98 protein-coding genes, 1 pseudogene and 1 riboswitch (1 of these 100 running past the window's edge) are annotated in these 115,343 nt (G+C 71.6%); of the genes and pseudogenes, 29 read left to right on the top strand and 70 right to left on the bottom strand.

Annotated elements, in window-relative coordinates:
- The 10 genes from ACIGO6_RS35940 to ACIGO6_RS35895 form a co-directional block, all read right to left on the bottom strand.
- Positions 1–1,021, bottom strand: partial view of a hypothetical protein gene (locus tag ACIGO6_RS35940; protein ID WP_399883947.1) — the 5' portion only. The gene continues 329 nt to the left of window position 1, outside the view; only the first 1,021 of its 1,350 coding nucleotides appear in the window; its start codon is at positions 1,019–1,021; its stop codon lies beyond the left edge, outside the window.
- 70 nt (positions 1,022–1,091) lie between these two features.
- On the bottom strand, positions 1,092–2,696 hold the full coding sequence (gene cimA / locus ACIGO6_RS35935) for a citramalate synthase (protein WP_399883945.1): 1,605 nt from the start codon (positions 2,694–2,696) through the stop codon (positions 1,092–1,094).
- A 303-nt stretch (positions 2,697–2,999) separates the two neighbouring features.
- Complete coding sequence (locus tag ACIGO6_RS35930; RefSeq protein WP_399883943.1) at positions 3,000–4,265, bottom strand: TolB family protein; 1,266 nt, start codon at positions 4,263–4,265, stop codon at positions 3,000–3,002.
- 134 nt (positions 4,266–4,399) lie between these two features.
- The gene (locus ACIGO6_RS35925) at positions 4,400–5,008 is read right to left on the bottom strand and encodes a TetR/AcrR family transcriptional regulator (RefSeq protein WP_399883941.1); all 609 of its coding nucleotides are present in this window, start codon (positions 5,006–5,008) and stop codon (positions 4,400–4,402) included.
- Positions 5,009–5,018: 10 nt separating this feature from the next.
- Positions 5,019–6,059, bottom strand: a complete 1,041-nt coding sequence (locus tag ACIGO6_RS35920) for an agmatine/peptidylarginine deiminase (RefSeq protein WP_399883939.1) — start codon at positions 6,057–6,059, stop codon at positions 5,019–5,021.
- Between the two features lie 8 nt (positions 6,060–6,067).
- Positions 6,068–7,780 carry an urease subunit alpha gene (locus ACIGO6_RS35915; protein WP_399883937.1) on the bottom strand — a complete coding sequence of 571 codons (1,713 nt, stop codon included), beginning with the start codon at positions 7,778–7,780 and terminating at the stop codon, positions 6,068–6,070.
- Positions 7,777–8,472 (bottom strand): urease subunit gamma, encoded by a 696-nt coding sequence (gene ureA, locus ACIGO6_RS35910; protein WP_399883935.1) that lies wholly within the window; start codon positions 8,470–8,472, stop codon positions 7,777–7,779. The genes ACIGO6_RS35915 and ureA overlap by 4 nt, the downstream gene beginning before the upstream one ends.
- A gap of 199 nt (positions 8,473–8,671) precedes the next feature.
- Positions 8,672–9,778 (bottom strand): branched-chain amino acid aminotransferase, encoded by a 1,107-nt coding sequence (locus ACIGO6_RS35905; protein WP_399883933.1) that lies wholly within the window; start codon positions 9,776–9,778, stop codon positions 8,672–8,674.
- Between the two features lie 259 nt (positions 9,779–10,037).
- Positions 10,038–11,081 (bottom strand): 3-isopropylmalate dehydrogenase, encoded by a 1,044-nt coding sequence (locus ACIGO6_RS35900; RefSeq protein ID WP_399883931.1) that lies wholly within the window; start codon positions 11,079–11,081, stop codon positions 10,038–10,040.
- Positions 11,082–11,156: 75 nt separating this feature from the next.
- Positions 11,157–11,288: a hypothetical protein gene (locus ACIGO6_RS35895; protein WP_007444772.1), complete on the bottom strand. Its 132-nt coding sequence runs from the start codon at positions 11,286–11,288 to the stop codon at positions 11,157–11,159.
- Between the two features lie 329 nt (positions 11,289–11,617).
- On the opposite strand from ACIGO6_RS35895, the gene ACIGO6_RS35890 reads away from it, so the two are divergent.
- Positions 11,618–11,824, top strand: a complete 207-nt coding sequence (locus ACIGO6_RS35890; protein ID WP_399883929.1) for a DUF5988 family protein — start codon at positions 11,618–11,620, stop codon at positions 11,822–11,824.
- Between the two features lie 68 nt (positions 11,825–11,892).
- On the opposite strand, the gene pruA is transcribed toward ACIGO6_RS35890, so the two are convergent.
- Both pruA and ACIGO6_RS35880 read right to left on the bottom strand, forming a co-directional pair.
- Positions 11,893–13,533, bottom strand: coding sequence for an L-glutamate gamma-semialdehyde dehydrogenase (gene pruA, locus ACIGO6_RS35885; protein WP_399883927.1), 1,641 nt, complete (start codon positions 13,531–13,533; stop codon positions 11,893–11,895).
- Positions 13,534–13,582: 49 nt separating this feature from the next.
- Positions 13,583–14,509, bottom strand: a complete 927-nt coding sequence (locus tag ACIGO6_RS35880) for a proline dehydrogenase family protein (protein WP_399883925.1) — start codon at positions 14,507–14,509, stop codon at positions 13,583–13,585.
- 164 nt (positions 14,510–14,673) lie between these two features.
- On the opposite strand from ACIGO6_RS35880, the gene ACIGO6_RS35875 reads away from it, so the two are divergent.
- On the top strand, positions 14,674–15,888 hold the full coding sequence (locus ACIGO6_RS35875) for a PucR family transcriptional regulator (RefSeq protein WP_399883923.1): 1,215 nt from the start codon (positions 14,674–14,676) through the stop codon (positions 15,886–15,888).
- A 92-nt stretch (positions 15,889–15,980) separates the two neighbouring features.
- On the opposite strand, the gene serA is transcribed toward ACIGO6_RS35875, so the two are convergent.
- The 6 genes from serA to ACIGO6_RS35845 form a co-directional block, all read right to left on the bottom strand.
- A complete protein-coding gene (serA, locus tag ACIGO6_RS35870; RefSeq protein ID WP_399883921.1) occupies positions 15,981–17,570 on the bottom strand; it encodes a phosphoglycerate dehydrogenase in 1,590 nt (529 codons plus the stop codon).
- A 266-nt stretch (positions 17,571–17,836) separates the two neighbouring features.
- A complete protein-coding gene (gene ilvC / locus ACIGO6_RS35865; RefSeq protein WP_073936415.1) occupies positions 17,837–18,835 on the bottom strand; it encodes a ketol-acid reductoisomerase in 999 nt (332 codons plus the stop codon).
- Positions 18,836–18,953: 118 nt separating this feature from the next.
- On the bottom strand, positions 18,954–19,478 hold the full coding sequence (gene ilvN / locus ACIGO6_RS35860; RefSeq protein ID WP_399883918.1) for an acetolactate synthase small subunit: 525 nt from the start codon (positions 19,476–19,478) through the stop codon (positions 18,954–18,956).
- Positions 19,479–19,499: 21 nt separating this feature from the next.
- The gene (locus ACIGO6_RS35855) at positions 19,500–21,344 is read right to left on the bottom strand and encodes an acetolactate synthase large subunit (protein WP_399883915.1); all 1,845 of its coding nucleotides are present in this window, start codon (positions 21,342–21,344) and stop codon (positions 19,500–19,502) included.
- A gap of 256 nt (positions 21,345–21,600) precedes the next feature.
- On the bottom strand, positions 21,601–24,714 hold the full coding sequence (locus ACIGO6_RS35850) for a putative bifunctional diguanylate cyclase/phosphodiesterase (protein ID WP_399883959.1): 3,114 nt from the start codon (positions 24,712–24,714) through the stop codon (positions 21,601–21,603).
- A 272-nt stretch (positions 24,715–24,986) separates the two neighbouring features.
- Positions 24,987–25,928, bottom strand: coding sequence for a 2-hydroxyacid dehydrogenase (locus ACIGO6_RS35845; protein ID WP_399883913.1), 942 nt, complete (start codon positions 25,926–25,928; stop codon positions 24,987–24,989).
- A 76-nt stretch (positions 25,929–26,004) separates the two neighbouring features.
- On the opposite strand from ACIGO6_RS35845, the gene ACIGO6_RS35840 reads away from it, so the two are divergent.
- Positions 26,005–27,003, top strand: coding sequence for an aldo/keto reductase (locus tag ACIGO6_RS35840; RefSeq protein WP_399883911.1), 999 nt, complete (start codon positions 26,005–26,007; stop codon positions 27,001–27,003).
- Positions 27,004–27,061: 58 nt separating this feature from the next.
- Positions 27,062–28,270, top strand: a complete 1,209-nt coding sequence (locus ACIGO6_RS35835) for a PQQ-dependent sugar dehydrogenase (protein WP_399883909.1) — start codon at positions 27,062–27,064, stop codon at positions 28,268–28,270.
- Between the two features lie 10 nt (positions 28,271–28,280).
- Here ACIGO6_RS35835 and ACIGO6_RS35830 read toward each other — a convergent pair whose 3' ends face one another.
- The 16 genes from ACIGO6_RS35830 to ACIGO6_RS35755 all read right to left on the bottom strand — a co-directional run bounded on the left by ACIGO6_RS35830 (position 28,281) and on the right by ACIGO6_RS35755 (position 47,309).
- Entirely contained in the window at positions 28,281–28,529 is a 249-nt protein-coding gene (locus ACIGO6_RS35830; protein WP_399883907.1) for a DUF6191 domain-containing protein, read from the bottom strand.
- A 39-nt stretch (positions 28,530–28,568) separates the two neighbouring features.
- On the bottom strand, positions 28,569–31,667 hold the full coding sequence (locus ACIGO6_RS35825; RefSeq protein WP_399883905.1) for an AAA family ATPase: 3,099 nt from the start codon (positions 31,665–31,667) through the stop codon (positions 28,569–28,571).
- A gap of 113 nt (positions 31,668–31,780) precedes the next feature.
- Positions 31,781–31,966 (bottom strand): hypothetical protein, encoded by a 186-nt coding sequence (locus ACIGO6_RS35820; RefSeq protein WP_399883903.1) that lies wholly within the window; start codon positions 31,964–31,966, stop codon positions 31,781–31,783.
- Between the two features lie 215 nt (positions 31,967–32,181).
- The gene (locus ACIGO6_RS35815; RefSeq protein ID WP_399883901.1) at positions 32,182–32,772 is read right to left on the bottom strand and encodes a hypothetical protein; all 591 of its coding nucleotides are present in this window, start codon (positions 32,770–32,772) and stop codon (positions 32,182–32,184) included.
- Positions 32,773–32,807: 35 nt separating this feature from the next.
- Complete coding sequence (locus ACIGO6_RS35810; protein WP_399883899.1) at positions 32,808–33,392, bottom strand: GNAT family N-acetyltransferase; 585 nt, start codon at positions 33,390–33,392, stop codon at positions 32,808–32,810.
- Complete coding sequence (locus tag ACIGO6_RS35805; RefSeq protein ID WP_399883897.1) at positions 33,370–35,616, bottom strand: MMPL family transporter; 2,247 nt, start codon at positions 35,614–35,616, stop codon at positions 33,370–33,372. Before ACIGO6_RS35805 ends, ACIGO6_RS35810 begins: the two co-directional genes overlap by 23 nt.
- Positions 35,617–35,857: 241 nt before the next feature.
- Positions 35,858–37,369 (bottom strand): Asp-tRNA(Asn)/Glu-tRNA(Gln) amidotransferase subunit GatB, encoded by a 1,512-nt coding sequence (gatB, locus tag ACIGO6_RS35800; RefSeq protein WP_399883895.1) that lies wholly within the window; start codon positions 37,367–37,369, stop codon positions 35,858–35,860.
- A gap of 15 nt (positions 37,370–37,384) precedes the next feature.
- Entirely contained in the window at positions 37,385–37,624 is a 240-nt protein-coding gene (locus tag ACIGO6_RS35795; RefSeq protein WP_043504295.1) for a hypothetical protein, read from the bottom strand.
- The gene (gene gatA, locus ACIGO6_RS35790; RefSeq protein WP_399883893.1) at positions 37,621–39,114 is read right to left on the bottom strand and encodes an Asp-tRNA(Asn)/Glu-tRNA(Gln) amidotransferase subunit GatA; all 1,494 of its coding nucleotides are present in this window, start codon (positions 39,112–39,114) and stop codon (positions 37,621–37,623) included. Before gatA ends, ACIGO6_RS35795 begins: the two co-directional genes overlap by 4 nt.
- A 6-nt stretch (positions 39,115–39,120) precedes the next feature.
- Entirely contained in the window at positions 39,121–39,417 is a 297-nt protein-coding gene (gene gatC / locus ACIGO6_RS35785; protein ID WP_003973500.1) for an Asp-tRNA(Asn)/Glu-tRNA(Gln) amidotransferase subunit GatC, read from the bottom strand.
- A gap of 119 nt (positions 39,418–39,536) precedes the next feature.
- A complete protein-coding gene (locus tag ACIGO6_RS35780; RefSeq protein WP_399883890.1) occupies positions 39,537–40,028 on the bottom strand; it encodes a cupin domain-containing protein in 492 nt (163 codons plus the stop codon).
- Positions 40,029–40,291: 263 nt separating this feature from the next.
- A complete protein-coding gene (locus ACIGO6_RS35775; protein WP_399883888.1) occupies positions 40,292–42,544 on the bottom strand; it encodes a putative bifunctional diguanylate cyclase/phosphodiesterase in 2,253 nt (750 codons plus the stop codon).
- Positions 42,545–42,803: 259 nt separating this feature from the next.
- Positions 42,804–44,999, bottom strand: coding sequence for an NAD-dependent DNA ligase LigA (gene ligA / locus ACIGO6_RS35770; RefSeq protein ID WP_399883886.1), 2,196 nt, complete (start codon positions 44,997–44,999; stop codon positions 42,804–42,806).
- A gap of 15 nt (positions 45,000–45,014) precedes the next feature.
- A complete protein-coding gene (locus ACIGO6_RS35765; protein ID WP_399883884.1) occupies positions 45,015–46,022 on the bottom strand; it encodes a methionine synthase in 1,008 nt (335 codons plus the stop codon).
- 30 nt (positions 46,023–46,052) lie between these two features.
- Complete coding sequence (locus ACIGO6_RS35760) at positions 46,053–46,742, bottom strand: SDR family oxidoreductase (RefSeq protein ID WP_399883882.1); 690 nt, start codon at positions 46,740–46,742, stop codon at positions 46,053–46,055.
- A gap of 27 nt (positions 46,743–46,769) precedes the next feature.
- The gene (locus ACIGO6_RS35755) at positions 46,770–47,309 is read right to left on the bottom strand and encodes a TIGR00730 family Rossman fold protein (RefSeq protein WP_399883880.1); all 540 of its coding nucleotides are present in this window, start codon (positions 47,307–47,309) and stop codon (positions 46,770–46,772) included.
- 91 nt (positions 47,310–47,400) lie between these two features.
- On the opposite strand from ACIGO6_RS35755, the gene ACIGO6_RS35750 reads away from it, so the two are divergent.
- The 6 genes from ACIGO6_RS35750 (at position 47,401) to ACIGO6_RS35725 (ending at position 55,295) form a co-directional block, all read left to right on the top strand.
- On the top strand, positions 47,401–47,733 hold the full coding sequence (locus tag ACIGO6_RS35750; protein ID WP_399883878.1) for a DUF427 domain-containing protein: 333 nt from the start codon (positions 47,401–47,403) through the stop codon (positions 47,731–47,733).
- A gap of 92 nt (positions 47,734–47,825) precedes the next feature.
- Positions 47,826–48,794: an NAD(P)-dependent oxidoreductase gene (locus ACIGO6_RS35745; RefSeq protein ID WP_399883876.1), complete on the top strand. Its 969-nt coding sequence runs from the start codon at positions 47,826–47,828 to the stop codon at positions 48,792–48,794.
- Between the two features lie 32 nt (positions 48,795–48,826).
- On the top strand, positions 48,827–51,778 hold the full coding sequence (locus ACIGO6_RS35740; protein WP_399883874.1) for a TIR domain-containing protein: 2,952 nt from the start codon (positions 48,827–48,829) through the stop codon (positions 51,776–51,778).
- Positions 51,775–52,632 carry a RimK family alpha-L-glutamate ligase gene (locus tag ACIGO6_RS35735; protein WP_399883872.1) on the top strand — a complete coding sequence of 286 codons (858 nt, stop codon included), beginning with the start codon at positions 51,775–51,777 and terminating at the stop codon, positions 52,630–52,632. The genes ACIGO6_RS35740 and ACIGO6_RS35735 overlap by 4 nt, the downstream gene beginning before the upstream one ends.
- Positions 52,629–54,410 (top strand): RyR domain-containing protein, encoded by a 1,782-nt coding sequence (locus ACIGO6_RS35730; protein ID WP_399883870.1) that lies wholly within the window; start codon positions 52,629–52,631, stop codon positions 54,408–54,410. Before ACIGO6_RS35735 ends, ACIGO6_RS35730 begins: the two co-directional genes overlap by 4 nt.
- Positions 54,411–54,515: 105 nt before the next feature.
- Positions 54,516–55,295: an alpha/beta fold hydrolase gene (locus ACIGO6_RS35725; RefSeq protein ID WP_399883868.1), complete on the top strand. Its 780-nt coding sequence runs from the start codon at positions 54,516–54,518 to the stop codon at positions 55,293–55,295.
- Between the two features lie 39 nt (positions 55,296–55,334).
- Here ACIGO6_RS35725 and mnmA read toward each other — a convergent pair whose 3' ends face one another.
- Positions 55,335–56,465: a tRNA 2-thiouridine(34) synthase MnmA gene (gene mnmA / locus ACIGO6_RS35720; protein WP_399883866.1), complete on the bottom strand. Its 1,131-nt coding sequence runs from the start codon at positions 56,463–56,465 to the stop codon at positions 55,335–55,337.
- Between the two features lie 60 nt (positions 56,466–56,525).
- Between mnmA and ACIGO6_RS35715 the strand changes: the two genes are divergently transcribed.
- Positions 56,526–57,254: an N-acetylmuramoyl-L-alanine amidase gene (locus tag ACIGO6_RS35715; protein ID WP_399883864.1), complete on the top strand. Its 729-nt coding sequence runs from the start codon at positions 56,526–56,528 to the stop codon at positions 57,252–57,254.
- On the opposite strand, the gene ACIGO6_RS35710 is transcribed toward ACIGO6_RS35715, so the two are convergent.
- From ACIGO6_RS35710 to ACIGO6_RS35700, 3 genes are all read right to left on the bottom strand, one after another.
- Positions 57,251–58,420 carry a cysteine desulfurase family protein gene (locus ACIGO6_RS35710; RefSeq protein WP_399883862.1) on the bottom strand — a complete coding sequence of 390 codons (1,170 nt, stop codon included), beginning with the start codon at positions 58,418–58,420 and terminating at the stop codon, positions 57,251–57,253. The two genes, ACIGO6_RS35715 and ACIGO6_RS35710, sit on opposite strands and share 4 nt — an antisense overlap.
- Positions 58,421–58,490: 70 nt before the next feature.
- Positions 58,491–58,766: a DUF4190 domain-containing protein gene (locus ACIGO6_RS35705; RefSeq protein ID WP_399883860.1), complete on the bottom strand. Its 276-nt coding sequence runs from the start codon at positions 58,764–58,766 to the stop codon at positions 58,491–58,493.
- A 32-nt stretch (positions 58,767–58,798) separates the two neighbouring features.
- Positions 58,799–58,966: a hypothetical protein gene (locus tag ACIGO6_RS35700; protein ID WP_217141824.1), complete on the bottom strand. Its 168-nt coding sequence runs from the start codon at positions 58,964–58,966 to the stop codon at positions 58,799–58,801.
- Positions 58,967–59,081: 115 nt separating this feature from the next.
- Here ACIGO6_RS35700 and ACIGO6_RS35695 point away from each other — a divergent pair, with 115 nt between their 5' ends.
- The gene (locus tag ACIGO6_RS35695; protein WP_399883857.1) at positions 59,082–59,708 is read left to right on the top strand and encodes a TetR family transcriptional regulator; all 627 of its coding nucleotides are present in this window, start codon (positions 59,082–59,084) and stop codon (positions 59,706–59,708) included.
- A 57-nt stretch (positions 59,709–59,765) separates the two neighbouring features.
- Here the strand turns inward: ACIGO6_RS35695 and ACIGO6_RS35690 are convergent, their stop codons facing one another.
- Entirely contained in the window at positions 59,766–60,626 is an 861-nt protein-coding gene (locus ACIGO6_RS35690) for a thioesterase family protein (RefSeq protein WP_399883855.1), read from the bottom strand.
- Positions 60,627–60,705: 79 nt separating this feature from the next.
- Positions 60,706–61,428 carry a TioE family transcriptional regulator gene (locus ACIGO6_RS35685; RefSeq protein WP_399883853.1) on the bottom strand — a complete coding sequence of 241 codons (723 nt, stop codon included), beginning with the start codon at positions 61,426–61,428 and terminating at the stop codon, positions 60,706–60,708.
- A 58-nt stretch (positions 61,429–61,486) separates the two neighbouring features.
- On the opposite strand from ACIGO6_RS35685, the gene ACIGO6_RS35680 reads away from it, so the two are divergent.
- Positions 61,487–62,689, top strand: a complete 1,203-nt coding sequence (locus ACIGO6_RS35680) for an erythromycin esterase family protein (RefSeq protein WP_399883851.1) — start codon at positions 61,487–61,489, stop codon at positions 62,687–62,689.
- A 7-nt stretch (positions 62,690–62,696) separates the two neighbouring features.
- Here the strand turns inward: ACIGO6_RS35680 and ACIGO6_RS35675 are convergent, their stop codons facing one another.
- The 9 genes from ACIGO6_RS35675 to ACIGO6_RS35635 form a co-directional block, all read right to left on the bottom strand.
- The gene (locus tag ACIGO6_RS35675; RefSeq protein ID WP_399883849.1) at positions 62,697–63,356 is read right to left on the bottom strand and encodes a trimeric intracellular cation channel family protein; all 660 of its coding nucleotides are present in this window, start codon (positions 63,354–63,356) and stop codon (positions 62,697–62,699) included.
- Between the two features lie 70 nt (positions 63,357–63,426).
- Entirely contained in the window at positions 63,427–64,896 is a 1,470-nt protein-coding gene (locus tag ACIGO6_RS35670; RefSeq protein WP_399883847.1) for a dipeptide ABC transporter ATP-binding protein, read from the bottom strand.
- The gene (locus ACIGO6_RS35665; RefSeq protein WP_399883845.1) at positions 64,893–65,990 is read right to left on the bottom strand and encodes an ABC transporter ATP-binding protein; all 1,098 of its coding nucleotides are present in this window, start codon (positions 65,988–65,990) and stop codon (positions 64,893–64,895) included. Before ACIGO6_RS35665 ends, ACIGO6_RS35670 begins: the two co-directional genes overlap by 4 nt.
- Positions 65,987–66,994 (bottom strand): ABC transporter permease, encoded by a 1,008-nt coding sequence (locus tag ACIGO6_RS35660; protein ID WP_399883843.1) that lies wholly within the window; start codon positions 66,992–66,994, stop codon positions 65,987–65,989. Before ACIGO6_RS35660 ends, ACIGO6_RS35665 begins: the two co-directional genes overlap by 4 nt.
- A 69-nt stretch (positions 66,995–67,063) precedes the next feature.
- Entirely contained in the window at positions 67,064–68,836 is a 1,773-nt protein-coding gene (locus ACIGO6_RS35655; protein WP_399883841.1) for an ABC transporter substrate-binding protein, read from the bottom strand.
- A 38-nt stretch (positions 68,837–68,874) separates the two neighbouring features.
- Positions 68,875–69,873 (bottom strand): ABC transporter permease, encoded by a 999-nt coding sequence (locus tag ACIGO6_RS35650; RefSeq protein WP_399883839.1) that lies wholly within the window; start codon positions 69,871–69,873, stop codon positions 68,875–68,877.
- 360 nt (positions 69,874–70,233) lie between these two features.
- The gene (locus ACIGO6_RS35645; RefSeq protein ID WP_399883837.1) at positions 70,234–71,028 is read right to left on the bottom strand and encodes an enhanced serine sensitivity protein SseB C-terminal domain-containing protein; all 795 of its coding nucleotides are present in this window, start codon (positions 71,026–71,028) and stop codon (positions 70,234–70,236) included.
- Between the two features lie 192 nt (positions 71,029–71,220).
- Positions 71,221–71,988 carry an enhanced serine sensitivity protein SseB gene (locus tag ACIGO6_RS35640; RefSeq protein ID WP_399883835.1) on the bottom strand — a complete coding sequence of 256 codons (768 nt, stop codon included), beginning with the start codon at positions 71,986–71,988 and terminating at the stop codon, positions 71,221–71,223.
- Between the two features lie 75 nt (positions 71,989–72,063).
- Positions 72,064–72,732 (bottom strand): AAA family ATPase, encoded by a 669-nt coding sequence (locus tag ACIGO6_RS35635; RefSeq protein ID WP_399883833.1) that lies wholly within the window; start codon positions 72,730–72,732, stop codon positions 72,064–72,066.
- 179 nt (positions 72,733–72,911) lie between these two features.
- Positions 72,912–73,005: riboswitch (glycine riboswitch) on the top strand.
- 157 nt (positions 73,006–73,162) lie between these two features.
- Here ACIGO6_RS35635 and gcvT point away from each other — a divergent pair.
- The 5 genes from gcvT (at position 73,163) to ACIGO6_RS35610 (ending at position 79,066) form a co-directional block, all read left to right on the top strand.
- A complete protein-coding gene (gene gcvT, locus ACIGO6_RS35630) occupies positions 73,163–74,281 on the top strand; it encodes a glycine cleavage system aminomethyltransferase GcvT (RefSeq protein WP_399883831.1) in 1,119 nt (372 codons plus the stop codon).
- Between the two features lie 112 nt (positions 74,282–74,393).
- Positions 74,394–74,771 carry a glycine cleavage system protein GcvH gene (gene gcvH, locus ACIGO6_RS35625; protein ID WP_399883829.1) on the top strand — a complete coding sequence of 126 codons (378 nt, stop codon included), beginning with the start codon at positions 74,394–74,396 and terminating at the stop codon, positions 74,769–74,771.
- 14 nt (positions 74,772–74,785) lie between these two features.
- Positions 74,786–76,051, top strand: coding sequence for a serine hydroxymethyltransferase (glyA, locus tag ACIGO6_RS35620; protein ID WP_399883827.1), 1,266 nt, complete (start codon positions 74,786–74,788; stop codon positions 76,049–76,051).
- A gap of 103 nt (positions 76,052–76,154) precedes the next feature.
- Entirely contained in the window at positions 76,155–77,522 is a 1,368-nt protein-coding gene (locus ACIGO6_RS35615) for an L-serine ammonia-lyase (protein ID WP_399883825.1), read from the top strand.
- 122 nt (positions 77,523–77,644) lie between these two features.
- Entirely contained in the window at positions 77,645–79,066 is a 1,422-nt protein-coding gene (locus ACIGO6_RS35610) for an MFS transporter (RefSeq protein ID WP_399883823.1), read from the top strand.
- A 77-nt stretch (positions 79,067–79,143) separates the two neighbouring features.
- Here ACIGO6_RS35610 and ACIGO6_RS35605 read toward each other — a convergent pair whose 3' ends face one another.
- Positions 79,144–79,878, bottom strand: a complete 735-nt coding sequence (locus ACIGO6_RS35605; protein WP_399883821.1) for a D-Ala-D-Ala carboxypeptidase family metallohydrolase — start codon at positions 79,876–79,878, stop codon at positions 79,144–79,146.
- Between the two features lie 188 nt (positions 79,879–80,066).
- On the opposite strand from ACIGO6_RS35605, the gene ACIGO6_RS35600 reads away from it, so the two are divergent.
- Positions 80,067–80,624 (top strand): glycoside hydrolase family 25 protein, encoded by a 558-nt coding sequence (locus ACIGO6_RS35600; protein ID WP_399883819.1) that lies wholly within the window; start codon positions 80,067–80,069, stop codon positions 80,622–80,624.
- A gap of 5 nt (positions 80,625–80,629) precedes the next feature.
- On the opposite strand, the gene ACIGO6_RS35595 is transcribed toward ACIGO6_RS35600, so the two are convergent.
- The 8 genes from ACIGO6_RS35595 to ACIGO6_RS35560 form a co-directional block, all read right to left on the bottom strand.
- A complete protein-coding gene (locus ACIGO6_RS35595) occupies positions 80,630–81,076 on the bottom strand; it encodes an endonuclease domain-containing protein (protein WP_399883957.1) in 447 nt (148 codons plus the stop codon).
- 458 nt (positions 81,077–81,534) lie between these two features.
- Positions 81,535–81,747 (bottom strand): EF-hand domain-containing protein, encoded by a 213-nt coding sequence (locus tag ACIGO6_RS35590; RefSeq protein ID WP_043379704.1) that lies wholly within the window; start codon positions 81,745–81,747, stop codon positions 81,535–81,537.
- Positions 81,748–81,818: 71 nt separating this feature from the next.
- Complete coding sequence (locus ACIGO6_RS35585) at positions 81,819–82,733, bottom strand: MerR family transcriptional regulator (protein WP_399883816.1); 915 nt, start codon at positions 82,731–82,733, stop codon at positions 81,819–81,821.
- A gap of 60 nt (positions 82,734–82,793) precedes the next feature.
- Positions 82,794–83,405 carry an ADP-ribosyltransferase gene (locus ACIGO6_RS35580; protein ID WP_399883814.1) on the bottom strand — a complete coding sequence of 204 codons (612 nt, stop codon included), beginning with the start codon at positions 83,403–83,405 and terminating at the stop codon, positions 82,794–82,796.
- 97 nt (positions 83,406–83,502) lie between these two features.
- Positions 83,503–84,006, bottom strand: a complete 504-nt coding sequence (locus ACIGO6_RS35575; RefSeq protein WP_399883812.1) for an ATP-binding protein — start codon at positions 84,004–84,006, stop codon at positions 83,503–83,505.
- A 272-nt stretch (positions 84,007–84,278) separates the two neighbouring features.
- Positions 84,279–85,046 (bottom strand): enoyl-CoA hydratase/isomerase family protein, encoded by a 768-nt coding sequence (locus ACIGO6_RS35570; protein WP_399883810.1) that lies wholly within the window; start codon positions 85,044–85,046, stop codon positions 84,279–84,281.
- 95 nt (positions 85,047–85,141) lie between these two features.
- Positions 85,142–86,407, bottom strand: a complete 1,266-nt coding sequence (locus tag ACIGO6_RS35565; protein WP_399883808.1) for an Ig-like domain-containing protein — start codon at positions 86,405–86,407, stop codon at positions 85,142–85,144.
- Between the two features lie 150 nt (positions 86,408–86,557).
- The gene (locus ACIGO6_RS35560) at positions 86,558–87,796 is read right to left on the bottom strand and encodes an Ig-like domain-containing protein (protein ID WP_399883806.1); all 1,239 of its coding nucleotides are present in this window, start codon (positions 87,794–87,796) and stop codon (positions 86,558–86,560) included.
- 163 nt (positions 87,797–87,959) lie between these two features.
- Here ACIGO6_RS35560 and glgX point away from each other — a divergent pair, with 163 nt between their 5' ends.
- The 3 genes from glgX to ACIGO6_RS35545 all read left to right on the top strand — a co-directional run bounded on the left by glgX (position 87,960) and on the right by ACIGO6_RS35545 (position 91,880).
- Positions 87,960–90,212, top strand: coding sequence for a glycogen debranching protein GlgX (gene glgX / locus ACIGO6_RS35555; RefSeq protein ID WP_399883804.1), 2,253 nt, complete (start codon positions 87,960–87,962; stop codon positions 90,210–90,212).
- A gap of 94 nt (positions 90,213–90,306) precedes the next feature.
- Positions 90,307–90,402, top strand: a complete 96-nt coding sequence (locus tag ACIGO6_RS35550) for a putative leader peptide (protein ID WP_399883802.1) — start codon at positions 90,307–90,309, stop codon at positions 90,400–90,402.
- A gap of 77 nt (positions 90,403–90,479) precedes the next feature.
- Positions 90,480–91,880 carry a sulfatase gene (locus ACIGO6_RS35545; protein WP_399883800.1) on the top strand — a complete coding sequence of 467 codons (1,401 nt, stop codon included), beginning with the start codon at positions 90,480–90,482 and terminating at the stop codon, positions 91,878–91,880.
- A 12-nt stretch (positions 91,881–91,892) separates the two neighbouring features.
- On the opposite strand, the gene ACIGO6_RS35540 is transcribed toward ACIGO6_RS35545, so the two are convergent.
- The 4 genes from ACIGO6_RS35540 to ACIGO6_RS35525 are packed head-to-tail and all read right to left on the bottom strand — an operon-like array spanning position 91,893 to position 95,470.
- Entirely contained in the window at positions 91,893–92,537 is a 645-nt protein-coding gene (locus tag ACIGO6_RS35540) for a response regulator (RefSeq protein WP_399883798.1), read from the bottom strand.
- Positions 92,527–93,780: a sensor histidine kinase gene (locus tag ACIGO6_RS35535; protein WP_399883796.1), complete on the bottom strand. Its 1,254-nt coding sequence runs from the start codon at positions 93,778–93,780 to the stop codon at positions 92,527–92,529. The genes ACIGO6_RS35540 and ACIGO6_RS35535 overlap by 11 nt, the downstream gene beginning before the upstream one ends.
- Positions 93,781–93,821: 41 nt before the next feature.
- Complete coding sequence (locus ACIGO6_RS35530; RefSeq protein WP_399883794.1) at positions 93,822–94,571, bottom strand: ABC transporter permease; 750 nt, start codon at positions 94,569–94,571, stop codon at positions 93,822–93,824.
- Positions 94,568–95,470: an ATP-binding cassette domain-containing protein gene (locus tag ACIGO6_RS35525; RefSeq protein ID WP_399883792.1), complete on the bottom strand. Its 903-nt coding sequence runs from the start codon at positions 95,468–95,470 to the stop codon at positions 94,568–94,570. Before ACIGO6_RS35525 ends, ACIGO6_RS35530 begins: the two co-directional genes overlap by 4 nt.
- Before the next feature lie 148 nt (positions 95,471–95,618).
- Between ACIGO6_RS35525 and ACIGO6_RS35520 the strand changes: the two genes are divergently transcribed.
- Genes ACIGO6_RS35520 through ACIGO6_RS35505 form a run of 4 tightly spaced genes read left to right on the top strand, consistent with a single transcriptional unit; the run spans position 95,619 to position 102,946 of the window.
- On the top strand, positions 95,619–97,499 hold the full coding sequence (locus tag ACIGO6_RS35520) for an ABC transporter ATP-binding protein (protein WP_399883790.1): 1,881 nt from the start codon (positions 95,619–95,621) through the stop codon (positions 97,497–97,499).
- Positions 97,496–99,364: an ABC transporter ATP-binding protein gene (locus ACIGO6_RS35515; protein WP_399883788.1), complete on the top strand. Its 1,869-nt coding sequence runs from the start codon at positions 97,496–97,498 to the stop codon at positions 99,362–99,364. Before ACIGO6_RS35520 ends, ACIGO6_RS35515 begins: the two co-directional genes overlap by 4 nt.
- 28 nt (positions 99,365–99,392) lie before the next feature.
- Complete coding sequence (locus ACIGO6_RS35510) at positions 99,393–101,192, top strand: ABC transporter transmembrane domain-containing protein (RefSeq protein WP_399883786.1); 1,800 nt, start codon at positions 99,393–99,395, stop codon at positions 101,190–101,192.
- On the top strand, positions 101,189–102,946 hold the full coding sequence (locus ACIGO6_RS35505) for an ABC transporter ATP-binding protein (RefSeq protein ID WP_399883784.1): 1,758 nt from the start codon (positions 101,189–101,191) through the stop codon (positions 102,944–102,946). Before ACIGO6_RS35510 ends, ACIGO6_RS35505 begins: the two co-directional genes overlap by 4 nt.
- 24 nt (positions 102,947–102,970) lie before the next feature.
- On the opposite strand, the pseudogene ACIGO6_RS35500 reads toward ACIGO6_RS35505, so the two are convergent.
- From ACIGO6_RS35500 to ACIGO6_RS35470, 7 genes and pseudogenes are all read right to left on the bottom strand, one after another.
- A pseudogene (locus ACIGO6_RS35500) lies at positions 102,971–103,117 on the bottom strand (BTAD domain-containing putative transcriptional regulator); the annotation flags it as partial.
- A gap of 37 nt (positions 103,118–103,154) precedes the next feature.
- Positions 103,155–104,717: a DHA2 family efflux MFS transporter permease subunit gene (locus ACIGO6_RS35495; RefSeq protein WP_399883782.1), complete on the bottom strand. Its 1,563-nt coding sequence runs from the start codon at positions 104,715–104,717 to the stop codon at positions 103,155–103,157.
- A 37-nt stretch (positions 104,718–104,754) separates the two neighbouring features.
- The gene (locus ACIGO6_RS35490; protein WP_399883955.1) at positions 104,755–105,483 is read right to left on the bottom strand and encodes a thioesterase II family protein; all 729 of its coding nucleotides are present in this window, start codon (positions 105,481–105,483) and stop codon (positions 104,755–104,757) included.
- 598 nt (positions 105,484–106,081) lie between these two features.
- Positions 106,082–106,708, bottom strand: coding sequence for a TetR-like C-terminal domain-containing protein (locus tag ACIGO6_RS35485; protein WP_399883780.1), 627 nt, complete (start codon positions 106,706–106,708; stop codon positions 106,082–106,084).
- Positions 106,709–106,727: 19 nt separating this feature from the next.
- On the bottom strand, positions 106,728–107,054 hold the full coding sequence (locus tag ACIGO6_RS35480; RefSeq protein WP_399883778.1) for a response regulator transcription factor: 327 nt from the start codon (positions 107,052–107,054) through the stop codon (positions 106,728–106,730).
- Positions 107,055–107,392: 338 nt separating this feature from the next.
- The gene (locus ACIGO6_RS35475) at positions 107,393–107,857 is read right to left on the bottom strand and encodes a zinc ribbon domain-containing protein (protein WP_399883776.1); all 465 of its coding nucleotides are present in this window, start codon (positions 107,855–107,857) and stop codon (positions 107,393–107,395) included.
- Between the two features lie 223 nt (positions 107,858–108,080).
- Positions 108,081–108,467, bottom strand: coding sequence for a hypothetical protein (locus ACIGO6_RS35470; protein ID WP_399883774.1), 387 nt, complete (start codon positions 108,465–108,467; stop codon positions 108,081–108,083).
- Positions 108,468–109,026: 559 nt separating this feature from the next.
- Here ACIGO6_RS35470 and ACIGO6_RS35465 point away from each other — a divergent pair.
- Positions 109,027–111,069, top strand: a complete 2,043-nt coding sequence (locus ACIGO6_RS35465; RefSeq protein ID WP_399883772.1) for a M4 family metallopeptidase — start codon at positions 109,027–109,029, stop codon at positions 111,067–111,069.
- A gap of 79 nt (positions 111,070–111,148) precedes the next feature.
- Positions 111,149–111,658: a DUF1990 family protein gene (locus ACIGO6_RS35460; RefSeq protein ID WP_399883770.1), complete on the top strand. Its 510-nt coding sequence runs from the start codon at positions 111,149–111,151 to the stop codon at positions 111,656–111,658.
- An 18-nt stretch (positions 111,659–111,676) separates the two neighbouring features.
- Here ACIGO6_RS35460 and ACIGO6_RS35455 read toward each other — a convergent pair whose 3' ends face one another.
- Positions 111,677–114,295: a glycosyltransferase family 1 protein gene (locus ACIGO6_RS35455; RefSeq protein ID WP_399883768.1), complete on the bottom strand. Its 2,619-nt coding sequence runs from the start codon at positions 114,293–114,295 to the stop codon at positions 111,677–111,679.
- A 314-nt stretch (positions 114,296–114,609) separates the two neighbouring features.
- Between ACIGO6_RS35455 and ACIGO6_RS35450 the strand changes: the two genes are divergently transcribed.
- Positions 114,610–115,343 (top strand): maltotransferase domain-containing protein (locus ACIGO6_RS35450; RefSeq protein WP_399883766.1); only part of this gene is annotated, 734 nt, incomplete at its 3' end.

Here is a 115,343-nt window from a genome sequence, read left to right as displayed (position 1 = left end):
CCTCGGACAGCCGGACCTGGTCGGCCTCGCAGACGGGGACGTCACGGGTGGCGCCGCCCGGTGGGGTCCAGGTGACGTCGGCGACCGACGGGCCGTGGCGCGGGTCGAAGAAGCAGGGCGGGCGGCGTTCGGGCAGCGGCCTGCCCTCGCGGCGGGCGGCCAGCTGGACGAGCGAGAAGCGGCCGTTCTCCAGGGCCTGGGTGACCGCGCGGACGTCCTCCGGTTTACGGGCACCCGCCATGAACGTCTTGGCCTGGTCGTAGGCGTCGAGGGCGCGTTCGTAGTCGGCGCGCATCGCGTCGTCGGCGTGCGGTTCCGCCGGGTGGAAGTCCAGGCGGTCCAGCTCCTCGCCGAACGCGGTGATGTCCTCGTCGACCACCACCCGCAGCCGCTCCAGTGCCTCGCGCTGTTCCTCCTCGCGGCGACGCCGGTTGCGCCGGGCGATCGCGTAGGCGCCCGCGCCGCCGGCCGCCACCACCGCGCCGGCGGTGATCAGGGCGCCCGTGGGCACGGAGGCGTCGCCGGAGTCCCAGGACGAGGGGGCGGAGCCGCGCACACTGCGCAGCGCGTCGTCGACGAAGTCGTTGAGCTGGGCCTTGGCGTCGCCCGCGCCCTGCACCGCCGTGACCAGGTTGTTCACTCCCTGACGGCTCAGCACGCTGCTGTCGGCGCGCGCGTCGAACTCGTCGCCGAGCCGCACTCCGTACAGACCGGTGATGCCGGTCTCGGTGCGGAGGTTACGGAAGAGGTTCTCGGTCGGGTAGTCCGCCGGGAGGACCGCCACGAAGACGGGCTCGTCGGCGTCCTCGATCTTGTCGGCGAGCGCCTCCGCGTCCGACTTCGCCAGCAGGTCGGAGGCGGCCGGGTCCACGTACACGGGACTCTCGCGCAGGGCCGCGCCGATCTCGGAGACGTCGGTCGCCGCCTGCGCGCCGGGCGCGCCGGCCATCAGCACCGCCAGCACGGCGACGACCGGCGCGACCAGGAGGCGTATGAGGACTCGAACACGGGCGCCCTTCATACGTTCGAAAGTACCCGAATGGCCCTAAATAAGACATCAGTGCGGCAGGGAATCCGGCGAAAGCCCCGGATCACCTGGCGGGCGAAACCCCCGCCCGCAGCAATCCGTAGGTGTACGCGTCCTCCAGGGCCTGCCACGAGGCGGCGATGACGTTGTCGGCGACGCCCACCGTGGACCACTCCCCCGCCCCGTCGCTCGTGGAGATGAGGACCCGGGTCGTGGACTGGGTGCCGTGGACGCCCTCCAGGATGCGGACCTTGTAGTCGACCAGGTCCAGCTTGGCGAGCTCCGGGTAGATCTTCTCCAGCGCGACGCGCAGGGACCGGTCCAGGGCGTTGACCGGACCGTTGCCCTCGGCGGTGGCGACGATGCGCTCGCCCTTGGCCCAGATCTTGACCGTGGCCTCGTTGGCGTGGGTGCCGTCGGGGCGGTCCTCGACGATCGCGCGCCAGGACTCGACGTCGAAGTACTTCAGGGGCCTGCCCTCGGCCTCGGCGCGCAGCAGCAGCTCGAAGCTGGCGTCTGCGGCCTCGTACGTGTAGCCCGCCAGCTCGCGTTCCTTGACCCGCTCGACCACCCGGCCGACCAGTTCGCGGTCGCCACCGAGGTCGATGCCGAGTTCCTTGCCCTTGAGCTCGATGGAGGCACGGCCGGCCATGTCGGAGACCAGCATCCGCATGGTGTTGCCGACCAGCTCGGGGTCGATGTGCTGGTACAGGTCCGGGTCGACCTTGATCGCGGAGGCGTGCAGGCCCGCCTTGTGCGCGAACGCGGAGACACCGACGTAGGGCTGGTGGGTGGAGGGGGTGAGGTTGACGACCTCGGCGATGGCGTGGGAGATCCGCGTCATCTCGCGCAGCCGGCCCTCCGGCAGGACCTGCTTGCCGTACTTCAGCTCCAGCGCGGCAACGACCGGGAACAGGTTGGCATTGCCCACGCGCTCGCCGTAGCCGTTCGCCGTGCACTGGACGTGGGTCGCGCCCGCGTCGACCGCGGCGAGGGTGTTGGCGACGGCGCAGCCGGTGTCGTCCTGGGCGTGGATGCCGAGCCGGGCGCCGGTGTCGGCCAGCACCGTGGCGACCACGGCCTGGATCTGCGCCGGGAGCATGCCGCCGTTGGTGTCGCAGAGGACGACGACGTCGGCACCGGCCTGCGAGGCGGCGCGGACGACCGCCTTGGCGTACTCGGCGTTGGCGCGGTAGCCGTCGAAGAAGTGCTCGCAGTCGACGAAGACCCGGCGGCCCTGCGCCTTGAGGTGGGAGACCGTGTCGGCGACCATCGCCAGGTTCTCGTCCAGGGTGGTGCGCAGCGCGAGTTCGACGTGCCGGTCGTGGGACTTGGCGACCAGCGTGATCACCTGGGCGCCGGACTCCAGGAGCGCCCTGACCTGGGGGTCCTCGGCGGCGGTCGTGCCGGCGCGGCGGGTGGAGCCGAAGGCGACCAGCTGGGCGTGCTGGAAGTCGATCTCCTCCTGGGCGCGGGCGAAGAACTCGGTGTCCCGCGGGTTGGCGCCGGGCCAGCCGCCCTCGATGAAGCCCACGCCGAAGTCGTCCAGGTGGCGTGCGATCGCCAGCTTGTCCGCGACCGTGAGGTTGATGCCCTCGCGCTGCGCGCCGTCGCGCAGGGTGGTGTCGAAGACGTGGAAGGAATCGTCGAGTTCGCTGGTAGCGGTCATGTCTGAAGGCTCCTGTATGGGATCTCGGTCTACCGGAATGACCGGCTCCACCATCCATCTATGATCCCTCGCGCTCCCTTCCCGGCTGGAGGTGGGCCAGGAAAACGAAAAACCTCTCGCGGGTGCGAGAGGTCTGCGCGCGGGTCGAGGACGACGGTGTCCACCCGTACCTGGTCGTACGTGGCGGTCACTGCGGACCGGCGCGCCTGCTGCCAATAATCATGGCGAACGAGAGCACGGCGGAAGTCTGGCACAGTCCGTCCCCGTGCTCACCGTCCGTCTCAGGATGCGAGCAGAGGGCGTTCAGCGCAGGCGGCGGACGAAGCCGTCGTAGTGGCCGTTGGTGTCGCCGGGGACGAGCTGGGCGGAGTCGCTGCCGAGGCCGATGCGCCGGGCGTCCGCGCTCACCCAGGACACCGTCACCGCGGCGTCGGTCACCGGGCCCCCGGTGACGGATTCGCTGACCGTACGGGTGGTGCCGGTGCGCAGGTCGCGGAGGTAGACGTTGGCCGGTCCGAGCCGCCCTTCCGCCGACCGGGGGTCCGCCTGGTAGGCGAGGTACCGGCCGTCCGGGCTGAGCACTGGCTGGCGGGGCCCCGTCTCGCCCGCCGGTCCGGGATCGACGCGCCGGGTGACGTCCGTGTGCAGGTCGCGGACGTAGAGGTGGGTGTCGTCGCCGGGGGTCTCGCCCGGCACCAAGTCGTCACCCCAGTACTGGAAGGCGATGGTCCGGCCGTCCGCGGAGAGCGAGGCGGGCAGCGCGTACCGCTCGGCCGGGGTGCCGTCCGCCCGGACGTTGACCCGCTCCTCGGTGCCGGTGCGGCGGTCGTGGACCCAGGTGGCGCCGTTGGAGCTGCGGGGCACGAGCTGTGTGTACGCCACGTGGCGGCCGTCGGCGCTGATGGCCTGCAGCAGGGCGGGATGGGTCGGGCGGTCACGGTTGCTGATCCGCTCCACGGCGCCGGTGCGCCGGTCGAGGACGTACACGGCTCCGAAGAGGTCGCCGGGTTCGTTCTCCATCCGGTCGGCCTTGGCGTCGAAGGCGAGGTAACGGGCGTCGGCGGACATGACGGCGCCGCCCGCGTAGGCGGAGCCGCCGTCGAGGCCGACGCTGATCCGCTCCGTGCTGCCGGTGCGCCGGTCGTGCAGGTAGATGTCGTACGCCCCGGCGTCCGCGGGCGGGGTCTCCCAGTCGACCAGGTTCCGGGCCTGGGAGCGGAACAGGACGTACCGCCCGTCGGAGCTGACGGCGAGCGCGGACGAGTCGCCGTCGGCCTGCGCGCCGTCCGGGCCGACGTTGACCCGTTCCACGGTTCCCTTGCGCAGGTCGCGCACGAAGACATCGGCGAGCGCGTTCGTGTCGCCGGGCACCAGGTTGGACGCGTGTCCCGAGAAGACCGCGAAGCGGCCGTCGGCACTGAGCTGCGGACCGTACGAGTCGCCGTTGCCCTGCTCCCCCGTCACCGCCAGCGTGACCCTCTCGGTGCCCGGCTTCGGCGCCGGTGCCGCCGAGGCCGCCGACAGCGCGACCATCGCCCCCGCGAGCACCACGACGGACGCTCCACGCATGGTTCTGAGCACGATTCCCCCTGTTTTCCCCGTTGACGCCCTTCCCCCGGCCCCGCGCCGAGGGCTCCCCCGAGACAAGCGCATCGCACGCCACGGGGTCAATCACCCGTATTGCCTACAACCCGGGCGCGGGGTCAGGCGTCCGTGAGGAGGCCGCTCGCCATGAACTCCCTCACGTGACCGAGGACTTGGTCCCGGCCCATGCCCCGCAGCCCGATCGCCACGTGGATGGCGAAGCCGTCGAGGAGGGCGCGCAGGCGCGACGCGAAACGGTCCGGGTCGACGGGGCGGAACTCGCCGCGCGAGACGCCCTCGGCGAGCAGGGCGACCAGGTCGCGGTGCCAGGCTCCCTCGATGGCGGCCTGCCGGTCGCGGGCGTCGGACTCGACGGCGGCGCTCTGCGAGCGGTTCCACACCTCCAGCCACAGCGTCCAGTGCGGGTCGCGGTGACCGTCGGGGACGTACAGGTCGACGTAGGCGTCGAGGCGCTCGCGGGCCGTGCCGCCACGGGTGAGCAGGCGGGCCCGCTCGGCGCCGAGGCGGCCCTCGCTCCACTCCAGGGTGCGCAGCAGCAGCTCGTCCTTGGAGCGGAAGTAGTACAGGAGGTGGCCGCTGCTCATGCCGACCTCGCGGCCGAGCGCCGCCATGGTGAGCTTCTCCAGGCCGCGCTCGGCGATCATCGCCATGGCGGCGGCGAGGACGTCCTCACGCGGCGGGGCCTGCCTACGGCCACCTCCTGCCATCGGCTGCTCCTTAGCCCTGGATCCTCGGCTGCTGCTGCGTGATGCAGTGGATGCCTCCGCCGCCCGCGAAGATCGTACGCGCGTCCACCAGGGTGACCGTGCGCTGCGGGTGGAGCCGGCGGAAGATACCGGCCGCGATCTCGTCGCGCGGGTCGTCGAAGCCGCAGAGCACGACGCCGCCGTTGCAGACGTAGTGGTTGATGTAGGAGTAGTCGGCCCAGTGGCCGTCGGCCTCCAGCACGGTCGGGGCCGGGACCTCGACGACCTCCAGGCGGCGGCCCCTGGCGTCGGTGGCGGACCTCAGGATGCCGATGGCCTCCTTGGTCACCTCGTGGTCGGGGTGGGCCGGGTCCGGCTGGTGGTGGGCGACGACGACTCCGGGGGCGGCGAAGGCGGCGACGATGTCGACGTGGCCGAGGGTGCCGTAGCCGTACGGGGGGTAGTCGGCGGTCAGACCGCGCGGGAGCCAGACGGCCTTGCTGGTGCCGAGGTGGGCGTGGATCTCCGCCTCGACCTGCTCCCTGGTCCAGCCGGGATTGCGCTCGGGGCCGAGCTGCACGGTCTCGGTGAGCAGGACGGTGCCCTCGCCGTCGACATGGATGCCGCCGCCCTCGTTCACCAGCCGCGAGGTGTACGTCCGGGCGCCCGCGAGGTCGGCGACGTACGCGCCGATCTTCGCGTCGTGCTCCCAGCGGGCCCAGTCCTGGGCGCCCCAGCCGTTGAACGTCCAGTCGACGGCGGCCAGTTCCCGGCCGTCGGTCAGGAACGTCGGGCCGATGTCGCGCATCCAGGCGTCGTCCAGCTCGCGCTCGACGGTGTCGACGTCCGGGCCGAGCAGGACCCTCGCCTCGGCGGACCGGCCCGGGCCGCACACCACCGTGACCGGCTCGAAGCGCCGCACCGCGCGGGCGACCGACGCCCAGGCACGGCGCGAGGCGGCCAGGTCCTCGGGGTCGTCGAAGGTGGGGTTGGGGCCGGGCCACGCCATCCAGGTGCGCTCGTGCGGAGCCCACTCGGGGGGCATGCGGAAGCCGTCGGCGGCAGCAGACATGGGGGTCCTTAGAGGAAGTACAGGCGGTTGAGGGAGACGGAGTCGGCCGGGTCGGAGCGCAGCGGGTCGCCGTCGAGGGTGACCAGGCCGGTGCGCTGGTCGACGTCGACCTGTCCGGTACGGGAGTTCAGGCGCAGGTCGGCGGGTCCGATGCCGCGGGTGCCGCGCACGGCGACCCTGCGGCGGCGGGTCGGCATGGTGTCGTGGCCCTGGTCGAGGGCGGCCTGGGCGACGAAGGCGACCGAGATCTCGGCGGGCGTCGCCCCGTGCGCGCCGAACTGGGGGCCGAGGACGAGGGGTTCGCAGGTGTCGGTGGCGGCGCCCGGGTCGCCGACCACGCCGTACGCAGGGAAGCCGGACTTGAGGACGAGCTGCGGTTTGGCCCCGAAGTACTCCGGGCGCCACAGAACGAGGTCGGCGAGCTTGCCGACCTCGATCGAGCCGACCTCGTGGGAGAGACCGTGGGCGATGGCGGGGTTGATCGTCAGCTTGGCGATGTAGCGCAGGACGCGCTCGTTGTCGTCGTCTGCGTCGGCGCCGAACTGGGCCTTCATCTTCCCGGCCATGGCGAAGGTGCGGCGGACGGTCTCGCCGGCCCGGCCCATGCCCTGCGCGTCGGAGGAGGTGATGCCGATCGCGCCCAGGTCGTGCAGCACGTCCTCGGCGCCCATGGTCCCGGCGCGGATGCGGTCGCGGGCCATGGCGGCGTCGCCCGGCAGGTCGGTCTTGAGGTCGTGGACGGAGACGATCATGCCGTAGTGCTCGGCGACCGCGTCCCGGCCGAAGGGCAGGGTGGGGTTGGTGGAGGAGCCGATGACGTTGGGGACGCCGGCCATCTTCAGGACGTTGGGGACGTGTCCGCCGCCGCAGCCCTCGATGTGGAAGGCGTGGATGGTGCGGCCCTCCAGGACACGCAGGGTGTCCTCCACGGAGAGGCACTCGTTCAGACCGTCGCTGTGCAGGGCCACCTGGACGTCGTGCTCCTCGGCGACGCGCAGCGCGGTGTCGAGGGCGCGGGTGTGGGCGCCCATGTCCTCGTGCACCTTGAAGCCGGACGCCCCGCCCTCGGCCAGCGCCTCGATGAGCGGAGCCTCGTGGGACGAGGAACCCCGGCCGAGGAAGCCGATGTTGACCGGCCAGGCGTCGAAGGCGCCGAACGCGTGCTTCAGGGCCCAGGGCGAGTTCACGCCGACGCCCCAGACCGGGCCGAACTCCTGCCCGATGATCGTCGTCACGCCGGACGCGAGCGAGGCCTCCATGATGCGCGGGGAGAGCAGGTGGACGTGGGTGTCGACGGCGCCGGCGGTGGCGATGAGGCCCTCGCCGGAGACGATGGTCGTTCCCGTGCCCACCACGACGTCGACCCCGTCGAGGGTGTCGGGGTTCCCGGCCCGGCCGATCCCGCAGATCCGGCCCTCGCGGATGCCGATGGAGACCTTCCTGATCCCCTGAGCGGCGTCGATCACGACGACGTTGCTGATGACGACGTCGCAGGTCTCGCGTACGGCGGCGGCCTTGAGGTGCAGTCCGTCGCGGGCGGTCTTGCCGAAGCCGGCGAGGAACTCGTCGCCGTAACTCTGGGCGTCGGACTCCACGCGGATCACCAGGCCCGAGTCGCCGAGGCGGACCCGGTCGCCGGCGCGCGGGCCGTGGGTGGCTGCGTAGGCGTGGGGGTCGATGTGGACCGACTCGCTGATCTCGCGTCCCTTCGAGCGGCTCATCGCTCGCCTCCTTCCGGTGTGACTCCCAGATATCCGCAGGCCCGCGCCCGGCGCAGGGCCTCCTCCTTCGCGCCCGGCGCGTCGAGCGGGCCGTCGACCAGTCCGGCGAACCCGACGGCGACGCGCCGCCCGCCGATGGGTACGAGGCCGACCTCGGCGCTCTCCCCCGGCCCGAAGCGCACCGAGGAGCCAGCGGGGACGGCGAGGCGCATGCCGTAGGCCCGTTCCCGGTCGAAGTCCAGGCGCGGGTTGGCCTCGAAGAAGTGGAAGTGGGAGGTGACGGAGACGGGCACGGTCGCGGTGTTGGTGACCGGGATCCGTACTGCCGCCTCGGGCTCGGCGTGGTCGGGTCCCGGCAGCAGGGCGCCCGGCGCGTCCTCGCCCAGTCCGCCGCCGATGGGGTCGGAGACGACCGCCAGCCGCGAGCCGTCGTCGAAGACGGCCTCGACGTGCACCTCGGTGACCACGTCGGCGACGCCCGGCAGCACGTCGTCCGGGCCGAGCACGGAGCGGGCGCGCTCGATGGCCTCCGCGAGCCGCGCACCGTCGCGGGCGGCCTCGCAGACGGTGTCCGCGATCAGCGCGGTCGCCTCCGGGACGTTCAGCCTGAGTCCGCGGGCCCGGCGGGCCCGGGCCAGCTCGGCCGCCCCGAAGAGCAGCAGCCGGTCACGTTCGGTGGGGGTCAGTCTCACGTCGCGGCGCCTCCTTGCCTGCTTCGCTTTAGAGCACGACTCTAAACCCAGGGCCGCCTGGACGGAAACCTCGGTGGAAGAGCTTGGCGGACGTCACATTGAACAGCGCTCTAATTGTTGGGCGTCTCGGGCCCGGAAGACGCGTCGGGGCCGCCTCGGACACGGTGTCCGAAGCGGCCCCGACGGCCGTACGTGGGGGTCAGGCCAGCGTGTGCATCCAGCCGTGCTTGTCCTCGGCGGTGCCGCGCTGGATGTCGAGGAGGGCCCCGCGCAGGCGCAGCGTGACCTCGCCGGGCTCGCCGCCGCTCTGCTGCCACTCGGCGCCGTCGCGCTTGACCGTGCCGACCGGGGTGATCACGGCCGCGGTACCGCAGGCGAAGACCTCGGTGAGGGTGCCGTTCTCCGAGTCGCGCTGCCACTGGTCGACCGAGATGCGGCCCTCCTCGGCCTCGTAGCCGAGGTCGCGGGCGACGGTGAGGAGGGAGTCGCGGGTGACGCCCTCCAGGATGGAGCCGGTGAGGGAGGGCGTGACGATCACTGGCTTTGAATTGGACGCAGCTCCGTACACGAAGTACAGGTTCATGCCGCCCAGCTCCTCGACCCACTTGCGCTCGATGGCGTCGAGGTAGCAGACCTGGTCGCAGCCCTTGGTGGCGGCCTCGGCCTGGGCGAGCAGGGAGGCCGCGTAGTTGCCGCCGGTCTTGGCGTCGCCCATGCCGCCGGGGACGGCGCGGACGCGGTCCTCGGAGACCCAGATGGAGACCGGCTTGACGCCGCCGGGGAAGTAGGCGCCGGCCGGGGAGGCGATGACGAGGAAGAGGTACTCGTTGGCGGGCTTCACGCCCAGGCCGACCTCGGTCGCGATCATGAACGGGCGCAGGTAGAGGGACTCCTCGCCGCCGTGCGCCGGGACCCACTCCTGGTCCTGGGTGACCAGCGCGTCGCACGCCTCGATGAACATCTCCACCGGCAGCTCCGGCATGCCGAGCCGGCGCGAGGAGGCCTGGAAGCGCTGGGCGTTCTTCTCCGGGCGGAAGGTGGCGACGGACCCGTCGGGGCGGCGGTAGGCCTTCAGTCCCTCGAAGATCTCCTGCGCGTAGTGCAGGACCATGGTGGCCGGGTCGAGGGAGAGCGGGGCGTACGGAACGAGCTGACCGTCGTGCCAGCCGCGGCCCTCGGTCCACTTGATGGTCACCATGTGGTCGGTGAAGTGGCGGCCGAACCCGGGGTTGGCCAGGATCGCCTGGCGCTCTGCGTCGGAGAGCGGGTTGGCGGAGGGCTTGAGCTCGATCGTGGGCGTCGTCATGGGTTGCTGTCCTTCACCGGTTTGATTGTGACGGGCCGCTGTCACGCCCGTACGGCCGGTGGCCGGTGCTAGGACGTCCGAGCATTCCCTCAAGTCGCGGCTTCGCGTTCGATTATCGCGCGCGGCCCGCGACGGATGAAACGGGGTGAATGCGGCCCAGGGTTCGATGGTCGCACCTGGCGGACGCAGGAGAAAGCCGCCGGGTGCCTTGTATTTCGGACCCGGCGGCTTCGAAAGGTTGGATTTCGAGTGCGCCGGGTCAGCCGGCTACTCGTACGGCGAGTGCGTCGCCGATCTCCGAGGTGGAGCGGGCGGGCTTGTCCCCGCGCTCGCCGAGGTCGGCGGAGACCGCGTCCTCGATGCGGGCCGCCTCGGCCTCGTAGCCGAGGTGACGCAGCAGCAGGGCGACGGAGAGGACCGTGGCGGTGGGGTCCGCCTTGCCCTGGCCGGCGATGTCGGGCGCGGAACCGTGGACCGGCTCGAACATCGAGGGGAATTCGCCGGACGGGTTGATGTTCCCGCTCGCGGCGACGCCGATGCCGCCGGAGACGGCCGCGGCGAGGTCGGTGATGATGTCGCCGAAGAGGTTGTCGGTGACGATCACGTCGAAGCGGCCGGGGTCGGTGACGAGGTAGATCGTCGCGGCGTCGACGTGGATGTAGTCGGTGGTGACCTCGGGGTACTCCTCGGCCACCTTGTTGAAGACGTTCGTCCACAGGTGACCCGCGAAGGTCAGCACGTTGTTCTTGTGCACCAGCGTGAGCTTCTTGCGGGGGCGGGCCTGCGCGCGGGCGAAGGCGTCGCGGACCACGCGCTCGACACCGTAGGCCGTGTTGACGGAGACCTCGGTGGCGACCTCGTGCTCGGTGCCCTTGCGGATGGTGCCGCCGTTGCCGGTGTACGGGCCCTCGGTGCCCTCGCGGACGACGACGAAGTCGATCTCGGGCTGACCGGCGAGCGGGGTGGCGACGCCGGGCAGCAGCTTGCTCGGACGCAGGTTGACGTGGTGGTCGAAGGCGAAACGGAGCTTGAGCAGGAAGCCGCGCTCCAGGACGCCGGACGGCACCGACGGGTCGCCGATCGCGCCGAGCAGGATGGCGTCGTGGGCCTTGAGGGCGTCGAGGTCGGCGTCGGTGAGGGTCTCACCGGTGGCGTGGTAGCGCCGGGCGCCGAAGTCGAACTCCTTGGTCTCCAGCTTCACATCCTGCGGGAGGACGGCGGAGAGGACCTTCAGACCTTCGGCCACGACCTCCTGGCCGATGCCGTCACCGGGAATCACTGCGAGATTGAGGCTGCGAGACATGACGGCACCCTATCGCCCGTCCCACGGGATGACACGCGACGTCCGCCATACGGACGCCGCTGTCGTCCGCGCGGCTCAGTGACCGGTGGCGCCGCCGTTGTCCCGGCGGTCGAGGGCGCGCTGGAGTGCGGCGGCGGCGTTCTTGCGGTCGGAGTCGCTGGTACGGGAGAGGTGGCGGACTCGGCGGCGGACGGTCGTCTCGGCCATGGGGATCGACTCCTTCGGCACAGCACACGAGGGTGCGGAGAAAGGGGGATTACGAGACGCCGGAAGGGACGGGGAGTCACGGGCCGCAGGGGTTGCCTGCACGGGGCCCGGCTCACGACCGCCATTCGCTTGATCGAGCGAGACGTTCGGCTCCTACAAAACTAGGGGAGGAGCGCGCCCCTGTCTCCACAATTACTCGGACTTCCTACTATCTGAGACGGTGGAGTGGATCACACGGCACCGACCTGCGGTTTCGCACGCCTGGTCCACACGACTGATCCTCCGGGCACCGTGTGGTACCGCGTTCCGGCCGGGGGAACGGTGAGGACATGAACGACACGGCCAAGGCACTTCTCGAGGGCGGCCCGCAGGATCTGCCCGAACGGGTCGTCCCGATCACCACGCCCGGGGAGGACCTGAAGATCGAGCTGCGGAACGGCTACGAGCACTTCAGGCCCACCGACCGCCACTCCGACACACCGGAAGGCAGGCTCCGGGTCTACGAGTGGTGGGAGCGCACGGAGATGCCCGGCTAGGCCCTGGGCCCGGTCGCACGCGGACGGGCCAGGTCCGAAGACCTGGCCCGTCCGGGTTGCGTGGGGTGTCAGCCCATGTGCGGGTACGTGTAGTCGGTCGGCGGGACCAGCGTCTCCTTGATGGCGCGGGTCAGGGTCCAGCGCATCAGGTTCTGCGGGGCGCCGGCCTTGTCGTTGGTGCCGGAGGCACGGCCGCCGCCGAAGGGCTGCTGGCCGACGACGGCGCCGGTCGACTTGTCGTTGATGTAGAAGTTGCCGGCCGCGTAGCGCAGCTTCTCCATCGTGTACGCCGCCGCCGCGCGGTCGCCCGAGATGACCGAGCCGGTGAGGGCGTAGTCGGAGACCGACTCCATCTGGGTCAGCATCTCGTCGTACGCGTCGGCCTTGCTGTCGTCGTACACGTACACGGCGAGGAACGGACCGAAGTACTCCGTGCGGAAGACCTCGTTCTCCGGGTCGCTGCACTCGACGACCGTCGGGCGGACGAAGTAGCCGACCGAGTCGTCGTAGGAGCCGCCCGCGACGATCGTGCAGGCCTCGTCCTCCTTGGCCCGGTCGATGGCGGCCTTGTTCTTGGCGAAGGACCGCTCGTCGATGACGGCGCCGATGAAGTTCGACAGGTCGGTGACGTCACCCATGGTGAGGTAGTCGACCTCGGCGGCGAACTCCTCCTTGAAGCCGTCGTTCCAGATCGACGCCGGGATGTACGCGCGGGAGGTCGCGCTGCACTTCTGGCCCTGGTACTCGAAGGCACCGCGGGTCAGGGCGGTCTTCAGCACCGCGCGGTCGGCCGACGGGTGGGCGACCAGGAAGTCCTTGCCGCCGGTCTCGCCGACCAGGCGCGGGTAGGTGCGGTACTTCTCGATGTTGTTGCCGACCGTCTTCCACAGGTGCTGGAAGGTCTTGGTCGAGCCGGTGAAGTGGATGCCCGCGAGGTCGCGGTGCTCCAGGGCGACCTCGGAGACCGCGATGCCGTCACCGGTGACCAGGTTGATGACGCCCTTGGGCAGCCCGGCCTCCTCCAGGAGCTGCATGAGCAGCACGGCGGCGTGGGTCTGCGTGGGGGACGGCTTCCAGACCACCACGTTGCCCATCAGGGCCGGCGCGGTGGGCAGGTTGGCCGCGATCGCACTGAAGTTGAACGGCGTGATCGCGTAGACGAAGCCCTCCAGCGGGCGGTGGTCCATGCGGTTCCACACGCCCGGGGAGTTGGCCGGGGGCTGCTCGGCCAGGATGTTGCGGGCGTAGTGCACGTTGAAGCGCCAGAAGTCGATCAGCTCGCAGGGGCTGTCGATCTCGGCCTGCTGGGCCGTCTTGGACTGGCCGAGCATGGTGGAGGCGGCGATGGTCTCGCGCCACGGACCGGACAGCAGCTCGGCGGCGCGCAGGATGATCGCCGCGCGGTCGTCGAAGGACATCGCGCGCCACGCCGGGGCGGCGGCCAGGGCGGCGTCGATCGCGTCCTGGGCGTCCTGCTGGGTGGCGTTCGCGTACGTGCCCAGGCGCGCCTTGTGGTTGTGCGGCTGCACGACGTCGAAGCGCTCACCGCCGCCCATCCGCTTCACACCGCCGATGGTGCAGGGCAGGTCGATCGGGTTGTCGGCCAGCTCCTTGAGCTTGGCCTCCAGACGGGCACGCTCGGGCGAGCCGGGGGCGTAGCCGTGCACCGGCTCGTTGACGGGGGTGGGGACCTGGGTCACAGCGTCCATGGGTTCCGTAACTCCTTGACTTCAGCGGGTTGTGCGAGCGGGTGCGGGCTCAGCCCTTGGTGACCATCGAGCGGGCGAAGAACCGGAGGTTGGCCGGCTTCTCCGCCAGACGGCGCATGAAGTAGCCGTACCAGTCGGTGCCGTAGGCGGTGTACACGCGCATGCGGTGACCCTCGGCGGCCAGCCTCAGGTGCTCGTCGCCGCGGATGCCGTACAGCATCTGGAACTCGTACTCGTCGAGCTTGCGCCCGGCGGTGCGGGCCAGCTCCTGCGCGATGGAGATCAGGCGCGGGTCGTGGGACCCGATCATCGGGTAGCCCTCGCCCTCCATCAGGGTGCGCAGGATGCGGACGTACGCCTTGTCAATCTCGTGGCGCTGCTGGTACGCGACCTCTGCGGGCTCCTTGTAGGCGCCCTTCACCAACCGTACGCGACTGCCGTTGTCGGCGAGGCGGCGCGCGTCGGCCTCGGTGCGAAAGAGGTACGCCTGGATGACGCAGCCGGTCCCCGGGAAGTCCTTCCGCAGCTCCTCGTGGATGGCGAACATCGAGTCGAGGGTGGTGTGGTCCTCGGCGTCGAGGGTGACCGTGGTGCCGATCCCGGCGGCGGCCTCGACGACCGGGCGGACGTTGGCGAGGGCCAGCTCGTGGCCACCGTCCAGCGCCTGGCCGAACATCGACAGCTTCACCGACATCTCGGCGCGGGTGCCGAGGTCCAGCGGCTTCAGCCGGTCGATCAGCTCCAGGTAGGCGTCGCGGGCGGCCTCGGCCTGCGCGGGGTTCGTGATGTCCTCGCCGACGACGTCCATCGTCAGTTCCAGGCCCTGGTCGGTGAGGTCCCGGACGATCGGCACGATCTCGTCGACCGTCTCGCCGGGGATGAAGCGGTCGACGACCGGCTTGGTCACCGGCGCGGCCGAGACCAGACGACGCATCCGGTCGCTGCGCGACGCGGCGAGAATCACGGGACCCAGCACGGGGCACCTCCACTTACCAACCAACACGAGGCCGTAGCCCGACGAACGGGGGACGGCACGGAGAACCACCGTGAAATCTAAGGATCCTCCCGATCGTCGGCCATCGACAGCTGTCACGCATCCGTGCCGCAGATCTCAGACAGATGTATGAAGCGCGGGCGCAAATGCGGCAGAATGCCCGGGTGACGACGGATTCCAAGGGTGACTACCAGGAGCTGGTCGACGAGATCTCGGAGCTGCTGGGCGCACCCGCGACCCTGGAGAACCGGGACTTCGAGCTGATCGCCTTCGGCGCGTACGACAGCGAGGGCGACCTCGACCCCTCCGCCCTGGACCCCGTGCGCACCCGCTCGATCCTCACCCGGCGGTCCACGGCGGCCGTGCGGGCCTGGTTCGAGAGCTTCGGCATCACCCGCGCGACCGGCCCGGTCCGCATTCCCCCGACCCCGGAGGCGGGGGTGTACCGGGGCCGCACCTGTCTGCCGGTACGCCATCGGGGTGTCGTCCTGGGGTACGTGTGGCTCCTGGACACCGACCCGGGACCGACGGAGCGGCAGCTGGCGGCCGCCATGGAGGTCACGGCCCGGATCGGCGCACTGCTCGCGGACGAGGCGCAGCACGGCGCGGACCTGAGCCGGGAGCTGCGGGCGGTGCTGACCGCCGAGCGGGACTGGCAGCGGGACATGGCCGTGGCCGAGCTGCGCACCGCGCTCGGCTCCCGCGCGGACACCCTGCACGCCGTGGTGTGCGTGGCCCCCTGGCCGTCCACCGACCCCGACGACGCGCCCTCGGTGCGTACGGTGCCCGGGGCGACGGCACTGTGCACGGTGCCGTGGGGGCCGGTGGCGGCCCGGTCGCTGGCGCTGCTGGTCCGGCTGCGCTCGGCCGACGTGCTGACACCGGCGACGTCGGCGGCGGGGCGGTTGCTGGAGCGGGCGCGGGGCGCGGGCGGCACCGGCGCCCCGGCGGGGGTCGCGGCCGGGGTCTCCGCGCCGCGCACCGGGCTGGCGGAGCTGGGCACCGCCTGGTGGGAGGCCTCGGCGGCGGCCCGGGCGGCGCGCGCCGAGACCCGGTTCGGCCCGGTCGCCGAGTGGACGTCCATCGGGCCGTTCCGCCTGCTGACCGCGCTGCCTCCGCAGTCGGCGCACGACCCCGCCGTACGGGTGCTCCTCTCCCCCGCCCACCGGGAACTGGCCCGCACCGCCGAGGCGTACCTCGACTGCGCGGGCCAGGCCGGCCGCACGGCCGCCGAGCTGGGCATCCACCGCCAGACGCTGTACTACCGCCTCTCCCGCGTCGAGCAGCTCACGGGCCTGGACCTGGACGACGGGGAGGACCGGCTGCTGCTGCACATGGCGCTCAAGGCCTACGGTCTCTGAGGGCCCCGACACGGCAAAGCCGGACGGCTGAGCAGCTCAGCCGTCCGGCGTTTGAAGAAGCGCCCGTTCAGGGGTCCGGCCCCCGGGTCGCGTCAGGCCAGGTTCACCGACCGGGCCGACGTCGCGCCGATCTCCGCCGCGACCTCCGCCAGCACCGCGGAGGGCACCGTGTCGTCGACGGTCAGGACGGCCAGCGCCTCGCCGCCGACCGTGGCACGGGCGACCTGCATGCCGGCGATGTTGATGCCGGCCTCGCCGATGACGCGGCCGACGGTGCCGACGACGCCGGGACGGTCCTCGTAGCGCAGGACGACCATGTGGTCGGCGAGGGCGAGGTCCACGTCGTAGTCACCGACGGCGACGATCTTCTGGAGGTGCTTCGGGCCGGCCAGCGTGCCGGAGACCGACACCTCCTCGCCGTCCGAGAGGGTGCCGCGCACGGTGACCACGTTGCGGTGCTCCGGGGACTCCGAGCTGGTGGTCAGGCGGACCTCGACGCCGCGCTCCTGGGCGAACAGCGGGGCGTTGACGTACGACACGGTCTCGTCGACGACGTCCTCGAAGACGCCCTTGAGGGCGGAGAGCTCCAGCACCTTCACGTCGTGCTGGGTGATCTCGCCGTAGACCTCGACGTCGAGGCGGACGGCGACCTCGCCGGCGAGCGCGGTGAAGATGCGGCCGAGGCGCTCGGCGAGCGGCAGGCCCGGCTTGACGTCCTCGGCGATGACGCCGCCCTGGACGTTGACCGCGTCGGGGACCAGCTCACCGGCGAGGGCGAGGCGGACCGACTTGGCGACGGCGATGCCGGCCTTCTCCTGGGCCTCGTCGGTGGAGGCGCCGAGGTGCGGGGTGGCGACGACCTGGTCGAACTCGAACAGCGGCGAGTCGGTGCAGGGCTCCTTGGCGTACACGTCGAGGCCGGCGCCGGCGACGCGGCCCTCCTTCAGCGCCGAGTACAGCGCCTCCTCGTCGACGATGCCGCCGCGCGCGGCGTTGACGATGCGGACGCTCGGCTTGACCTTGCGCAGCGCCTCGTCGCCGATCAGGCCGAGGGTCTCGGGGGTCTTGGGCAGGTGGACGGTGATGAAGTCGGAGACCTCGAGCAGCTCGTCCAGCGACAGCACCTTGACGCCCATCTGGGCGGCGCGCGCGGGCTGCACGTAGGGGTCGTAGGCGACGACCTTCATGCCGAAGGCCGACATGCGCTGCGCGACGAGGGCGCCGATGCGGCCGAGGCCGACGACGCCGAGGGTCTTCTCGGCGAGCTCGACGCCGGTGTACTTGCTGCGCTTCCACTCGCCGTTCTTCAGCGCGGCGTTGGCCTGCGGGATGTTGCGGGCCGTCGCGATGAGCAGGCCGCAGGCGAGTTCGGCGGCGGTCACGATGTTGGAGGTCGGGGCGTTGACCACCATGACGCCGGCCTTGGTGGCGGCGGAGACGTCCACATTGTCCAGGCCGACACCGGCGCGGGCGACGACCTTGAGCTTCTTGGCGGCGGCGATGGCCTCGGCGTCGACCTTGGTGGCGGAGCGGACCAGGATCGCGTCCACATCGGCGATGGCGGGGAGAAGTTCGGCCCGGTCCGCGCCGTTGCACTGGCGGATCTCGAAGTCGGGGCCGAGCGCGTCCACGGTCGCGGGCGACAGCTCTTCGGCGATGAGTACGACGGGTTTCGAGCTCACGTGAGTCCTCACAAGTCCAATGCGGACGGCCGTCCCGACGGCCGCAGGCGGTGGAGGGTTGGTGGCCGCGTGGAAGACGCACGACGCTGTGGGCCTGACGCGTATGTTGTGCAGCAGTCTAGTGGCGTGGCGGACGTCGTCCTGCGCCTCTGCGGAAGGATCACCCGTCCGTGGCTGGACGGGGTGGACAACGCCGCGCTTCCGACGTTACCCCGGGTTCGCCGAAGGGGCCGGAGCAGCATCGCTCCGGCCCCCGGCGGTGAGGCTTACGCCTCCTCGTCGACCCAGCTCATGAGCTTGCGCAGCTCCTTGCCGGTGGTCTCCAGCAGGTGCTCGGAGTCCTGCTGCTTGTACTCGTTGTACTTCTTCAGACCGCCGTGGTACTCGTCCATCCAGTTCTTGGCGAAGGTGCCGTCCTGGATCTCGGCGAGGACCTTCTTCATCTCGGCCTTGGTGGCGTCGGTGATGATCCGCGGGCCGGTGACGTAGTCGCCCCACTCGGCGGTCTCGGAGATCGACCAGCGCATCTTCTCCAGGCCGCCCTCGTACATGAGGTCCACGATGAGCTTCAGCTCGTGCAGGCACTCGAAGTAGGCGATCTCCGGCTGGTAGCCGGCCTCGGTCAGGGTCTCGAAGCCCGCCTTGACCAGCGCCGCGGTGCCACCGCAGAGGACGGCCTGCTCGCCGAAGAGGTCGGTCTCGGTCTCCTCGGTGAAGGTCGTCTTGATGACGCCGGCGCGGGTGCCGCCGATGCCCTTGGCGTACGACAGGGCCAGCGCGAAGCCGTTGCCCGTGGCGTCCTGCTCGACGGCGGCGATGCAGGGAACGCCGCGGCCCTCCTCGTACTGACGGCGCACCAGGTGGCCCGGGCCCTTGGGGGCGACCATGCAGACGTCCACGCCGGCCGGGGGCTTGATGAAGCCGTAGCGGATGTTCAGGCCGTGCCCGAAGAACAGGGCGTCGCCGTCCTTCAGGTTGTCCTTGATGTGCTCCTCGTAGACCTGGGCCTGGATGGGGTCCGGGACGAGGATCATGATGACGTCGGCCTCGGCGGCGGCCTCGGACGGGCTCACCACGCGCAGGCCCTGCTCCTCGGCCTTGGCCTTGGACTTGGAGCCCTCGTGCAGACCGACGCGCACGTCGACGCCGGAGTCGCGCAGCGACAGGGCGTGGGCGTGGCCCTGGCTGCCGTACCCGATGACCGCGACCTTGCGGCCCTGGATGATGGACAGGTCGGCGTCGGCGTCGTAGAACAGCTCGGCCACTGGGTTCTCTCCTTGTGTGCAGGTGTTGCGTCCCACCGTATGCCGGTGGAGGGAAGGGAAGTTTCGGGGTCTCGGAATGCGGGCGGCCGGGCGTGGCGCCGACCGCCCGTTTCCGTCGTTATGCGGACCGGTCGAGTGCGCGCAGCGAGCGGTCCGTGATCGAACGGGCGCCGCGGCCGATGGCGATCGTGCCGGACTGGACGAGTTCCTTGATGCCGTACGGTTCCAGCATCTTGAGCATGGCGGACAGCTTGTCGCTGCTGCCGGTGGCCTCGATGGTGACGGCCTCCGGGGAGACGTCGACGGTCTTGGCGCGGAAGAGCTGGACGATCTCGACGATCTGGGAGCGCGTCTCGTTGTCGGAGCGCACCTTCACCAGAACGAGTTCGCGCTGGACCGCCTGGCCGGCCTCCAGCTCGACGATCTTGAGCACGTTGACCAGCTTGTTGAGCTGCTTGGTGACCTGCTCCAGCGGGAAGTCCTCGACACTCACCACGATGGTGATGCGGGAGATGTCGGGGTGTTCGGTGACGCCGACGGCGAGGGAGTCGATGTTGAAGCCGCGGCGGGAGAAGAGGGCGGTGATCCGCGCCAGGACGCCGGGGGTGTTCTCCACCAGGACGGAGAGCGTGTGCTTGGACATGGTCTCTTCGGTCTCTCTCGCTCAGTCGTCTTCGTTGTCGCCGAAGTCGGGGCGGACGTCCCGGGCGGCCATGATCTCGTCGTTGGAGGTGCCGGCGGCGACCATCGGCCACACCATCGCGTCCTCGTGGACGATGAAGTCGACGACGACGGGACGGTCGTTGATCGAGTTCGCCTCCTCGATGACCTTGTCGAGGTCGGCCGGGTCCTCGCAGCGGATGGCGTAGCAGCCCATGGCCTCCGACAGCTTCACGAAGTCGGGGACGCGGGTGCCGCGGGCCTCGGGGTTGACGTCGTCGGGGCCGGAGTGCAGCACCGTGTTGGAGTACCGCTGGTTGTAGAACAGGGTCTGCCACTGGCGGACCATCCCGAGGGCGCCGTTGTTGATGACGGCGACCTTGATCGGGATGTTGTTCAGGGCGCAGGTGGTCAGTTCCTGGTTGGTCATCTGGAAGCAGCCGTCGCCGTCGATCGCCCAGACGGTGCGGTCGGGGACGCCGGCCTTGGCGCCCATGGCGGCGGGGACGGCGTAGCCCATGGTCCCGGCGCCGCCGGAGTTCAGCCAGGTGGCGGGCTGCTCGTACTGGACGAAGTGCGCGGCCCACATCTGGTGCTGGCCGACGCCGGCCGCGAAGACGGTGCCCTCGGGCGCCAGCTGCCCGATGCGCTCGATGACCTGCTGCGGGGAGAGCGAACCGTCCGCCGGCTGGTCGTAGCCGAGGGGGTAGGTGTCGCGCCAGCGGCTGAGGTCCTTCCACCAGGCGGTGTAGTCGCCCTGGTTGCCCTCGCTGTGCTCCTTCTGGACGGCCTGCACCAGGTCGGCGATGACCTCGCGGGCGTCACCGACGATCGGCACGTCGGCGGCGCGGTTCTTGCCGATCTCGGCCGGGTCGATGTCGGCGTGGACGATCTTGGCGTACGGGGCGAAGCTGTCCAGCTTGCCGGTGACGCGGTCGTCGAAGCGGGCGCCGAGGGCGACGATCAGGTCGGCCTTCTGCAGCGCGGTGACGGCGGTGACCGCACCGTGCATGCCCGGCATTCCCACGTGCAGCGGGTGGCTGTCGGGGAATGCGCCGAGCGCCATCAGGGTGGTGGTGACGGGCGCTCCGGTGAGTTCGGCGAGGACCCTCAGCTCGGCGGTGGCCTGTGCCTTGAGGACGCCGCCGCCGACGTAGAGGACCGGGCGCTTGGCGGCGGTGATGAGCTTGGCCGCCTCGCGGATCTGCTTGGCGTGCGGCTTGGTGACGGGACGGTAGCCGGGCAGGTCCATGACCGGCGGCCAGGAGAAGGTGGTCTTCTTCTGGAGGATGTCCTTGGGAATGTCGACCAGGACCGGGCCGGGGCGGCCGGTGGAGGCGATGTGGAACGCCTGCGCGATCACCCGGGGGATGTCCTCGGCCTTGGTGACCAGGAAGCTGTGCTTGGTGACCGGCATGGTGATGCCGACGATGTCCGCCTCCTGGAAGGCGTCCGTGCCGATCGAGGAGGACACCACCTGGCCGGTGATCGCGACCAGCGGCACGGAGTCCATGTGCGCGTCGGCGATCGGGGTGACCAGGTTGGTGGCGCCGGGTCCGGAGGTCGCCATGCAGACGCCCACCTTGCCGGTGGCCTGCGCGTAGCCGGTGGCGGCGTGGCCGGCGCCCTGCTCGTGACGGACCAGGACGTGGCGCACCTTGGTGGAGTCCATCAGCGGGTCGTACGCCGGAAGGATCGTGCCGCCGGGGATGCCGAATACCGTGTCGGCGCCGACCTCCTCGAGAGAGCGGATGAGGGACTGCGCACCCGTGACGTGCTCGGGGGCGGACTGTCCTCCGGATCGGGGCCGCGGCTGCGGGTGATGGGCCCCGGTGGCCTGCTCGGTCATCGGCATTCTCTTCTCGATGCTGAGGGTTTTGATGCTGGGGTTTTTGCGAGGTTTCGGACGGTGTGTGACTGTTGCTCAGCAGTGCTGGTGCAACAAAAAACCCCTCGTGCCATAAGGCAAGCGAGGGGAGCGCGCCGAGTGTGGGTCGCGGGGAGTCCGGATCGGTCCGGACGTCACCTGCTCAGCCGACGCGCTTTCCAAGTACGAGAATTCGGGTGCGCATGGCACTGACCTTCCTCCCGGCACGCCCCCACTGTCAAGTGGGTGGGACGGGAGTCTCATTATGTGAGCGCAGGGACGTGCCACCACGCAGGACGACCGGGAGCCCGGAGGTGACGCCGCCCGCGAACGCCGGTTCCACAGGTCCGTGCGGCACCGGGTAGTGGCCGGTCTTGAGGGCTCTGCGCAGCCGGTACTCGTCCAGCGGCCCGGAGAACGCCATGCCCTGTCCGTGGGTGCAGCCCATCGCGCGCAGGGCGACGATCTGCTCGGGCAGGTCCACGCCGTCGGCCACGGACTTCAGTCCGAGGTCGGTGGCGATGCGCAGCAGACCGCTGGTGATCTTGTGCAGCCGCGCCGACTCCACGACGCCCTCGACCAGGCCGCGGTCGAGCTTGAGGACGTCCACGGGCAGGCGCCGCAGCGCGGTGATCGCCGCGTATCCGCTGCCGAAGCCGTCCAGGGCGATGCGGACGCCCACCCTCCGCAGCGCGTTCAGGCGACGGTCCAGCTCGTCCAGGCCGACCCGTGGGTCGATGTCCGACAGCTCGATCACAAGGGAGCCGGGAGGCAGCCCGTGCCGGGTCAGCAGGGCTTCCACGGAGCCCAGCGGCATGGAGCGGTCCAGCAGCCGGCGGGCTCCGATGCGGACGGCCACGGCCGCCGACAGCCCGGCCGCCGCGCGTTCCGCCGCCTCCTCGACGGCCTCCTGGAGCACCCAGCGGTCCAGTTCGGCGGTCTTGTCGCCGTCCTCGGCCACGCGCAGGAACTCGGCGGGCGTGAACAGCACCCCCTGGGAGGAACGCCAGCGCGCCTGCGCGCAGACCGATGCGATCCGGCCGTCCGTCAGGGCGACCACCGGCTGGTGCAGCAGCGCGAACTCCCCGTCGTGCAACGCGGCCCGCAGGCGCGTGGCCAGCTCCGCCTTGCGCACGACGTCCTGCTGCATCTGCGGCCTGTACAGCTCGACGCGTCCCTTGCCGGCCGCCTTGGCCCGGTACATCGCGAGGTCGGCGTTGCGCAGCAGCTCGCCCGCGCCGAGGCCCGGTTCGGCGAAGGCCACGCCGATGGAGGCGTTGACACGGACATCGTTGCCGTCGATGAGGTAGGGCTGCGAGAGGGTCAGCCGGAGGCGGTCGGCGAGCTCCCGGATGTGCCCCTCGCGGGCGGTCCGGTCCCGGGCCCCGTCCCCGACGATCAGTGCCGCGAACTCGTCGCCGCCCAGCCGGGAGGCGGTGTCCCCCTTGCGGACGGCCTCGTGGAGCCTGCGGGCCGCCTGGACGAGCAGCTCGTCCCCGGCCTGGTGCCCGATGGTGTCGTTGACGGCCTTGAAGCCGTCGAGGTCGATGAAGAGCACCGCCGTACCGCGCAGGGCGGCGCCCCGGTCGGAGGCGCGGCGGCCGGACAGGGCCTGCTGGACGCGCCGGGTGAACAGGGCGCGGTTGGGCAGGTCGGTGAGCGGGTCGTGCTCGGCGTTGTGCTGGAGCTGCGCCTGGAGGCGCACTCTTTCGGTCACGTCCCGGCTGTTGAAGATCAGGCCGCCGTGGTGGCGGTTGACGGTGGACTCGACGTTGAGCCAGCCGCCGTCGCCGGAGCGGAAGCGGCACTCGATGCGGGTGGTGGGTTCCTCGGCCGGGCTGGCGGCGAGGAACCGGCGCACCTCGTGCACCACGCAGCCGAGGTCCTCCGGGTGGATGAGACCGGCCAGTTCGCTGCCGACGAGCTCCTCCGCGGGCCGCCCGTAGACCCCGGCGGCGGCCGGGGAGACGTAGCGGAGGACGCCGCTGGGGGCGGCGATCATGATGACGTCGCTGGAGCCCTGCACCAGGGAGCGGAAGTGGTTCTCCTTCTGGGCCAGTTCCTGGGTGAGGGTGATGTTGTCGAGCAGCATGATGCCCTGGCGTACGACGAGGGCGAGCACCACGGTGCCGCCCGTCAGCAGCACGACGCGGTCGACGCTGCGGCCGTTGAGGACGTTGTAGAGGATCCCCAGGGTGCAGACCGCGGCGGCGAGGTAGGGCGTGAGCGCGGCCAGCGACCCGGCGATGGGCCGGGAGACGGGATACCGGCCGCGCTCGCCCGGCCCGGGCACGGGCGGCGGCGCGGACGTGGATGCGGGCGCGGACGCCGACACGGAGCCCGCTGCGGACACGGCGCCCGGTGCGGACGTGGTGACCGATGCGTACGGGGAGACCGGTGCGTACGGGGAGACCGGTGCGGGCTGATGGCCGGCGCCGCGCTGTCCGGGCATGTGCTCGTGCACCACGCGTGTGTGCCCACCGCAACCGTCCTCCTCCGCCGGCCGCCCGCGCCGGGACGCGGCCCAGGGGGCGTACGCGAGCAGCAGCGAACCGGCGAACCAGCCCGCGTCGAGCAACTGGCCGGAGCGGTAGCTGTTGTGCAGCAGCGGCGAGGTGAACAGGGCGTCGCACATCACGGTCAGGGCGAGCGCGCCGATGGCGGTGTTGACGGCGGACCTGCAGACGGGTGACCGCCGGAAGTGCAGCGCGAGGACCATGCTGACGAGAGCGATGTCGAGCAGCGGGTACGCCACCGAGAGCGCGGAGTGCGCCACGCTGGAACCGCCCTCGGCCTTCGCCGCCTGAGCCAGCGCCAGACTCCAGGCCAGGGTCAGCAGCGAGCCGCCGATCAGCCAGGCGTCGAGCCCCAGGCAGATCCAGCCCGCCTTCGTCACCGGCCGCTTGGCGAGCACCAGCAGCCCCACGATGGCGGGCGGCGCGAAGCACAGGAAGAACAGGTCCGCGTAGCTGGGGCTGGGCACGGGCTGGCGCAGGACGACCTCGTGCCACCCCCAGACCAGATTGCCCAGGGCCGCCATCGCCGAGGAGAGGGCGAACAGCAGCCAGGCCGGTCGAAAGCGGACGCGGCGCCCCCGGGCGTAGAGGAAGCAGGAGACGGCGGCGGCGGCCGCGGCGGCGCTCAGCCCGAAGTCGCCCATGATCTTGGCGACGTACTCCGAACCCCAGCCGAGCGCGGACCCCACTGCGTATGCCGCGCAGACCGCGGCCAGCGCGAGCTGACGGACGAGGGTGGGCCGGCCGGTGAGGACGGAGGGCCGGGACGGCAGTGGTCCGGGCGGGGCCTGCGGGCGCAGCGCTCCGTCCAGAGTGGGCACGGGGGGCGGACTCACCGGATCCTCCTGGTCCGCGCGGTCGTGCGCCAGGGTCGCCGGCGGCGGCTCCGCCGCGTCGGGTCGTTCGTCCATAGGCCGTGCATCGCCCGTCGCCCCCCTCACAGTCTGAGATGCCCATCCCCGGCGCCGAACGGTGCGCGGCGCATCCCCTGTCGGACGATACACCAGGATCGTCACTCAGGGACATAGGTTCTCTACGCTCCGTGACGACCAGCGGTTACGCGCATACCCACCGCTTCCACGAGGTTGCGGAGGGTACCCGAAGCGGATTACGCGCCGGTCGTAAGGATCACGTTGCGCAACGGCTCCCGGTTCACGAAACGGCTCAACTGGTCCACCAGCAGCCGCTTGGCGCGCGGCAGAAAGGCGGAGGTCGGCCCGCCGACGTGCGGGCTGATGAGCGTGCCGGGAGCCTGCCACAAGGGGTGGCCGGGCGGCAGCGGTTCGGGGTCGGTCACGTCGAGGGCGGCCCTGAGGCGCCCGCTCTCCAGTTCGGCGAGCAACGCCTTCGTGTCGACGACGGGGCCGCGCGCGACGTTGACGAGCAGGGCCCCGTCCTTCATCCGGGCCAGGAACTCCGCGTCCACCAGGCCCCGGGTGGCCTCGGTGAGCGGGGTGGACAGGACGACGACGTCCGCCTCGGGGAGCAGGGCGGGGAGTTCGGTGAACGGGTGCACCGGGCCGCGCGCCGTGGTGCGGGCGGAGCGCGCGACGCGCACCACCGGCGCGACCTCGAACGGCACGAGCCGGTCCTCGATCGCGGCGCCGATCGATCCGTACCCGACGACGAGCACGTTCCGGTCGGCCAGCGCGGGCCGGAACCCGCCGAGCCACTCCCCCCGGTCCTGCGCCCGGACGAAGTCGGGGATGCCGCGCAGCGAGGCCAGGATCAGGGCGAGGGTGAGCTCCGCGGTGCTGGCCTCGTGCACGCCGCGCGCGTTGCACAGCCGTACGCCGGCGGGCAGGTGCTTGAGCCCCGGTTCCACGTGATCGATGCCGGCGGACAGGGTCTGGACGACCTGGACGGAGCGCATGTCCGGCAGCGGGCGTACGCCGATCCCGGTGGGCTTCATGTAGGGGACGACGTAGTACGCGCAGTCGGCCGGGTCGGCGGGGAAGGTCTCCTCGCCGTTCCAGTAACGGTAGACAGGGCCCTCGGGGAGGCCCTCGATCTCGTCCGGCGGGATGGGCAGCCACACGTCAGCAGTCATGGTCAGGAGGCTATGTCAGGGACGCGGAAGGGCAGAGGTTAGGTTGGGTGGCCTGACGAGGGAGGGTCACGACCAGGTGGAGCGCAGGACGATCGGCGCGACGGCGCTCGCGGTGGGGGCCGTCGGACTGGGGTGCATGCCGATGAACTGGGCGTACAGCACGTCGCGGCAGCGGGGCGAGGAGTCGGTCAGGGCCGTGCACCGGGCCCTCGATCTGGGCGCCTGCCTGCTGGACACGGCGGACATGTACGGCCCGTTCACCAACGAGCTGCTGCTGGGGCGGGTGTTGAAGGAGCGACGGTCGGACGCCTTCGTGTCGACCAAGGTCGGGCTGCTGGTCGGCGATCAGCACATCGTGGCCAACGGCCGCCCCGGCTATGTGAAACGTGCCTGCGACGCCTCCCTGCGCCGGCTGCAGACGGACGTCATCGACCTCTACCAGTTGCACCGCGCCGACCCCGAGGTGCCCGTCGAGGAGACCTGGGGCGCGATGGCGGAGCTGGTGCGGGCCGGGAAGGTGCGGGCGCTCGGGCTCTGCGCGGTCGGCGCGCGGTCGGCCCGGCGGCCGGGGGCGCGGCTGCACGACGCGACGATCCGGCAACTGGAGCGGGTGCAGCAGGTGTTCCCGGTGAGCGCGGTCGAGGCCGAGCTGTCGGTGTGGTCGCCGGAGGCGCTGCGCACGCTGCTGCCGTGGTGCGCCTCGCGCGGCGTCGGTTTCCTCGCCGCGATGCCGCTCGGCAACGGCTTCCTGACCGGCACGCTGACGCCCGGGCAGGGCTTCGAACCGGACGACCTGCGCGCCCGGCACCCCCGCTTCACCGCGGAGATGATGGCCGCCAACCAGCCGATCGTGGCCGGCCTGCGCCGGATCGCGGCCCGGCACGGCGACGGGGTCACGCCGGCGCAGGTGGCGCTGGCCTGGGTGCTGGCGCAGGGACGGCACGTGGTCGCGGTGCCGGGCACCAAGCAGGAGCGCTGGGTGGCGCAGAACGCCGGGGCGGCTGCGCTGCGGCTGTCCGCGCAGGATCTGGCGGAGGTGGGTGGGCTGCCGGCGGCGCAGGGATCCTGGGACTGACGGACGGTTCCCGGATTCGGGTGTGTGTGATCGGGAACTTGGAGGGCCGCAGCGGTGTATGACAAGGAGAACCCGCCGCGTCGAAGGGACCATGATCGTGCAACGTCGAGCCGTGACGGCCGTGTTGGCCGCCGCCCTCCTGCTGACGGCCGGCTGCTCCTCCGACGACCCGGGTCCCTCGGACTCGGACGGGAGCACCTCCCCCGGCAGCCGCAGCAGTACGACGGCCCAGTCGTCGCCCTCCGGCCCGGCCACCGCGCAGACACCGCCCGCGAAGGGCGCCGTGAAGGTGGTCCGCACGGTCGCCACGGGGCTGGAGAGCCCCTGGGGGCTGGCCCCGCTGCCCGGCGGTGACCTGCTGGTCTCCTCCCGTGACGAGGCCACGATCACGCGGGTCGACGAGAAGACGGGCAAGAAGACGGAGCTGGGCGAGGTGCCCGGGGTGTCGCCGGCCGGAGAGGGCGGCCTCCTCGGCATCGCGCTCTCCCCCGACTTCGCCTCGGACCGCATGGTCTACGCGTACTTCACCGCCGCCTCCGACAACCGCATCGTGCGCATGCTGTACAACGAGAAGAAGCCCTCCGGTCAGCAGCTCGGCGCGCCGGACACGGTCTTCCGGGGCATTCCCATGGGCTTCGTCCACAACGGCGGCCGGATCGCGTTCGGCCCCGACAAGATGCTGTACGCGGGCACGGGCGAGAGCGGCAACGAGGGGCTGTCCCAGGACAAGGAGTCCCTGGGCGGCAAGATCCTGCGGATGACGCCGGACGGCGCCCCGGCGCCCGGCAACCCCTTCCCCGACTCCCCGGTGTACTCGTACGGCCACCGGAACGTGCAGGGGCTGGCGTGGGACGACAAGCAGCGGCTGTTCGCCGCGGAGTTCGGGCAGGAAACCTGGGACGAGCTGAACGCGATCAAACCGGGCGACAACTACGGCTGGCCCGAGGCCGAGGGCAAGGACGGCGGCTCCGGTTTCCACGATCCGCTCGCCCAGTGGAGCACGGCCGAGGCCTCGCCCAGCGGCATCGCGTACGCCCAGGGTTCGGTGTGGATGGCGGGCCTGCGCGGAGAGCGGCTGTGGCGGGTCCCGCTGAAGGGCACGGAGGCCGCGGCCGACCCGCAGGCGTTCCTCGAGGGTGAGTACGGGCGTCTGCGCACGGTGGTCGCGGCGGGCGGCGACAAGCTGTGGCTCGTGACCAGCAACACGGACGGGCGGGGGAACGTGAAGGACGGCGACGACCGGATTCTGGAGCTGGAGGTGAAGTAGGCGCGGTCGTTCAACTCCGGTTTTCGTCGGGCCGGTCCTCGGCGGGTGCCTGCGGCTCCGCGACGGCATCCGTGGCCGCCTCTCCGGCCGTGTTCTGGGGGCGGGGCAGGTGGACGACGACCTTGCCCGAGGTGAGGTCTATCGGGCCGTGTCCCGGATCGCCGTCGCCGACGTCCTCGCGGGTGAGTTCCAGACGGTTCTGCTCGTCGCGGGTGTGCTTGCGGCCGGGGGCGAACAGTTCCTCGAATGCGTTGAACACACCAGTCTCCGTCCGTGGGCGTCCCTTAGAGCGTAAGCCTCACTCCGCCGAACGGGACGTGAGCCGTTCGGCCGGGAACAGGTCCAGGCGGTGGGCCACCGCCGCCGCCTCGCCGCGACCGGATACGCCGAGCTTGGCCAGGATGTTGGAGACGTGGACGCTGGCCGTCTTGGGGGAGATGAAGAGCTCCTCGGCTATCTGGCGGTTGGTGCGGCCGTCGGCGACCAGGCGCAGCACGTCGCGTTCGCGGCTGGTGAGGCCGAGGGCCTCGGCCGGGTCGGCGGGGGCGGGGTCCGGCTCAGGGGCGTGGCCGAGGGTGAGTCGGGCGCGCTGGGCGAGCAGCGTGACGGCGTCGGCGAGCGGGCGGGCGCCGAGGTGCCCGGCGACGGTGCGGGCGAGGCGGAGCAGCTCCCTGGCGCGGGCGCGCTCGTCCTCGCCGCCGACGGCCACGAGGGCGCCGGCCAGCCGGTGCCGGACGCGGGCCAGCTCGTAGGGGCGTTCCAGGCACTCGAAGGCGGTGACCGCCTCCGACCAGAGCTCGGGGGTGTCCCGGCCGGTGGCGCGGTGGAGTTCGGCGCGGACCCACTTCTCGTGGGCGAGCCAGACCGGGACGCCGGCGGGCAGGGCCTTGGCGGCCTCGGTGAGGCGTTCGAGGACCTCGGCGCGACCCTCCTCGGCGACCGGCAGTCCGCGGGCGTCGGCCTCGGCCTCGGCGGCGGACAGCAGCAGGGGCCAGCCGAAGCGCTGGGTACCGGGCGGGAAGCCCGCGTCCAGGACCCGGCCCAGCTCGGCGCGGGCGTCGAGGAGGCGGCCCTCTGCGGCGGCGAAGGCGATGGTGAGGACGGCCAGCGGCAGCCGGTGCTGCGGCATGGGGTCGTGCGTGCCGTAGGCGGCGCGGGCCTCGGCGAGCAGCCGGCCGGCCTCGGCCGTCTCGCCGCGGGCCAGTGCCACGGCGGCGCGCTTGAGGGCGGCGCCGCCGCGTGGTGCGGCGCCCCGGCCCGGAGCTCCGGACATGGCCGCGGCCTCCATCGCCTCGTCCCAGCGGCCCAGCGAGATGAGCGACTCGGCGAGGTTGCCCCAGACCCAGGCCTCGGACTCCAGCAGCCCCATCCGCCGGGTGAGGTCGACGCCTTCGCGCAGGATCCCCAGCGCCTCCTCGGAGCGGCCGACGCTTTCCAGGACGGAGGGCAGGTTGACGTGACTGCGGCCCACCACGGCGGCCCGCCCCTGCGCGGTCACCGCGTCTCTGACCCGGTACATCTCCGTGAGCCCCGCGTCGATGTGCCCCGCGTCCACCATGAGGCCGCCGAGGGTGAGCCGGGCGTTGAGCTCGATGTCGGCGGCGCCCACCATGCGCGCGTACTCGACGGCCCGCTCGGCGGCGGTCACGGCGTCGGGGCCGGGGTTGTGGAGCATCGACCAGTTGGCGGCCATGGCCAGCACCTCGGCGTGCACCTCTGACGGGGGCAGGCCGCGGACCAGTTCCTGGGCGATGCCGAGCTCACGCCAGCCGTCGCCGCGGCCCTGGGCCTGGACCAGCAGCGAGCGCTGGGTCCAGAACCAGGCGGCGCGCTGCGGGTCCTGCCCGCTGCCGCCCGGCCGGGCGCCGGGTGCGGCGTCGTGCTCGTCGTCCAGCAGGCGCAGTGCCCGCTTGGTGATCTTCATGGCGCGCTCGCGCTCGCCGCACAGCCGTCCGGCGACGGCGGCCTCGGCCATGAGGTCGAGGTACCGCAGGGGCTTGGTCCGCGGGTCGCAGCCGCAGGGCGGGTAGACCTCGGTGTAGTCGACGGGGCGCAGGGTGGCGCGGACCTCGTCGGGGGCGGAGTCCCACAGCTCCATGGCGCGCTCCAGCAGCCGGAGCTGCTCGGAGTAGGCGTGCCGGCGACGGGCCTCGACGGAGGCGTCCAGGACGGCGGGCAGGGCCTTGGCGGCGTCGTGGGCGTGGTACCAGTAGCTGGCCAGGCGCATCACGCGCTCGGCGGCGGGCACCAGCGTGGGGTCGGCTTCGAGTGCTTCGGCGTAGCGGCGGTTGAGGCGGGAGCGCTCGCCGGGAAGCAGGTCGTCGGCGACGGCCTCGCGGACCAGGGAGTGGCGGAAGCGGTAGCCGTCGCCGTCGGGCGCGGGGAGCAGCAGGTGGGCGTTGACGGCGGCGCGCAGGGCTTCGATGAGGTCGTCCTCGGCGAGCCGGGCGACCGCGGCGAGCAGCCGGTACTCGACGGTGGAGCCGCCCTCGGCGACGATCCGGGCGACCCGCTGGGCGCTCTCGGACAGGGCTTCGACGCGGACCAGCAGCAGGTCGCGCAGGGAGTCGGTGAGGCCGGTGCAGCTGCCCTCGTGGGCGGCCACCGCGAGTTCCTCGACGAAGAAGGCGTTGCCGTCGGAGCGCTCGAAGATCTGGTCGACCTGGAGCGGGTCGGGTTCGTGGGCGAGGATGCCGGCGATCTGGCGGCCGACTTCCTCGCGGGTGAAGCGGCCCAGTTCGATGCGGCGGACGGTGCGCAGCCGGTCGAGTTCGGCGAGCAGGGGGCGCAGCGGGTGGCGGCGGTGGATGTCGTCGGAGCGGTAGGTGGCCAGGACGACGAGGTGGCCGGTGCGCAGGGTCCGGAAGAGGTAGGCGATCAGGTGGCGGGTGGAGGCGTCGGCCCAGTGCAGGTCCTCCAGGACGAGCACGACGGTGTGCCGGGCGGCGACGCGCTCCAGGAGGCGGGCGGTGAGTTCGAAGAGGCGGGCCATGCCCTCCTCGTCGTGCCGGCCGCTGCCGGGGCCGGTGGCGGTCTCGCACAGCTCGGGCAGCAGCCGCGCGAGCTCCTCCTCCTGCCCGGCGGCCGCGGCGGCCAGTTCCGCGGGCAGTTCGCGGCGCAGGGCGCGCAGGGCGGTGGAGAACGGCGCGAAGGGCAGTCCGTCGGCGCCGATCTCCACGCAGCCGCCCAGCGCGACGACGGCGCCCTGCCGGCGGGCTGCGCCGGCGAACTCCTCGACGAGGCGGGTCTTGCCGACGCCCGCCTCGCCCGCGAGCAGCAGTGCCTGCGGCTCGGCGGCGCCGGCGGCGCGGACGAGCGCGTCGTTCAACGTGTCCAGTTCGCCGGTGCGGCCGACGAACACGGGACTGACGGACCTGGTCTCCACGGACCCGAGCATCGCACGCGGGTCCGACAGCGCGGCAGGGGTTTTCGGGTGGGCGGTGGGCGACGGGGAGGGCGGAACGACGGCGGGGAGGGCGGCCGTGCGGCCACCCTCCCCGGTCCCCCCGTTCACGCGGCCCGGGCGATTCGCTGCCGGCGGAACCGGAACGTATGACTCTCCGCCTCGGCGGCTGCGTGGCGGGCGTCGCGACGGGCGGCGCGCCGGGCGCGGACGGCCTCGCGGGCCAGCCGGGCCTCGTCGGCACGGCGGATCAGTTCGGCGGAACGGAGCTGCAGGATCTCGTACTCGTACATGGTGTGTCCCCTGGTCCCTCGGTGAGAGTCGGTTTCGGCTTCGCTCGCTTGCTTGCTTGCGATGCCTCAACCTTCGTCTCCCAGGGGGGTGCGCCACATCGGGTAAGTTCCGCATCTTCGCCACCGGGTGGGGCCTTAGACGTGCGTGTGGGGTCTTAGGGCGGGCGCATGATGCGCGCCGGGTGCCCTAAGACCCCATGTGAGCTGCGTAGGCGTCAGCCCACGGACGGCACGGCCAGCATGACGTCGGTGTACTTGAGTACGGCCAGGATCAGGCCGATCACGCCCAGCGCGACGCCCGCCCAGGAGACCGACTTGATCCACGCGGCCTGCGGCTTGCCGGGCGCGCCGAACGCGGGCCGGACCAGCACCACGACGCCGACGATCAGCGCGACCAGGGCGAACAGGCCGCCCCAGAGCGCGGTGGCCTGCCAGGCGTCTCCGTAACCCTTCTCGAGCATGGTCTGGACGTTCGACGTCGACGTCGTCTCCAGCTGTCCGAAGACCGCCTCGCGGGCGGAGGCCACCGTGCCGACCCAGCTGCCGGTCAGCGAGACGATGCCCAGCCCGGCGGAGACGACCGCGCCCGCACCCTGGCCGACGCCCGTGGGGCCCTCGGTCCCGGCGGCACCGGTCACGGCGTCGTCGTCCGTGGTGACCTCGTCCTTCGTGGCGTCCTCGGTCGTGGCGTCGTCCGTCGTGGTGTCGGCGTCGTCCCGGGTCCCGGTCGCCGCGGCCTCGGCCGCCTCGTCCGTCTTGTGCTCGTCGGTCTTCACGCCGGTCTCGTCCACTGTCTTCGTTCCCATGTCTCGCACCGTACGGACGCTGTCTGAGAGGTCCCTTAATGATCCTTGTGAGCGGCACGCGCGCGTGCCTCACGTGCCGCACGCCACTCGGGCGCGAGCACCGCCCACACCTCGATGTCCTGGCGGACACCCCGGTACGGGGCGCTTTCGCGCAGCACGCCCTCACGCATCATGCCGAGTCGCCGGGCGGCGTTGACACTCGGGGTGTTGACGGACGACGCGTGCCACTCCACGCGGTGCATGCCGCGCTCGTCGAACGCCCAGTCGATCAGCACCCGGGCGCCGCGTGTGACCAGGCCACGGCCCGTGCCGGCGGGCTCCAGCCAGCAGCCGATCTCGCAGACGCCGGTGGCCGCGTCGAAGACCCGGAAGAGCAGTCCGCCGACGAGCTTGCCGTCCAGCCACAGCCCGTGCAGGAAGCCGCTGTCGGCGGCGTGCCGGTCGGCGTAGGCCTGGAGCAGCTCCCGGGCGGAGTCGACGTCCGTGGCCTTCGTCCCGAAGGGGATGTGCTGTGTGATGAAGTCCCTGCCCCGGTCCAGGTGGGCCAGGAACTCCTCGGCGTGCCAGGTCTCCAGGGGGCGCAGTTCGGCTCCGTCGTCACCCAGTGGTATCGCGTACATCCCGGTGTCGTTCCTCCTCCGCAAGGACGTCCGCCACTTCGGCGTCCGTCGCCGCGGCCAGCCTCTCATGGGCGGCGCGGCACTCGGGCGGCTCGATGCTGATGCGCGGAAGGATCTTGTCCAGCCGGCGCGGCAGCCACCAGTTGGCGCTGCCGAGCAGGTGCATCAGGGCGGGCACCAGGAGCGTGCGCAGCACGAAGGCGTCCAGGGCGACGGCGGCGGCGAGCGCGATGCCGAACATGGCGATCACCCGGTCGCCGCTGAGGACGAACGCGAGGAAGACCGAGATCATGATGACCGCGGCGGAGTTGATCACCCGGCTGGTCTCGGCGAGGCCGACGCGGACCGCGCGGCGGTTGTCACCGGTCTCCAGCCACTCCTCGTACATCCGGCTGACCAGGAAGACCTGGTAGTCCATGGAGAGCCCGAAGAGCACCGACACCATGATCACGGGCAGGAAGGGCTCGATCGGGCCCGCGCTGCCGAGGCCGAGCAGTTCGCTCCCCCAGCCCCACTGGAAGATCGCCACGACGATGCCGAAGGACGCGGCCACGGCGGCGACGTTCATCATGGCGGCCTTGACCGGGATGCCGATGGAGCGGAAGGCCAGCAGGAGCAGCAGGCAGCCCAGGCCGATGACGACGCCGACGAAGAGGGGCAGCTTGCCCACGATGACGTCGGCGAAGTCGTCGTAGCCGGCCGTCACGCCGCCGACGTGCAGGTCGAGCGCGGTGCCGGACTCGGCGCGCGGCAGCACCTCGGAGCGCAGCCGTTCGACGAGGTCGCTGGTGGTCTGGGACTGCGGGGCCGACTCGGGTACGACGCTGAGGTAGGCGGTGTCGCCGCCCGCGTTGTACGTCACCGGTGACACCGAGGCGACGCCCTCGGTGGCGCGCAGGGAGGCGTCGAGGTTGTCCAGAGCGAGGCGGTCCTCGGCCCCGCCGACCTCGGTGACCAGGGTGAGGGGGCCGTTGACGCCGGGCCCGAAGCCCTCGGCGAGCAGGTCGTAGGCCTGGCGGGTGGTGGTGCCCTGGGGGTCGTTGCCCTGGTCGGAAGTGCCCAGGCGCAGTCCGAGGGTGGGCAGCGCGAGCACGGCGATGACGACGAGGGCGATGGCGCCGAGCAGCTTGGGGTGGCGCTCGACGAAGGCCGACCAGCGGGCCGCGAACCCGGTGGGCAGCTCGGGCTCGGGCCCGTGCTCCGCGAGCCGGCGTCGCTCGCGCCGGCTCAGGGCGCGCGGGCCGATGTACGACAGCAGGGCCGGCAGCAGCGTCACCGAGGCCGCGACGGTGAGGACGACGGTCAGCGAGGCGGCGATGGCCACGCCGTTGAGGAAGCTCAGCCGGAGGATCAGCATGCCCAGCAGGGCGATGCAGACGGTGGCACCCGCGAAGACGACCGCGCGTCCCGTGGTCGCGACGGCGTTCTCCGCGGCCTCGGCCACGGTGAGTCCCCGCTTCAGACCGCGCCGGTGTCTGGTGACGATGAACAGGGCGTAGTCGATGCCGACGCCGAGGCCGATGAGGGTGCCCAGCATGGGCGCGAAGTCGGCGACGGTCATGGCGTGGCCGAGCAGGGTGATGCCGGCGTAGGCGGTGCCGACGGAGACCAGCGCGGTGGCGATGGGCAGCACGGCGGCGGCGAGGGAGCCGAAGGCGAGGAAGAGCACGACGGCGGCCACGGCCACGCCGAGGGCCTCGGCGAGATGGCTGCCCGGCGCCTCGGTGAGCGCGACGGCACCGCCGCCCAGCTCGACCTGGAGCCCGTCGGCCTCGGCCGCCTTGGCGGTGTCGACCACGGCCCGCGCCTGGCCTGCGTCGATGTCCTGGGAGGCGTCCGCGAAGGTGACCGTGGCGTACGCGGTGTGGGCGTCCTCGCTGATCAGGGGCGAGTCGGCGTCGTCGTACGGGTTGGTCACCGAGGCCACCCCGGGCAGGTCCGCGATGCGGTCCAGGGTGCGGGTCATGGTCTGTTCGACGTCGGTGGCGCGGACGGTGCCGTCGGTGGTGTGCCACACGATCGTGTCACTGTCGCCGTCGAGGCCGGGGAAGCCGGAGGCGAGCAGCCGGGAGGCACGGTCGGAATCGGTGCCGGGGACCCCGTAGTCGTTGGAGTAGGCAGAGCCGGTGACCACCGCGGCCGTGGCGACCCCGCCGAGGGCGAGGAGCCAGAGCAGGACGGCGACGAGACGGCGTTGGACACACCAGCGTGCAAGGGCTGCCAAGAACGTGCTCCCAGGGTGTCTGATTGTGGATCTTTGACCGGGATCAGTCGTTCGTGGTGTGAACGGCCCGCAAAGAACGCATGAGCGATGCGATGCCACTCTTGCAGGCAGAAATGATCGTTTGCGGGTTTCGTGTGCTTATTCACAACACTGGTTGTTCACCGCGCTGCCGTGACGCACCGCCGTAACGCACTGGGGGGATGCATCGTGACCGATGCATCCCCCCAGGGGTGTGCGGGTGTCAGCCCTCGACGCCCAGCTTCTGCAGGATCAGCTCCTTGACGCGGGCGGCGTCCGCCTGACCCCGGGTCGCCTTCATGACCGCGCCGACCAGGGCGCCGGCCGCGGCCACCTTGCCGCCGCGGATCTTGTCGGCGATGCCCGGGTTGCCGGCGATGGCCTCGTCGACGGCGGCGGTCAGCGCGCCCTCGTCGGAGACGACCTTCAGGCCGCGCTTGTCGACGACCTCGTCCGGCGTACCCTCGCCGGCGAGGACGCCCAGGATGACCTGGCGGGCCAGCTTGTCGTTGAGCTCGCCCTTCGTGACCAGTTCGGCGACGCGTGCGACCTGGGCCGGCGTGATCGCCAGCTCGTCCAGCGCCTTGCCCGACTCGTTGGCACTGCGGGCCAGCTCGCCCATCCACCACTTGCGGGCGGAGGCCGCGTCGGCACCGGCGTCGATGGTGGCGACGATCGGGTCCAGCGCTCCGGCGTTGAGGATCGACTGCATGTCGGTGCCGGAGATGCCCCACTCCTCGCGGAGCCGGTTGCGGCGCACCAGCGGCAGCTCGGGCAGGGCTGAACGGATCTCCTCGACCCACTCGCGGGACGGGGCGACCGGCACCAGGTCGGGCTCCGGGAAGTACCGGTAGTCCTCGGCCTCCTCCTTCACTCGGCCCGAGGTCGTGGACCCCGTGTCCTCGTGGAAGTGGCGGGTCTCCTGGATGATCGTGCCGCCGCCGCTCAGCACCGCCGCGTGCCGCTGGATCTCGAAGCGGGCCGCGCGCTCGACGGACCGCAGCGAGTTCACGTTCTTGGTCTCGCTGCGGGTGCCGAACTTCTCGGTGCCGTTCGGGCGCAGCGACAGGTTCACGTCGCAGCGCATCTGGCCCATCTCCATGCGGGCCTCGGACACGCCGAGGGCCCGGATGAGCTCGCGCAGCTCACGGACGTAGGCGCGGGCGACCTCGGGGGCGCGCTCGCCCGCTCCCTCGATCGGCTTGGTGACGATCTCGATGAGCGGGATGCCGGCGCGATTGTAGTCGAGGAGGGAGTGCGAGGCGCCGTGGATACGGCCCGTCGCGCCACCGACGTGCGTCGACTTGCCGGTGTCCTCCTCCATGTGGGCGCGCTCGATCTGGACGCGGAAGGTCTCGCCGTCCTCCAGTTGCACGTCGAGGTAGCCGTCGAAGGCGATCGGCTCGTCGTACTGGGAGGTCTGGAAGTTCTTCGGCATGTCCGGATAGAAGTAGTTCTTCCGGGCGAAGCGGCACCACTCGGCGATCTCGCAGTTCAGCGCGAGACCGATCCGGATCGCCGACTCGACGCCGGTCGCGTTGACGACCGGGAGCGCGCCGGGCATGCCGAGGCAGACGGGGCAGGTCTGGGTGTTCGGGTCGGCGCCGAGCGCGGTCGAACAGCCGCAGAACATCTTGGTCTTGGTGCCGAGTTCGACATGGACCTCGAGGCCCATGACGGGGTCGTACGACGCCAGCGCGTCCTCGTACGACACCAGGTCGGTCGTGGTGGTCACGGTGAAACTTCCCTCTCAGCCCAGCAGGACGTCGTCGTCGCCCAGCCGCTTCAGCTCGCGGTAGAGGATGGCGAGGCCGGTGACGATGGCGGCGGCGGACACGGCGGCGTCGACCAGGCGGAGCGTGTCGCTCTCCGCGCGGGCGAGCTTCGCCTGCTTGGCGACGCTGAACGCGCCGAACGCGGTGGTGGCCATGGACAGGTACAGGCCGTTCTTGGACTTCTTGAAGCCCTTGGCCTTCGACAGCTTGCTCACAGCGACGGTGCCTCCTCCAGCAGCGGGTGGCCCCACTTTTCCACGAAGGCGGCCTCGACGGCGGCGCCGACCTTGTACAGCCGGTCGTCCTTCAGGGCGGGGGCGATGATCTGCAGACCCACCGGCAGGTTGTCCTCGGGGGCGAGGCCGCAGGGCAGCGACATGGCCGCGTTGCCCGCCAGGTTGGTGGGGATGGTGCACAGGTCGGCGAGGTACATCGCCATCGGGTCGTCGGCGCGCTCGCCGATCGGGAAGGCGGTGGTCGGGGTCGTCGGGGAGACGATCACGTCGACCTGCTCGAAGGCCCGCTCGAACTCCTGCTTGATGAGGGTGCGGACCTTCTGGGCGCTGCCGTAGTACGCGTCGTAGTAGCCGCTCGACAGGGCGTACGTGCCGAGCATGACGCGGCGCTTGACCTCGGGGCCGAAGCCGGCCTCGCGGGTCAGGGAGGTGACCTCCTCGGCGGAGTGCGTGCCGTCGTCGCCGGTCCGCAGGCCGTAGCGCAGGCCGTCGAAGCGGGCGAGGTTGGAGGAGCACTCGGAGGGCGCGATCAGGTAGTACGCGGAGAGCGCGAGGTCGAAGGACGGGCAGTCCAGCTCGACGATCTCGGCGCCCAGCTCCTTCAGCAGCTCGACGGACTCGTCGAAGCGCTGGACGACACCGGCCTGGTAGCCCTCGCCGCGGAACTGCTTGACGACGCCGACGCGCATGCCCTCGACGCTGCCGTTGCGGGCGGCCTCGACGACCGCGGGGACGGGCGCGTCGATCGACGTGGAGTCCATCGGGTCGTGCCCGGCGATCACCTCGTGCAGCAGGGCCGCGTCCAGGACCGTGCGGGCACAGGGGCCGCCCTGGTCGAGGGAGGAGGAGAAGGCCACCATGCCGTAGCGGGAGACGCCGCCGTACGTCGGCTTGACGCCGACCGTGCCGGTGACGGCCGCGGGCTGGCGGATGGAACCGCCGGTGTCGGTGCCGATGGCGAGCGGCGCCTGGAAGGCCGCGAGGGCCGCGGAGGAGCCGCCGCCGGAGCCGCCGGGGATCCTGGTCAGGTCCCAGGGGTTGCCGGTCGGGCCGTAGGCGCTGTTCTCGGTGGAGGACCCCATGGCGAACTCGTCCATGTTCGTCTTGCCGAGGATGACGACGTCCGCGTCCTTGAGGCGCTTGGTGACGGTCGCGTCGTACGGCGGGATCCAGCCCTCGAGGATCTTCGAGCCGACGGTCGTGGGCACGCCCTCGGTGGTGAAGATGTCCTTGAGCGCGAGCGGCACGCCGGCCAGCGGGCCGAGCTTCTCGCCGCGCTCGCGCTTGGCGTCGACGGCGCGGGCCTGCGCGAGGGCGCCCTCGCGGTCGACGTGCAGGAAGGCGTGCACCTTCTCGTCGACGGCCTCGATGCGGGCCAGGTGGGCCTCGGTGACCTCGACGGCCGTCAGCTCGCCGGAGGCGATCTTCGCGGCGATCTCGGCCGCGGTGAGCTTGATGATGTCGCTCATGGCGGGTTACTCCTCCCCCAGGATCTGCGGCACCTTGAAACGCTGCTGCTCCTGGGCCGGGGCGCCGGAGAGCGCCTGCTCGGGCGTGAGCGACGGACGGACCTCGTCCGGCCGCATGACGTTCGTCAGCGGGAGCGGGTGCGAGGTCGGCGGTACGTCTTGGTCGGCGACCTCACTGACGCGGGCGACCGCGCCGATGATGTCGTCCAGCTGTCCCGCGAAGTGCTCGAGCTCTTCGGGCTTCAGCTCCAGACGCGCCAGCCGGGCGAGGTGGGCGACCTCCTCGCGCGTGATGCCAGGCATGCAGCGTTCCTCTGGGGTGAGTGTGTGGTTGGGGCAAATCGGCTTGGGCAAGTCGGTTTGGCCCAATCCTATGGGGCGGCGCCCCGTGCCCGTGAAACGGTTTCCCCGTCCGCACGTCCTCAGCGGCGTGCCTCCCAGGCCGTGCTGGTCAGGAAGTGGTTGTCGTACCGGTCCTGCACGTCCAGGATGCTTTCCGGCGGGACCTCGCCGAGGCGGATGCGCTGGAGGTGGCGGAAGTACTCGAAGCGTTCGACGCCGGGGGCGAGGACGATCAGGAGGTCGGCGTCGGTGCCGGGCGCGGCGGCGAAGGCGTGCGGGCGCTCCGGGGGGATGACGACGAGGTCGCCGCGCTCGGCGGTGAGGATGTCGTCGCCGTCGAGCAGCAGGGCCACGCCGTCCAGCACGAAGAACATCTCGGCGGAGCCCTTGTGGAAGTGGGGCCGGGCGCCGTCGGCGCCGTCGGCGAGGGTGACGCGCTGGGTGGACAGCGCCCCGCCGGTCGCGCTGCTGTCGGCCAGCAGCCTGATGGTGACGGGGGCGCCGCCGAGGAGCTCGGCCCCGGCCTCCCGGACGATGACGGATTCGTCGGACTGCGGTACGGACAACGACATGGCTCGTCTCCCGGGGGTGCGCCGCGCGGCCGGTTCGATGCCGGGTGCCCACGTCCGCCCCACGTGATGCACGGCGTCAGCCGAGCCGCCCCGGGCCGCCCCGGGCCGTCCGCCGCGCCCCGACCGCCCCCCATGATGCGCCCGGTCCCCCCAGCCGACCGAGTCGTCCGCCGCGACCCCTCCGCCCCACGTGCCGCGCCCGGTCCCCCCAGCCGCCCCGGACCGCCCGCCGCGCCCGTCCGCCCCGCGTGATGGGCGCCCGGTCAGCCCAGTCGGCCCGGTTCGTCCGTCGCCGCGGCGGGGAGCGCCGCGGCGGGGCGCTGCCAGCCTCGGGAGCCCCGGGCGAGCAGCCAGGCCGTGGTCTCCTCCGGCGGCATCGCGGCCGCGACCAGCCAGCCCTGCACGGCGTCGCAGCCCAGGTCGCGCAGACGCTCCCAGGTCTCGTCGTCCTCCACGCCCTCGGCGACGACGAGCAGGCCGAGGGAGTGCGCGAGGTCGACGGTGCAGCGCACGATCTCGGCGTCCTCGGTGTCGATGGCCAGCCGGGCCACGAACGAACGGTCGATCTTGAGCTCGCTGACCGGGAGCTTGCGCAGGTGGACGAGGGAGGAGTAGCCGGTACCGAAGTCGTCCAGGGACATCTTCACGCCGTGTCCGGTCAGCGCGTTGAGGGTGTCGGCGGCACGCTGCGGGTCCTCCAGGAGGACGTGCTCGGTGATCTCCAGTTGGAGCGCTCCCGCCGGGACACCGTGCCGGGCCAGCCGGGCGGCCACCGCGCCCGCGAAGCCGGGGGTGTGCACGTCACGCGGGGAGACGTTGACCGCGACCGGCACGAACAGGCCCTGGGAGCGCCACCGGGCGACCTGCCCGAGCGCCGTCTCCAGGACGTACTCGGTGAGGTGGGGCATCAGCCCGGAGGACTCGGCGATCGCTATGAACTCGTCCGGCGGCACCTTGCCGCGCTCGGGGTGCACCCACCGCACCAGCGCCTCCAGGCCCGCGACCTGTCCGTCGAAGCGGACCTTGGGCTGGTAGTGCAGCTGCACCTCGCGGGCGTCCAGGGCCCGGCGCAGGTCGCCCAGCAGCCCCAGCCGGTCGGGGGTGTTGGAGTCCCGCTTGGACTCGTAGACCTCGACGCCCGTGCGGTCCCGCTTCGCCTGGTACATCGCCACGTCCGCCCGGCGCAGCAGCCCCTCGGCGTCCAGCGCGTGGTCGGGGAAGACGGCGACGCCGGCGCTGGCCTCCAGGACGAGGGTGAGCCCGTCCAGGTCGAGCGGCGAGCCGAGCGCGGCGACCAGCTGACGGGCGAGGCGGGTGGCCGACGTGGTGGAGTCGGCGACGGGCAGCAGGACGGCGAACTCGTCGCCACCGAGCCGCGCGGCCTCCGCCCCGCGCGGCAGGGCCGCCCTCAGCCGGTCGGCGGTCTGCAGCAGCAGCCGGTCGCCGGCCAGGTGTCCGAGCGTGTCGTTGACCGACCGGAAGCGGTCGAGGTCGATGAGCATCAGGGCGGCGCGGGCGCCGATGCGCTCGGCGTCGTCCAGCGCGGTCCAGGTCCGCTCCAGCAGCCACTGCCGGTTGGGCAGTCCGGTGAGCGGGTCGCGCAGCTGCTCCTCCGCGCGGGCGCGGGCGATCCACAGCGTGGAGTCGAGGGCGATCAGCGGAATGGCGAACAGCGGCAGCAGCAGCGGCTTGGCGACGGCGACCACGCACACCAGCGGCGCGATGCCGAGCAGGGCGACGGCCACCAGGCCCTGTCTGACCAGGGCGGTGCGGGCGACCGTGGGCAGGCCGGCGCGCGGTGTGTGCAGGTACCACAGCAGGGCGCGGGTGACGGCGAGGTAGGCGACGGCGACGAGCACCACCTTGGGCGCCGCGTACATCCCCCAGGTGTCCGGGTCCCAGGGGTCCTCCACGGACGGCACGGAGCCGCAGACGCCCAGCAGCAGGGCGCCCGCGGCTATGCCGAGGATGTCCACCGCGCCGTGCAGGATGCCCTGTCGCCAGCGGCCCCGGCGGGCTATGCCGACCAGCACGACGACGGTGAGGCTGACCATGCCGGCCGGAACCCAGCCGTAGAGCAGCAGCACGGCGAGGGTGAGGGCGGCGCCCGAGCCGGTGCCGCCCCACCAGCGGGAGCGGCCGAGCATGACCAGGTGGCCGACGACGATGCCGGTCAGCACGGCCAGCGCCCAGCCGACGGTGCCGGACGGGAAGAGGGCGTGGCCGTCGGTGAACGCCCGGTAGAAGCCGGCGCCCAGGACGAAGGCGGCGGCCGTGACGATCGCCGAGGGCAACGCGGGCCAGGACAGGTGCCGTTCGCCGTCGGTGTCGGACAGCCCGGGGGCGTGGCCGGACGCGGGGGCCGGGGCACCCCGCGGCGCCGGGCCGCGGGCGTCCACCGCGGAACTCGGCGTGCCACCAGCGCGCTGCCCTGGCCACCGGCTCGCCTGCCACGCCGCCACCAGGCGACTGGGGCGCAGCCGTGAGCCCGCGGCGGCGCTCTCGGTCGGTTCCATTCCCGTCCCTCTCACAGCCGGCGGTGCCCACGCCACACGGCCCCACGCCCGACGCCCCTCAACGGCTCCGCGTTGGAGAACTCTCTCCCCTGTCCCTCGGGGCAGGGGATGCCCCCCACCGCAGCTGGGCACGGCAGGCGCACATCCTCAACACTAGGCCGCAGAAGGCTTCCACGGGCAGCGGTCGTCGACGGTTGCCCGAATGCGTCCCGGCCACCCGTATGCATCTGGTATGCGCCGATCGGGTGGCCTTCAACCGCTATTCCTCGGCCGAAAGCGCGGCGTCGGCCGCCGTTTCGGGCCCCTGCTCGAGCAGGACGGTGAAACCGTCCTCGTTCAGAAGCGGCACCTTGAGCTGCATCGCCTTGTCATATTTCGACCCCGGGTTGTCACCGGCGACGACGAAGGACGTCTTCTTGGACACGGATCCGGTCACCTTCGCACCCCTGCTCTGCAGGGCGTCCTTGGCCGCGTCCCGGGTGAAGTTCTCCAGGGTGCCGGTGACGACGACGGTGAGTCCCTCGAGCGGGCGCGGGCCCTCGTCCTCCCCCGTCGACCGGTCCTCCAGCGGAACTCCGGCCGCCTTCCACTTGCGGACGATCTCGCGGTGCCACTCCTCGGCGAACCACTCCTTGAGGGAGGCGGCGATGATGGGGCCGACGCCCTCGGTGTTCGCCAACTCCGCCTCGGTGGCCTGCTCGATGCGGTCGACGGAGCGGAACTCCCGGGCGAGCGCCTGGGCGGCGACCGGTCCGACGTGCCGGATGGACAGGCCGTTGAGGAAGCGGGCGAGCGGACGGCTCCTGGCCTCCTCGATGTTCTTCAGCAGCGCGAGGGTGTTCTTCTTCGGCTCACCCTTCTGGTTGGCGAAGACCGTGACGATCTTCTCCTCGCCGGTCTTGGGGTCGCGCTTGGGCAGCCCGCTGTCCGGGTCGAGGACGTACGCCTTGATGGGCAGCAGCTTCTCGACGGTGAGGTCGAAGAGGTCGCCCTCGTCGACCAGCGGCGGGTCGGCCGGCTCCAGCGGTCCGGTGAGCGCGGCCGCCACGACGCCGCCGAAGTGCTCGATGTCCAGGCACTGCCGGCCGGCGAGGTAGGTGACACGCTCGCGCAACTGCGCCGGGCAGGTACGGGCGTTGGGGCAGCGGAGGTCGATGTCGCCCTCCTTCATGGCCCGCAGCGGCGTCCCGCACTCGGGGCACTCGGCCGGCATCACGAACTCCCGCTCGCTGCCGTCGCGCAGGTCGGCGACCGGACCGAGGATCTCCGGGATGACGTCCCCGGCCTTGCGCAGCACCACGGTGTCGCCGATGAGCACGCCCTTGGCCTTGACGACCTCCTGGTTGTGCAGCGTGGCGAACTCCACCTCGCTGCCCGCCACCGTGACCGGCTCGACCTGCGCGTACGGCGTGACCCGGCCGGTGCGGCCGACGCCCACCTTGATGTCGACGAGCTTGGTGTTGACCTCTTCCGGCGCGTACTTGTAGGCGATGGCCCAGCGCGGCGCGCGGGCGGTGGAGCCGAGCCGCCCCTGGAGGCGGATCTCGTCGAGCTTGACGACGACACCGTCGATCTCGTGCGCCACGGAGTGGCGGTTCTCGCCGTAGTACGCGATGAACTCCCGTACGCCCTCGAGGCCGTCGACGACCCTGTTGTGCGGGGAGGTGGGCAGGCCCCAGTTCGAGAGCAGGTCGTAGGCCTGGGAGAGGCGGGTCATGCCCGAGTAGCCCTCCAGGACGCCGATGCCGTGGACCACCATGTGCAGCGGGCGGGTGGCGGTGACGCGGGGGTCCTTCTGGCGCAGCGAACCGGCCGCCGCGTTGCGCGGGTTGGCGAAGGGCTTGTCCCCCGCCTCGTTCAACCGGGCGTTGAGCTCCTGGAACTTCTCCATCGGGAAGTAGACCTCGCCGCGGATCTCCACGAGGTCGGGGACCTCGTCGCCCTTGAGGCGCTCCGGGATCTCGGCGATGGTGCGGACGTTGGGCGTGATGTCCTCGCCGGTACGGCCGTCGCCGCGGGTGGCCGCGCGGACGAGCCTGCCGCGCTCGTAGGTGAGGTTGACGGCAAGGCCGTCGACCTTCAGCTCGCACAGGAAGTGGTACTCCTGCTCGCCGAGCTCCCTGGCGATGCGCTCGGTCCACGCGGCGAGTTCGTCGTCGTTGAAGGTGTTGTCCAGCGAGAGCATGCGCGAGCGGTGCTCGACGGCCGTGAAGTCCGTCTCGTACGAACCGGCGACCTTCTGGGTCGGGGAGTCCGGGGTGCGCAGCTCCGGATACTCCTCCTCCAACTGCTCCAGGGAACGCAGCAGTCGGTCGAACTCCGCGTCGCTGACGACGGGGGCGTCCTTCACGTAGTACCGGAAGCGGTGCTCCTCGATCTGCTCAGCGAGCTGCACGTGCTTCTCGCGCGCCTCGGCGGGCACACTCGTCGTCTCCGCTTGCTTGTCGCCGGCCACCGTGTGGTCCTCCCGTTACTCTGGGTTGTCCGCGAGGGATCTCGCCGCCCGGACGCAGTGGGCGAGCGCCCGGCGGGCGTACTCGGGGGACGCGCCCGCGAGTCCGCACGACGGGGTGACGGTGACCGCCTCCGCGAGAAGTCCCGGATGCAGCCCCAGCCTGCGCCACAGCGTCCTGACACCCATGACGCTACCGGCAGGGTCTGACAACGGGCCGTCCGTGCCGGGCACGACACCGGCGAGCAGCCGTGTACCGGCCTCCACCGCCTCGCCGATCGCATCGTCGTCACGTTCGGTGAGGAGGGAGAAGTCGAAGGAGATGCCGCTGACGCCGGCCCGGCGCAGCAGGGCGAACGGCACGTCCGGTGCGCACGAGTGCACCACGACGGGCCCGTCGCCGTGCACTCCGGCGACGTCGCGGAGGGCGGCCTCGACGACCTGGCGGTCGACGGCCCGGTGGGTGCGGTAGCCGCTGGCGGTCCGTACCTGGCCGCGCAGGACGGCGGTGAGGGACGGCTCGTCCAGCTGGAGCACGGGCCGCGCCCCGGGCACCCGGCGCCGGACCTCCGCCAGGTGCAGGCGCAGTCCCTCGGTGAGCGAGGCGGCGAGGTCGCGGCAGGCGCCGGCGTCGGAGAGGACCGCCTCGCCGTTCCTGAGCTCCAGGGCGGCGGCGAGCGTCCAGGGGCCGACGGCCTGGACCTTCAACGGCCCCTCGTAGCCCTGGGTGAACTCCTCCAGGGCGTCGAGGTCCTCCCCCAGCCAGGCCCGCGCCCGTTTGGTGTCCCGCCCCGGCCGGTCACCGAGCCGCCAGCCGCTGGGCTCCACGCGCGCGTACAGCTCGACGAGCATCCCCGCGGTGCGGCCGATCATGTCGGCGCCGGGGCCGCGGGCGGGCAGCTCGGGCAGGAAGGGGAAGTCCTCGAAGGAGCCGGTGGCGGTCTTGACCGCCTCGCGCGCGTCGTCCCCCGGCAGGGAGCCGACGCCGGTGGCGGGGCCGAACCTGGGCTGGCTGTTTTCACTCACCGCAGCAGCCTACGGAACACCCCGGCGCCGTCACCTTCCCGGGCGCACCGTCAGGTCGTTGACCTCCGCGTCCCTCGGCAGGTCCAGGGCCATCAGGATCGTCGTGGCCACCGACTCGGGGTCGATCCACCGCGCGGGGTCGTACTCCTTGCCCTCCTGCTGGTGGACCTTGGCCTGCATGGGGCTGGCGGTGCGGCCGGGGTAGACCGAGGTGACGCGTACGCCGTTCGGGTGCTCCTCCTGGCGCAGGGAGTCGGCGAGGGCCTTCAGGCCGTGCTTGGAGGCGGCGTACGCGGACCAGCCCGCGTGGGCGCTCAGCCCGGCGCCGGAGTTCACGAACAGCACGTGGCCCTGGGCGACGCGGAGCTGGGGAAGGAAGAGGCGGGTCAGCTCGGCGGGGGCGACCAGGTTGACGCCCAGCTGGCTGCGCCAGGTCTTCGGCGTGAGGTCGCCGACCGGACCGAGGTCGACCACCCCGGCGATGTGCAGCAGCGAGTCCACCCGGTCGGGCAGCGTCTGGTGCGAGAAGGCCCAGGAGAGCTTGTCCGGGTCCGCCAGGTCGCCGACCAGCGTCTTCGCGCCGGGGAACGCGGCCGCCAGTTCCTTCGCGCGGCCCGCGTCGCGCGCGTGCAGCACGATCTCGTCGCCGCGCTCGTGCAGGCGGCGGGCCACGGCCGCGCCGATGCCGGAGCCCGCTCCGGTGATCACATGTGTAGCCATGCCCGCCATGCTCGCATCACCCGAGGCTCAGGCCACGCCCCGGCTCTCCTCCAGGTAGGCCAGCGCACCGACCGGCTCCTCGGCGAAGAACACCAGCTCACTGAGGGGGCGCGGCAGGAAGCCCTCGTCCTCCATACGGCGGAACTGCTCCCTGAGGCCGTCGTAGAAGCCGGCCGTGTTGAGCAGGACGACCGGCTTGTCGGTGTGTCCGTGCTTCTTCAGCTCCAGGATCTCCGTCGCCTCGTCCAGCGTGCCGGTGCCGCCCACCATGATCACCACGGCGTCGGCCTTCTCCAGCAGCAGCCGCTTGCGCTCGGCCAGGTCCCGTGCGATCACCATCTCGTCGGCACCCTCGCGCGCCTTCGCCTCCAGGAAGTCCACCGAGACCCCGAGAAGCCGCCCTCCGGCCTCCTGCACGCCGTCGGCGACCACCTTCATCAGCCCGCTGTCCGAACCGCCCCACACGAGCGTGTGGCCGCCCTTGCCGAGCAGCGTGGCGAACTCCTTCGCGGGGCGGGTGTAGCGCTCGTCGAGGTCGGCGGCGGAGAGGAAGACGCAGATGTTCATGGCCTCCACCGTACGGCCCGGCCCAGAGGGGAAGAACCCGGCCTGCGGGCACGCTGTAATGACCGACACCACTGCCACCAGGAGGACGATCGTGACCAAGGGAGTCAAGGGACACCGCATCACCGTCGAGCCGAGCGAACGGCACGTGCGCGTGGTGCACGGCGACCGGGTGCTGGCGGAGAGCGACGCGGCGCTGGTGCTGCACGAGACGGGCTGTCCCGACCGCTACTACATCCCGGCCGAGGACGTCCGGCTCGACCTGCTGACGCCGTCCGACACGCACACGCACTGCCCCTTCAAGGGCGACGCGTCCTACTGGTCACTGCCGGACACGCCGGACGTCGCCTGGGCGTACCCGGACCCGAAGCCGGAGGTTGCGGAGATCAAGGGGCACTTCTGCTTCTACGACGCAGAGATTTCCTGATCACCCCTCTGCGGCCGGTCACCCGAACACCTATCCTTGCCGGGTTCGGCACTTGACGCACAGTCAACCACGGTGGGGAGCGACGGGGGCACATGCTGCGGAGCGAGGACAGCGGTGACAGCGAGGCCTTGGCGCACGCGAGCATCCTGACGGATGCCGGCCTGGGCGACCCCGTGCTCGAGGAGCTGCGGCGGATCACACGGCGACCGGTGCGGCGGCACGAGCAGCGGGGCTCCGGCGCCGTCCCCCCGTCCGGCCCCCTCGTCTACGTGGGCCCGCATCTTCCCGACGAGCTCCGCACGGAGCGGCTGGTCTGGTTCCACAGCACCAACGCCGGGGTGGACGCACTCCTGAGCGCCGCTCCCTGGCCGGAGCGGACCCTGCTCACCCGGACGGTCGGCCGCATGGGGGACCGTATCGCGCAGTACGTTCTCGCCTGGATCCTCGCCGAGTGCCAGGAGGTGCCCGCCCACCTCGAACAGCAGCGGCACGCCGAGTGGCGGCGGCTGCCGTCGGAGCTCGCCGAGGGCCGGACCGCGCTGGTCTACGGTGCCGGACGCATCGGTGCCAGGGTGGGCGCGCTGCTGCGTGCCTGCGGGATCAGGGCCGTGGGGGTGGCCCGCACTCCCAGGAACGACGAGCGGGCCTTCGACGAGTCGGTGACCCCGGACGACGCCCTGGCCCGGCTCGGTGAGGCCCGCTGGGTGGTGTCCGCCCTCCCCCTGACCTCCCGGACCGCGGGCTTCTTCGACGCCGCGACGTTCGGCGCGATGCGCGGTGCCACGTTCATCAATGTCGGTCGTGGCGCCACCGTCGACCTCGCCGGCCTGGGCACGGCACTCGACGACGGCAGTGTGCGGGCGGCCGTACTCGACGTACTGCCCGAGGAACCACCAGGCCCCGACCACACGGTGTGGAAGCTTCCCCGCACGGTGATCACGTCGCATTCGGCGGGCATCACGGCACCCGAGGACGTGTCCGCGGACTTCGCGTCCTGCTGGCGTGCGCTGCTCGACGGGCGCACCCCGGAGCTCGCCGTGGACCCGGCCCGCGGCTACTGACCACCGTCCGACACTGTCTTGGGGGATCGTCCATGCAGGTGAACCAGGGGACACGGAAACTGGAGGACACCTGGCGCCTGTCCGTCGGCGGTGAGGTGATCACCCGGGTCGCCTGGTCCCCGCGCGGAGACCTCCTGGCGGTGCCCACCCAGTCGGGTGCGGTCCACCTGGTCGACGCCGAGGGACGGGCGCGGTCCAGACACGTCGTGTCGCACAAGGCGCTGTGGACGGCGGCCTGGCGGGACGACGGGGACCGGCTGGCCGTCGCGGGCCGCGACAACACGGTGCACGTGGTGAACCCCCTCGACGGCACAGAAGAGCTGACGCTCGCCGGCCACACCGACGACGTCCACGGCGTGGGCTGGGCGAACGAGCGGTCGCTGATCTACTCCGCCAGCTACGACGGCACCGTGCGCGTGTGGGACGCCGCGGACGGGCACGCGCTGCGCACCGTCCCGGCCCACCAGGGACGTATCGAGGACGTCCGGTGGAACGAGGACGACGGGCTGCTCTACACCGCCGGACGCGACGGCATGCTCCGGGCGTGGAACCTCGACAGCGGGGAAGCGGCGGGGGAAGTGGCGGCCCATCAGGGGTTCGTGCTGCGGGTGATCGACAACCCCACCACCGCCGTGCTTTACACCGCGTCGAGCGATGGCACCGTCCGGGTGTGGGACCGGCGGGAACTGCGCCTGCTGCACACGGTGCGAGGCCTGACCGCCACGCCGCACGACCTGTCCCTGTCGTCGGACGGACGGCTGCTGGCGGTGCAGGACGACGCGGCACATCTGTGGGTCTACCGCGCGGACACCATGGAACTCATCGACGTCCTCCAGGACGTCGCCGCCCACCACCACTGGTACGGCAGTGGACGTTTCCATCCCACGCTGCCCTACCTGGTCAGCACCGGACGTGAGGACCGCGAGCTCACGCTGCGCACCTACGACACGGCGCTCGTCGAGCAGTTGGTCGCCGAGTCGGGCGCCGCGCGCTACGCGAACTGCAGGGTGGCCCTCCTGGGCAACACCGGCGTCGGGAAGACCGCGCTCAGCCGGGCGCTGTGCGGCAAGGGGTTCAAGGCGACCGAGTCGACCCACGGCACGCAGGTCTCCCTCATGGACCGCAGCGTCGTCGACGACGACCTCGGCACCGTCGTGCGCGAGGTGTTCCTCTGGGACTTCGCCGGGCAGTCGGTGTACCGGCTCGTCCAGCCCGTGGAGGCGGTCGGGATCGAGGTCGCCCTGCTGGTCCTCGACAACCGCAACGCCGGCAACCCCCTCGACGAGATCCGCGAGTGGGAGACGCTGCTGCGCCTGGGGTCCACGGGGGACGACGGCCCGCAGCGCATCGTGGTGATCGCCCGCGCGGACCGGGGCGGTCTCAGCCTCGACCTGGCGACGCAGGAGGGCCGGCCAGAAGTGCTGCGGCACCTCGGCACCGTGCAGACCAGCGCGCGGGACGGTACGAACATCAGGGAGCTGCGGGAGCTGATCCTCGGCGCCGTCGACTGGGACTCCGTACCGACCATCACCTCCAACACGCGGTTCCAGCAGCTGCGTTCGTATGTGCTCCAGCAGGCGGCGGCGGGCCGGGTGATGAGCCAGACCCGCCTGCTGTACCGGGAGTTCTGCCAGTCCTGCGCGCGGGCGGACCTGCCGGAGCCGACGCTTGAGGAGTTCCGCGTCCTGCTGGCCGGACTCGATTCCGAGGGGCTGCTGCGCAGGCTCCGCTTCGGTGATCTCGTGCTGCTGCAGCCCACGATCGTCGGTGCGTACGCCTCCATGCTGGTGATCGCGGCCCAGCAGGTGGCGGACGGCAGGGGCACCCTGGCCGAGGACGAGGTCCTGGGCCTGCGCATCCCGCTCCTGGAGAACGACCGGGTCGCCGAGCGCAAGCACGAAGAGGACATCATGCACGCCGCGATCGAGGAGCTGCTCTCCAGCGGGTCCCTGGTACGCGACGAGGCCCGTGGGCTGCTCTGTCTGCCCAGCGCCGTCAGACGCCGTCCGGACGAGGCGGCGTGGCAGGGTCTGAAGGGCCGCACGGTGCTGCGGGCACGGGTCCTGGCCGACCACGCCTACGCCTCGGTGGTGGGGGCTCTCGTCTACTCCGGGCTGTTCTCCGACTGGGAACTGTGGGCGTCCCGGGCCCGTTTCGTCCGGCCGGACGGCGGCTCCTCGTGGATCTCGGTGCACCCGGACCGCGGGGCACACATCCGGTTCGAAGTGCGGCACGACCCGCGGGTGAACGAGACGGACTGCGCTCTGTTCGAGGAGTTGTGCCGCTCGCGGATCGCCCGGCACTGCGTGGGCGACGAGGTGGAGACCGTCGAGCACGTCGCCTGCGACGAGTGCGACACCGTCGTCAGCCCGGAGCAGCGGCAACGCCGTAGGCAGCGCGGCTTCGACTGGATCACCTGCGGGGTCTGCGACGGGCGTGTGGAACTCGGTGGCACGGGGAAGCCATGGAGGCGACCCGCCGAAGTCTCCGCGATCGAGACCGCCGCCTCGTACACCCGCAATGTCGCGCTGCGTTCCACCGAGTTCGCGCTGAAGGAGAAGAGGCAGCTCTATGACGTCTTCATCTCCTACAGCCATCAGGACGAGGAACTCGCCCTGATGCTGGCCCAGGAGCTGCGCCGGCACGGCATCCGGCCGTGGATCGACCTCTGGGAGACCTCTCCCGGGACGCCCTGGGTCACCGCGATCCAGGACCAGGTGGAGAACATGCCGTGTGCCGCGGTTCTGGTGGGGCCGAGTGGCGTGGGTCCCTGGCAGAAGGACGAGGTCTGGTTCGTGCTCCAGGAATTCCTCGGCAGGCGGTGCCCGATCATCCCGGTCCTGCTGAAGGGCGCCACCCTCCCGGTGATGCCTCCCCTGCTGCGCAGCCTCCAGGCCGTCGACTTCAACCGGGAGCACCCCGACCCCATGCACCTGCTGCTCTGGGGCATCACCGGAGTACGGCCCGAGGAGGGAATCGCGTGAACCCTGCGTCGATAGCGGTGGTCACGGCCACCCGTCTGCCCGACGGCATGGAGGACACCCATGGGCTCCTGAAGGCCCTTCGGGCGCGTGGGGCGAGAGCCGACCTGGTCGCGTGGTCGGACCCCGCCGTGGCGTGGGCGGACTACGACCGGGTCCTCCTGCACGCCCCGTGGGACTACTCGGAGCACTTGACCGCGTTCGACGGGTGGCTGGAGCAGGTGGTCGGCGAGCGTCTGGTCAACCCGCTGCCGCTCATGCGCTGGAACACCGACAAGCGCTACCTGAACGAGCTGGCCGAGCAGGGCGTCCCCGTACCCGCGACCGTCACCGTGACGGATCCCGCGCACGTGAAACCGGACGCGCTCACCGCCGAACTGGGACCCGGCCCGCTCGTCGTGAAGTCCACCGTCGGCGCGGGGGGCCGGCGCACCTGGCTCCTCGAGGACGCCGACGCCGCGTGCGAGCTCCTCAGGGGCGAGGACCCGCCCCCTGGCCCCGCTCTGGTCCAGGAGTTCGTCCCGTCCGTGCGCGCCACGGGCGAGTACTCCGCCATCCAGATCGGCGGCCGGCTCAGCCACGTGGTCCGCAAGGTGCCGGCCGAGGGCGAGTTCAGGGTGCAGCACCACTACGGCGGCACGGTCCTCACCGAGACGGTCCGGCCGTGGATGGAGGACTTCGTCGCCAAGGTCGGCAGCGCGCTGCCCGGCGCGCCGCGGTACGCCCGCATCGACTTCGTGCTGGGTGACGGGAACGTCCCCCTGCTGATGGAGGCGGAGGTGGTCGAACCCGATCTGTTCCTGCGGTACGGCGACGGGGCGTACGACGCGTTCGCGTCCGTGCTGACCACGGGATGAGCGGTCCGCCGGGGGCCCGCCCGGACGGACCCGCGCCGAGCGAACGGCCACGCCTGCTGCCGGCGGGAGGCGTGGTCGCGGGCGTGCTCACCCTGATCGCCGTGGTCTGCGGGACGGTCGGCGTCGACCAGCAACTGGACCAGTATCCGGGTGCCCGGCACGACGCGTGGGAGATCTGTTTCCGGGTCCTCCAGCTCTTCGTCCTGGAATGGGACGAGCCGGAGGGGTCCCTGGCCGTGCCGTGGCTGTTGCAGGTGGCGCGCTTCGTCGCGCCCGCGGTGACGTTCTACGCGGCCTTCGAAGCCGGGCGACGGCTGTTCTCCGAGGAGCTGCGGCAGCGCTGGACCCGCCGTCGGCGCGGCCATGTGATCGTGTGCGGTTCGGGCTCCGGAGCGCGCTCTCTGGCGCTGACCCTCACCGCGTCGGGTCACCAGGTGGTGGTCGTCGGCGGCGAGCCCGGCGGTCGTACGGCGGGCCGCGGCGCACCGCAACCCGTTGCCGGTGACCCCCGGTTCGCCACGACGCTCACCGCGGCCGGGCTGGCCGGGGCGAAGGCCCTGTACGCCTGCGACGAGGACAGCACGCGGAACCTGGCGGTGGCACTCGCGGCCTCGGGGACCCTCGTGGCGGGCGGGCCGAGCATCCACGCGGAGATCCGTGACCCGGCGCTGTGCCGAGCGCTCCAGGCCCGCTGGTGGAGCGGGGACGGGGCCCGTCGGGTGCGGCTGGACTTCTTCAACCGCTACCAGGCGGCGGCGACCCGGCTGGCGCGGGAGGACGCGGCACAGCTGTCGGACGACCGTTCACGGGAGGTACTCGTCTTCGGGGACGGCGCGTTCGCGGCGGCCTTCATCACCTGCCTCGCGCGTCTCGACCGGGATCCCTCCCGGCTCAGGATCACCTGGGTCGGTCCGGGCGCCGGGGAGGCCGTACAGGAGCTCTCCGCCGTCCACCCGTATCTGAGGGACGCCTGCCTGCTGCGCGGCAGCGAGGCGGCCCTGTCGGAAGCGGTCCGGGAGGCGGCCGGGCGGGGCTCGGTGGCCAGGGTCTACCTGTGTCCGCCCGACCCGGAACAGGCGATCCGGCAAGCGCTGCTGGACACCGACCTGTGGCGGGCGTGTCCGGAGAGCGTCACCGTCTGCGCCGACGACGTCATCGGATACTGGCAGGCCTTCCGACCGTCCGACACCGCGGCGGCCCCGCTCGACGGCATGGGCGGCCGTCTGCGCCTGTGGAGCATCAAGGCCTCCGCCTACCGGCCGGACGCGATCGGTGAGGACCTCACCGAGATCATGGCCCGTGCGGTCCACGAGGCCTATCTGCGGCAGCGGGCACGGGAACGGGCGGCGGGCGCGCGACCCACCGGCACACTGCTCCCCTGGAGTGACCTGCCGGAGGACCTGCGCAACGCCAACCGAAGCCAAGTGATCTCCTTCGGTCAGAAGCTGGCGGAACTGGACTGTGTCCTCATGCCGCGCGACGGTCGCGTCGCGCCCCTGGAGCTGCCGCCGGACGTCGTCGAGTCGCTCGCCGAGGCCGAGCACCGGCGCTGGATGGACGACCGCCGGGCCGCCGGGTGGACCTACGCCGCCGTCCGCGACGACGCCGCCCGGCACCACCCCGACCTCGTCCCCTGGTCCGAACTCGCAGACACGGACCGGGAGAAGGATCGGGAGGCCATCCGCGGGATGGGGGCCGTCCTGGCCGATGTGGGCTTCGACGTCGTACCCGCCACGAGCACCCGGACCGGGACAGGAATTCCCCGGCCGAGACGGTGAGGGGCGGCGAGCGGCGACGAGGCGTGACGAGGTCGTACGCGCTCGGGGAATCGGGGAGCTTGCGGTCCCGGCCTGTTGTCGCATCGTGTGGCAGTCTGCACAGGCATGGAGAAGAAGACGCTTTCGCGCGACGGCACGCGCATCGCCTACGAACGCAGCGGGCAGGGCCCCGCGGTCATCCTCGTCAGCGGCGCGATGTCGACGGGCGCCACGGTCGCGCCCCTGGCCGCGGAGCTGTCGGGGCGGTGCGACGTCACCGTGTACGACCGCCGGGGGCGCGGCGCGAGCGCTGACACGGCGCCCTATGCGGTGGAACGCGAGATCGAGGACCTGGCGGCGCTGGTCGAGGCGGTGGGCGGCGAGGCGTCGGTGTACGGCGTCTCGTCGGGCGGCGCGCTGGTGCTCCGGGCGGTGGCGAGCGGGCTGCCGGTGCGCCGGGCCGCCGTGTACGAGGTGCCGTACGCCATGGACGACGCCGCGGCGCGGGCCGGCGCGGAGTACACCGAGCGGCTGACCGAGGCGCTGGAGCAGGACCGGCGGGGGGACGCGGTCGAGCTGTTCCTGCGGCTGACGGGCCTCGGCGAGGAGATGATCCGGGGTGCCCGCCAGTCCTCCATGTGGGCCGGCATGGAGTCGGTCGCGCCGAGTCTGGCGTACGACGACGCGGTGATGGGCGACCACCGGGTGCCGGCGTCCGACATCGCCTCGATCACCGTGCCCCTGCTGTCGCTGGCGGGCGACGCGAGCGACGACCGGATGCGTGCGGCGGCCCGGGCGATCGCCGAGGCGGCGCCCCGGGGCACGCATCGCACCCTGGAGGGGCAGACCCACAATGTGGAGCCGGGGGTGCTGGCGCCGGTGCTGGCGGAGTTCTTCGCCGAGTGAGCCAGAGGCCCCGTAAGCCGGCGTACGGCGTCCCGTGGTTCAGGCCACGTTCGCCGTCGCGCGCGTCGTCGACGCGATCGTCGCCGAGCCCACCACGCGGGTGCCGTCGTACAGCACGATCGCCTGGCCGGGGGCCACGCCGCGCACCGGCTCCGCGAACGACACCTCCAGGACGCCGTCGACCAGTTCGGCCCGCACCTCGGTCTCGCCGCCGTGGGCGCGGAGCTGGGCCGTGTAGGTGCCGGGGCCGGTGGGGGCGGCGCCGCACCAGCGGGGCTTGATCGCCCGCAGTCCGTTGACGTCCAGGGCGTCGGCCGGGCCGACCGTCACCGTGTTGGTCACCGGGGAGATGTCGAGGACGTAGCGGGGCTTGCCGTCGGGGGCCGGGGTGCCGATCCGCAGGCCCTTGCGCTGGCCGATGGTGAAGCCGTACGCGCCCTCGTGGGTGCCGATCCGGTTGCCCGCCTCGTCGACGATGTCGCCCTCCGCCTTGCCCAGCCGGTTCGCCAGGAAGCCCTGGGTGTCGCCGTCGGCGATGAAGCAGATGTCGTGCGAGTCCGGCTTCTTGGCGACGGCCAGGCCCCGGCGCTCGGCCTCCGCGCGGATCTCGTCCTTGGTGGTGACCGTGTCGCCGAGGGGGAACATCGCGTGGGCGAGCTGGCGGTCGTCGAGGACGCCGAGGACGTAGCTCTGGTCCTTGGCCATGTCCGAGGCGCGGTGCAGCTCGCGGGTGCCGTCCTCGCGGAGGATCACCTGGGCGTAGTGGCCGGTGCAGACGGCGTCGAAGCCGAGGGCCAGCGCCTTGTCCAGCAGCGCGGCGAACTTGATCTTCTCGTTGCAGCGCAGGCAGGGGTTCGGGGTGCGGCCGGCCTCGTACTCGGCGACGAAGTCCTCGACGACGTCCTCCCGGAAGCGGTCGGCGAGGTCCCACACGTAGAACGGGATGCCGATGACGTCCGCGGCGCGGCGGGCGTCCCGCGAGTCCTCGATGGTGCAACAGCCCCGCGCGCCCGTGCGGAAGGACTGCGGGTTCGCGGAGAGCGCGAGGTGGACGCCGGTCACGTCGTGCCCCGCCTCGGCGGCGCGGGCGGCGGCGACGGCGGAGTCGACTCCGCCCGACATGGCGGCGAGGACGCGGAGGGGCCGGGTGGGCTGCGGGGTGTCAGTCATAACCCTTCCAGAGTACGGGGAGCCGGGAACCGGAGCCCGCGCGTATGCGTTGAAGATCGCATGGGGGCGAAGCACGAATCCACGGGCGGTACGACGAGCGCCGGCGCGGGCGGGTCCAAGGACGCGGACCGGCGCATCGGGCGGCGCGCGCTGCTCGTCGGCGGCACGGCCACGGCCGTGGGCACGGCGGTGCTGGCACGCGACGAGCTGGCCCGGCTGTGGTGGCGGGTGCCCGGCGTGGAGAAGCCCCGGGAGCAGGGCGCGGTCGACTACACCGGGGCCCAGTGGGTGGCCGCGTCGGACGAGAACTGGCGGCGTGCGGACCGGCCCGACGACTTCGGCGTCGACATGGTGATCGTCCATGTCACGCAGGGCAGCTTCGAGAGCGCGGTGCGGGCCTTCCAGGACCCGGGACACAAGGCGGCCACGCACTACATCGTCGGCCAGGACGGGCGCGTCACCCAGATGATCCGGGAGCTGGACGTGGCGTACCACGCGGGCAACCGCGACTACAACGAGCGCAGTGTCGGCATCGAGCACGAGGGCTTCGTGGACCGCCCGCAGGACTTCACGGACGAGATGTACGCCGCGTCGGCGCGGCTGACGGCACGGATCTGCGCGCGGTACGAGATACCCGTCGACCGCGAGCACATCATCGGCCATGTGGAGGTGCCGGGCACCGACCACACCGATCCGGGGCCGCACTGGGACTGGGACCGGTACATGGAGCTGGTCCGCCGGGCGGCCACCAGCGCCCCGTCGAGCAGTCCGTCGCAGTCCGGCGCCTAGCTCAGCCCCGCCGCCCGCGCCCGTTCCACCGCCGGGCCGATCGCCTTGGCCAGGGCTTCCACGTCGGCCTGCGTGGAGGTGTGGCCCAGGGAGAAGCGCAGGGTGCCGCGGGCCAGGTCGGGGTCGGTGCCGGTGGCCAGGAGGACGTGGCTGGGCTGGGCGACGCCCGCGGTGCAGGCGGAGCCGGTGGAGCACTCGATGCCCTGGGCGTCGAGCAGCAGGAGGAGGGAGTCGCCCTCGCAGCCGGGGAAGGTGAAGTGGGCGTTGGCCGGGAGGCGGCCCTCCGGTGCCGGGTCCCCGCCCAGGATCGCGTCCGGGACCGCCGTACGGACCGCGTCGACCAGGTCGTCGCGCAGGGCGCCGATCTCGCGGGCGAACCACTCGCGCTGCTCGGCGGCGAGACGGCCGGCGACCGCGAAGGACGCGACGGCGGGGACGTCGAGGGTGCCGGAGCGGACGTGGCGTTCCTGGCCACCGCCGTGCAGCACGGGCACCGGCGTGTACTCGCGGCCCAGCAGCAGCGCCCCCATGCCGTAGGGACCGCCGATCTTGTGGCCGGAAACCGTCATCGCGGCGAGCCCGGAGGCGGCGAAGTCGACCGGGAGCTGACCGACGGCCTGGACCGCGTCGGCGTGCAGCGGGACGCCGAACTCGGCGGCGACGTCGGCGAGTTCACGGACCGGCATGATCGTGCCGATCTCGTTGTTGGCCCACATCACGGTGGCGAGGGCGACGTCGTCGGGATCGCGGGCGACGGCCTCGCGCAGCGCCTCGGGGTGGACGCGGCCGTGGGCGTCGACCGGCAGGTACTCGACGGTCGCGCCCTCGTGCTCGCCGAGCCAGTGGACGGCGTCGAGGACCGCGTGGTGCTCGACGGGGCTGGCCAGGACCCGGGTGCGGGCCGGGTCGGCGTCGCGGCGGGCCCAGTACAGGCCCTTGACGGCGAGGTTGTCGGCCTCGGTGCCGCCGGAGGTGAGGACCACCTCGCTGGGCCGGGCGCCGAGGGCCGCTGCGAGGGTCTCGCGGGCCTCCTCGACGGTGCGCCGTGCGCGGCGGCCGGCCGCGTGGAGGGACGAGGCGTTGCCGGTGACGCCCAGGTGCGCGGTGAGTGCCTCGACTGCCTCGGGGAGCATCGGGGTGGTCGCGGCGTGGTCGAGGTAAGCCATGGTGAGGCTGATTCTACGGGGCGGCCCCCTCCGGCCTCAGATCAAGGTTGGCCTCGTCGGCCCCCTGTGGTCACAGGCTCCAGGACATGGTGTTGTCCGCGGACATGAACGCCGCCAGGACCAGCAGGTCGGCGACGCCCAGTCCGAGGCCGAGCAGGGCCCGGCCCCGGCGGGCGGTGCCGCGCCACAGGGCGACGCTCGCCAGGGCGATGGCGATCGGGCCGAGGAAGACGTTGAGGACGAGCAGGCCGAGCAGGCCGAGGACGAAGGAGGCGACGGCCATGCCGTCGGTGTCGCGGATGCCGGCCCGGCGGCCGGCACCGGTGGCCCGTGCGGTGAGCTGCATGAGGTTCTCCCTGCTGTGCGACGGTCCGTGCGTCAGTGGGCGGAGGTGCTCCGGCGGCGGCCGTGCCGCTCGCGGATCGCGAAGACGCCGAGCCAGACGGCGATGACCAGGCCGGCCGCGACGGAGAAGGTGAGCGGTGCGTGGGCGACGGTGCCCAGCACCACGCCGAAGAGCAGAAGTGCGACGACGAGAAACAGCATGGAGCGGATCCTCCAACCTTCGGTGAACGGTTGTAGTAACAAGTGTTCACTGACTTTCCAGTCTAACGCGCCGCACCGCTTTCCAATTCCGGAGAACAGTTGTTAACTGCATGGCATGAGTCACACGTGCGGCGTTCGGCAGGCGCAGAAGCGCAGGACCCGGCAGGCGCTTCTGGACGCGGCGCTCGGGCTGCTGGAGGAGCAGAGCCTGAGCAGCCTGGGCCTGCGGGAGGTCACGCGCGCGGTGGGCGTCGCGCCGACCGCCTTCTACCGGCACTTCCGCTCCACGGCCGACCTCGGCGTGGCGCTGGTCGAGGAGGCGCTGGGCAGCCTGCACCCGATGATCCGCACCACGGTGTCACCGAGCGAGGACAGTGACGAACGGATCGCCCGGGCGGTGGAGTTGATCGCCGGCCATGTGGCCGCGTACCCCGCTCATGTCCGTTTCATCGCGCGGGAGCGGCACGGCGGGGTGCAGCCCGTACGGGAGGCCATACGGGACCAACTCGCCCGCTTCGCCGAGGAGGTGAAGGCCGAGCTGGCCAAGGACCCGGCGTCGGAGGGCTGGAGCGACGCCGACCTGCGGATGCTCGCGGGTCTCTACGTCGACCAGATGCTGATCACGGCCTCGCTGTTCCTGGAGGCGCTGGACGCGCCGGAGGAGGAACACCGGCGCGCCGCCGAGACGGCGACCCGGCAGCTGCGGCTGATCAGCATCGGCCGCGCGCACTGGCTGGACTGACGGGGAATCGGCCGCCGGGCGGGCACGACTCCGCTCCGACGGCCGGGATGCCGCGGGTCAGCCGAGCCGGACCCGGGCCAGCTGGCGGGACTGGGCGACGAGGCGGTCGGCGCTGTCCCAGACCTCGGCGTCCTCCTCGAGGAAGCCGCCGGCGAGGTTGCGCGTGGTGATGGAGACGCGCAGCGGGCCCGGGGCGGGGCGGCACCGTATGTGCACGGTCAGCTCGACCGTGGGCACCCAGCCCTTCAGGCCGAGCTCGAAGGCGGTCGGGGGCAGCGCGTCCACCGCCAGGAGCATCGACAGGGGGTCGGCGTCGCGGCCGTCGGCGAGCCCGAACCAGGCCCGCATCTCACCCTTGCCCGAGGGCCGCCCGAGGGCCCAGCCCAGGGTGGCGGGGTCCAGCTTGAGCATCAGCCGGTCGGCGATGGCCGAGCTGCCGTCCACGGGCGCGGGGCCGTCCTCCGGGCCGAAGCACTGGTCCATCGGCGGGATCGCGGGCGGCTGCGCCGAGGTGCGGACGTCGTCGGGCAGCGTGTCGAGGTCGCCGTAGGAGGCGAGGACGCGGATGCGCTCGACCTCGTTGCCCTCGTCGTCGTACTGGAAGAGGGAGGCCTGGCCGCTGGAGAGGGTGCGCCCCGTGCGGACGGTCTCGGTGCGCACGACCGCCGGGCCCGGCCGGGAGGCGGTGAGGTAGTGCGCCGAGATGGTGAAGGGGTCCGGGTGCGGGAGGGCGTCCGCGAGCGCGCGGCCCAGGACGGCCAGCAGATAGCCGCCGTTGACGGCGTTGATGATCGTCCAGCCGGCGGAGAGGTCGATGTCGTAGACACCGGGGGCACGCCGGGTGACGGTGGTGTCCCGGTCGAACTCGCTGTCGCCGATGATGGCCCGCGTGGCCGCTGCGGAGGCTGCTTCTGGCATGGATGCACGGTACAACACACAATTACTAAGCGGTAGCTTTCCAGCTTTCCACGGCCGCAGGCCGGACCGGTCGGAAAGCTCAGCCCCGCGCCCGGAGGTAGGCCTCCAGTTCGGCGGCGCCCGTGAGCATCGCCCGTCCCCGGGCGGAAACCCGGCCGTGCCAGTCCCGCAGGGCGGCCTCCAGCGGCTCCGGACCGCCGGCCCCCCGCACCTGGGCCATCACGGGGGCGATCTGCTCCAGCAGGTAGCCACCCCGCCGCAGCTGATGGACCAGCCGGGCGTCCCGGACGTCCGTCTCGCCGTAGACGCGGTACCCGGTCAGCGGGTCGCGGCGTGGGTGCACCAGACCGGCGCGCTCCCATTTCCGCAGCGTCGCGGGCCGGATGCCGAGCTCCTGGGCCAGCGGTCCGACGAACACGCCGCCACGGCCGGGCGCTTCCCCGTCGAGCGCGGACGTCAGGTCGCGCAGCGCGCGCTCCACCGCCTGGAGGGTCTTCCGGTCGGCGAGCAGCTGGGTGTGGCTCTCGTCGATGAGCCGGAACGCCTCCCCCGCCGCGCCCCGGTTCACCGCCCGCATGATCGACGCCGCCGTCCGGTGGCCGTGCCCCGGCACCAGGGCGAGGAACGCGCCGAGGGCACGCGCGTGCAGCGGGGTGTAGGTGCGGTAACCGGCGGCCGTGCGACCGGCGGCCGGGAGGATGCCGGCCTCCTCGTAGTTCCGGACGGCCTGGGTGGACAGTCCGTGCCCGCGCGCCAGGTCGACCGGTCTCAGGTGTCCGTCGGTTTGAAGGTTTCGAGCCACGATGCCGACGTTATCGCTGAAAAGTTTCCACCGAAAGTTCAACGATACCGTTGAAGGCATGGCTACCGACATCAAGGACATCGCCCGTGCCGTCGAGGCCTCCGCCCTCTTGGAGCTGCTGCCGGTCCGGCCCCGGCTGCTCGCCCTGGGCGAGCCCACCCACGGCGAGGACGCTCTGCTCGAGGTGCGCAACGAGCTCTTCCGGCAACTCGTCGAGCAGGAGGGCCGCCGGACGATCGCGGTCGAGAGCGACTGCCTGAGGGGCCTGGTCGTGGACGACTACGTCACCACGGGCACGGGGACCCTCGACGAGGTCATGGAGCGGGGTTTCGGCCACGGCTGGGGCGTCCACGCGGGCAACCGCGAACTCGTGCGCTGGATGCGCGCCCACAACGCCGGCCGGCCCGCCGCCGAGCACGTCCGCTTCGCCGGTTTCGACGGCCCGCTGGAGATCACCCACGCCGCGAGCCCCCGGCAGGCGCTCACCGCGCTCCACGGCTACCTCTCGGCCCACGGGGACCCGGACCTGCTCCCCTGCACCGCGGAAACCCTCGACCGCCTGCTCGGCGACGACGAACGGTGGACCGAGCCCGCCGCGATGACGGAACCGGCCCGGTCCGTGGGCCGGTCGGCCGGGGCCGGGCAGCTGCGGCTGCTCGCCGACGACCTGGTGTCCCTGCTCGACGAGCAGACGCCGCACCTGCTCGCGGCAACCTCGCGGGACGACTGGGACCGGGCGCAGCTGTACGGGCGCACCGCGACCGGCCTGCTGCGCTACCACCACTGGATGGCCGACACCTCACCGGCCCGCATGGCCCGGCTGCTGGGTGTGCGGGACCGGATGATGGCCGACAACCTCCTCGCGCTCGCCGCCCGGGGCCCGGTGCTCGTCCACGCTCAGAACGCCCATCTCCAGCGGGAGAAGAGCAGCATGCGGATGTGGCAGGGGCCGGTGGAGTGGTGGAGCGCCGGTGCGCTCGTGAGCGCCCGGCTCGGCGAGGAGTACGCCTTCGTGGCCACGGCTCTCGGCACGCTCCGGCACCGGGGGGTGGACACGCCGCCGCCGGACACCGTCGAAGGGCTCCTGTACGCGCTCCCGGAGGACCGCTGCGTCGTCGACACGTCCCGGCTGACCGCCGCCCTCGGGGACACCCGGCCGACACCCCGCGTGTCCCCCTGGTTCGGCTACGCACCGCTCGACCCGGACCACCTGCCCAAGATCGACGGCATGGTCTTCCTCAGGGACGTCCCACGCGGCTAGGGCCGCCTCAGTCGCCCTCCACCACCGTCGACCGCCGGTTCCAGGCGCGGGGTGCCCGCCAGTGGAAGCGCAGGGCGAGCAGGCGCAGGACGAAGGCCGTGATGACCGCCAGCCCGCTGGTGAGCGGGGTCAGGGCCTCGTAGCGGATGCACAGGGCGACCATCGCGGAGCCGACGATCGCCGGGACGGCGTACAGGTCGCGGTCCCAGCGCAGCAGCGAGGGCACCTCGTTGGCGAGCACGTCCCGCAGCACGCCGCCGCCCACGGCGGTGGCCAGTCCCAGACAGGCGGAGGCCGTCAGACCGAGTCCGTAGTCGTACGCCTTGGTCGTGCCGGCGACGCAGAACAGGCCGAGGCCGGCCGCGTCGAAGATGTTCACGCCGGTCTGGAGGCGTTCGACGTGCGGATGGAGGAAGAAGACCAGCACGGTGGCGAGCAGCGGCGTGACGAAGTACCCGAGGTCCGTGAACGCCGCGGGCGGCACCGCCCCGATGATCAGGTCCCGGAACAGCCCGCCGCCCAGCGCGGTGACCTCGGCGAGGACGGCGATGCCGAACACGTCGAAGTTCTTGCGCACGGCCAGCAGCGCGCCGGAGATGGCGAAGACGAAGATGCCGATCAGGTCGAGCGTGTGCTGGACGGTGGGGGTGAAGAGTTGCTCGTACACCCTGCCATTCTCACCTGTCGACGAGCCCCCGCCTTACAAACGAAGGCGGGGGCTCGGCGGGTGGGCAGGGTTACTTCTTCTTCTCGGCCGGAGGCTCGGTCTTCGCGCCGGCCTCCGTCTCCACCTCGTCCTCGGACGGTTCCGGCGCGGCGGACTCGGCCTCGGCCGTGCCGGACTCGGCCGCCGGGGGCTCCGGGACCTCGGACTCGCCGGCCCCGGACTTGCCCGGACCCGCCTCGGCGTCCGCCTCCGTGCCGTCCGCCTCCGCGCTGCTCTCCGCCTCCCTGCTGTTCTCCGCCTCCGCGCTGCTCTCCGTCTCCCTGCTGTTCTCCGCCTCCGCGCTGCTCTCCGCCTCCGCGCTGTTCTTCGTCTCCGCGGCCACCGCCGCGGAGGTCTGCGCGGACTTCGCCAGGGCCCCCTCCGACACCGTCTCCGCCGCCTCCTTGGCGGCGGTCAGCAGGACGACGTCCTGCGGTGCCTGGTCCTCGAAGTTCTCCGGGTGGTGGCAGGCCACCTGCTGGCCCGGCCGCAGCTCCTTCAGCGGCGGCTCGGTGGTCTTGCAGATCTGCGTCGCCTTCCAGCACCGGGTGTGGAAGCGGCAGCCGCTCGGCGGGGAGATCGGCGAGGGCACGTCGCCGCGGAGCAGGATGCGCTCGCTCTTGGCGCCCCGGCGCTTCGGGTCCGGCACCGGCACGGCCGACATCAGGGCCTTGGTGTACGGGTGCATGGGCGCCTCGTACAGCGAGGTGCGGTCGGCGAGCTCGACGATCTTGCCCAGGTACATCACCGCGATCCGGTCCGAGACGTGCCGGACGACGGACAGGTCGTGCGCGATGATCACGTACGTCAGGCCGAGCTCCTGCTGGAGGTCGTCCATGAGGTTGACGACCTGCGCCTGGATGGACACGTCCAGCGCGGAGACGGGCTCGTCCGCGACGACCAGCTTCGGCTTCAGGGCGAGCGCGCGGGCGATGCCGATGCGCTGGCGCTGACCGCCGGAGAATTCGTGCGGGTAGCGGTTGTAGTGCTCGGGGCTCAGGCCCACCAGCTCCAGGAGCCGCTGGACCTCCTTCTTCACCCCGCCCTCGGGCTCCACGCCCTGGAGGCGGAACGGTGCCGAGACGATGCCGCCGATGGTGTGGCGCGGATTCAGCGAGCCGTACGGGTCCTGGAAGATCATCTGGATGTCCCGCCGCAGCGGGCGCATCCCGGCCGTGTTCAGCCGCGTGATGTCCTTGCCCTCGAAGTGGATCGAGCCGCCCGTCGGGTCCTGGAGCCGGGTGATGACCCGGCCCATGGTCGACTTGCCGCAGCCCGACTCGCCGACCACGCCGAGGGTCTCGCCCTTGCGCACCTCGAAGTCGATGCCGTCGACGGCCTTGACCGCGCCCGTCTGGCGCCGCAGGACGCCCTTGCGGATCGGGAAGTGCTTCTGCAGGCCCTCGACCTTGAGCAGCACCTCGCGCTCCTCGGGAGCGGATGCCTGCGCCGGGACCGTCGTCGCAGCCTTCTTCGCGTCCGTCTTCTTGGTCTCACTCACAGCTTCGGCGCAATCTCTTCGGTCCAGATCCGCGTGCGGTCCTCCGGCGAGAGGTGGCAGGCGGAGAAGTGTCCGCTGCCGACCTGCTCGAGTTCCGGGCGCACGGTACGGGTGACATCCCCCTTGGGGACGTCAGCGTACGGGCAGCGGGGATGGAAGGCGCAGCCCGAGGGGACGTTGATGAGGCTCGGCGGCGAGCCCTTGACCGGGATGAGCCGTTCGGAGGTCTCGCGGTCGACGCGCGGCATCGAGCCGAGCAGGCCCCAGGTGTACGGGTGCTGCGGCCGCTCGAAGACGTCGTCGACCGAACCGCGCTCCACGCACCGGCCGCCGTACATCACCAGGACGTCGTCGGCGATCTCGGCGACCACGCCGAGATCGTGGGTGATGAGGACGACCGCGGAGCCGAACTCCTTCTGCAGGTCCCGGACGAGGTCGAGGATCTGCGCCTGGACGGTCACGTCCAGGGCGGTCGTCGGCTCGTCCGCGATGAGCAGTTCGGGGTTGTTGACCAGCGCCATGGCGATCATCGCGCGCTGGCGCATACCGCCGGAGAACTCGTGCGGGTAGTTGTCGACGCGCTTGTCGGGCTCGGGGATGCCGACCCGGTCGAGCATCTCGATCGCCCGCTTGCGGGCGGTCTTCTTGTTGACGTCGTGGTGGACCCGGTACGCCTCCACGATCTGGTTGCCGATCGTGTAGTACGGGTGCATCGCGGACAGCGGGTCCTGGAAGATCATCGCCATCTCGCGGCCGCGCAGCCGGCGCACCTCGTCCGGATCGGCGGAGACGAGCTCCTTGCCGCCGAGCCAGATCTCGCCGGACATCTGCACGTTCTTGCCGCGGGCGCCGAGCCGGTGCAGGCCCATGATCGCGAGCGAGGTGACGGACTTGCCGGAGCCCGACTCGCCCACGATGCAGAGGGTCTTGCCCTTCTCCACCTGGAAGCTGAGCCCGTCGACGGACTTGACCAGGCCGTCGTCGGTGGGGAAGTGCACCTTGAGGTCACGGACCGCGAGGAACGCGTCGGGCGCGTCCGAGGGCGAGCGCGTGGGCTCACCCACGGCGGCCCCGGTCTTGGAGAGTTCGGTCACGAGAGCCTCACGCGTGGGTCGGCGGCGGCGTACAGCAGGTCCACCAGGAGATTGGCGATCACGACGAAGAAGGCTGCGAGCAGGGTGACGCCGAGGATCGGGGGGAGGTCGTTGTCGGTGATGCCCTGCACCGCGTACTGCCCGATGCCGGGCAGCGAGAACACCTTCTCGGTGATCACGGCACCGCCGAGCAGCAGGCCGAGGTCCATGCCGAAGACGGTGATGATCGGCGTCAGTGCGGCCCGGAGGCCGTGCCGGGCCACGACCCGGCGTTCCCGCAGGCCCTTGGCGCGGGCCGTGCGGATGAAGTCCTCGTTCATCGTCTCCAGCATGCCCGAACGGGTGAGCCGGGCGTAGATGGCGGAGTACAGCAGCGCCAGGGAGCACCAGGCCGGGAAGAGCGTGTTGGCCCACTGTGCCGGGTTCTCGGTGAGCGGCACATAGGTGCGGCCGAAGATGGGCCACTGGAACGTGAACAGCAGGAGCAGCAGGTTACCGGTGAAGAACATGGGCAGCGAGACACCGGCGAGCGCCACGCCCATGAAGGTGCGGTCGAAGACGCTGCGGGGCTTGAGCGCGGAGATCACGCCGATCAGGACGCCGGAGACCAGCCACAGCACGGCGGCGCCGCCGGCCAGCGAGAGGGTCACCGGGAGACGCGAGGTGAGCTGCGGCCACACCTCGACGTGGGTCTTGAAGGAGTAGCCGAAGCAGGGCGCGTTGCACTGCGCCGTCGTGGGGCCCAGGTTGTAGGTGGCGCCGCTGACGATCCCCTTGATGAAATGCCAGTACTGGACGTACAGGGGCTGGTCCAGACCGAGGTTCTGCTTGACCGCGAGGATGTCCGCCTTCGTCGGGCTCTTTCCGATGTACTGCTGCGCGAGCTGGTCGGCGGTCTGACCGGCGAGCCGCGGCAGCAGGAAGAAGATCGCGAAGGTGACCGCGGTGACGACCAGCAGCAGGATCACTGCCGCGAACGTCCGACGGAGGATGTACGAGATCACGGGGACCGGCGCTGGTGCCCGCGGGCCGCTGAGCCCGCGGGCACCAATGCCTTCACCTGCCTTCCGGGGCTACTTCTTGGTCGTGCCGATGTTGAGGTAGTCGTACTGACCGCTGAAGGCCGCCGTGGACACCAGGTTGGTGAAGGTGGTCGGGCGGTACAGCAGGACCTTGAAGTAGGTCAGCGGGACGAGGGCGGACTGCTCCATCGCACGCTTGTCGATCTGGGCGTACAGCGCGTTGCGCTGGGTGGCGTCCTCGGTGGCGATGGCCTTGCCGAGCATCTCGTTGGTCTGCTTGTCGTTCAGGTACGAGATGTTGGTGTTGCCGGACGCGCCGATCGCTTCACCGTTGAGGATCTGCTGGAGGAAGCCGTAGCCGGACGGCCAGTCGGCACCCCACTGCATCATGTGCAGACCGATGTTCTGCTTCTTGTTGAACTCCGGCACACCGACGTAGTCGGTGAAGTACTTGCCCGACGGGTACTGCTTCAGGCTGGCGTTGATGCCGACCTTCTTCAGCGAGGCGATGATCGCGGTGGCCGCGTCGATCTCCTGCGGGCGGTCGCTGCGCGCCGAGATGTTGGTGGTGATGGCCGTCTTGCCGCAGGCCTGCAGCTGCTCCTTGGCCTTGGCGACGTCGCCCTTGTTGCCGGCGGTCGGGTAGGTGTCCGCCTTCTGGTAGCCGGTGATGTCCGGCGGCAGGACGGTGGTCGCGATGTCACCGCGGATCGGACCGCCCAGGGCGGTCTGCACGGAGACCTTGTCGACGGCGTACTGCACGGCCTTGCGGCACTCGACCTTGTCGAACGGGGCGACCTGGGTGTTGATCGCCATGTAGACGAGGCGGCCACCGTAGGTGTTGTCGGTGTTGGCCTTCAGGTCGGCGTTGTTGACGACCTTCGCCTGCGTCGCGGCCTGGACGCCCGTGCCGCCGAGGTCGATCGCGGTGCCGGCCTGGACGTCCTGGTCGATCGTCTCGGGGTTGACCTTGAGCTTGACGACGATCTTGTCCGGGTACTGCTTGCGCAGCGGGTCCGTCTTCGGGTCCCAGTTCTCGTTGCGGACGAGGACGGCCTGCTTGCCCTCCTCGTAGCTCTCGAACTTGTACGAGCCGGAGGACACGATGTCCTTGACGTAGTCGATGCCCTTGTCCTTGGCCTTGGGCACCGGAGCCGTCTGCGGCGTCGCGACCAGGTAGTCGAACTCCTGGAAGGAACGGTTGAGATGGAAGACGATCGTGGTGTCGTCCGGCGTCTCGATCGACTTCAGGCCCTCGGCGCTCTTGTCCTTGTAGGGGCCCTTGTACTTGTCGCCGCCCTCGAGGAACTGCTGGAAGTAGTTCGGGCCGAGGGAGAGCACGTCACGCGCGAAGTTGGACCGCTCGACGGCGTACTTGACGTCCTTCGAGGTGATCGGGGTGCCGTCCTCGTACTTCAGGCCCGCACGCAGCTTGTACGTCCAGGTCTTGCCGCCGTCGCTCGGCACGCCCTCGCCCTCGGCGAGGTCCGGGACCAGCTTGTTGCCCTCTTCGCCCGCGCCGGGCTGGAAGGTCATCAGCGGGCGGGCGTACAGCCGGCTGAGGTTGTACATGTACGCGTAGTACGTGTTGCCGGGGTCGAAGGAGTCCGGCACGTCCGAGTACTCGTACGTGACCGTCCCACCCTTCTGGGTGGAGGCGTTGACGACACCCTTGGTCGCTGCGTTGGCCTCAGCCGACTTCTTTCCGTTGTTGTCCGAGTTGTCATCGGCCTTGCTGCAAGCCGACAGCAGCAAGCTTGCACTGCCGATGGCCGCGACGGCGGCCAGCGCTGACCTTCGCATGATGGTCTGCTTCCCCTCCATTGTTGGCAAATCCTTGGTGCTCTCGTGGCGGCCGCGGGTCAGCGGCTGCGCGGGTCGAGAGCGTCACGAAGACCGTCGCCGAGCAGGTTGAACGCCAGGACGGTCACGAAGATGGCGAGGCCGGGAACGATCATGTACTGGGGGTCGACCTGGTAGTACTCGACCGCGTCGTTGATCATGCCGCCCCACGAGGCCTGCGGGGGCTGGATGCCGACGCCGAGGAAGCTCAGGGACGCCTCGAAGATGATGTTGGTCGGGATGAGCAGCGTCGAGTAGACGATGATCGGTCCCACGAGGTTCGGCAGCAGCTCCCGGAAGAGGATGTACGGGCCCTTGGCCCCCATCCCTCGCGAGGCGTCGACGAACTCCCGTTCCCGCAGGGCCAGCGTCTGACCCCGGACGATGCGCCCCAGATAGGGCCAGTTGAAGAAGCCGATGACGAAGACCAGCACCACGATGTGCAGCGGCAGGCCCTCCAGTCCGAAGGCGCCGCCCTGCAGGGTCGCCGAGATGGCGATCGCGAACAGCAGGAGGGGGAAGGCCAGGAAGGTGTCCATCAGCCGGCTGATGATCGCGTCGACGCGTCCGCCGTAGTAACCGGCGACGACGCCGAGGATCGCGCCGATCGTGTTGGACAGGATCGTGGCGCCGAAGGCGACGACCAGCGAGACCCAGGAGCCCTCGAGGATGCGGGTGGCGATGTCCCGGCCGAACTTGGGCTCCACACCGAGCGGGTGGTCCCAGCTCATGCCGCCGAAGTCACCTTTGGGCAGCGAGGTGTTGGGGTCGATCAGATCCTGGTTGAGGGCGTTGGGGTCCAGGCCGAAGATCGCCTGGATGGGGCGGGAGAGGATCGCGAGGAGGACCAGCAGGATCACGATGATCCCGCCGGCCATGGCCACCTTGTCCTTCTTGAAGCGGGACCAGGCGATCTGACCCAGGGAACGACCCTCGATCTGCCCCTTGTCGGCACCGACGAGGACAGCCTCGGGCTGTGCCTCGGCTTGCGCCCCGGTGGTCTCGATCGGTGCGGTCACAGTGACCTGACCCCTCTCGCCGGCGGTGACCGGCCTACACCCGCCGTGGATTACGGCTTTGTCGACTTGCTCTCGATCACAGGATCGAACGATCCGTGTCTGTCTCGGGAGTCTTCAGCGTCGTCACGATCACCCGCCAGGTCTGACTGGGAAAGTATGCACAACCGTGATGCAGTGATGTGGATTCCGTTATCCGAACAGTGGGTAACGGCCTGCGAACGAAGGACAGTTGGGACACAACGGCGAAATCGACGATCTTCACGACCTACCGCCGTCGTCTACGCGCGAAGAAATGTGTGCGTGACGTGAAGATCACGGAGTGTCGTCGGTGCGGCGCGGGCGCCTCGACCCGACGCGCCGTCAGAAGCTCCCACGGGCCGGCGGGTAGCCGTACCCGGCGGCGGGTGCCTGGGCGGGGGCCGCGTGGGCCTCACGGTCGTAGAAGGGGCGGGCGTTGGCGCGCAGCCACATGGCGACCGGGTCGTGCGTGTCGGTCATCGCCACCGTCGACACCGGCAGGCCGTCCGGCACCGCGCCGACGGACTGCTGCATCATCCCCCGCACCGCGTCGACGGCCGGCGGCGAAGTGTCGTACACGTCGAGGCCGATGGCGAGATACGGCGCCCCCAGCGCCGGCTGCACCCAGGCCCGGCGCAGGGCGCGGACCGCCGGGGTGCGGTGGGCGTTCTGCGCGAGCAGGGCGTAGAACTGCGGGATTTCGATGGCCGGTTCGGACAGGCGCAGGGGCCCGGCGGGCTGGCGGTCCAGGCCGGAGGCGATGCGGCGCAGATCCAGCCAGGGGATGCCGACGCCGCCGCCGGGGGCGTGCGGGTTGAGCCAGAGGCCGTAGTGGTCCGGGTAGAGGGCGCGGGCCACTTCCAGGCCGTCGACCACCTCGTACGACCGGTTCCAGCCGCTGGCGGACAGCTCCTGGGCGGAGGTGACGCAGGGCGCGTAGCCGTAGCCGTCGACCTCCATGTTCCCGTACTGGGCGTCCGGGGAGCCGGCCTGACCGTGCCACAGCAGCATCCAGACCTGGCCGGAGGTGGGGGTGGCGAGCGCGCGGAGGAGGGCCTCGTAGGCGTCGTAGCGCCCGGGGGTCACCTGGCGCAGCATGTGCTCGACCTGCCCGGTCGTGGTGCCGCTGGCGCTCACGCGTATCGCCCCTTCGAGAAGTTCCCCGGTTGTGAACCCAGCTTAAGGCTCCGCCGGACGGGGGGCGCCTATGAGCTCGGGGGGTGCTGCTTTGTTGCGGCTGCGGCGTCGCTGTGGCTTGTCGCGCCCACGCGGCGGAGCCGCACATGTCACAGCCCCGCGCCCCTGAAGGGGCGCTTCCCTGACCGGGGTTTACAAGTCGCGGTCGTAGAACGGGCGGACATTTGCTCGCATCCAGTCGCAGACCGGGTCCTGGGCCGCCTCCAGGAGGACCAGGTTGACCTGGGTCTTCAGGGGGGCCTTGGCCAGGGCGCGGCCGAGGGCGTCGAGGGGGAGGGTGCGGGCCTCGCCCTCCCAGTGGGTGAGTTCGACGCCGACGAACAGGACCGGGTCGGCGGTCTCGACGGCGGCGAGGCAGCGGCGGGCGGTGCGGACCACGCCGGTGGCGGCGAACTCGGCGGAGGCGGCGGCCAGGAAGTCCACCGGCTCGTCCTGCCAGTCCGGCTCGAACAGGCGGACCCGGCCGCCGGACGCGGGCCCGTCCAGCGGGGTGCGTCCGGCCCGGCACAGCTCGGCGACGGCCGGCGGCGGCAGCGGGATGCCGACCACTCCGTCCGGGTTCACGGCGAGGCCGACCTGCGGGGGCAGGCCGCGGGCGAACTCCGCGGCGGGGGCGATGGTGTACCCCATGTGCGGGCCGGTGACCTGGCGGAGTTGTTCCTCGGAGCTGAACACCGGCACGTAGGCCTGGCCGTCGATCTCCAGGGAGGGCAGGTCGAGGGCGCCGCTGTGCGGGCCGCCGCCGTTCGGCAGCGGTATCCACAGGTGGCTGCGGCCGAGCACCTCCACGATCCGGCCGCCGGCGCCCGGCACGCCGAGGGATGCGGACAGCACCTCCTCCAGCTCGTTGCCGGGCCATCCGCCGTGCGGGTGGGGGTGCGTCTGCGCCGGGAAGTCCATCTGCCTACCGCCTGCCTGGTACCTCTGCTGTGACTGAAAAGGCTAACCCGTTCGGACCCGTGGCCCTACGGTGCGTCACCCCGTGAAGGCGATCCGGCGCAGCGTGTCGGCCGCCGGCCGGTCGAGGAGGATGGCCGAGGTGCAGCCGGCGGGCAGGGTGCCCTCGGTCACGGAGCGCAGCAGGCGGGTGTTGGCGGCGCGGTGCCGCAGGAACGCGTACCGGGAGACGCCGCGGCCGCGCTCGCGCTGGCCGGCCAGGGCCTCGCCGGGGTCGACGTCGAGCAGCAGCAGGTGCAGGGTGCCGTCGCGGCGGCGGGCCTCGCGGGCCAGCCAGCCGCGCACCCACGCCTGCGTGCCGCAGTCGTGCACGACGACGCCCTCGCCGGAGCGCAGGGCGCGGCGCAGCCCGGCGTAGTGGGCGAGGCGGACGAGGGGGCGGTAGAGCGCGTACGGCAGGAAGCGCGGCATGCGGCGGGCCCAGCGGTCGCGGGCGTCCTGGGAGTCGATGCGGGGGCCGCGCACGGTCCGCTTCATCAGCGTGGACTTGCCGCTGCCGGGCAGGCCGGTGATCACCACCAGGTCGCGGGGGCCGAAGAGCAGGGCGTGCGGGCTGCGGCCGCCCCGGGCCCGCAGGTCGCGGACGACGGGTGCGGGCAGTTCGGCGCACGCTCCGGGTGCCGGGACGGCGGGCTGCTTGGGCAGCGCGAGACCCGAGGTGGTGGCGTACGCCGTGGTCCTGTTCACCGTGATCGTCCTCCCCTGGGGCGGTTCACGAGTTCCCATCCCCGTCGAGTGTAAAGAGAAGGTAATGCGCAGGTCTCGCGTTTTCGTTCGCTTACTGCCACAAGCCGGTTACAGATCACGGTCTGCCACGGATCGGCCGGTCGTGCAATGATGGCGGCGCCAACTGCATACCGGCCGTTTGAATCCGCGCGGGAGAGTCCCCGGCCGCGCCGGGGCGCCGAAGGAGCAAGTCCCTCCCTTGAATCTCTCAGGCCCCGTTACCGCGCGGGCGAGGCACATCTGAAAAGCGGGCCGCCGCTCGACGGCTGCCCCACCCAAGGTGCAAGTCCTGATCGCCGTACTCCGGTGGTCATGGCGAACCTCTCAGGTTCCGATGACAGATGGGGAGGATCGACCTCGCCCGTCCTGTTCCCTGGGAGACGACCGACCGATGAGCAGTACTGAACTCCGCCATACCGCGCTCGATGCCACGCATCGTGCGCTGGGCGCGACGATGACCGACTTCGCCGGCTGGGACATGCCCCTGCGCTACGGCTCCGAGCGCGACGAGCACGTCGCGGTGCGCACCCGGGCGGGTCTCTTCGACCTCTCGCACATGGGTGAGATCACGGTCACCGGGCCGCAGGCCGCCGACCTGCTGAACTACGCCCTGGTCGGCAACATCGGCAGCGTGAAGCCGGGCCGGGCCCGCTACACCATGATCTGCCGGGAGGACGGCGGCATCCTGGACGACCTGATCGTCTACCGCTTGGGCGAGGCCGAGTACATGGTCGTCGCCAACGCCTCCAACGCCCAGGTCGTGCTCGACGCGCTGACCGAGCGGGCCGTCGGCTTCGACGCCGAGGTGCGCGACGACCGGGACGCGTACGCGCTGCTGGCGGTGCAGGGTCCGGAGTCCCCGGGCATCCTCGCCTCGCTCACCGACGCCGACCTGGACGGCCTGAAGTACTACGCCGGCCTGCCCGGCACGGTCGCGGGCGTCCCGGCGCTGATCGCGCGCACCGGCTACACCGGCGAGGACGGCTTCGAGCTGTTCGTGAAGCCGGAGCACGCCGTGGAGCTGTGGCAGGCGCTGACCAAGGCGGGCGAGGGCGCCGGGCTGGTCCCGTGCGGTCTGTCCTGCCGGGACACGCTCCGCCTGGAGGCGGGCATGCCGCTGTACGGGCACGAGCTGACGACCGCGCTGACGCCCTTCGACGCCGGGCTCGGCCGGGTGGTGAAGTTCGAGAAGGAGGGCGACTTCGTCGGGCGCGCGGCGCTGGCCGAGGCTGCTTCCCGGGCCGAGCAGAACCCGCCCCGCGTCCTGGTCGGCCTGGTCGCCGAGGGCCGCCGGGTCCCGCGCGCCGGGTACCAGGTCGTCGCCGGTGGCGAGGTGGTCGGCGAGGTCACCTCCGGCGCGCCGTCCCCGACGCTGGGCAAGCCGATCGCCATGGCGTACGTCGACCCGGCGCACGCGGCCGTGGGCACGCCGGGGGTCGGCGTGGACATCCGGGGCACCCACGAGCCGTACGAGGTCGTGGCGCTGCCGTTCTACAAGCGTCAGAAGTAGACACCGGGCGCTGCGGGGCCCGTGCCGTCCCGCGTGCGCCCTCGCTGCTCACCAGCGGTTTCAGCAGTCCCCCCGTCATCAGCACTCCCCCGCGTACAGGAGAATCCAGGCCATGAGCAACCCCCAGCAGCTGCGCTACAGCAAGGAGCACGAGTGGCTGTCGGACGCCGAGGACGGCGTCTCGACGGTCGGCATCACGGAGCACGCGGCCAACGCGCTCGGTGACGTCGTCTTCGTCCAGCTCCCCCAGGTCGGCGACTCGGTGTCCGCGGGTGAGACCTGCGGCGAACTGGAGTCGACCAAGTCGGTCTCCGACCTGTACTCCCCCGTCTCCGGCGAGATCACCGAGGTCAACGAGGACGTCGTCAACGACCCGTCGCTGGTGAACTCCGCGCCCTTCGAGGGCGGCTGGCTGTTCAAGGTGCGGGTGAGCGAGGAGCCGGGCGACCTGCTCTCCGCCGCCGAGTACACCGAATTCGCCGGCGCCTGAGGAGTCACGGACGCATGTCGCTTCTGAACACCCCCCTGCACGAGCTCGACCCCGACGTCGCGGCCGCCGTCGACGCCGAGCTGGACCGCCAGCAGTCCACCCTCGAGATGATCGCCTCCGAGAACTTCGCGCCGGTCGCGGTCATGGAGGCCCAGGGCTCGGTCCTCACCAACAAGTACGCCGAGGGCTACCCCGGCCGCCGCTACTACGGCGGCTGCGAGCACGTCGACGTGGTCGAGCAGATCGCCATCGACCGGGTCAAGGCGCTCTTCGGCGCCGAGCACGCCAACGTGCAGCCGCACTCGGGCGCCCAGGCCAACGCGGCCGCGATGTTCGCGCTGCTCAAGCCGGGCGACACGATCATGGGTCTGAACCTCGCCCACGGCGGACACCTGACCCACGGCATGAAGATCAACTTCTCCGGCAAGCTCTACAACGTCGTCGCCTACCACGTCGGCGACGACGGCCAGGTCGACATGGCCGAGGTGGAGCGCCTCGCCAAGGAGAACAAGCCGAAGCTGATCGTGGCCGGCTGGTCGGCGTACCCGCGCCGGCTGGACTTCGCCGCGTTCCGCAAGGTCGCGGACGAGGTCGGCGCGTACCTCATGGTCGACATGGCGCACTTCGCCGGTCTGGTCGCGGCGGGCCTGCACCCGAACCCGGTCCCGCACGCCCACGTCGTCACCACGACCACCCACAAGACGCTGGGCGGCCCGCGCGGCGGTGTGATCCTCTCCACGGCCGAGCTGGCCAAGAAGATCAACTCCGCCGTCTTCCCCGGTCAGCAGGGTGGCCCGCTGGAGCACGTGGTCGCCGCCAAGGCCGTCGCCTTCAAGGTCGCCGCGAGCGAGGACTTCAAGGAGCGCCAGGGCCGTACGCTGGAGGGTGCCCGCATCCTCGCCGAGCGCCTGGTGCGGGACGACGCGAAGGCGGCGGGCGTCTCCGTCCTGACCGGCGGCACGGACGTCCACCTGGTCCTGGTCGACCTGCGCGACTCCGAGCTGGACGGCCAGCAGGCCGAGGACCGCCTCCACGAGGTGGGCATCACGGTCAACCGCAACGCCGTCCCCAACGACCCGCGTCCGCCGATGGTGACCTCCGGTCTGCGCATCGGTACGCCGGCCCTGGCGACCCGCGGCTTCACCGCCGAGGACTTCGCCGAGGTCGCGGACGTGATCGCCGAGGCGCTGAAGCCGTCGTACGACGCGGAGGCCCTCAAGGCCCGGGTGAAGGCCCTGGCCGACAAGCACCCGCTGTACCCGGGTCTGAACAACAAGTAGACACCGAAGCGTGTGTCCGGGGCGCCGTGCCCGCCACAAGCGAGCCCGGCGCCCCACCCCGAAGCATCACCCTCTGCACCACCCCCGTTCTGAGGAGTCCCCCGTGGCCATCTCGGTCTTCGACCTGTTCTCGATCGGCATCGGGCCGTCGAGCTCGCACACGGTCGGCCCGATGCGCGCGGCCCGCATGTTCGCCCGCCGCCTGCGCAACGAGGAGGTGCTGGGCTCCGTCGACTCGGTCCGGGCCGAGCTGTACGGCTCGCTCGGCGCCACCGGCCACGGCCACGGCACGCCCAAGGCGGTGCTGCTCGGCCTGGAGGGCGACTCGCCGCGCACGGTGGACGTGGAGACGGCCGACGACCGCGTCGAGGCGATCAGGTCGTCGGGCCGCATCAGCCTCCTCGGCGAGCACGAGATCGCCTTCTCCTACGACGACGACATGGTCCTGCACCGCCGCAAGGCCCTCCCGTACCACGCCAACGGCATGACCCTGTGGGCGTACGACGCGCAGGGCACGGAAGTGCTGACCAAGACCTACTACTCGGTCGGCGGCGGCTTCGTCGTCGACGAGGACGCGGTGGGCGCCGACCGCATCGTGCTCGACGACACCGTGCTGAAGTACCCCTTCCGCACCGGCGACGAGCTGCTGCGCCTGGCCCGCGAGACGGGCCTGTCCATCTCCGCCCTGATGCTGGAGAACGAGCGGGCCTGGCGCGACGAGGACGAGATCCGCGCGGGCCTGCTGGAGATCTGGCGCGTGATGCGGGCTTGCGTGGACCGCGGCATGTCCCGCGAGGGCATCCTGCCGGGCGGTCTGAAGGTCCGCCGCCGCGCCGCGACCACCGCGCGCAAGCTGCGCTCCGAGGGCGACCCGCAGGCCCTGGCGATGGAGTGGATCACCCTCTACGCCATGGCCGTGAACGAGGAGAACGCGGCCGGCGGCCGGGTCGTCACCGCCCCCACGAACGGCGCCGCGGGCATCATCCCGGCGGTTCTGCACTACTACATGAACTTCGTGCCGGGCGCCGACGAGGAGGGCGTGGTCCGCTTCCTGCTCGCGGCCGGCGCGATCGGCATGCTCTTCAAGGAGAACGCCTCCATCTCCGGCGCCGAGGTCGGCTGCCAGGGCGAGGTCGGCTCCGCCTGCTCCATGGCGGCCGGTGCCCTCGCCGAGGTGCTGGGCGGCACGCCGGAGCAGGTGGAGAACGCCGCCGAGATCGGCATGGAGCACAACCTCGGCCTGACCTGCGACCCGGTGGGCGGCCTCGTCCAGATCCCGTGCATCGAGCGCAACGGCATGGCCGCGGTGAAGGCCGTCACGGCGGCGCGGATGGCGATGCGGGGCGACGGCTCGCACAAGGTGTCCCTCGACAAGGTCATCAAGACCATGAAGGACACCGGCGCGGACATGTCGGTGAAGTACAAGGAGACGGCGCGGGGCGGGTTGGCGGTCAACATCATCGAGTGCTGACCGGCGGGCCCGGGCGCTCGGGGGCGCGGCGCGGGTGTCTCACATGGTGACACCCGCTTTCCGAAAAACAAGACGGCTGAGATCGTTGCGCTACCCATGTATCGCACGTGAAAGACCGAGCAATGCCCGCACCAGCACACGGTTCAGCCCAGACCCCCGTCAATCCCCGGTCGCGGGTCCTCATCGCCAGCCTCATGGGCACGACGATCGAGTTCTACGACTTCTACATCTACGCGACCGCCGCCGTCCTGGTCTTCCCGAAGCTCTTCTTCCCGAGCAGCGACCCGACCACGGCACTGCTGTCGTCCTTCGCCGTCTTCGGCGCCGCGATGGTCGCCCGGCCGATCGGCGCCGTCTTCTTCGGACACCTAGGTGACCGGCTCGGCCGCAAGAAGACGCTGGTCGTCTCGCTCCTCACCATGGGCATCGCCACCTTCCTCATCGGCGTACTGCCCACCTACGCACAGGCCGGCTGGATCGCCACCGCACTGCTCGTGCTGATGCGGCTCGCGCAGGGCTTCGCGCTCGGCGGCGAGTGGAGCGGGGCCGCGCTGGTCGCGACCGAGAACGCGCCCCGCGGCAAGCGCGCCCTGTACGGGACCTTCCCGCAGCTGGGCGCCCCGCTCGGCTTCATCATCGGCAACGGCCTGTTCCTGATCATCGGGGCGCTGCTGCCGTCCGCCGCCGGCGCCGACCCCACGCAGCCGTCCGAGGCCTTCGCGAGCTGGGGCTGGCGCATCCCGTTCCTGTTCTCCGCCGTGATGGTCGCGATCGGCCTGTGGGTGCGCTCGCGGCTCGTCGAGTCGGAGGTGTTCACCAAGACGCAGGAGACCGGGAAGGTGCGCAAGCTGCCGCTGGCCACCGTGGTCCAGGGCCACTGGAAGCAGCTGATCCTCGGCACGTTCATCATGCTGGCGACGTACGTGCTCTTCTACCTGATGACCACGTTCTCGCTGAGCTACGGCCGCACCGCCGAGGACGCCGACGTGCCCGGGCTCGGCTACAGCTACACCACCTTCGTCCTGATGATGATCTTCGGTGTGCTCTTCTTCGCCGTCTTCACCCTGGTCTCCGGCCCGCTCGCCGACAGGTACGGGCGGCGCACCACCCTGATCTGGATCACCGCCGCGATCGTGGTCTTCGGCCTGGTCTGGGTGCCGCTGATCGACCTGGGCACGCTCGGCGTGGTGCTGTGGCTGGTGCTCGGCTTCACACTGATGGGCATGACGTTCGGCCCGATGGGCGCGCTGCTGCCGGAGCTCTTCCCGACCAGCGTGCGCTACACCGGATCCGGCATCTCGTACAACGTCAGCTCGATCCTCGGCGCGGCCGTCGCCCCGTTCATAGCGGTGGCGCTGTGGGAGGCCGGTGACGGCTCGCCGTGGCTGGTCGGCATCTACCTCTCCGCGATGGCGGTGCTGACGCTGATCGCGCTCCTCCTCGGCAAGGAGACCAAGGACGTCTCCCTGGACGAGGGCGAGGGCGAGGCCGCCTCCGCCGACGAGAGCCCCCGGGCGGCCGCGGTCACCACCTCCGCCCCCTGATCCGACCGGCGTCCACCACCGCCGTACGCCGAGCGCCCCCGCGCCCGGCGTACGGCCGCCCGTCCGCTCCCGGTGGCTCAGATGCCGCAGGTGGGAGCCGACCAGTACGGCGACGGGTCGAAGGCGACGTGGGTGTGGTCGTTGTGGCCGGGGTAGCCCGGGCCGAGGATCTCCGAGAAGCCGTGGGTCCGGGACTGCTGCGCGAGCCGGCAGAGGCTGGGCGATCCGGTGAGGTCGGCGGCGTCGCCGTAGAGGTGGCGGCTGGTGGCAGAGCCGCCGACCGCGTTGTTGCAGGCGCGGGAGCGGAAGCCGCTGGAGACGGTGATCGGGACGTCACCGAGGGCGTGCCGCATCGCCTCCAGCTTCCACATGGTCTTCAGCGCGTTCGACTTGGCCGTGGCCGCGGAGACCGCGCCGCCGGACCAGTCGGAGTTGCACTTGTTGAGCTCGGCGTAGCTGAAGTGCACAGGCGTGCAGTCCGCGTCCTGGAGGGCGTAGATCTTGCTGAAGGTCGCGGGGCCGGCGACCCCGTCCGCGCCCAGTCCGTACGCGGCCTGGAACTTCTTGACGGCGGCGGCCGTCCGCGCGCCGTACTGGCCGTCGTAGGAGAGCCGCTCACCGGAGGTCACCCAGCCGGCGACCCGGATCTGGAGCTGGGTCACATCGCTGCCCGAGGATCCCTGGGACAGGGTGCGGTTCCAGGTGTAGCAGGAGTCGGCGTGCGCGGCGCCGGCGGTGACACCCACCCCGGCCAGCGCACCAGCCATGAGCATGACAAACGAGAGCAGCAGACGTGACGCGCGTCTGAACATCCCGGCCTCCCGACCGTTGAGTCGACCACAACTGGAGCCCAGGGTGCGGCACCGCGCTACGCGCGTCAATGGCGCCCCGGGGAAGGGAAGTCGACGTTTCCGCATCCGGCGGGGATCTCCCGTGTCATGGTGGGAACAACCAATTCCGCACCAACTCCCCTCCCCCCACTGCCTTTCAGGGAGTCCCCATGCTGCGCGGCATCGACGTGAGCGCGTACCAGTCATCCACTTACGACACGGACGGCCTCTCCTTCGTCTTCGTCAAGGCGACGGAGGGCCGTTCGTACGTCAATCCGAAGCTCGCGGCCCAGACGGAGCGGGCCCGCGACGCCGGCCTCGTCGTCGGCTTCTACCACTTCCTGTGGCCGGGCAACCTCACCGCCCAGGCCGAGTACTTCGTCTCCAAGGCGCCCGAGAGAAAGGGTGACATCCTCGCCGTCGACTGGGAGACGACGGGCGAGGGCACCCACGCGAGCAACGCGGAGAAGGACAGCTTCATCAGGAAGGTACGGGAGCTGCGGCCGGACAACAGGGTGATCCTCTATGCGAACAGGCATTTCTGGTTGAACGTGGACACCACCTCGTACGCGGGTGACGGCCTCTGGATCGCCGACTACGTGTCGGCCGGAAAGCCCCGCATCCAGGCCACGTGGCGCTTCCACCAGTACACCGACGACCCACTGGACAAGAACGTCGCTGCTTTCGAGAGCACGGCGGCGCTGAAGAAGTGGGCCGGCAACGCGTGATCGGCCTACGCTGCTGCGGGCGGCCTCCGCTCCGTCCGCAGCGGCTTCGCCGGGGGGTCTGACAAATACGCGTTCAGCAAACGGAAAGTACGACACTCGGGGGGCAGCGCTTCATACCAGCTCAACCCGTGGAAGTTGCAGCGGCTGCAGAGCAGGCCGCGTACACAGGTTCCGCAGCTTCGCCTACCGGGGCAACATGCGTGGTCATGGTCGATATGCATGGCCGATTCAGCCAGCCCCGGCGTCCCGCAGATGGCACACTTGTTCCCCTGCACAAGGAGAACCCGCGTCAGAAACTCTTTGGTCACATTGTAATGCCCTAGACGAACACGCTCCGCATTACATGGCTTGCAATAGGGCCGCCGAGCGCCCGACGCGTTGAGCGGCGAAAACTCCGAGATCGGCTTGTACTCACGGCATTGGAGACACTCGATGATTCCGCGCTCAACCATCTCCTGAACGGCACCGTTGGCTCTCTTCTTCCGCAACGGCGAAAGCGGCTGCCCGTGATACTGCTGCTGATAGTGCCCCTTGCAGAGCCCCGTCGCAGACGCTGCATTCACACAGTCGCGGAAATCACATCTCCTGCCTACCGCTGTCGCCCTTGCGGGATTGATAGGGGCCAGCACGCCGCGCCTCCTGATCTGCGCGTAGTGCGTCTTGCACAAGCCCTTCGTCAGCGGATAGCAGTCGGAGGCCCGGTCACAGGCCCACCCGTTTCCCCCAGCGCGACATGTCTTCATTTCCCCTCCAACAGCCCGCATGTTTTCACCCTCGCAGAGATGTAACGAAGAAGGCGAACACACGTAACGCCACCGACCAAACTGTCGATTTGCCCGGTTCTCCCGGTGTGCACACACAAGAGGGGGCGCCCGCCCGGTGACCGGACGGGCGCCCCCTCGCGGCGTCGCTACTTGTTCAGGTGCGCCCAGAACTCGTCGAACGACAGCACCTTGTCGCCGTCCAGGTCGCGGCCGGCGATGATCGCCTCGGCCACCGACTCGGTGACGTTCCAGTCGCCGCCCTGGGCCAGCGCGGTCTTGAACTCGGCCGCGGTGATGAAGCCGTCACCGTCCGTGTCGATCCGCTCGAACTGCTTGCGTGCTTCCTCGATGTCCGCCACCGATCCGCCCCTCATTCCGTGCTCTGTTCGTGCGCTGGTCACCCCAGCGGACGCGTCTGACGCAGGTCAGATTAGCTGCCCGTCCGTTCCCGCAGCGCGGCGACCACCCATGCGAACTCCTCCCGGTGCTCCGGCTGGGGCCCCGCGCCCCGCACCCTGGCCGTCAACTCCCGGTAGCGGGCCACCCGGGGATCGAAGGCCGCCTGCAGCCGTTCCCGTACGGCCGCCCGGTCGGCGTCGCCCAGCAGGTCCCGCAGCACGGGCTCGGCCTCCGGCGACCCGGGAGCGACGCCGCGCTCCAGGGCCCGCCCCGCCAGCTGCACGAGCCGCCGGGCGAACCACATCGACGCCCCTTCGGGCGCACCGGCCCCGCGGTCGGCGGCGTTGAACTCGGCCGCCGCGCGCATGTGGGCCCGGAAGGCGGGGTCCTGGACCAGCTCGGCCAGTTCCACCCAGGCGTCGACCTGCTCGGGCGTCGGACCGTCGGGCAGGTCGACGGCGAAGGTCCGCATCCGCTCGCGGATTTCGGGGTCGACGGTGTCCAGTCCGTGGAACATCTCGTCCACGAACTCCTGCATGATCCGCCGTCGTTCGGCGGCGGACAGTCGCGCCAGTCTGTTCATCAGGGTCGTCTCCTCGGCGGTCGAACCGCGTCGCGCCACGGTCGACAGCACCGCACGGGTCACCCGCAGGGACCTGATCTGCGCGTCCAGCGCGCTCACGTGCGCCGCCGCGACCTGCGCGACGGTCTCCTCGCCGGCCAGGACGCGGCGTACGGCGTCCAGGCCGAGGCCGAGTTCGCGCAGGGTGCGGATCAGCTCCAGGCGGGCGACGGATGCGGCGTCGTAGAGCCGGTAGCCGCCCGCGGAGCGGGTCACCGGGGGCAGGGCGCCCTCGTCGGACCAGTAGCGGATGGTGCGCACGGTGAGTCCGGTGGTCCGCGCCAGTTCGCCGATGGTCATGAGTCCGGTGCCGTCGTCGGTCATGCCTCGGAGTCTGGACCTTCCAGCGGGTGGAGACTCAAGAAGCCCGGTGGCCGTCGGCCGTCAGTGCCAGGGCTTGTAGTGCGGGTTGCTCTCGCACTCGCTCATGATCTCGGTCTTGGTCTGCCGGTCGACCGGGCAGACGCCGATGACGTACTGACGCTGGATGCCGCCGGGGAAGGCGACCTCGACCTGGTCGGCCCACCTGTGGGTGTCGCCGATGGTCTTGTTGACGTCGATGCCGCCGGGGGCGTCGATGTAGTAGTTGTAGCCGGACTTGTACCAGGTCTTGTACAGGTCGTGGTCGTAGGTCGTCGAGACGAAGGGCGAGGGCTGGTTGACCAGGACGTACTTCTCGATGTCGTACTGCCCGTTCTGGACGTCCTTGGCGTGGAAGCCCTCCTCGAAGACGACCTGCGGGCCCCGGCTGTCGCTGCGGTAGAGGGTGCCGCAGGTGGTGCGCCAGACCGGCTCGGGGGTGATGCGGTCGACGTCGACCCCGGGGTCGGCGGCGGCCTTGAGCTTGTCGTCGAACTGGGGGCAGGAGGGGGCGGCCTTGGCCGGAGCCGTCGTCGGGACCGCCGCTCCCGGGACCGTGGCGGCCGAGGTGGCGAAGACGGCGGAGAGGGACAGGACGGCGGCAGCGGCGCGTCGCCGCAGGCGAGTGGTGATCATGCGGGTACGATCCCGGCTTCGCGGCGCCGGGCCGGGGACCTTCACCCGTAGGTGGCGTGTCCGCCGAACGACCTTGCCTGCAACGGCGGATGAGACCTCAGCGGTCCAGGACCCGCAGCTCGAACCACGTCGTCTTCCCGCGCGGCAGCAGGTCGACGCCCCACCGGTCGGACAGCTTGTCGACGAGGAAGAGGCCGCGCCCGCTGATGTCCGTGACCTGCACCGGCATCAGACACGGCAGCCCGCGGGAGGGGTCACGGACCTCGACGCGGATCCAGCCGGGTCGGCGGCGCATGTGGAGGCCGAAGACCCGGGCGCCGGTGTGCCGTACGGCGTTGCCCACCAGCTCGGAGACGAGCAGGACGGTGTCCTCGGTGATTTTGGGGCCGAGGTTCCACTGGCGCAGGGCCACAACCTGGGCCAGTCGGCGTGCGGTGGCGGCGGACTCGGGGCGGGACGGTAACGGAACCTCGCTCTCCGTGGGGTTGCCGAACAACTCCAGCGCCTTGAGCGCGCGTTCGTCCTCGAACGCCGGCGACCAGCGCGCCGCGGTCGCACGTCCGGCTCCCCGCGGCTGTTCCCTGCCTTCCAGCCCCGCCATGCCCCCATCATGGCCGCCGCCGAGGGCCTCCGGGGCCGTTCCCGGGGAATACGCCCCCGCAACGCCCCGGTTCGACCACGGTCGACCGGCATGTGCCGCGGGCAGTTCGGAGCCCGTGAAAGCCCCTCTGACCTGCGCGGACGGCTCGTCCGGCGACAAGCGCCGGCTCCCTCGACAAGCTGCCCCCAAGGGTGCGTCGAGGCGGCCATGAACCGCCCCTTCGAGGGACCCGGGCTGGACACCGCGTCAAGGGCAAGTACCTCGGGCCGACTTCACAGGAATTTCGCCTTGCCGGGGCCCTCTTCCACGAAGCTGCGCATTCCGCGTTCGCGGTCCTCGGTGGCGAACAGTCCCGCGAACCAGTTCCGTTCGACGGCGAGGCCGGTCTCGATGTCCGTCTCCAGGCCGGTGTCGATGGCCTCCTTCGCCGCGCGCAGCGCGATCGCGGGCCCCTTGGCGAGCCGGGCGGCCCAGGCGTGCGCCTGCTCGTAGACCTCGGCGGCCGGCACCACCCGGTCCACCAGGCCGAGCGTCAGCGCCTCGTCGGCCTTCACCTGACGGCCCGTGAAGATCAGGTCCTTGGCCTTGGAGGGGCCGACCAGCCGGGACAGCCGCTGGGTGCCGCCGGCGCCCGGGATCAGGCCGAGGAGGATCTCGGGCTGGCCCAGCTTGGCGTTCTCCCCGGCGATGCGGAAGTCGGCGCAGAGCGCGAGTTCGCAGCCGCCGCCGAGCGCGTATCCGGTCACCGCGGCGACCACGGGCTTGGGGATGCGGGCCACCGCCGTGAAGGAGTCCTGCAGGGCGCGGGCGCGCGCGATCATCGCCGCGTGGTCCATCACCTGCATCTCCTTGATGTCCGCACCCGCCGCGAACACCTTCTCGCCGCCGTGGATCACCACGGCGCGCACGTCGTCGCGCCGCGTGACCTCCTCGGCGAGCTCCTTCAGCCGGTCCTGCGTGGCGATGTCCAGCGCGTTCATGGGCGGGCGGTCCAGGCGCAGCGTGCCGACGCCGTCCGCGACTTCGAGATGTACGGTCATGCTCCGCAGGTTAGCGGGCGTTCACGACATCGGCCCCGGTGCCGTACCTCACATCGAGGGCACCGGGGCCGATCGTCGTACTGCCGGCGGAAGGGTCAGGCCTTCCACTTCTCCCAGGACATGTTCCAGCCGTTGAGGCCGTTGTCCGGGGCGATGGTCGCGTCGTTGGAGTTCTTCACCACGACCACGTCGCCGATGAGCGAGTTCTCGAAGAACCAGGCGGCCGGCGCCTTCTCGTCCCAGCCGCCGCGCACGTCGCGCAGGCCGATGCAGCCGTGGCTGGCGTTGCGGTTGCCGAAGGCGTCGCCGCCCCAGTAGTTGCCGTGGATGAAGGTGCCGGAGGTGGACAGGCGCATGGCGTGCGGGACGTCCTTGATGTCGTACTCGCCGCCGTAGCCGACCGTCTCACCGTTCATGCGGGTCACGGCGAGCCGCTCGGTGATGACCATCTGGCCGTTCCAGGTCTCGTAGCCGGGCGCGCCGGTGGTGACCGGGATGGTCTTGATGGTCTTGCCGTCCCGCACGACCGACATCGTGAGCTTCTTGGCGTCGACGACGGAGACCTGGCTGCGGCCGATGGTGAAGGAGACGGTCTTGGCCTGCTTGCCGTAGACGCCGTCGCGGCCCTCGACGCCGTCGAGGTTGAGGTCGACGGTGACCTTGGTGCCGGCCTTCCAGTACTTCTCCGGGCGGAAGTCGAGGCGGTCGTTGCCGAACCAGTGGCCCTCGACCTCGACGGCCGGCTCGGTCTTGATGGTGATGGCCTTCTCGACGTCCTCCGGGTGGGTGATGCCCCGGGTGAAGCGGATCGAGAACGGCATGCCGACGCCGACCTTCGAACCGTCCTCGGGTGTGAAGGTGCCGGTGAAGGTGTTCTTCGGCGTCAGGGTGGTGAAGCGGGAGTCCTCGGCGGCCGTGCGGCCCTCGGAGTCCTTGGCGACCGCGTGCACGGTGTACGTGGTGGCGGCGGCCAGGTGGGTGGACGGCGTCCAGGTGGCGCCGTCCCCGGATATCTTCCCGTCGACCTTCGCGCCCTCGGCGTCCTTGACCACGACCTCGGTCAGCTTGCCCTTGGCGGCGGCGACCTTGAGGGCGCCGCTGGTGTCGACGGCCTTGGCCCCGTTCTGGGGGGCGATGGTGACGACGGCCTCGGACTGCTTGCTCTGCGCCGCGGTGGAGTCCTTGGCGTTCTTGCCGCCGTCGCCCCCGGTTCCGCCCTCCGAGCCGGACCCGCCCCCGCCGCACGCGGTCACTGTCAGCAGTACGCCCAGTGCCAGTGCCGACAGCGCCCTGCCGCGTCCCCTGCCGCCCCGCCCCCGGATGCCCGCCGGTGACGCCCCCGATATCGGACGCACGTTCAAGTTGTCTCCCCTCGCCGGGCCTGGTCCGGCCCGCGCCCCAGTGCGCCTGCGCGCACCGGCGCATCGTAACCGCAGGCCAGGGGCACAGGGGACAGCGGAATTGTCACTGTTCCGTACCGAGTTGGCGGCCCGGGCGGGGAGCACCCCGTGTCACTTCACGGCGCTGCCCGCCTTCCACGCCTTCCAGCTCATGTTCCAGCCACTGAGCCCGTTGTCGGGAGCCACCGTCCGGTCCTTGCTGTGGACCACCTCGACGACGTCGCCGATCAGGCTGCGGTCGAAGAACCAGCCCCCCGGGGTGTCGGAACCGCCGCCCTTGTCGTCGCGCAGTCCGATGCAGCCGTGGCTGACGTTGGCCCGGCCGAAGGTGTCGACGGGCGCCCAGTAGTTGCCGTGCAGGAAGGTGCCGGAGCTGGTCAGGCGGATGGCGTGCGGGACGTCCGGGATGTCGTACTCGCCACCGAAGCCGACCGTGCGGCTGTTCATGCGGGTGACGTCGAGCAGCTCGGTGATGACCATCTTGCCGTTGTAGGTGGGGGTCTTCGGCGCTCCGGCGGTGATCGGCACGGTGGCCAGCAGCGTGCCGTCCCGGCGCACCTCCATGGTCCGCTCGGCCGCGTCGACGCGGGAGACCTGACTGCGGCCGACGGTGAAGGAGATCGTCTTGTGCTGGAGCCCGTAGACCCCCGGCGCGCCCTCGACGTCCCGCAGTCTCAGCGCGACGGTGACCTCGGTGCCGGGCTTCCAGTACTCCTCGGGGCGGAAGTCGAGGCGGTCCTTGCCGAACCAGTGGGGGCGGATCTCGGTGGCGGGCCTCGCGGTCACCGAGACGGCGCGTTCGACGGCGGCACGGTCGGTGATCTCCCGGTTGAACTCCAGCGAGACGATCATGCCGGTGCCGACGACCGAGCGGTTCTCCGGCGCGACGTACCCGATGAAACGCTGGTCGGGGACGTGGGTCGTGAAGGTGGCGTGCCGGGCGGAACGGCGCCCGTGGCCGTCGAGGGCGACCGCGTCGACGGTGTACTTCGCGGCCAGCGCCAGCCGCTTGTCGTCGGGCAGCCAGCGCAGACCGTCGTCGGAGATCCGGCCGGGTACCGGGGTCTCCTGCGCGTCCTGCGACTTGACGACCTTGACCGATTCCAGCCGCCCGTCGGGCACCCGGACCGACAGTCTTCGCTCCGGCCGGACGGCCTTGCTGCCGTCGTCCGGGGTGATGCGGATGACGTCCTCGGCCGCGGCGGGTTTGCCGAACGCCCCGCCGATCCCGCCGCCGATGCCGCCGCCGTCCGAGGTGCATCCGGCGGCTCCGGCCAGCAGTCCTGCCCATGTCAGTACGGCGGCCAGAGCGGCCCCCGCGCGCCGTGCGCGCCCATGTACGTGCCTCACATCCACCCGTAACGACCGGTCGGCCCTGGGGAAACGTGAGTGCGAGCCATGCGGTGGGCAGAACAGTGGGGAGGACGACGCGACGGGGTGCGGCGGTCGGGACACCGTGCGCCCTTTTTCCCGTCTTCGCCACGTCGTTCCACGAGCCGCAGGAGGCTGACAGGTGTCCAGCGCAGCCGAGCAGGAGGCGGTGGCCGCAGAGCAGGCCGCCGAGGACGGGCGCCCCGCCGTCGTGGTGAACGGCGCGCGGCGTGCCGCGTCACCGCCCGCCGTGCCGGCGTGGCCGGGCACACCGGTGCCGCTGGGCGCCCGGTTCCGGACCGGCCCGGACCAGGTGGCGGGGACGAACTTCGCGCTGTGGGCGGGTGGGGCGGAGGCGGTGGAGCTCTGCCTCTTCGACGCACGAGGTGTGGAGAGCCGGGTGCGGCTGACCGAGCTGACGCACGAGATCTGGCACGGCTTCGTGCCGGGTGTGCGGCCCGGGCAGCGCTACGGCTACCGGGTGCACGGCCGCTGGGACCCGTGGACCGGCGCCCGCTGGAATCCGGCGAAGCTGCTGCTCGACCCGTACGCGCGCGCGGTGGACGGCGACTTCGGGCTGCCGCCCGAGGTGTACGGGCACGTCCGGGACTGGCCCGAGCAGCATGTGGCCGACACGGTGCGCGACGACCGGGACTCGGCGCCGTACGTCCCCAAGGGCGTCGTCGTCCACGACGACGACGACTGGGCGGACGACCACCGGCCCAAGACGCCGTGGGCGGACTCCGTCATCTACGAGCTGCACGTGCGCGGCTTCACCAAACGGCACCCCGGCATCCCCGAGGAGCTGCGCGGCACCTACGCCGGTCTGGCGCATCCGGCGGCGATCGAGCATCTGACGCGGCTGGGCGTGACGGCGGTGGAGCTGCTGCCGGTGCACCAGTTCGCGCACGAGGACCATCTGCTGAAGCGCGGCCTGCGGAACTACTGGGGTTACAACTCGATCGGCTACTTCGCCCCGCACGCCGCGTACGCCGCCTCCGGCACCACCGGTGAGCAGGTCGGCGAGTTCAAGCGGATGGTCCGCGCACTGCACGCGGCCGGCATCGAGGTGATCCTCGACGTGGTCTACAACCACACGGCGGAGGCCGGTGAGCTGGGCCCGACGCTCTCCCTGAAGGGCATCGACAACCGCGGCTACTACCGCCTCCAGCCGGACGCACGCCGGTACGCCGACTACACGGGCTGCGGCAACACGCTCCACGTCGTCCAGCCGCACGTGCTGCGCCTGATCACCGACTCGCTGCGGTACTGGGTGACGGAGATGGGCGTGGACGGCTTCCGCTTCGACCTGGCGGCGGCGCTGGCCCGCTCGATGCACGACGTCGACATGCTGTCCCCGTTCCTCGCGGTGATCGCGCAGGATCCGGTGCTGCGCCGGGTGAAGCTGATCGCCGAGCCGTGGGACGTCGGCTCGGGCGGCTACCAGGTGGGCGCCTTCCCGCCCCTGTGGACGGAGTGGAACGACCGCTACCGCAACGCCGTACGCGACTTCTGGCGGCACGCGCTCCCCGACGTCCGGGAGATGGGCTACCGCCTGTCGGGCTCCAGCGACCTGTACGCATGGGGCGGCCGCCGGCCGTACGCGTCGGTCAACTTCGTCACCGCGCACGACGGCTTCACGCTCCGGGACCTGGTGTCGTACGAGCGCAAGCACAACGAGGCCAACGGCGAGGGCAACCGGGACGGCACGAACGACAACCGGTCCTGGAACTGCGGCGCGGAGGGCGAGACGGACGACGAGGAGGTACGCGCGCTGCGGCGGCGCCAGCTCCGCAACCTGCTGACCACACTGCTGCTGTCGACCGGCGTGCCGATGCTGGTCGCGGGCGACGAGCTCGGCCGCACCCAGGGCGGCAGCAACAACGCCTACTGCCAGGACAACGAGATCGGCTGGCTGGACTGGAGCCTGCTCGACGACCCGGACTGGCGGTCCCTGTTCGAGCTGACCTCCCGGCTGATCGCGCTGCGCCACCGGCATCCCGTGCTGCGCCGCCGGGCGTTCTTCTCCGGCCGGGCGCACTCCGCCGACGGCCTGCGCGACCTGGCCTGGTTCACGGCCCGGGGCACGGAAATGACCGAGCGGGACTGGTACGCCCCCGCCGCCACCCTCGGCATGTACCTCTCCGGGCGGGACATCCCGGGCCGCGACGAGCGCGGCGCCCCGATCGTCGACGACAGCTTCCTGGCCGTCCTGCACGCCGGGGAGCGACCGGTGCGCTTCGTGCTGCCCAGGGCGCCGTGGGCCGAGCGGTACGAGGTGGTCGTGGACACCAGCCGGGAGAGGCAGGCCGAGGCGCCGGGCGCGTCCCACCGGGCCGGGGAGGCGATCACGGTGCCGGAGCGGTCGGTGCTGCTGCTGAAGGTCGTCGGCTGAGCAATCCTTGTCGGCTGAGCATTCTTTTCAGCTCCGTGAAATCGGCGGGGATCTCGTTGACCAGTGACCGGGCGGCCTGGGAACGTCCCTGGTCATGAGGACTGCCGCTGCTCGCCGGTGCGTGCGCGTCGCGCTCGTGGAGCGACGCCACGTCGACCTGTGCCGTCAGTCCGGCGCGCTCTGTCGCTGACCCGCGCCCTCTTCTCCTCCCTCTTCTCCTGCGTCTCGTCCTCCTTCTTCCTTCCCAACCTCTCCTGGGGATCACGCATGCCCGAAATATCCCGTCGTGTCTTCGGTGGTCTGGTCGGTGGCGGTGCGGTGACGGCCGTCGCCGGCGCGTCCTCCACCGCCGGGGCCGCCTCGCCCACCGAACGCCCGTTCAAGGCCCGTACCGCCGGCCGCCCCGGCAGACGCCCGAACGTCCTGTTCATCCTCGGCGACGACCTGGGCTGGGCCGACCTCTCCTCGTACGGCTCCCCGCACATCAAGACCCCGAACCTGGACCGGCTCGCCGCGCAGGGCGTGCGGTTCACCCACGCCTATTCCGGCTCGGCGACCTGCTCCCCGACCCGGTTCAGCCTGTACACGGGCCGCTTCCCGGGCCGTACGAAGGGCGGCCTGGCCGAGCCCGTCGGCAACCGCACCCAGGGGCTGGACCCGAACCACCCGACCCTCGCCTCGCTGCTGAAGAACGCGGGGTACGCCACCGCCCTGATCGGCAAGTGGCACTGCGGCTGGCTGCCGGACCACAGCCCGACCAAGTCCGGGTGGGACGAGTTCTTCGGCAACTTCGGCGGCGCCCTGGAGTACTTCTCCAAGCTCGGCCAGCTCGGCGACTACGACCTGTACGAGGGCGACGCCACCTACAAGGACCTGCGCTACTACACGACGGTCCTGACCGAACGCGCCGTCGAGTACGTCGGCCGCGACCACGACCGGCCCTGGCTGCTCAACCTCAACTTCACGACCCCGCACTGGCCGTGGCTCACCGAGGACGACGAGGAGAAGGGCGCCGAGATCGCCGCGCGGATCCGCGCCGGGAACGTGCTGGGCGGGCTGCTGCACAACGACGGTGGCTCGGTGGAGAAGTACCGGGAGATGGTGGAGAGCCTGGACGCCTCCATCGGCAAGGTGCTCACCGCGCTGCGCCGCTCCGGCCAGGAGGAGAACACGATCGTCGTCTTCGCCAGCGACAACGGCGGCGAGCGCTTCTCCTACCAGTGGCCGCTCAGCGGCGCCAAGTCCGAGCTGTTGGAGGGCGGCATCCGGGTGCCGACCATCCTGCGCTGGCCGGCCCGGATCGACGGGCGCCAGGTCAGCCACGAGCCCGTCTACTCCCCGGACTGGACGGCGACCCTGCTGGAACTGGGCGGCGCCCGGCCGCACCCGGCGTACCCGCTGGACGGCCACAGCCTCGCGGGCTACCTGCTGCGCGGCGAGGACGTGCCCGAGCGCGACCTGTTCTGGCGGGTGCGGGGCAACCGGGCACTGAGGCGCGGCGACTGGAAGTACTACCGGGACGCGGACGGCAAGGACCACCTGTTCAACCTCGCCGCCGACGCCCGCGAACAGGCCGACCTCGCCTCCGACCGCCCGGAGCTGCTCGCCGAACTGCGGGCGGCCTGGGAGAAGGTGGACGGCGAACTGCTGCCCTACCCGGCGCCCTGAACCCGGTCGGGCTCAGCCCAGGATTCCCCGGTCGTAGGCCGTCGCCACCGCCGCCGCACGGTCGTTGACGCCGAGCTTGGCGTACAGGTGCGTGAGGTGGGTCTTCACGGTCGCCTCGCTGATGAACAGTTCGCGGGCGATCTCCTTGTTGGAGGTGCCCCGGGCGACCAGGGCGAGCACTTCCCGCTCACGGGCGGAGAGGGGCTCGCCGCCGGGGTTCTTGGGCGCGCGGACCGCGGACACCAGCCGGGAGGCGACGGCCGGGGAGAGGACGGTGCGGCCCTGGGCCGCCGCGCGGACCGCGGTGAACAGCTCGTCGCGGGGCGCGTCCTTGAGGAGGTATCCGGTCGCGCCGGCCTCGATCGCGGGCAGGGTGTCGGAGTCGGTGTCGTACGTGGTCAGCACGAGCACCTTGGCGCGGGCTCCGCGCCGGGTCAGCTCCCGGATGGCGTCCACGCCTCCCCCGCCCGGCATCCTCAGGTCCATCAGGATGACGTCCGGGTCGAGCGCGGCGACCCGCTCGAGTGCCTCGACGCCGTTCTCCGCCTCGCCGAGGACGCGGAAACCGGGCGCGGACTCGAACATGCCGCGCAGGCCGTCGCGTACGACGGGGTGGTCGTCGACGACGAGCAGGGAGATCACGGGGTCATCGGTCATGGCGGACCAACGGTACGCGAGCCGACACCGCCGTCCCGTGGCCGGGCTCGGCCTCGACGGTGAGGGAACCGGCGATGCGCTCGGCGCGGGCCCGCATGCCGTCGAGGCCGAAGCCGCCGCTGGGGGTGCGTTCCCGCTCGGCGCGCGGGTCGAAGCCCCGGCCGTCGTCGCGGATGTCGAGGGTGACCTCGTCGCCCATGTAGGAGAGGGTGACGCCGACGCGTTCGGCGGCGGCGTGCCGCGCGGTGTTGGACAGGGCCTCCTGGGCGATGCGCAGCAGGGTCGCGGCCACCTCGTCGTGGAGTGGCTCGGTGGTGCCGGTGGCGGTGAACCGGACCTGGACGCCCATGCGTTCGCCCCACTCCGTCACCGTGCTCCTCAGGGCCTCGGGCAGGCCGTCCTCGGCCAGGGCGACGGGAGCGAGGTTGTGCACGGAGCGCCGGGCCTCGCCGAGGCTGTGCCGGGCCAGGGCCGTCGCCCGGTCGACGTGCTCGCGCGCCAGGTCCGGGTCCGAGGTGTTCGCCACGACCTGGAGCTGGGCGATGATGCCGGTCAGCCCTTGGGCGAGGGTGTCGTGGATCTCGGCGGCCAGCCGCCGGCGTTCGTCGGCCACGCCCGCCTCGCGGGCCTGGACGAGGAGCTGGGCGTGCAGGGCGGCGTTCTCGTCGAGCGCCTGCTGCAACGCGGTGTTGGTGCGCTCCAGCTCGGCGATGGTCGCCACGCGGGCGCGGCTGCGGGCCTCCTCCAGTTCGGCGAAGTGGCCGAAGAGGAAGACCAGCATGGCGTTGGCCATGAGGATGGCGCCGAAGAGCACCCACTCCAGCTGCCCGCTCGGCGGCAGGCCGCCCGACTGGGAGCCCGCCAGGGTGACGGCCGTGGCGAACAGACCGGCCTTGCGCAGGTGCTCTGGAAGCAGGCGCTCGACGCTGAAGTAGCCGATGACGGCGTAGAAGGCGAACAGTGGGTTCACCCAGGTGAGGGCGAACCCGACCGCCCAGCGGAGCGCGTAGTGCCGGATACCCGCGGTGGACGGTCCGGGACGAGTGCGGACCGTTCTGCTCCAGCACAGGTGCAGGACGACGGCCCCGCCGATCAGGGCGCCGCACGCCCAGCGCTCGGCCGTGGTCATCCCGAGCGCATCGGCGGTCGCCCAGGCGATCAGTGTGCTCAGTGCCAACAGGCCGTACGGGCCCCAGCGTTCGAACAACGCCCATCGGTCGTCGAGCGCCGTGGTCTCCGTCATGGCGTCATTGTCCGCCAGGCCCGCTCCCCCGCCCCTTGTGCTCACTCCCAGCGGAACCAGCGCGAGGCCGCCGCCGTGAGCAGCACCGTCCAGGCCGCCAGGACGCCGAGGTGCGTCCAGCCGGGCCAGTCGCCCGCCGCGGCCTCGTTCAGGGCCTGCGCGGCGGCGCCGAACGGGGTCCAGCCGACGATCTCGGCCAGCACGTCCGGCATGGCCTCCACCGGCAGCCACACTCCCGCGCAGAACATCGCCGGGAAGAGGGCGGTCGACCCGATCGCGGTGGCGATCTTCGTCGTGCGGGACAGGGCGGAGAGCAGGGCCCCCAGGGCGAGGGACGCGAGCAGGGCGAGCAGTAGTGCGAGGAGGTAGCCGAGCGGCTGCTCCGGCAGCGTGACGTCGAAGGCCAGGCGGCCGACCGCGAGGGTGACCAGGGCGGAGAGCAGCGCGGCACCGCCGAGCACCAGCATCTGCGCGGTCAGCAGAGCCACCGGACGTACCGGCGTGGTCGACATCCGGCGCAGGATGCCGTTCTCCCGGTAGCCGGTGATCGTCGGCGGCATGCCCTGCAGCCCGCCGACGATCAGCCCGAGGAGGACGGCCACCGGCACGTAGGCGTCGACCGGGCGCAGGCCGCCGAGGTTCGGGTCGGTCTCGCGGAAGGACGGGACGGAGCCCACGATCACCAGCAGCAGGGTGGGGAAGAGCAGGATCCAGAAGATGCCGCCGGGTTCCCGCCGGAAGAGGCGGATTTCGGTCTTCAGTACGGCGGTGTCGAGGACGTCGGTGCTCATGCCGTGGCCTCCGTGAGGTCCAGGAAGGCGTCGTCCAGCGTGGCGTCGGTGACGCGCAACTGGTGGGCGGTGACGCGGGTGCGGGCGAGGAGGGTGATGACCGCGTTGACCGTCTCGTCGGTGCCGGACAGCGTGACGCGGCCGTCCTTGCGCTGGACCGAGGCGAGCCCCGGCAGCGCGTTGAGGTCGTCGTCGTCCAACGGGCCGGACGGGGTGAAGCTGATGACGGTGGCACCCGCCGATCGGCGGATCAGCCCGGCCGGGGTGTCCAGGGCCGACACCCGCCCCTTGTCGATCACCGCGATGCGGTCGCAGAGGCGCTGCGCCTCCTCCATGAAGTGCGTGACCAACAGGACGGTGACGCCACCCGTCCGGATGTCCTCGATGAGCTGCCAGGTGTCGCGCCGGGCGCGCGGGTCGAGGCCGGTGGTCAGCTCGTCCAGCACCACGATCCGCGGGTCGCCGATGAGGGCGAGCGCGATGGACAGGCGCTGCTTCTGGCCGCCGGAGAGCGTGGCGAACCGGGTGTTCAGCTTCGGGACGAGACCGAGGCGTTCGGCGAGCGGGCGCCAGTCGGCGGGCTTCGGGTAGAAGCCGGCGTACAGCTCCAGGGCCTCGCGGACGGTGAGTTTGGGCTGGAGTTCGCTCTTCTGGAGCTGGGCGCCCAGGACGCGGGTGACCTCCTTGTGGTCGGCGACGGGGTCGAGGCCGGTGACACGGACACGGCCCGCGTCGGGGACGCGCAGTCCCTCGACGCACTCGACGGTGGTGGTCTTGCCGGCACCGTTCGGACCGAGGACGCCGAAGATCTCGCCCTCCTCGACGGCGAACGACACACCGTCGACGGCGGGGCGGCCACCGTAGGCCTTGCGCAGGTCGGTTACTTCGATGACGGGCATGGCACCAGCGTCCCGGGACACGGGTGGCCGGTACATCGGCCGTCGCGCTCGAAGGCGCATCGGCCGATCGGTCGATGCCCCCGTACGACCCCGGTGCGCGCGAAAACTCGGTGGGCAGTGTCAGTGGTGAACCGTAGGCTCGCTGCTGATGCCCACGACATCCGCCCCCGCCCCGGACCACCCTGCCGAGAAGCGTTCCACCGTGCGCGCCCTGCTGCGGCTGTGGCCGTACGTGCGGCCCGTGCGGGTGCGGCTGGCGACCGCGGCGGTCATAGCGATCCTCGCGTCCTGCGTGGGGCTGGTGATCCCGCTCGTCCTGAAGTGGATGGTGGACGGGCCGGTCGCCGACCGCGATCCGGCGGGTGTGTGGCTCGGGGCGCTGTACCTGCTGCTCCTCGGCCTCGCGGAGGCGCTGCTGTTCGGGTTGCGGCGCTGGCTGGTCGCCCGGCCGCTGGCGGGGGTCGAGGCGGGGATGCGGGCGGATCTGTACCGGCATCTGCAACGGCTGCCGGTCGCCTTCCACGACCGGTGGCCCTCTGGGCAGTTGCTGTCGCGCGGGACGACGGATCTGATGCTGCTGCGGATGTTCCTCGCGTTTCCGCTGACGTTCCTGCTGGTCAACGGCGTGACGATCCTGGTCGGCGTGGGCATCATGCTGGTCCAGGACTGGACGCTGGGGCTGGTGATCCTCGGGCCCGCCATCCCGGTGATGATCACCTGCGGGATCTTCGAGAAGAAGTACTCCGCGGTGGCGCGGCGCGCGCAGGACCAGGTCGGGGATCTGACGACCGTGGTCGAGGAGAGCGTGCTCGGCATCCGGATCATCAAGGGGTTCGGGCGGCACCGCAGCCAGGCGCGGGCCTTCCACGAGCTGTCGCACACGCTGCGCGGGACGGAGCTGCGCAAGGCGCGGCTGCTGGCGTCCATCTGGGCGGTGATCGTGACGCTGCCGGAGCTGGCGATCGGTGCTGCGCTGGTGGTGGGGGCGGTGCAGGTGGCGGACGGGGCGCTGTCGGCGGGCACGCTGGTGGCGTTCCTGTCGACGGCGCTGGCGCTGCGGTGGCCCGTCGAGTCGATCGGCTTCCTGCTGGCGATGAGTCAGGAGGCGGCGACGGCCACGGATCGGTACTTCGAGGTGATGGACGCGGAGGTCGAGTCGCCGGGGGTTTCGGGTGACCCCGCGTCCGTGTCGGGGGGTGGATCGCGCAGCCCGGCGTTGCGGGGTGCCGCCCGCGCCCGCCCGTGCCGCCCCGGGCGGCACGACTGCCCGCGGACCGACGGGCTGAACTTCCACGCCGTCACGTTCCGGTACCCCGATGCGCCTCCCGGCTCCCCGCCCGTCCTCGACCGGGTCGACCTGCACATCCGGTCCGGTGAGTCCATGGCCCTGGTCGGGGCCACCGGGAGCGGCAAGACGACGCTGACCGCGCTCGTTCCGCGGCTGCACGAGGTGACCGACGGGCGGATCACCCTGGACGGCGAGGACATCACCGCCCTGTCCCGCGAGGAGCTGCGCGCCCTGGTCGCCGTGGCCTTCGAGGAGCCCACGCTCTTCTCGGCGAGCGTCGGCGAGAACGTGCTGATGGGCGCCGGGGACGGAGCCGGGGACGAAGAGCTGCGCCGGGCGCTCGCCGTCGCGCAGGCCGACTTCGCGCACGCCCTCCCCCAGGGCACCGACACCCAGGTCGGCGAGCAGGGTCTGAGCCTGTCCGGCGGACAGCGGCAGCGCCTCGCGCTGGCCCGTGCGGTGGTCGGGGGACCGAGGTTCCTCGTCCTGGACGACCCGTTGTCCGCGCTGGACGTGCACACGGAGGCCGCCGTGGAGGCCGCGCTGCGGCAGGTCCTCGCGGACACCACCGCCCTGATCGTGGCGCACCGCCCCTCCACGGTCCTGCTCGCCGACCGCGTCGCCCTGCTGTCCCAGGGCCGTATCGCCGCCGTCGGCACCCACCACGAACTGCTGCGTACGAACGCCGAGTACGCCCATCTGATGTCCGGCGCCGAGGAACAGGAGGACGACCGGCGATGACGGCCCCCATCACGTCCCCGCCCGCTCCCGGCGAGGCGGAGGATTCGCCCCGGCCCCAGGGCACGGAGCACACCGGCGACGACTTCGACAAGGACGTCCTGCCCAGCCCGCCCGGCGCGACCGCCGCCCTGCTGCGGTCCCTGCTCGCGCCCCGGAAGGCCCGCGTCGCCCTCACCACCTTCCTCCTGCTGCTCCAGCAGGCGGCGGTGCAGGCGGGCCCGCTGCTGGTGGCGTACGCCATCGACCGCGCCGTACCGGCCCTGCGGGACGACGACCACGGTCCGCTGATCGCGGTGGGCGCCGGTTGTCTGCTGTGCTCGCTGGCCGCCGGCGCGCTGCAGTACGCGTTCATCGCCGCCGCGGCCGGCGTGAACCAGGACGTGCTGCTGGACCTCAGGGGCCGGATCTTCCGCCACGCGCAGGCGCTGAGCGTCGACTTCCACGAGCGCTACACCTCCGGCCGGCTCATCTCCCGCTCCACCACGGACGTGGAGTCGCTGCGCGAGCTGCTCGACGAGGGCCTTCAGGAGCTGGTGACGGTCATCCTGTCCTTCGTCTACATCTCGGCGCTGCTGCTCTGGCTGGACCTGGGGCTCGGCGCGGTCGCGGTGGCGTCCTTCGTGCCGCTGTACGGGCTGGTGCGGCTGTACCGGCGGCGCGCGGGGCGGGTGTACCGGCAGCGGTCCACGGCGATCGCGGCGGTGATCGTGAAGTTCGTGGAGACGATGAACGGCATCCGTCCGGTGCGCGCCTTCCGCCGGGAAGCCGCCAACGACGCCGACTTCGCCCTACTGAACCGGCGCCACGAACGGACCAACGGCGACGCGCTGCTCGAGATGGCCCGTTACGTCGTCGGCTCGCGCCTCGTCGCCAACACGGCCGTGGCGGGGATCGTTCTCTGGGGCGCCTACCGGGTCGCCGACGGCACGCTGGCGCTCGGTGTGCTGGCGGCGGCGGTGCTGTACCTGCGCCGGCTGTACGACCCGATCGACCGGCTCGGCATGTTCCTCAACTCCTACCAGTCGGCCGCGGCCTCGCTGGAGAAGATCGCCGGGCTGCTGGCCCAGACGCCGTCGGTGCCCGAGCCGACCGCGCCGAGGGAGCTGCCGCCGCTCAAGTCGGAGCACCCCGGGCGCGAGGTCGTCTTCGACTCGGTCCGCTTCGGCTACCGCACCGGCGGCGAGGTACTCCCCCGCTTCGACCTGACGATCCCGGCCGGGCAGACCGTCGCCGTCGTCGGCTCGACCGGCGCGGGCAAGTCGACGCTGGCCAAGCTGCTCGCCCGGTTCTACGACCCCTCCGACGGGCGGGTCCTGCTGGACGGCACCGACCTGCGCGACCTCGCCGTGCCCGAACTGCGGCGCGGGGTGGTGATGGTGACGCAGGAGGCGTTCCTGTTCTCCGGCACGGTCGCGGAGAACATCGCCATCGGCCGGCCCGAGGCCACGCGGGAGGAGATCGAGCAGGCCGCGAAGGCGATCGGCGCGCACGACTTCATCGGCGCGCTGCCCGACGGCTACGACACCGACGTCCGCAAGCGGGGCGGTCGTATCTCCGCCGGTCAGCGGCAGCTGGTGGCGTTCGCACGCGCGTTGCTGGCGGATCCGGCGGTGCTGATCCTCGACGAGGCGACCAGCTCGCTGGACATCCCCGGGGAGCGGGCGGTGCAGCGGGCGATGGCGACGGTGCTGAAGGGCCGTACGGCGGTCGTGATCGCGCACCGGCTGTCCACGGTGGAGATCGCCGACCGGGTGCTGGTGATGGAGCACGGCCGGATCGTGGAGGACGGTCCGCCGGACGAACTGATCGCCGGTACGGGCCGGTTCGCGGACCTGCACCGGGCGTGGCGGGACAGTCTGGCGTGAGCGGCTGCCGAGGGGACGGACGGGCACGATGATCGACGCGTACGAGGACCCCGGCACGCCCGACCGTCGCAGCGGCCGGCACTACCTGGGGTGGCTGGTCCGGCGGCAGTGGCGGCGGTGCGCGGCGGGCGCGGTGTTCGCCAGTATCTGGATGGTGCTGCTGGCGGCGACGCCGTATCTGATGGCCCGGGCGGTCGACCACGGCCTGGAGCCGGGTGACCTGGGCGCGCTGGGGCTGTGGACCGGTGCGCTGGTCGCCGTGGGGATGCTCAACGCCTGGCTGGGCGTCCTGCGGCACCGCACGATGACGCGGGTCCGGATGGACGCCAACTTCCGTACGGTCAAGGTCGTCGTCGGGCACGCCGTGCGGCTGGGCGCGGCACTGCGCCGGCAGGTGGGGACCGGGGAGGTGGTCACCATCGGCGTCGGCGACGTGCAGACGATCAGCCAGTCGCTGACGGCCGTGGGCCCCGGCGTGGGAGCGGTCGTCGCCTATGCGTCCGTCGGTGCGCTGATGCTCTCGGTCTCGACGCAGCTCGCCCTGGTGGTGCTGCTGGGCGTGCCGCTCCTCGGTGTGCTGCTGGGGCCGCTGATGGGGCGGTTGCAGGGCCGGGAGGCCGAGTACCGGGAGCGGCAGACGGTGCTGACCGCGCGGATCGGCGACCTCGCGGGCGGACTGCGGGTGCTGAACGGGCTGGGCGGCAAGAGCCTGGTCGCGGACGCCTTCCGCCGCGACTCGGCGCGGCTGCGCGCGCAGGGCTACGAGGTCGGGGCGGTGACCAGCTGGATCCAGGCCCTCGGCGTGGGGCTGCCGATGCTGTTCCTGGCGCTGGTGACCTGGCTGGGCGCGCGGCAGGCCGCGCAGGGGCACATCAGCGTGGGCGAACTGGTCTCGGTGTACGGCTATGTCGTGGCGCTGGGCTGGCCGGTGGCGTTCCTCATCGAGATGGGCCACCAGCTCAGCCGGGGCGTGGTGGCCGCCCGCCGCGTCGTCGCCTTCCTGCGCCTGGACCCCGAGCCCGACACCGGTACCCGCGACGCCCCCGCGGAGCCCTCGCCCCTGTACGACCCGGCCTCCGGCGTGCGCGTCCTGCCCGGCCGCCTGACCGCCCTGGCCGGCCCCCGCCCCGCGGACGCCGCCGAGATCGTCGACCGTCTGGGCCGGTACACCCCGTCCGACGTGACGTGGGGCGAGGTCCGCCTGGACGAGGTACGCCTCGCACAGGTACGGCCCCGCATCCTGGTCGCGGAGGCGGAGGCCGACCTCTTCGCAGGCCACCTGCGCGATGTAATCGGTGATGCGGAACCCGACGTCAGGGGCGCGGGCAGTATCGATGTGCGGCTCCGCCGCGTGGGCGCGACCAGCCACACCAAACCCGCAGACGCCCAGCAACCAGCCGAGGCAGACGCAGACGCGCACCTCACCCAGGCAATCCATGCCGCTGCCGCCGACGACATCGTCCAAGCCCTCCCCGACGGCCTGCAAACCCCCGTCGCGGCCCAAGGCCGCACCCTCTCCGGCGGCCAACGCCAACGCCTCCGCCTGGTCCGGGCCTTCCTCACCGACCCCGAGGTCCTGCTCGCCGTGGAACCGACCTCCGCCCTCGACGCCCACACGGAGTCCACCGTGGCGAACCGCCTGCGCGACGCCCGCAAGGGCCGTACGACCGTGGTGGCCGCCACCTCCCCGCTGATGCTCGACCAGGCGGACGTCGTGCACTACCTGGTCGACGGCAAGGTCGTCGCCACCGGCACCCACCGGGAACTCCTCGACACCGAGCCGGGATACAGGTCTCTGGTCGCACGGGACGACGAGGTGGTCCAGTGACACAGCTCCCCGTCGCCGACCGCCCCGACGTCCGCCGGGCAGCAGCCCACCTCGTCCGCGCCGACCGGAGGTCCTTCGCCGTCGTCCTGGGTCTGAACGCGCTCGCCGCCCTGGCCGGGCTCGCGGGCCCGTGGCTGCTCGGCCGGATCGTCGACGAGGTGCGCGCCGGGGGCGGGGTCGGAGCCGTGGACCGGATGGCGCTCGCCATCCTGCTGTGCTCGCTGGCCCAGCTGCTGCTGGCCCGCTGGGCGCGGTACGTCGGGCACCGCTTCGGTGAACGGACGCTCGCCCGGGTGCGGGAGCGGTTCGTGGACCGGGCGCTGGCCCTGCCCGCCTCCGTGGTGGAGCGTGCCGGCACCGGCGACCTGACGACGCGCGGCACGGCCGACGTGTCCACCGTCGGCACGACGCTGCGCGACGCGGGCCCGGAGCTGCTGATCAACGCCGTGCAGGCGCTGTTCCTCAGCTGTGCCGTGTTCGTCCTCGACCCGCTGCTCGGCCTGGTCGGTGTGCTGGGGCTGACGCCGGTCTGCTTCGGGCTGCGCTGGTACCTGCGGCGGGCGCGGGCCGCGTATCTCGCCGAGGGGGCAGCCACCTCGGACGTCGCCGAGAGCCTCGCCGCCACCGTGGCGGGGGCCCGTACGGTCGAGGCGTTCCGGCTGGGTGAGCGGCGCGTGGCGTCGAACCGGGAGGCGTTGGAGGTCTCTCGGCGGACCCGGTTCCACACGCTGTATCTGCGCAGCGTGTTCTTCCCGACGGTGGACGCCTCCTACATCTTCCCCGTCGCCGGTGTGCTGATGATCGGCGGCGTGCTGCTCGCGCACGGGGCGGTGAGCCTCGGGGCGGTGGTGGCGTGCGCGCTGTACCTCCAGCAGCTGGCCGTGCCGCTGGACGAGGTGCTGATGCGGATCGAGCAGTTGCAGAGCGGTGGCGCCTCCTTCGCCCGGGTGGAGGGGCTGGCGCGGGCCGAGCGGGCGGCGACGGAGGACTCGCCGGCCCCGGTGGACGACCGGATCGATGTGCGCGGGGTGCGCTACGCCTACGACCGGGGCGGGGAGGTGCTGCACGGCGTGGATCTGACCGTGCGGCCGGGTGAGCGGCTGGCGGTCGTGGGGCCGTCCGGGGCGGGCAAGACCACGCTGAGCAGGCTGCTGGCGGGCGTCGACGCGCCGACCGAGGGCTCGGTGACGGTGGGCGGGGTGCCGGTGGCCGGTCTGGAGCCCGAGCGGCTGCGCCGGCAGGTCGTCCTGGTCACCCAGGAGCACCACGTCTTTCTCGGCACGGTCCGCGACAACCTCCTGATCGCCGAACCGGGGGCCACGGACGAGGAGTTGTGGGCCGCGCTCGCCACCGTGGGCGCCGAGGAGTGGGTGCGGGACCTGCCCGACGGTCTCGGCGCCGAGCTGGGCACGGGCGGTCACCGGACGGACGGCTCGCAGGCGCAGCAACTCGCCCTGGCCCGGGTGGTGCTGGCCGACCCGCACACGCTGATCCTCGACGAGGCCACCGCCCTGCTGGACCCGACGACGGCACGGCACACCGAGCGCGCGCTCGCCGCCGTGCTGAAGGGTCGTACGGTCATCGCCATCGCGCACCGTCTGCACACCGCGCACGACGCGGACCGGGTGGCCGTGATGGAGGGCGGCCGGCTGACCGAACTGGGCACGCACGACGAGCTGGTGGCGGCGGGCGGGGCGTACGCGGCGCTGTGGGGGTCCTGGCACGGGGAGTCGTCGCCGAGGCCCGGTCGCTGACCGGCGCTCGGTCTCCGCGGCGGCTCAGCCGGCCAGCAACTCCCGCTGCAGATCCCGCAGCCGGCTGCCGGGCTCGAGGCCGAGCTCCTCGCGCAGGGTGCGGCGGGCGTCCTGGTAGAGCTCCAGTGCGTCGGCTCGGCGACCGCATGCGCGCAGGGCGAAGAGGTGAAGTCGCGAGAGCCGGGGGAAGTACGCTCGCTCCCCTGCCTCACCTGGTCCTGGCGGCCGGTTCGTCGGTGCGGGCGGTGTCCTGGCCGTCCGGGGCCGGACCGCCGCCCGGCCGCCCGGTCCGAGCCGGTGCGGGGGCGCGTCCCGACAGGAAGAGGCAGGGCACGAGGGCGAGGGCGGTGAAGACGAGCGCCCACCAGAACGGGGGGCCGAAGGCGGGCGCCAGGCCCTCGGCGACGTCACTGCCCGGCGCCACCTCGGCGACGGTCGGGCCGCCGGCCGGCAGCCGGTCCTGCATGTGCTGCTGGAGCACCACGGCGAGCACGGCGGTGCCGAGCGAGGAGGCGACGCGCTGGAAGACGTTGAAGCCGCTGGTCGCGCTCGGCGCCAGCTCCCGGGGCACGCTGCTGAACGCCACCGTCATGGTCGGCAGCATCGAGCAGCCGAGCCCCAGACCACGGACGATCATGGCGACGCTGAGGAACACCTGGTTCGGGCCGGCGTCGATGACGGCGAACGGGACGGTGCCGACGACGGCGAGGACGGCACCCGCCGCGCTCAGGCCGCGGGCGCCGAGCATTGCGGTCAGCGGGTTCATCAGGACGACGCCGATGAAGAAGCCGATGCTCTGCGGAAGCAGGAGCAGCGCGGACTCGGTGACGCTGGAGCCGTGCACCAGCTGGAAGTACATCGGCAGCGGGATCATCACGCCGTACATCGCGAAGCTCAGGGCGAGGTTGGCCAGGGTGCCGTTGCGGAAGCCGGAGCGCCGGAACAGCCGTAGGTCCACGAGCGGTTCGATGCGCACCCGTAGCGCGCGGAGCGTGAAGACGGCGAGGAGGACGACTCCGGCGACCAGGGCGACGAGGGTGCGGGTGTCGCCGAAACCACCCTTCGCGCCGGCCTCCGAGAGGCCGTACAGGAACGCGCTGAGACCGGGCATGAGCAGGATCAGACCGACCACGTCGAGCTTGGCGTCCTTGGTGGGCGGTACGACGTTGCGCACCTTCAGGGCGACCAGGGCGATGGTGATCAGGCAGAACGGCACGTTGATGAAGAACAGCCAGCGCCAGCTCAGGTGGTCGATGAGGACGCCGCCGAGCGTGGGGCCGATGAGCGGAGCGAACATCGAGGGGATGGAGACGATGCCCATCAGGCGGCCGAGGCGCTGCGGCCCGGCGGCCTGGGCGAGCAGCGCCTGGCCGACCGGGACGACCAAGCCACCACCGATGCCCTGGATCAGCCGGAAGGCGATGAGGCTGGGCGCCGACCAGGCGAGCCCGGCGAGCACCGAGCCGGCCAGGAACAGCAGCTGGGCGAAGATCACCATCTGCTTGGCGCCGAACCGCGCGGCGGCCCAGCCGCTGAGCGGGATCGCCGCGGACAGGGCCAGCAGGTAGCCGGTCACCACCCACTGCACCGTGGAGATCGAGGAGTCGAAGGTGCGGGCGAGCGGCCCGATGGCGACATTGACGATCGTGCTGTCGAGCAGGCTGGCGAAGCCACCGAAGGCCATGGTCCCGCTGAGCCACCACAGCTCCGGGGTGATGCGCCCGGAGTCCGCCCCGCTCTCCGGGCCGGTCGGCGCCTGTTCCGTGCTCACGACGGCTTGCTCCCCTTTGACGGTCGTGGTTCGCGGGCTAATCCCGCACCGTCATCGTTCCACAACATCTGTCGTCTACACAACAGATGTTGATTAGTAGCCATGTGTCAGGTAAGGAGCCGCTCCGCGACCGTGTCGAGGACGGTGACGAAGCCGCGCGGTCCGCCAGGAAGAAGTGGCCGCCCGGCACTTCGGACAGCGTGAACCCCACCGTGGTCTCGGCCGCCCAGCCCCCCATCGCCGCGCCCGGCACCAGAGCGTCGTCGGTCCCGGCGAAGCCGTGCACGGCGACGGCGATCCGCTCCCCCGGCCGGCGCCGGTACCCGGCGACCAGCGCCAGGTCGGCCCGCAGCGCCGGCAGCAGCAGCTCCAGGAGGGCGGGCGCGGCCAGCACGGGCGCCGGGGTGCCGCCCGCCGCGCGCAGCCACGCCACCAGCTCGGCCTCCGAGCCGTGCCAGGCTGCCTCGGGGCGCACCGACGCGGGCGGCGGACTCGCGCCCACGAACAGCGCGGCGGGCGGGCGCCGCCCGGGGGCGCGGGCGAGTTCGTGGGCCAGAGCGAGGCCCAGCAGACCGCCCATGCTGTGGCCGTAGATGCCGTAGATGCCGTAGATGCCGTAGGGGCGGTCCAGGTACGGGCCGAGGGCTGCGGCCAGCCGTACGGCCAGCAGCCGGGCGTCGTCGACCGCGGGCTCGGCCGTGCGGTTGCCGTGCCCGGGCAGCCGCACGGCGACGGCCTCGGCCCGGCGCTCGCCGGGGCCGGGCAGCGGGCACCGCGTGAAGTGCCCGGAAGGCGCTCGCGCTGCCGCCCGCGTACGGCAGGCAGAACAGCCGGACCGCCACCGAGTCCCCGTCCGAGGGCGTCGGCCGGAGCCACGGCTCGGCGGGCCGGCTCACGGTCGCGGTCCGCCCGGCAGCCGCACCAGCGCCTCGCCGCGCACCGTGAGCCGGCCGGTGTCCACCAGCCGCACGGCGAGGGCCAGCCGGGCGGTGCGGCCGTGCGGTATTCGGGCTCGGCCGAGACGACCTCGATGCCCATCCGCGAGGCCAGTTGCTCACCGGCCAGCGCCTCGGGCGCGGAGAGCATGCTGCCGCGCACGGGTGCCGCCACCGCTGTGCCGGGCCCGTCGGCCGCCGGACGTTCGCTCGCCATGAATCCTTCTCCCGTGTGGTGGTGCGCACCTGCGTCACCTCGGCTGCGCACGACCACCATCGCGGTGCGGGCGGAGCGGGCCAAGACCCCCACGAGCTGACCGTTCGGGCAGGTGACACGGTTCCGCGACCGACCGGGAACACGGCGGAAGCGGGCGGCGGGCCCGCCTCTGCAGCCAGAGACGGGCCCGCTGCCCTGCGTTCCTCGACGTTCTACGCGGCGGGCCGGCCCACCATGTGCAGTCCGCGCCAGGCGTGCTCCGCGGCCTCGTCCGCGGTCAGTTGCTGCGGACGGAACAGCCAGCAGCTGACCAGGCCGATGAACGCCCCGGCCGAGCAGTGCGCGCGCAGTTCGACGCCGGCCTCGTCGGGCCTGCCGACCCCGGCGTCCGCCAGCTGACCCGCGACCTGCTCGGCGAGGAGTTGGCGCAGCCGGCTGACGAAGCGGGCGGAGCCGCAGGGGCCGAGCATCCGCCGGTACAGCGTGATGTCGCCCTCGATGTGGCGGAACACGTCGACGAACTCGCGCGGCATGTCCGCCGGGAGGACGACGAGCGGACAGCGTGCGGCCAGACCGACCAGCTTGGCGAGTTCGTCCTCCATCGCGTCGAGCATCAGCTCGTCCAGGTCGCGGTAGTGCTGGTACACGGTGGCGCGGTTGATGGTCGCCCGCTCGGCCACGTGCGCGATGGTGATGGACTGCAGCTCCTGCTCGGCCGCGAGCTCCAGGGCGGCGGCCCGCAGCAACCCGCGCGTCCGTACGATCCGGGGATCGACACGCCGCTGCGCGGACTGGGCGGGCCCTGCGGACTGTGCCGTCTTCGCGACCGATGCGGACATCTGTCCAGGCTACCTCACTCTAGGCGACATGTGTCGTGGACTGCTCCCTCGCGCCGGCCGTCTGGCCGACGCCGGAGAGCAGTCCGTCCTCCATCGCCCGGACGACGGCCAGCGTCCGGTTGGGGCAGTTGAGTCTGGCCAGCACGTTGCCGACCAGGCGCTTCACTCCGTGCTCGGAAATCTGCAGCCGGCGGGCGGCCTGCTTGTTGCTCAGGCCCTCGGCCACCAGGTGGAGCACCTCCAGCTCGCGCGGGGTGAGCAGGGCACCGGGCGGGCCCCAGGGCCGTACGTCGGCCGGGGCCGGCTGGGTCTGCCGCAGCGCCCGTCGCACGAGGGTGGCCGACACGTAGAACTTGCCGGCCTGGACATCGGCGACCGCGTCGGCGAAGACCCTCGGGGTCAGCCCCGACCAGTCGAGTACGCCCTCACCACGTCCACCGCCTCGACCAGTCCCCCCGCCGGCACCGACTGCTCACGCCAGTGCAGTGCGGTGCGCCCGAGATTTCTCCGAGAGCACCGCCATGACCCGCGCGACATGTGCCGCGCCGTCCGCAGCAACCCACGCCCGCCCACCTCGCCTCACGACACGGAGGCGCCGCACTCGAAGCGGGCCCGCTCTGTCCTCGCCGACGCAGGCCAGCCATTTCTCAGCCGGGGCCGCGGACAATCTGCGAACGGAGTACGTCAACGACCCGGGACTGAAGTCCCGGGCTTGCACAACGGGGCATCACTGGCGGTGATGCTCAGTTTGCGTCCAGCCCCGGGCCGCGGTTGCGGGGGGGGAGGGGCCGTTGACGGGGCCCCGCGTCGCCACAACTGCCGCGCGCGGGCGCGGATGTTGCGGGAGCTGTTCCGGTCGGCGTGATCAACGAATCCGCAGGACCGGCACGCGAACTGGGCCTGACGGACCCGGTTCGCCTTGTCGATGTGGCCGCACTCGGCGCAGGTTTGGGAGGTGTACGCCGGATCGACGTGCACCACCGGCACCCCCACGCGGCGGGCCTTGTACGCGATGAACTGGCCCAGCTGGGCGAAGGCCCAGCTGGAGCGGGTGGCCCGTTGGCTTGCGGAGCCGTGCCCGTTCGCGGATGCCTGTGAGGTCTTCGAGGGCGATTCCGCGACCGGTGCGTTCTGCCTCGGCCACCACATGTTTCGCGATCTTGTGGTTGATGTCCTTGGCCCGTCGCGCTTCCTTGCGGCGACGCTTGTTCAGCCGGCGTCTGGCGGACGGGGTGTTCTTCTTCTGCAGTTTGGCGCGCAGGCCGCGTTCACGGGCCCGGATCCGGTTGAGGGCTCGTCCGGCCATGATCTCGCCGTCCGAGGTGGTTGTACAGCGCGAGCGTGGCCAGCTGCTCCGGCGAGGCGGTGAAGATCACGTTCTCATCCGCCCGCCGGTGGTCCACACCGATACCGTCCGCTGGGTGATCTGCCAGGAGAGCATCCGGTCGTCGAACGGCTGCGCACCATGAGGACGGAAGGCAACAGGGTTTTCGGTGGCACGGCGGTGGTGTGCCGAGCCGGGACGACCCAGACGTCCCGCCTTCAGATTCGCCCTCAGCGTGGCGTACGCGTCGCAGGCCTTCTTGACCACATGCTGGGCCGCCTGCGCGCCCAGGCTCCACCGCGACTTCACCTGCGCGTAGGTGAGCTTGCGCAGGGCGAAGTTCTTGAACTCCCCATGTTCGAAGGCCACCTCACTCGCCCAGGTGGCCGCCTGATTGCAGGCACGCAGGGTCGCCTCCAGAGTCGCCGCCTGCACGGGCGTCGGCAGCAGCCTGACCCCCCACCCCCATGCCCCCGCGAGGGAGCGGGACCCCGGCCGCTGCGCAGCCGGACGCACACAGCGACACCGCGGCGCTGCGCGCCTCGCTGCATGAGGTTGCGGTTCCTCCCGGGGCTGAAGCCCCGGGGTTCCTCGCAAGAATGAGCCGAAGGGCCAGCCGCATCCGCGCCCGACGGCAGACCGATCGGGCCGTCACCCCTCCCCGTCGCGCCGGCACTCGGACCGGTCGCCGTGGACCGACTGAGCGGCCGGTCAGTACCGCACCCGGGCGTCGCTTCCGTATATCGAACATGAACGCCCGGACAACGAACCATTTCCGGCCAACTTACTGACGCGCTCCTGACAAGAGTCCCGTTCTCCTGCCACTCTTCCCACGGCCGCTCCACAGCGCCCCCACAGCGTGCTCATCAGCGCTGTGCCGCGGCCCGCTCACAGCACGTGGTCACTGCGTACCGCCCAGTACCGCCCGGCCGGCCCACCCGTCGTCCGGTCTTCCCTGGCCGCGCGACCCGCGGCCACGCAGAAGGAGTCAGTGTTGAGCAGCAGTACTCCCCACAGACGCACCTCCCACACCCCCTCCCGCCGCACCACCCAGCGCCGCGCCGCGGCCGTCGCCCTGGCCGGTGTCGCCGCGCTGATCGCCACGGCGGTCCAGTCGGGCGCCGCCACCGCGGCCCCCCGGCAGGCCCCCGCACCGGGCGCCGAGTCCGTCACGCTCACCCCGGCCCAGCGCGCCGAGCTGATCGCCGACGCCAACGCCACCAAGGCGAAGACCGCCGACGAACTCGGCCTGGGCGCCAAGGAGAAGCTGGTCGTCCGCGATGTGCTCAAGGACCGCGACGGCACCGTGCACACCCGCTACGAGCGCACCTACGACGGCCTGCCCGTCCTCGGCGGCGACCTGGTCGTCACCACCGACGCGGGGAAGACCGAGCGGGTCGTGAAGGCCACGCAGAAGGCGATCAAGCCGGCCACCGTGACGCCGAAGATCTCCGCCGCGAAGGCCGAGACGCAGGCCGTGGCCGCCGCGAAGGCCGCCGGTGCCAAGGCGCCGGACGCCGACCGCGCACCGCGCAAGGTGATCTGGGCGGCGAACGGCACCCCGGTCCTGGCGTACGAGACGGTCGTGGGCGGCCTTCAGGAGGACGGCACCCCGAACGAGCTGCACGTGGTCACCGACGCCGCCACCGGCGCCAAGCTCTTCGAGTACCAGGCGATCCACAACGGCACCGGCAACACCATGTACAGCGGCACGGTGACGCTGGGCACCGCGCAGTCCGGGTCGTCGTACACGCTGACCGACACCACGCGCGGCAACCACAAGACGTACAACCTCAACCGGGGCACCTCCGGCACCGGCACGCTCTTCACCGGCCCCGACGACGTGTGGGGCAACGGAGCTGCGTCCAACGCCGAGACGGCCGCCGCCGACGCCCACTACGGCGCGGCGCTGACCTGGGACTACTACAAGAACGTCCAGGGCCGCTCCGGCATCCGCGGCGACGGGGTGGGCGCCTACTCCCGCGTCCACTACGGCAACAACTACGTCAACGCCTTCTGGTCGGACTCCTGCTTCTGCATGACGTACGGCGACGGCTCCGGCAACGCCAACCCGCTGACGTCCATCGACGTGGCCGCGCACGAGATGACGCACGGCGTCACCTCCCACACCGCGGGCCTCGTCTACAGCGGCGAGTCCGGCGGCCTCAACGAGGCAACCAGCGACATCTTCGGCGCGGCCGTCGAGTTCTACGCGAACAACTCCGAGGACGTCGGTGACTACCTCATCGGCGAGGAGATCGACATCAACGGCGACGGCACCCCGCTGCGCTACATGGACAAGCCCAGCAAGGACGGCGCGTCCAAGGACTCCTGGTACTCGGGCATCGGCAACATCGACGTCCACTACTCGTCGGGCCCGGCCAACCACTTCTTCTACCTGCTGAGCGAGGGCAGCGGCACCAAGACCATCAACGGTGTCACCTACGACTCGCCCACCTCGGACGGCCTCCCGGTCACCGGCATCGGCCGCGAGAAGGCCGCGAAGATCTGGTTCCGCGCGCTGACCACGAAGTTCACGTCGACCACCAACTACGCGGGCGCCCGCACCGGCACCCTCGCGGCGGCCGGTGAGCTGTACGGCACCGACAGCGCCGAGTACACGGCGGTGCAGCACGCGTGGGCGGGCATCAACGTCGGTTCCCGCCCCGGTGACGGCGGTGGCGGCGACGGCACGACCTTCGAGAGCGGCACGAACGTCACCATCCCCGACTACGGGTCGGCGGTGACCTCCTCGGTCACGGTCTCGGGTCGCACCGGGAACGCGCCGAGCAACCTGAAGGTCGGCGTGGACATCGTGCACACCTGGCGCGGTGACCTGCGGATCGACCTGATCGCGCCCGACGGGACGGCGTACCTGCTGAAGAGCAGCGGCTACGACCCGGCCGCGGACGTGCACGAGACCTACACGGTCAACGCCTCGTCCGAGTCGGCCAACGGCACCTGGAAGCTGCGCGTCCAGGACCAGGGCCGGCAGGACACCGGCTACATCGACGCCTGGCGGCTCACCTTCCCGTAAGCCGGAAAACCCGGACACGGTCTGACGGGGCGGCACCCGGAACTCCGAGTTCCAGGGTGCCGCCCTACCCTTGGTGCCCATGTCCTTCACGTACGACGACGTCGGCGCCACCCGCGAGCAGGGCCACTGCCCGCCCGGCTTCCGCCCCCTGCACGTACGCACCCGCCTCGGGGAGGGCGAACCGGTGTTCCGGCGCGCGGTCGAGGCCGTGCTGACCTGGGAGATGCACCGGGAGATGGGCGTCGGCATCGACGCGAGCGCGGAGCGTGCCGCGCCCGGCGTCGACGTCACCGTCACCCTCGCCGGGATGATCAAGGCGCCCTGCCGGGTGGTGTGGACCCTGGAGGAACCCCGCCGGGCCGGCTGGGCCTACGGCACGCTGCCCGGCCACCCCGAGTCCGGCGAGGAGGCGTTCGTCGTGGACCGCACCGGTGACGGCACGGTCTGGCTGACCGTGAACGCCTTCAGCCGCCCGGCGAAGTGGTACGCCAAGGCCGGCGGGCCGGCCGCCCGCGCCTTCCAGCACGCGTACGCCCGGCGCTGCGGCACCGTCCTGCGGCGCCTGAGCGGCGGCGACGAGCAGGACTGACCGCGCCGCCGCCGACGGTCACCTCATCAGCATTCCCGCCGCCTGCGCCAGCTCGTCCGAGGGCACCGCGACCAGCCCCGGCTCCGCGCCGGACGCCAGCAGCCGGTGCGCGGGCAGGATCCGGACCGTGTAGCCGAAGGGGCCGGTGCGGTCCAGGGCGAGCGGCCCCTCGTACACCCAGCGGCCCTCCAGGTCGGGGCCGCCCACCGGTTTCAGCGGCACCGTCGTCGCGTCGGTGATCCGGTCCTCGGAGTCCACCCGGCCGGAGACCGCCTGCACCTCCACGTCCTCCGGCGCGAGGTCGCCGAGGTTCACCCGCACCCGCAGGCCCAGGGTCGTGCCGAGTTCGGCCAGGGCGGTGGCGGCGGAGGTCTCCACATGGCCGACGCTCACCCCGGGCCAGGCCCTGCGCAGCCGGGCCTTCCACTCGGCCAGCGACCGGGCGGAGTCGGGGTCCATCGCGCGGTGCGCCTCGGCCGCCGGGGCGTAGAGCCGCTCGACGTACTCGCGGACCATGCGGCCGGCCAGCACCTTGGGCCCGAGCAGGCTCAGGGTCCGGCGGACCATCTCGATCCAGCGGTCGGGCAGCCCGCTCGCGCCCCGCTCGTAGAAGCGGGGGGTCACCCGCTGCTCCAGCAGGTCGTAGAGGGCGGCGGCCTCTATGGCGTCGCGCCGGTCCGGGTCGGTACCCGCGCCGTCGGCGGTGGGGATCGCCCAGCCGAAGTCCGGCTGGTACCACTCGTCCCACCAGCCGTCCAGCACCGACAGGTTGAGGCAGCCGTTGAGCGCCGCCTTCATGCCGGAGGTGCCGCACGCCTCCAGCGGACGGAGCGGGTTGTTCAGCCAGATGTCGCAGCCCGGGTAGAGCTTCTGCGCCATCGCCATGCCGTAGTCCGGCAGGAACACGATGCGGTGCCGCACCCGCGGGTCGTCCGCGAACCGCACCAGCTCCTGCACCAGCCGCTTGCCGCCGTCGTCCGCCGGGTGCGCCTTGCCCGCGACGACGATCTGGATCGGCCGCTCGGGGTGCAGCAGCAGGTCCATCAGCCGGTCCCGGTCGCGCAGCATCAGCGTGAGCCGCTTGTACGACGGGACACGCCGCGCGAACCCGATGGTGAGCACGTCGGGGTCGAGGACGTCGTCGATCCAGCCCAGCTCGGCCGTCCCGGCGCCGCGCTGCCGCCAGGAGGCGCGCAGCCGCTCCCGCACCTCCTCGACGAGCTGCTCGCGCAGGGTGCGGCGCAGCTCCCAGATGTCCTGGTCGGGGATGTCGGCGACGGAGTCCCAGCGGTCCGAGTCGCCGACGGTCAGCGCGTCCTCGGCCCGTTGGACGCCGATCTGCCGGGCGCCGAGCCGGAACACCTCGGGTGCCACCCAGGTCGGTGCGTGCACGCCGTTGGTGACGGAGGTGATCGGCACCTCGTCGGCGTCGAAGCCGGGCCACAGTCCGGAGAACATCTCCCGGCTGACCCCGCCGTGCAGCAGGGAGACGCCGTTGGCGCGCTGGGCCAGCCTGAGGCCCATCACGGCCATGTTGAACAGGTTGGGCTCGCCGCCGGGGTACGTCTCCATGCCGAGCCTGAGGACGCGTTCGACGTCGATGCGCGGGAGCTCGGCGTCGGGACCGAAGTGGCGGGCGACCAGCTCGCGGTCGAAGCGGTCGATGCCGGCCGGGACCGGTGTGTGCGTGGTGAAGACCGTCCCGGCCCGGACCGCCTCCAGCGCGGAGTCGAATTCGAGCCCCTCGTCGCAGAGTTCGGCGATGCGCTCCAGACCGAGGAAGCCGGCGTGGCCCTCGTTGGTGTGGAACACCTCCGGCCCGGCGTGGCCGGTGAGCCGGCAGTACGTCCGTACCGCCCGGACACCTCCTATGCCGAGCAGCATCTCCTGGAGCAGCCGGTGTTCGCTGCCGCCGCCGTAGAGCCGGTCGGTGACGCCCCGTTCGCCGAGGTCGTTCTCCTCCACGTCGGAGTCGAGGAGCAGCAGCGGGATGCGCCCGACCTGGGCGAGCCAGACGCGGGCGCGCAGCTCCCGGCCGCCGGGCAGCGCGAGCGCGACGTGGGCGGGGGTGCCGTCGGGCTCCTTGAGGAGGACGAGGGGCAGCTCGTGGGGGTCGAGGACGGGGTAGTGCTCCTGCTGCCAGCCGTCCCGGGACAGGGTCTGGCGGAAGTAGCCGTGGCGGTAGAGCAGGCCGACGCCGACGAGGGGCACGCCCAGGTCGCTGGCGGCCTTGAGGTGGTCGCCGGCCAGGATGCCGAGGCCGCCGGAGTACTGGGGCAGGGCGGCGGTGATGCCGAACTCGGGTGAGAAGTAGGCGACGGCGGCGGGGAGCCGGCCGGACTGGGCCTGGTACCAGCGGTCGCCGGTCATGTAGTGGTCGAGGTCGTCGGCCACCGCGGTCAGCCGGCGCAGGAAGCGCCGGTCCTCGGCCAGCTCCGCGAGGCGCGCGGACGGGACGGTGCCGAGCAGCCGTACCGGGTCGCGGCCGGACGCGGTCCAGCACTCGGGGTCGACGGACTGGAAGAGGTCGCGGGTCTCCGGATGCCAGGACCAGCGCAGGTTCCGGGCCAGATCACTGAGCGGCCGGAGGGGGTCGGGGAGAACGGGACGGACGGTCAGTCGACGGATCGCCTTCACCCCGACGACGTTACCGGCGTTGATGTGTCCCCCGCCGGGGGCTTCGCCCTCGGAACTCCGATTCGGCCTGAAAGGTGTCGTTCTCGATCACCGGACGGGCTAATAACCACCGGCGTGACGATCTCCCGGCGGGGAAGGTGTCGAGTCAGGGTCGTCGCGTGTGTCGACATACGCGTGAGTAGGTAACAAAGTGCCGGATTGCCCACCCGAACAGTGTGGGAAGGCTCCTGCGGTACACCCCACATGCACCCCCCAGCAGGACCCACCTCCCCAGAGTCATCCGCCCACCCACGTTGACGCGGACAGGAGCGGTCATGCCCGCCACGCACCATTCGTCAGCATCCCCCGCGGCGCCTGACGGGGCGCCCCGCGCGGACGGCACCACCGTCGTCGGACGCATCCCCGTCCTGGACGTCCGCCCGATGGTCCGGCAGGGACGCAGGCCCGCGAAGGCCGTCACCGGCGAGTCCTTCGAGATATCGGCCACCGTGTTCCGCGAGGGCCACGACGCGGTCGCCGCCAACGTCGTCCTCAGAGACCCGCGCGGCCGGCCGGGTCCGTGGACGCCGATGCGGGAACTGGCCCCGGGCACCGACCGGTGGGGCGCCACCGTCACCGCCGGTGAGCCCGGACCGTGGTCGTACACCGTGGAGGCGTGGGGCGACCCGGTCACCACCTGGAAACACCACGCACAGATCAAGATCCCGGCGGGCATGGACACCGACCTGGTCCTGGAGGAGGGCGCCCGGCTCTACGAGCGCGCCGCCGCGGGCGTGCCGCGGAGCGCGGACCGGAGCGAGCTGCTCGCCGCCGTCGACGCGCTGCGGGACGAGACCCGCCCGGCCGCGTCGCGGCTGGCGGCGGCGTTGACGCCCGAGGTCGCCGCGGTGCTGGCCCGGCATCCGCTGCGCGAGCTGGTCACCACCTCCGACCCACTGCCCCTGCTCGTCGAGCGCGAACGCGCCCTGTACGGCGCCTGGTACGAGTTCTTCCCCCGCTCCGAGGGCACCCCCGACCGCCCCCACGGCACCTTCCGCACCGCCGCCCG

Origin of the sequence: Streptomyces sp. NPDC053750 (assembly GCF_044544295.1) — a bacterium.
GTDB lineage: Bacteria > Actinomycetota > Actinomycetes > Streptomycetales > Streptomycetaceae > Streptomyces.
The sequence above is the reverse complement of the archived record's forward strand: the minus strand, read 5'-3'. Positions and strand labels throughout refer to the sequence as shown.

Excerpts from the sequence above, each read along its gene's own strand:
- ACIGO6_RS35640 (WP_399883835.1), bottom strand. The coding sequence starts at position 71,988 with ATGGACTTCCCGGCGCAGACGCACCCCCACCCGCACGGCGGATGGCCC.
- ilvN (WP_399883918.1), bottom strand. The coding sequence starts at position 19,478 with ATGTCCAAGCACACGCTCTCCGTCCTGGTGGAGAACACCCCCGGCGTC.
- ACIGO6_RS35520 (WP_399883790.1), top strand. The coding sequence starts at position 95,619 with ATGCCCACGACATCCGCCCCCGCCCCGGACCACCCTGCCGAGAAGCGT.
- ACIGO6_RS35695 (WP_399883857.1), top strand. The coding sequence starts at position 59,082 with ATGAGTCACACGTGCGGCGTTCGGCAGGCGCAGAAGCGCAGGACCCGG.
- ACIGO6_RS35510 (WP_399883786.1), top strand. The coding sequence starts at position 99,393 with ATGATCGACGCGTACGAGGACCCCGGCACGCCCGACCGTCGCAGCGGC.
- ACIGO6_RS35530 (WP_399883794.1), bottom strand. The coding sequence starts at position 94,571 with ATGAGCACCGACGTCCTCGACACCGCCGTACTGAAGACCGAAATCCGC.
- ACIGO6_RS35610 (WP_399883823.1), top strand. The coding sequence starts at position 77,645 with ATGCCCGCACCAGCACACGGTTCAGCCCAGACCCCCGTCAATCCCCGG.
- ACIGO6_RS35900 (WP_399883931.1), bottom strand. The coding sequence starts at position 11,081 with ATGTCTCGCAGCCTCAATCTCGCAGTGATTCCCGGTGACGGCATCGGC.
- ACIGO6_RS35930 (WP_399883943.1), bottom strand. The coding sequence starts at position 4,265 with ATGCGTGGAGCGTCCGTCGTGGTGCTCGCGGGGGCGATGGTCGCGCTG.
- ACIGO6_RS35810 (WP_399883899.1), bottom strand. The coding sequence starts at position 33,392 with ATGTACGCGATACCACTGGGTGACGACGGAGCCGAACTGCGCCCCCTG.
- ACIGO6_RS35680 (WP_399883851.1), top strand. The coding sequence starts at position 61,487 with ATGGCTACCGACATCAAGGACATCGCCCGTGCCGTCGAGGCCTCCGCC.
- ACIGO6_RS35545 (WP_399883800.1), top strand. The coding sequence starts at position 90,480 with ATGCCCGAAATATCCCGTCGTGTCTTCGGTGGTCTGGTCGGTGGCGGT.
- ACIGO6_RS35535 (WP_399883796.1), bottom strand. The coding sequence starts at position 93,780 with ATGACGGAGACCACGGCGCTCGACGACCGATGGGCGTTGTTCGAACGC.
- ACIGO6_RS35700 (WP_217141824.1), bottom strand. The coding sequence starts at position 58,966 with ATGCTGTTTCTCGTCGTCGCACTTCTGCTCTTCGGCGTGGTGCTGGGC.
- ACIGO6_RS35815 (WP_399883901.1), bottom strand. The coding sequence starts at position 32,772 with ATGGGAACGAAGACAGTGGACGAGACCGGCGTGAAGACCGACGAGCAC.
- ACIGO6_RS35775 (WP_399883888.1), bottom strand. The coding sequence starts at position 42,544 with ATGGAACCGACCGAGAGCGCCGCCGCGGGCTCACGGCTGCGCCCCAGT.
- pruA (WP_399883927.1), bottom strand. The coding sequence starts at position 13,533 with ATGGACGCTGTGACCCAGGTCCCCACCCCCGTCAACGAGCCGGTGCAC.
- ACIGO6_RS35515 (WP_399883788.1), top strand. The coding sequence starts at position 97,496 with ATGACGGCCCCCATCACGTCCCCGCCCGCTCCCGGCGAGGCGGAGGAT.
- ACIGO6_RS35460 (WP_399883770.1), top strand. The coding sequence starts at position 111,149 with ATGTCCTTCACGTACGACGACGTCGGCGCCACCCGCGAGCAGGGCCAC.
- ACIGO6_RS35605 (WP_399883821.1), bottom strand. The coding sequence starts at position 79,878 with ATGTTCAGACGCGCGTCACGTCTGCTGCTCTCGTTTGTCATGCTCATG.
- ACIGO6_RS35835 (WP_399883909.1), top strand. The coding sequence starts at position 27,062 with ATGACAAGGAGAACCCGCCGCGTCGAAGGGACCATGATCGTGCAACGT.
- ACIGO6_RS35920 (WP_399883939.1), bottom strand. The coding sequence starts at position 6,059 with ATGTCTGCTGCCGCCGACGGCTTCCGCATGCCCCCCGAGTGGGCTCCG.
- mnmA (WP_399883866.1), bottom strand. The coding sequence starts at position 56,465 with ATGACTGACACCCCGCAGCCCACCCGGCCCCTCCGCGTCCTCGCCGCC.
- ACIGO6_RS35690 (WP_399883855.1), bottom strand. The coding sequence starts at position 60,626 with ATGCCAGAAGCAGCCTCCGCAGCGGCCACGCGGGCCATCATCGGCGAC.
- ACIGO6_RS35925 (WP_399883941.1), bottom strand. The coding sequence starts at position 5,008 with ATGGCAGGAGGTGGCCGTAGGCAGGCCCCGCCGCGTGAGGACGTCCTC.
- ACIGO6_RS35655 (WP_399883841.1), bottom strand. The coding sequence starts at position 68,836 with ATGGAGGGGAAGCAGACCATCATGCGAAGGTCAGCGCTGGCCGCCGTC.
- ACIGO6_RS35525 (WP_399883792.1), bottom strand. The coding sequence starts at position 95,470 with ATGCCCGTCATCGAAGTAACCGACCTGCGCAAGGCCTACGGTGGCCGC.
- gcvH (WP_399883829.1), top strand. The coding sequence starts at position 74,394 with ATGAGCAACCCCCAGCAGCTGCGCTACAGCAAGGAGCACGAGTGGCTG.
- ACIGO6_RS35745 (WP_399883876.1), top strand. The coding sequence starts at position 47,826 with ATGCTGCGGAGCGAGGACAGCGGTGACAGCGAGGCCTTGGCGCACGCG.
- ACIGO6_RS35915 (WP_399883937.1), bottom strand. The coding sequence starts at position 7,780 with ATGAGCCGCTCGAAGGGACGCGAGATCAGCGAGTCGGTCCACATCGAC.
- gatA (WP_399883893.1), bottom strand. The coding sequence starts at position 39,114 with ATGAGCGACATCATCAAGCTCACCGCGGCCGAGATCGCCGCGAAGATC.
- ACIGO6_RS35725 (WP_399883868.1), top strand. The coding sequence starts at position 54,516 with ATGGAGAAGAAGACGCTTTCGCGCGACGGCACGCGCATCGCCTACGAA.
- ACIGO6_RS35755 (WP_399883880.1), bottom strand. The coding sequence starts at position 47,309 with ATGAACATCTGCGTCTTCCTCTCCGCCGCCGACCTCGACGAGCGCTAC.
- ACIGO6_RS35715 (WP_399883864.1), top strand. The coding sequence starts at position 56,526 with ATGGGGGCGAAGCACGAATCCACGGGCGGTACGACGAGCGCCGGCGCG.
- ACIGO6_RS35705 (WP_399883860.1), bottom strand. The coding sequence starts at position 58,766 with ATGCAGCTCACCGCACGGGCCACCGGTGCCGGCCGCCGGGCCGGCATC.
- ACIGO6_RS35905 (WP_399883933.1), bottom strand. The coding sequence starts at position 9,778 with ATGACGACGCCCACGATCGAGCTCAAGCCCTCCGCCAACCCGCTCTCC.
- ACIGO6_RS35740 (WP_399883874.1), top strand. The coding sequence starts at position 48,827 with ATGCAGGTGAACCAGGGGACACGGAAACTGGAGGACACCTGGCGCCTG.
- ACIGO6_RS35820 (WP_399883903.1), bottom strand. The coding sequence starts at position 31,966 with ATGTACGAGTACGAGATCCTGCAGCTCCGTTCCGCCGAACTGATCCGC.
- ACIGO6_RS35540 (WP_399883798.1), bottom strand. The coding sequence starts at position 92,537 with ATGACCGATGACCCCGTGATCTCCCTGCTCGTCGTCGACGACCACCCC.
- ACIGO6_RS35855 (WP_399883915.1), bottom strand. The coding sequence starts at position 21,344 with ATGACCGAGCAGGCCACCGGGGCCCATCACCCGCAGCCGCGGCCCCGA.
- ACIGO6_RS35825 (WP_399883905.1), bottom strand. The coding sequence starts at position 31,667 with ATGCTCGGGTCCGTGGAGACCAGGTCCGTCAGTCCCGTGTTCGTCGGC.
- glyA (WP_399883827.1), top strand. The coding sequence starts at position 74,786 with ATGTCGCTTCTGAACACCCCCCTGCACGAGCTCGACCCCGACGTCGCG.
- ACIGO6_RS35710 (WP_399883862.1), bottom strand. The coding sequence starts at position 58,420 with ATGGCTTACCTCGACCACGCCGCGACCACCCCGATGCTCCCCGAGGCA.
- ACIGO6_RS35570 (WP_399883810.1), bottom strand. The coding sequence starts at position 85,046 with ATGACCGTACATCTCGAAGTCGCGGACGGCGTCGGCACGCTGCGCCTG.
- ACIGO6_RS35895 (WP_007444772.1), bottom strand. The coding sequence starts at position 11,288 with ATGGCCGAGACGACCGTCCGCCGCCGAGTCCGCCACCTCTCCCGTACC.
- ACIGO6_RS35550 (WP_399883802.1), top strand. The coding sequence starts at position 90,307 with ATGAGGACTGCCGCTGCTCGCCGGTGCGTGCGCGTCGCGCTCGTGGAG.
- gcvT (WP_399883831.1), top strand. The coding sequence starts at position 73,163 with ATGAGCAGTACTGAACTCCGCCATACCGCGCTCGATGCCACGCATCGT.
- ACIGO6_RS35595 (WP_399883957.1), bottom strand. The coding sequence starts at position 81,076 with ATGGTTGAGCGCGGAATCATCGAGTGTCTCCAATGCCGTGAGTACAAG.
- ACIGO6_RS35585 (WP_399883816.1), bottom strand. The coding sequence starts at position 82,733 with ATGACCGACGACGGCACCGGACTCATGACCATCGGCGAACTGGCGCGG.
- ACIGO6_RS35875 (WP_399883923.1), top strand. The coding sequence starts at position 14,674 with ATGCGGCAGAATGCCCGGGTGACGACGGATTCCAAGGGTGACTACCAG.
- ACIGO6_RS35485 (WP_399883780.1), bottom strand. The coding sequence starts at position 106,708 with ATGTCCGCATCGGTCGCGAAGACGGCACAGTCCGCAGGGCCCGCCCAG.
- ACIGO6_RS35760 (WP_399883882.1), bottom strand. The coding sequence starts at position 46,742 with ATGGCTACACATGTGATCACCGGAGCGGGCTCCGGCATCGGCGCGGCC.
- ACIGO6_RS35845 (WP_399883913.1), bottom strand. The coding sequence starts at position 25,928 with ATGACTGCTGACGTGTGGCTGCCCATCCCGCCGGACGAGATCGAGGGC.
- ACIGO6_RS35600 (WP_399883819.1), top strand. The coding sequence starts at position 80,067 with ATGCTGCGCGGCATCGACGTGAGCGCGTACCAGTCATCCACTTACGAC.
- ACIGO6_RS35575 (WP_399883812.1), bottom strand. The coding sequence starts at position 84,006 with ATGGCGGGGCTGGAAGGCAGGGAACAGCCGCGGGGAGCCGGACGTGCG.
- ACIGO6_RS35580 (WP_399883814.1), bottom strand. The coding sequence starts at position 83,405 with ATGATCACCACTCGCCTGCGGCGACGCGCCGCTGCCGCCGTCCTGTCC.
- gatC (WP_003973500.1), bottom strand. The coding sequence starts at position 39,417 with ATGCCTGGCATCACGCGCGAGGAGGTCGCCCACCTCGCCCGGCTGGCG.
- ACIGO6_RS35890 (WP_399883929.1), top strand. The coding sequence starts at position 11,618 with ATGAACGACACGGCCAAGGCACTTCTCGAGGGCGGCCCGCAGGATCTG.
- ACIGO6_RS35475 (WP_399883776.1), bottom strand. The coding sequence starts at position 107,857 with ATGTGGTGGCCGAGGCAGAACGCACCGGTCGCGGAATCGCCCTCGAAG.
- ACIGO6_RS35730 (WP_399883870.1), top strand. The coding sequence starts at position 52,629 with ATGAGCGGTCCGCCGGGGGCCCGCCCGGACGGACCCGCGCCGAGCGAA.
- ACIGO6_RS35780 (WP_399883890.1), bottom strand. The coding sequence starts at position 40,028 with ATGTCGTTGTCCGTACCGCAGTCCGACGAATCCGTCATCGTCCGGGAG.
- cimA (WP_399883945.1), bottom strand. The coding sequence starts at position 2,696 with ATGACCGCTACCAGCGAACTCGACGATTCCTTCCACGTCTTCGACACC.